Origin of the sequence: Paenibacillus sp. 32352, from assembly GCF_002042965.1 — a bacterium.
GTDB lineage: Bacteria > Bacillota > Bacilli > Paenibacillales > NBRC-103111 > Paenibacillus_S > Paenibacillus_S vulneris.
Genome location: NZ_MZNT01000003.1, coordinates 403,701 through 519,043 on the forward strand (window position 1 = coordinate 403,701; position 115,343 = coordinate 519,043).

107 protein-coding genes, 1 pseudogene and 1 other annotated feature (2 of these 109 cut by a window edge) are annotated in these 115,343 nt (G+C 49.7%); of the genes and pseudogenes, 90 read left to right on the forward strand and 18 right to left on the reverse strand.

The window, feature by feature from the left end; genetic code table 11:
* The 5 genes from rfbD to B1728_RS09525 form a co-directional block, all read left to right on the forward strand.
* Positions 1-594, forward strand: the 3' portion of a protein-coding gene (gene rfbD, locus B1728_RS09505; protein WP_079909953.1) for a dTDP-4-dehydrorhamnose reductase. The gene continues 273 nt to the left of window position 1, outside the view; 594 of the gene's 867 nt are visible here — the last part of the coding sequence; the start codon falls outside the window, past its left edge; the stop codon is at positions 592-594.
* Positions 587-1,042 carry a dTDP-4-dehydrorhamnose 3,5-epimerase family protein gene (locus B1728_RS09510; RefSeq protein WP_079909954.1) on the forward strand — a complete coding sequence of 152 codons (456 nt, stop codon included), beginning with the start codon at positions 587-589 and terminating at the stop codon, positions 1,040-1,042. Before rfbD ends, B1728_RS09510 begins: the two co-directional genes overlap by 8 nt.
* Positions 1,043-1,127: 85 nt before the next feature.
* Positions 1,128-2,261, forward strand: a complete 1,134-nt coding sequence (locus B1728_RS09515; protein WP_079909955.1) for a CgeB family protein — start codon at positions 1,128-1,130, stop codon at positions 2,259-2,261.
* Positions 2,258-3,412 (forward strand): glycosyltransferase family protein, encoded by a 1,155-nt coding sequence (locus B1728_RS09520; RefSeq protein ID WP_079909956.1) that lies wholly within the window; start codon positions 2,258-2,260, stop codon positions 3,410-3,412. The genes B1728_RS09515 and B1728_RS09520 overlap by 4 nt, the downstream gene beginning before the upstream one ends.
* A gap of 48 nt (positions 3,413-3,460) precedes the next feature.
* Complete coding sequence (locus B1728_RS09525) at positions 3,461-4,582, forward strand: CgeB family protein (protein ID WP_079909957.1); 1,122 nt, start codon at positions 3,461-3,463, stop codon at positions 4,580-4,582.
* Between the two features lie 83 nt (positions 4,583-4,665).
* On the opposite strand, the gene B1728_RS09530 is transcribed toward B1728_RS09525, so the two are convergent.
* The gene (locus tag B1728_RS09530) at positions 4,666-5,829 is read right to left on the reverse strand and encodes a glycosyltransferase family 4 protein (RefSeq protein WP_079909958.1); all 1,164 of its coding nucleotides are present in this window, start codon (positions 5,827-5,829) and stop codon (positions 4,666-4,668) included.
* 186 nt (positions 5,830-6,015) lie between these two features.
* Here B1728_RS09530 and B1728_RS09535 point away from each other — a divergent pair, with 186 nt between their 5' ends.
* The 7 genes from B1728_RS09535 (at position 6,016) to mscL (ending at position 17,573) form a co-directional block, all read left to right on the forward strand.
* On the forward strand, positions 6,016-6,468 hold the full coding sequence (locus B1728_RS09535; RefSeq protein WP_079909959.1) for a ferritin-like domain-containing protein: 453 nt from the start codon (positions 6,016-6,018) through the stop codon (positions 6,466-6,468).
* A 212-nt stretch (positions 6,469-6,680) separates the two neighbouring features.
* A complete protein-coding gene (locus B1728_RS09540) occupies positions 6,681-7,892 on the forward strand; it encodes an S-layer homology domain-containing protein (protein WP_079909960.1) in 1,212 nt (403 codons plus the stop codon).
* A gap of 564 nt (positions 7,893-8,456) precedes the next feature.
* Positions 8,457-14,273 (forward strand): CARDB domain-containing protein, encoded by a 5,817-nt coding sequence (locus B1728_RS09545; RefSeq protein ID WP_179135957.1) that lies wholly within the window; start codon positions 8,457-8,459, stop codon positions 14,271-14,273.
* A gap of 134 nt (positions 14,274-14,407) precedes the next feature.
* Positions 14,408-15,229 (forward strand): sensor histidine kinase, encoded by an 822-nt coding sequence (locus B1728_RS09550; RefSeq protein WP_079909962.1) that lies wholly within the window; start codon positions 14,408-14,410, stop codon positions 15,227-15,229.
* Positions 15,226-15,897 (forward strand): response regulator, encoded by a 672-nt coding sequence (locus B1728_RS09555; RefSeq protein WP_079909963.1) that lies wholly within the window; start codon positions 15,226-15,228, stop codon positions 15,895-15,897. The genes B1728_RS09550 and B1728_RS09555 overlap by 4 nt, the downstream gene beginning before the upstream one ends.
* A 133-nt stretch (positions 15,898-16,030) precedes the next feature.
* Positions 16,031-16,693 (forward strand): YcnI family copper-binding membrane protein, encoded by a 663-nt coding sequence (locus B1728_RS09560; protein WP_079909964.1) that lies wholly within the window; start codon positions 16,031-16,033, stop codon positions 16,691-16,693.
* Positions 16,694-17,096: 403 nt separating this feature from the next.
* Positions 17,097-17,573, forward strand: a complete 477-nt coding sequence (gene mscL, locus B1728_RS09565; protein WP_179135975.1) for a large-conductance mechanosensitive channel protein MscL — start codon at positions 17,097-17,099, stop codon at positions 17,571-17,573.
* Positions 17,574-17,643: 70 nt separating this feature from the next.
* On the opposite strand, the gene shc is transcribed toward mscL, so the two are convergent.
* On the reverse strand, positions 17,644-19,512 hold the full coding sequence (gene shc / locus B1728_RS09570) for a squalene--hopene cyclase (RefSeq protein WP_256865303.1): 1,869 nt from the start codon (positions 19,510-19,512) through the stop codon (positions 17,644-17,646).
* Between the two features lie 154 nt (positions 19,513-19,666).
* Here shc and B1728_RS09575 point away from each other — a divergent pair, with 154 nt between their 5' ends.
* From B1728_RS09575 to B1728_RS09590, 4 genes are all read left to right on the forward strand, one after another.
* Positions 19,667-20,530, forward strand: a complete 864-nt coding sequence (locus B1728_RS09575; RefSeq protein WP_179135958.1) for an AraC family transcriptional regulator — start codon at positions 19,667-19,669, stop codon at positions 20,528-20,530.
* 111 nt (positions 20,531-20,641) lie between these two features.
* The gene (locus B1728_RS09580; protein WP_079909968.1) at positions 20,642-21,679 is read left to right on the forward strand and encodes a zinc-dependent alcohol dehydrogenase; all 1,038 of its coding nucleotides are present in this window, start codon (positions 20,642-20,644) and stop codon (positions 21,677-21,679) included.
* A 26-nt stretch (positions 21,680-21,705) separates the two neighbouring features.
* On the forward strand, positions 21,706-22,830 hold the full coding sequence (locus B1728_RS09585; protein ID WP_256865304.1) for an alginate lyase family protein: 1,125 nt from the start codon (positions 21,706-21,708) through the stop codon (positions 22,828-22,830).
* Positions 22,831-23,053: 223 nt separating this feature from the next.
* The gene (locus tag B1728_RS09590) at positions 23,054-23,278 is read left to right on the forward strand and encodes a helix-turn-helix domain-containing protein (RefSeq protein WP_028547616.1); all 225 of its coding nucleotides are present in this window, start codon (positions 23,054-23,056) and stop codon (positions 23,276-23,278) included.
* Between the two features lie 371 nt (positions 23,279-23,649).
* Here B1728_RS09590 and B1728_RS36235 read toward each other — a convergent pair whose 3' ends face one another.
* The gene (locus B1728_RS36235) at positions 23,650-23,805 is read right to left on the reverse strand and encodes a hypothetical protein (RefSeq protein ID WP_179135959.1); all 156 of its coding nucleotides are present in this window, start codon (positions 23,803-23,805) and stop codon (positions 23,650-23,652) included.
* Between the two features lie 588 nt (positions 23,806-24,393).
* Between B1728_RS36235 and B1728_RS09595 the strand changes: the two are divergent.
* Positions 24,394-24,557, forward strand: a pseudogene (locus tag B1728_RS09595) (helix-turn-helix domain-containing protein).
* 112 nt (positions 24,558-24,669) lie between these two features.
* Here B1728_RS09595 and B1728_RS09600 read toward each other — a convergent pair.
* Complete coding sequence (locus B1728_RS09600) at positions 24,670-24,975, reverse strand: hypothetical protein (protein ID WP_079909969.1); 306 nt, start codon at positions 24,973-24,975, stop codon at positions 24,670-24,672.
* Between the two features lie 134 nt (positions 24,976-25,109).
* Here B1728_RS09600 and B1728_RS09605 point away from each other — a divergent pair, with 134 nt between their 5' ends.
* Positions 25,110-25,427: a hypothetical protein gene (locus B1728_RS09605; protein WP_079909970.1), complete on the forward strand. Its 318-nt coding sequence runs from the start codon at positions 25,110-25,112 to the stop codon at positions 25,425-25,427.
* Between the two features lie 27 nt (positions 25,428-25,454).
* On the opposite strand, the gene B1728_RS36240 is transcribed toward B1728_RS09605, so the two are convergent.
* On the reverse strand, positions 25,455-25,601 hold the full coding sequence (locus B1728_RS36240) for a hypothetical protein (RefSeq protein WP_179135960.1): 147 nt from the start codon (positions 25,599-25,601) through the stop codon (positions 25,455-25,457).
* 262 nt (positions 25,602-25,863) lie between these two features.
* Here B1728_RS36240 and B1728_RS09610 point away from each other — a divergent pair, with 262 nt between their 5' ends.
* From B1728_RS09610 to yhfH, 6 genes are all read left to right on the forward strand, one after another.
* A complete protein-coding gene (locus B1728_RS09610) occupies positions 25,864-26,370 on the forward strand; it encodes a stalk domain-containing protein (protein ID WP_256865305.1) in 507 nt (168 codons plus the stop codon).
* A gap of 27 nt (positions 26,371-26,397) precedes the next feature.
* Positions 26,398-26,544: a hypothetical protein gene (locus B1728_RS36750; protein ID WP_256865306.1), complete on the forward strand. Its 147-nt coding sequence runs from the start codon at positions 26,398-26,400 to the stop codon at positions 26,542-26,544.
* 141 nt (positions 26,545-26,685) lie between these two features.
* Positions 26,686-27,141, forward strand: a complete 456-nt coding sequence (locus B1728_RS09615) for an SRPBCC family protein (protein ID WP_079909971.1) — start codon at positions 26,686-26,688, stop codon at positions 27,139-27,141.
* Positions 27,142-27,390: 249 nt separating this feature from the next.
* Positions 27,391-28,692 carry a beta/alpha barrel domain-containing protein gene (locus B1728_RS09620; RefSeq protein ID WP_079909972.1) on the forward strand — a complete coding sequence of 434 codons (1,302 nt, stop codon included), beginning with the start codon at positions 27,391-27,393 and terminating at the stop codon, positions 28,690-28,692.
* Between the two features lie 153 nt (positions 28,693-28,845).
* A complete protein-coding gene (locus B1728_RS09625) occupies positions 28,846-29,802 on the forward strand; it encodes a phosphotransferase (protein WP_256865323.1) in 957 nt (318 codons plus the stop codon).
* A gap of 291 nt (positions 29,803-30,093) precedes the next feature.
* Positions 30,094-30,291, forward strand: a complete 198-nt coding sequence (gene yhfH, locus B1728_RS37195; protein ID WP_306293520.1) for a protein YhfH — start codon at positions 30,094-30,096, stop codon at positions 30,289-30,291.
* A 134-nt stretch (positions 30,292-30,425) separates the two neighbouring features.
* On the opposite strand, the gene B1728_RS09635 is transcribed toward yhfH, so the two are convergent.
* The gene (locus tag B1728_RS09635) at positions 30,426-31,217 is read right to left on the reverse strand and encodes a class I SAM-dependent methyltransferase (protein ID WP_079909975.1); all 792 of its coding nucleotides are present in this window, start codon (positions 31,215-31,217) and stop codon (positions 30,426-30,428) included.
* 262 nt (positions 31,218-31,479) lie between these two features.
* Between B1728_RS09635 and B1728_RS09640 the strand changes: the two genes are divergently transcribed.
* Positions 31,480-32,982: an extracellular solute-binding protein gene (locus B1728_RS09640; RefSeq protein WP_079909976.1), complete on the forward strand. Its 1,503-nt coding sequence runs from the start codon at positions 31,480-31,482 to the stop codon at positions 32,980-32,982.
* Between the two features lie 51 nt (positions 32,983-33,033).
* Here B1728_RS09640 and B1728_RS09645 read toward each other — a convergent pair whose 3' ends face one another.
* Positions 33,034-34,026 (reverse strand): HD domain-containing phosphohydrolase, encoded by a 993-nt coding sequence (locus B1728_RS09645; RefSeq protein WP_079909977.1) that lies wholly within the window; start codon positions 34,024-34,026, stop codon positions 33,034-33,036.
* A gap of 265 nt (positions 34,027-34,291) precedes the next feature.
* On the opposite strand from B1728_RS09645, the gene B1728_RS09650 reads away from it, so the two are divergent.
* Together B1728_RS09650 and B1728_RS09655 are read left to right on the forward strand one after the other, a co-directional pair.
* Positions 34,292-34,579 (forward strand): hypothetical protein, encoded by a 288-nt coding sequence (locus tag B1728_RS09650; RefSeq protein WP_079909978.1) that lies wholly within the window; start codon positions 34,292-34,294, stop codon positions 34,577-34,579.
* 120 nt (positions 34,580-34,699) lie between these two features.
* Positions 34,700-35,443 (forward strand): SDR family NAD(P)-dependent oxidoreductase, encoded by a 744-nt coding sequence (locus B1728_RS09655; RefSeq protein WP_079910165.1) that lies wholly within the window; start codon positions 34,700-34,702, stop codon positions 35,441-35,443.
* 87 nt (positions 35,444-35,530) lie between these two features.
* Here the strand turns inward: B1728_RS09655 and B1728_RS09660 are convergent, their stop codons facing one another.
* Positions 35,531-36,091 carry an NADPH-dependent FMN reductase gene (locus B1728_RS09660; RefSeq protein ID WP_079909979.1) on the reverse strand — a complete coding sequence of 187 codons (561 nt, stop codon included), beginning with the start codon at positions 36,089-36,091 and terminating at the stop codon, positions 35,531-35,533.
* A gap of 156 nt (positions 36,092-36,247) precedes the next feature.
* Positions 36,248-36,940 carry a FadR/GntR family transcriptional regulator gene (locus B1728_RS09665; RefSeq protein WP_256865307.1) on the reverse strand — a complete coding sequence of 231 codons (693 nt, stop codon included), beginning with the start codon at positions 36,938-36,940 and terminating at the stop codon, positions 36,248-36,250.
* 261 nt (positions 36,941-37,201) lie between these two features.
* Between B1728_RS09665 and B1728_RS09670 the strand changes: the two genes are divergently transcribed.
* The 4 genes from B1728_RS09670 (at position 37,202) to B1728_RS09685 (ending at position 42,695) form a co-directional block, all read left to right on the forward strand.
* Positions 37,202-38,722 (forward strand): FAD-binding oxidoreductase, encoded by a 1,521-nt coding sequence (locus tag B1728_RS09670; protein WP_079909980.1) that lies wholly within the window; start codon positions 37,202-37,204, stop codon positions 38,720-38,722.
* Position 38,723: 1 nt separating this feature from the next.
* The gene (locus B1728_RS09675; protein ID WP_377741201.1) at positions 38,724-40,136 is read left to right on the forward strand and encodes a (Fe-S)-binding protein; all 1,413 of its coding nucleotides are present in this window, start codon (positions 38,724-38,726) and stop codon (positions 40,134-40,136) included.
* A 244-nt stretch (positions 40,137-40,380) separates the two neighbouring features.
* Positions 40,381-41,517, forward strand: a complete 1,137-nt coding sequence (locus B1728_RS09680; RefSeq protein ID WP_079909981.1) for a DGQHR domain-containing protein — start codon at positions 40,381-40,383, stop codon at positions 41,515-41,517.
* Positions 41,517-42,695, forward strand: coding sequence for a DNA sulfur modification protein DndB (locus tag B1728_RS09685; RefSeq protein WP_079909982.1), 1,179 nt, complete (start codon positions 41,517-41,519; stop codon positions 42,693-42,695). The genes B1728_RS09680 and B1728_RS09685 overlap by 1 nt, the downstream gene beginning before the upstream one ends.
* Positions 42,696-42,833: 138 nt before the next feature.
* Here the strand turns inward: B1728_RS09685 and B1728_RS09690 are convergent, their stop codons facing one another.
* Entirely contained in the window at positions 42,834-43,823 is a 990-nt protein-coding gene (locus tag B1728_RS09690) for a formylglycine-generating enzyme family protein (RefSeq protein WP_079909983.1), read from the reverse strand.
* A gap of 129 nt (positions 43,824-43,952) precedes the next feature.
* The gene (locus B1728_RS09695) at positions 43,953-45,164 is read right to left on the reverse strand and encodes an ROK family transcriptional regulator (protein ID WP_079909984.1); all 1,212 of its coding nucleotides are present in this window, start codon (positions 45,162-45,164) and stop codon (positions 43,953-43,955) included.
* 233 nt (positions 45,165-45,397) lie between these two features.
* On the opposite strand from B1728_RS09695, the gene B1728_RS09700 reads away from it, so the two are divergent.
* The 7 genes from B1728_RS09700 to B1728_RS09730 all read left to right on the forward strand — a co-directional run bounded on the left by B1728_RS09700 (position 45,398) and on the right by B1728_RS09730 (position 52,535).
* Complete coding sequence (locus tag B1728_RS09700; protein WP_079909985.1) at positions 45,398-46,138, forward strand: class I SAM-dependent methyltransferase; 741 nt, start codon at positions 45,398-45,400, stop codon at positions 46,136-46,138.
* Between the two features lie 10 nt (positions 46,139-46,148).
* A complete protein-coding gene (locus B1728_RS09705) occupies positions 46,149-47,120 on the forward strand; it encodes an MBL fold metallo-hydrolase (protein WP_079909986.1) in 972 nt (323 codons plus the stop codon).
* A 205-nt stretch (positions 47,121-47,325) separates the two neighbouring features.
* Positions 47,326-48,975, forward strand: a complete 1,650-nt coding sequence (locus B1728_RS09710) for a spore germination protein (RefSeq protein WP_079909987.1) — start codon at positions 47,326-47,328, stop codon at positions 48,973-48,975.
* Positions 48,976-48,977: 2 nt separating this feature from the next.
* Positions 48,978-50,093, forward strand: a complete 1,116-nt coding sequence (locus B1728_RS09715) for a GerAB/ArcD/ProY family transporter (RefSeq protein WP_079909988.1) — start codon at positions 48,978-48,980, stop codon at positions 50,091-50,093.
* Positions 50,074-51,300: a Ger(x)C family spore germination protein gene (locus B1728_RS09720; RefSeq protein ID WP_256865308.1), complete on the forward strand. Its 1,227-nt coding sequence runs from the start codon at positions 50,074-50,076 to the stop codon at positions 51,298-51,300. Before B1728_RS09715 ends, B1728_RS09720 begins: the two co-directional genes overlap by 20 nt.
* A gap of 44 nt (positions 51,301-51,344) precedes the next feature.
* A complete protein-coding gene (locus tag B1728_RS09725; RefSeq protein ID WP_079909990.1) occupies positions 51,345-51,542 on the forward strand; it encodes a CLC_0170 family protein in 198 nt (65 codons plus the stop codon).
* A 63-nt stretch (positions 51,543-51,605) separates the two neighbouring features.
* Positions 51,606-52,535 (forward strand): Ger(x)C family spore germination C-terminal domain-containing protein, encoded by a 930-nt coding sequence (locus B1728_RS09730; RefSeq protein WP_079909991.1) that lies wholly within the window; start codon positions 51,606-51,608, stop codon positions 52,533-52,535.
* A gap of 65 nt (positions 52,536-52,600) precedes the next feature.
* Here the strand turns inward: B1728_RS09730 and B1728_RS09735 are convergent, their stop codons facing one another.
* From B1728_RS09735 to B1728_RS36245, 3 genes are read right to left on the reverse strand one after another with little or no spacing between them, the layout of a single operon-like run.
* Positions 52,601-53,140 carry a phosphatidylglycerophosphatase A family protein gene (locus B1728_RS09735; protein ID WP_079909992.1) on the reverse strand — a complete coding sequence of 180 codons (540 nt, stop codon included), beginning with the start codon at positions 53,138-53,140 and terminating at the stop codon, positions 52,601-52,603.
* A 34-nt stretch (positions 53,141-53,174) separates the two neighbouring features.
* Positions 53,175-53,288: a diguanylate cyclase domain-containing protein gene (locus tag B1728_RS09740; protein ID WP_079909993.1), complete on the reverse strand. Its 114-nt coding sequence runs from the start codon at positions 53,286-53,288 to the stop codon at positions 53,175-53,177.
* A complete protein-coding gene (locus B1728_RS36245) occupies positions 53,237-53,383 on the reverse strand; it encodes a hypothetical protein (protein WP_179135937.1) in 147 nt (48 codons plus the stop codon). The genes B1728_RS09740 and B1728_RS36245 overlap by 52 nt, the downstream gene beginning before the upstream one ends.
* A 213-nt stretch (positions 53,384-53,596) precedes the next feature.
* Between B1728_RS36245 and B1728_RS09745 the strand changes: the two genes are divergently transcribed.
* The 3 genes from B1728_RS09745 (at position 53,597) to B1728_RS09755 (ending at position 56,283) form a co-directional block, all read left to right on the forward strand.
* Positions 53,597-54,643 carry a GerMN domain-containing protein gene (locus B1728_RS09745; RefSeq protein ID WP_079909994.1) on the forward strand — a complete coding sequence of 349 codons (1,047 nt, stop codon included), beginning with the start codon at positions 53,597-53,599 and terminating at the stop codon, positions 54,641-54,643.
* 268 nt (positions 54,644-54,911) lie between these two features.
* Complete coding sequence (rph, locus tag B1728_RS09750) at positions 54,912-55,676, forward strand: ribonuclease PH (protein WP_079909995.1); 765 nt, start codon at positions 54,912-54,914, stop codon at positions 55,674-55,676.
* The gene (locus B1728_RS09755) at positions 55,657-56,283 is read left to right on the forward strand and encodes an XTP/dITP diphosphatase (RefSeq protein ID WP_079909996.1); all 627 of its coding nucleotides are present in this window, start codon (positions 55,657-55,659) and stop codon (positions 56,281-56,283) included. The genes rph and B1728_RS09755 overlap by 20 nt, the downstream gene beginning before the upstream one ends.
* A 111-nt stretch (positions 56,284-56,394) precedes the next feature.
* Here the strand turns inward: B1728_RS09755 and asnB are convergent, their stop codons facing one another.
* Positions 56,395-58,239, reverse strand: coding sequence for an asparagine synthase (glutamine-hydrolyzing) (asnB, locus tag B1728_RS09760; protein ID WP_079909997.1), 1,845 nt, complete (start codon positions 58,237-58,239; stop codon positions 56,395-56,397).
* Positions 58,240-58,639: 400 nt separating this feature from the next.
* Between asnB and B1728_RS09765 the strand changes: the two genes are divergently transcribed.
* The 7 genes from B1728_RS09765 (at position 58,640) to B1728_RS09795 (ending at position 65,853) form a co-directional block, all read left to right on the forward strand.
* Positions 58,640-58,984, forward strand: coding sequence for a hypothetical protein (locus B1728_RS09765; protein WP_079909998.1), 345 nt, complete (start codon positions 58,640-58,642; stop codon positions 58,982-58,984).
* 161 nt (positions 58,985-59,145) lie between these two features.
* Entirely contained in the window at positions 59,146-60,060 is a 915-nt protein-coding gene (locus tag B1728_RS09770; RefSeq protein ID WP_079909999.1) for a hypothetical protein, read from the forward strand.
* Between the two features lie 149 nt (positions 60,061-60,209).
* A complete protein-coding gene (gene tig, locus B1728_RS09775; RefSeq protein ID WP_079910000.1) occupies positions 60,210-61,493 on the forward strand; it encodes a trigger factor in 1,284 nt (427 codons plus the stop codon).
* 363 nt (positions 61,494-61,856) lie between these two features.
* Positions 61,857-62,450 carry an ATP-dependent Clp endopeptidase proteolytic subunit ClpP gene (clpP, locus tag B1728_RS09780; protein WP_079910001.1) on the forward strand — a complete coding sequence of 198 codons (594 nt, stop codon included), beginning with the start codon at positions 61,857-61,859 and terminating at the stop codon, positions 62,448-62,450.
* A gap of 11 nt (positions 62,451-62,461) precedes the next feature.
* Positions 62,462-63,727 carry an ATP-dependent protease ATP-binding subunit ClpX gene (clpX, locus tag B1728_RS09785; RefSeq protein WP_079910002.1) on the forward strand — a complete coding sequence of 422 codons (1,266 nt, stop codon included), beginning with the start codon at positions 62,462-62,464 and terminating at the stop codon, positions 63,725-63,727.
* A gap of 96 nt (positions 63,728-63,823) precedes the next feature.
* A complete protein-coding gene (gene ispG / locus B1728_RS09790; protein WP_079910168.1) occupies positions 63,824-64,936 on the forward strand; it encodes a flavodoxin-dependent (E)-4-hydroxy-3-methylbut-2-enyl-diphosphate synthase in 1,113 nt (370 codons plus the stop codon).
* Between the two features lie 149 nt (positions 64,937-65,085).
* Positions 65,086-65,853 (forward strand): divergent polysaccharide deacetylase family protein, encoded by a 768-nt coding sequence (locus tag B1728_RS09795; RefSeq protein WP_483310972.1) that lies wholly within the window; start codon positions 65,086-65,088, stop codon positions 65,851-65,853.
* Between the two features lie 106 nt (positions 65,854-65,959).
* On the opposite strand, the gene B1728_RS09800 is transcribed toward B1728_RS09795, so the two are convergent.
* Entirely contained in the window at positions 65,960-66,688 is a 729-nt protein-coding gene (locus B1728_RS09800; RefSeq protein WP_256865309.1) for an N-acetylmuramoyl-L-alanine amidase family protein, read from the reverse strand.
* 221 nt (positions 66,689-66,909) lie between these two features.
* Here B1728_RS09800 and lonB point away from each other — a divergent pair, with 221 nt between their 5' ends.
* From lonB to hemL, 15 genes are all read left to right on the forward strand, one after another.
* Complete coding sequence (lonB, locus tag B1728_RS09805) at positions 66,910-68,613, forward strand: ATP-dependent protease LonB (RefSeq protein ID WP_079910003.1); 1,704 nt, start codon at positions 66,910-66,912, stop codon at positions 68,611-68,613.
* Positions 68,614-68,803: 190 nt separating this feature from the next.
* The gene (lon, locus tag B1728_RS09810; protein WP_079910004.1) at positions 68,804-71,137 is read left to right on the forward strand and encodes an endopeptidase La; all 2,334 of its coding nucleotides are present in this window, start codon (positions 68,804-68,806) and stop codon (positions 71,135-71,137) included.
* Positions 71,138-71,180: 43 nt separating this feature from the next.
* Positions 71,181-71,819: a ribosome biogenesis GTP-binding protein YihA/YsxC gene (yihA, locus tag B1728_RS09815; protein WP_079910171.1), complete on the forward strand. Its 639-nt coding sequence runs from the start codon at positions 71,181-71,183 to the stop codon at positions 71,817-71,819.
* A 380-nt stretch (positions 71,820-72,199) separates the two neighbouring features.
* The gene (locus B1728_RS09820; RefSeq protein ID WP_179135962.1) at positions 72,200-72,790 is read left to right on the forward strand and encodes a non-ribosomal peptide synthetase module; all 591 of its coding nucleotides are present in this window, start codon (positions 72,200-72,202) and stop codon (positions 72,788-72,790) included.
* 364 nt (positions 72,791-73,154) lie between these two features.
* Positions 73,155-73,556, forward strand: coding sequence for an adenosylmethionine decarboxylase (gene speD, locus B1728_RS09825; protein ID WP_079910005.1), 402 nt, complete (start codon positions 73,155-73,157; stop codon positions 73,554-73,556).
* Positions 73,557-73,690: 134 nt separating this feature from the next.
* Complete coding sequence (locus B1728_RS09830) at positions 73,691-74,218, forward strand: S-adenosylmethionine decarboxylase (protein WP_079910006.1); 528 nt, start codon at positions 73,691-73,693, stop codon at positions 74,216-74,218.
* 171 nt (positions 74,219-74,389) lie between these two features.
* The gene (gene hemA / locus B1728_RS09835) at positions 74,390-75,787 is read left to right on the forward strand and encodes a glutamyl-tRNA reductase (protein ID WP_079910007.1); all 1,398 of its coding nucleotides are present in this window, start codon (positions 74,390-74,392) and stop codon (positions 75,785-75,787) included.
* 14 nt (positions 75,788-75,801) lie between these two features.
* Entirely contained in the window at positions 75,802-76,626 is an 825-nt protein-coding gene (locus tag B1728_RS09840) for a cytochrome C assembly family protein (RefSeq protein WP_079910008.1), read from the forward strand.
* A gap of 34 nt (positions 76,627-76,660) precedes the next feature.
* Complete coding sequence (locus B1728_RS09845) at positions 76,661-77,383, forward strand: precorrin-2 dehydrogenase/sirohydrochlorin ferrochelatase family protein (RefSeq protein WP_079910009.1); 723 nt, start codon at positions 76,661-76,663, stop codon at positions 77,381-77,383.
* 78 nt (positions 77,384-77,461) lie between these two features.
* Positions 77,462-78,400, forward strand: a complete 939-nt coding sequence (hemC, locus tag B1728_RS09850) for a hydroxymethylbilane synthase (RefSeq protein ID WP_079910010.1) — start codon at positions 77,462-77,464, stop codon at positions 78,398-78,400.
* A 6-nt stretch (positions 78,401-78,406) separates the two neighbouring features.
* Complete coding sequence (cobA, locus tag B1728_RS09855; protein WP_079910011.1) at positions 78,407-79,939, forward strand: uroporphyrinogen-III C-methyltransferase; 1,533 nt, start codon at positions 78,407-78,409, stop codon at positions 79,937-79,939.
* Between the two features lie 38 nt (positions 79,940-79,977).
* Positions 79,978-80,976 carry a porphobilinogen synthase gene (gene hemB, locus B1728_RS09860; protein WP_079910012.1) on the forward strand — a complete coding sequence of 333 codons (999 nt, stop codon included), beginning with the start codon at positions 79,978-79,980 and terminating at the stop codon, positions 80,974-80,976.
* A 191-nt stretch (positions 80,977-81,167) separates the two neighbouring features.
* A complete protein-coding gene (gene hemE / locus B1728_RS09865) occupies positions 81,168-82,238 on the forward strand; it encodes a uroporphyrinogen decarboxylase (protein ID WP_079910013.1) in 1,071 nt (356 codons plus the stop codon).
* Positions 82,238-83,176, forward strand: coding sequence for a ferrochelatase (gene hemH / locus B1728_RS09870; RefSeq protein ID WP_079910014.1), 939 nt, complete (start codon positions 82,238-82,240; stop codon positions 83,174-83,176). The genes hemE and hemH overlap by 1 nt, the downstream gene beginning before the upstream one ends.
* Positions 83,177-83,262: 86 nt before the next feature.
* Positions 83,263-84,561: a glutamate-1-semialdehyde 2,1-aminomutase gene (gene hemL / locus B1728_RS09875; RefSeq protein WP_079910015.1), complete on the forward strand. Its 1,299-nt coding sequence runs from the start codon at positions 83,263-83,265 to the stop codon at positions 84,559-84,561.
* A 287-nt stretch (positions 84,562-84,848) separates the two neighbouring features.
* On the opposite strand, the gene B1728_RS09880 is transcribed toward hemL, so the two are convergent.
* On the reverse strand, positions 84,849-86,552 hold the full coding sequence (locus B1728_RS09880; protein ID WP_256865311.1) for a phosphodiester glycosidase family protein: 1,704 nt from the start codon (positions 86,550-86,552) through the stop codon (positions 84,849-84,851).
* A gap of 165 nt (positions 86,553-86,717) precedes the next feature.
* Here B1728_RS09880 and B1728_RS09885 point away from each other — a divergent pair, with 165 nt between their 5' ends.
* The 8 genes from B1728_RS09885 (at position 86,718) to B1728_RS09925 (ending at position 97,332) form a co-directional block, all read left to right on the forward strand.
* Positions 86,718-87,596 carry an RluA family pseudouridine synthase gene (locus tag B1728_RS09885; RefSeq protein ID WP_079910017.1) on the forward strand — a complete coding sequence of 293 codons (879 nt, stop codon included), beginning with the start codon at positions 86,718-86,720 and terminating at the stop codon, positions 87,594-87,596.
* A gap of 102 nt (positions 87,597-87,698) precedes the next feature.
* Positions 87,699-88,847 (forward strand): LysM peptidoglycan-binding domain-containing protein, encoded by a 1,149-nt coding sequence (locus tag B1728_RS09890; RefSeq protein WP_144027819.1) that lies wholly within the window; start codon positions 87,699-87,701, stop codon positions 88,845-88,847.
* Positions 88,848-89,440: 593 nt separating this feature from the next.
* Positions 89,441-92,116, forward strand: coding sequence for a valine--tRNA ligase (locus B1728_RS09900; protein WP_079910020.1), 2,676 nt, complete (start codon positions 89,441-89,443; stop codon positions 92,114-92,116).
* Positions 92,117-92,121: 5 nt separating this feature from the next.
* The gene (locus tag B1728_RS09905; protein WP_079910021.1) at positions 92,122-93,507 is read left to right on the forward strand and encodes a bifunctional folylpolyglutamate synthase/dihydrofolate synthase; all 1,386 of its coding nucleotides are present in this window, start codon (positions 92,122-92,124) and stop codon (positions 93,505-93,507) included.
* 7 nt (positions 93,508-93,514) lie between these two features.
* The gene (gene murC / locus B1728_RS09910; protein ID WP_144027820.1) at positions 93,515-94,900 is read left to right on the forward strand and encodes a UDP-N-acetylmuramate--L-alanine ligase; all 1,386 of its coding nucleotides are present in this window, start codon (positions 93,515-93,517) and stop codon (positions 94,898-94,900) included.
* Positions 94,901-95,039: 139 nt separating this feature from the next.
* Positions 95,040-95,261 carry a DUF1450 domain-containing protein gene (locus B1728_RS09915; RefSeq protein WP_079910022.1) on the forward strand — a complete coding sequence of 74 codons (222 nt, stop codon included), beginning with the start codon at positions 95,040-95,042 and terminating at the stop codon, positions 95,259-95,261.
* 41 nt (positions 95,262-95,302) lie between these two features.
* The gene (locus B1728_RS09920; RefSeq protein WP_179135963.1) at positions 95,303-95,809 is read left to right on the forward strand and encodes a ferritin; all 507 of its coding nucleotides are present in this window, start codon (positions 95,303-95,305) and stop codon (positions 95,807-95,809) included.
* A gap of 143 nt (positions 95,810-95,952) precedes the next feature.
* Positions 95,953-97,332: an SPOR domain-containing protein gene (locus B1728_RS09925; RefSeq protein ID WP_079910024.1), complete on the forward strand. Its 1,380-nt coding sequence runs from the start codon at positions 95,953-95,955 to the stop codon at positions 97,330-97,332.
* A 72-nt stretch (positions 97,333-97,404) separates the two neighbouring features.
* On the opposite strand, the gene B1728_RS09930 is transcribed toward B1728_RS09925, so the two are convergent.
* Positions 97,405-98,703 carry an N-acetylmuramoyl-L-alanine amidase gene (locus B1728_RS09930; RefSeq protein WP_256865312.1) on the reverse strand — a complete coding sequence of 433 codons (1,299 nt, stop codon included), beginning with the start codon at positions 98,701-98,703 and terminating at the stop codon, positions 97,405-97,407.
* A 122-nt stretch (positions 98,704-98,825) separates the two neighbouring features.
* Here B1728_RS09930 and B1728_RS09935 point away from each other — a divergent pair, with 122 nt between their 5' ends.
* The 19 genes from B1728_RS09935 to nasC all read left to right on the forward strand — a co-directional run.
* Positions 98,826-99,068 carry a DUF4321 domain-containing protein gene (locus tag B1728_RS09935; RefSeq protein WP_079910175.1) on the forward strand — a complete coding sequence of 81 codons (243 nt, stop codon included), beginning with the start codon at positions 98,826-98,828 and terminating at the stop codon, positions 99,066-99,068.
* A 67-nt stretch (positions 99,069-99,135) separates the two neighbouring features.
* Entirely contained in the window at positions 99,136-99,741 is a 606-nt protein-coding gene (locus B1728_RS09940; RefSeq protein ID WP_079910025.1) for a Maf family protein, read from the forward strand.
* Positions 99,742-99,798: 57 nt separating this feature from the next.
* Positions 99,799-100,488, forward strand: a complete 690-nt coding sequence (gene radC, locus B1728_RS09945; protein WP_079910026.1) for a RadC family protein — start codon at positions 99,799-99,801, stop codon at positions 100,486-100,488.
* Positions 100,489-100,587: 99 nt separating this feature from the next.
* Entirely contained in the window at positions 100,588-101,622 is a 1,035-nt protein-coding gene (locus tag B1728_RS09950) for a rod shape-determining protein (protein ID WP_079910027.1), read from the forward strand.
* Between the two features lie 33 nt (positions 101,623-101,655).
* Positions 101,656-102,516 (forward strand): rod shape-determining protein MreC, encoded by an 861-nt coding sequence (gene mreC, locus B1728_RS09955; RefSeq protein WP_079910028.1) that lies wholly within the window; start codon positions 101,656-101,658, stop codon positions 102,514-102,516.
* Between the two features lie 5 nt (positions 102,517-102,521).
* A complete protein-coding gene (gene mreD, locus B1728_RS09960; protein WP_079910029.1) occupies positions 102,522-103,049 on the forward strand; it encodes a rod shape-determining protein MreD in 528 nt (175 codons plus the stop codon).
* A gap of 70 nt (positions 103,050-103,119) precedes the next feature.
* Positions 103,120-103,773: a septum site-determining protein MinC gene (gene minC, locus B1728_RS09965; protein ID WP_079910030.1), complete on the forward strand. Its 654-nt coding sequence runs from the start codon at positions 103,120-103,122 to the stop codon at positions 103,771-103,773.
* 18 nt (positions 103,774-103,791) lie between these two features.
* Positions 103,792-104,586: a septum site-determining protein MinD gene (gene minD, locus B1728_RS09970; protein WP_079910031.1), complete on the forward strand. Its 795-nt coding sequence runs from the start codon at positions 103,792-103,794 to the stop codon at positions 104,584-104,586.
* Between the two features lie 6 nt (positions 104,587-104,592).
* Positions 104,593-105,738, forward strand: a complete 1,146-nt coding sequence (locus B1728_RS09975; RefSeq protein ID WP_079910032.1) for an FtsW/RodA/SpoVE family cell cycle protein — start codon at positions 104,593-104,595, stop codon at positions 105,736-105,738.
* A gap of 342 nt (positions 105,739-106,080) precedes the next feature.
* Complete coding sequence (locus B1728_RS09980; protein WP_079910033.1) at positions 106,081-106,977, forward strand: M23 family metallopeptidase; 897 nt, start codon at positions 106,081-106,083, stop codon at positions 106,975-106,977.
* Complete coding sequence (locus B1728_RS09985; protein WP_256865314.1) at positions 106,970-107,854, forward strand: M50 family metallopeptidase; 885 nt, start codon at positions 106,970-106,972, stop codon at positions 107,852-107,854. Before B1728_RS09980 ends, B1728_RS09985 begins: the two co-directional genes overlap by 8 nt.
* Before the next feature lie 23 nt (positions 107,855-107,877).
* Positions 107,878-109,119, forward strand: coding sequence for an Rne/Rng family ribonuclease (locus B1728_RS09990; protein WP_079910035.1), 1,242 nt, complete (start codon positions 107,878-107,880; stop codon positions 109,117-109,119).
* An 85-nt stretch (positions 109,120-109,204) separates the two neighbouring features.
* Positions 109,205-109,289: a sequence feature (ribosomal protein L21 leader region), on the forward strand.
* Between the two features lie 14 nt (positions 109,290-109,303).
* Positions 109,304-109,615 carry a 50S ribosomal protein L21 gene (gene rplU / locus B1728_RS09995; protein ID WP_079910036.1) on the forward strand — a complete coding sequence of 104 codons (312 nt, stop codon included), beginning with the start codon at positions 109,304-109,306 and terminating at the stop codon, positions 109,613-109,615.
* Between the two features lie 14 nt (positions 109,616-109,629).
* The gene (locus B1728_RS10000; protein ID WP_079910037.1) at positions 109,630-109,959 is read left to right on the forward strand and encodes a ribosomal-processing cysteine protease Prp; all 330 of its coding nucleotides are present in this window, start codon (positions 109,630-109,632) and stop codon (positions 109,957-109,959) included.
* 22 nt (positions 109,960-109,981) lie between these two features.
* The gene (gene rpmA / locus B1728_RS10005) at positions 109,982-110,293 is read left to right on the forward strand and encodes a 50S ribosomal protein L27 (protein ID WP_028547689.1); all 312 of its coding nucleotides are present in this window, start codon (positions 109,982-109,984) and stop codon (positions 110,291-110,293) included.
* 136 nt (positions 110,294-110,429) lie between these two features.
* Positions 110,430-111,074 carry a Spo0B domain-containing protein gene (locus B1728_RS10010; RefSeq protein ID WP_079910038.1) on the forward strand — a complete coding sequence of 215 codons (645 nt, stop codon included), beginning with the start codon at positions 110,430-110,432 and terminating at the stop codon, positions 111,072-111,074.
* 12 nt (positions 111,075-111,086) lie between these two features.
* A complete protein-coding gene (gene obgE / locus B1728_RS10015) occupies positions 111,087-112,391 on the forward strand; it encodes a GTPase ObgE (RefSeq protein ID WP_079910039.1) in 1,305 nt (434 codons plus the stop codon).
* Between the two features lie 313 nt (positions 112,392-112,704).
* Positions 112,705-113,937: an MFS transporter gene (locus tag B1728_RS10020; RefSeq protein ID WP_079910040.1), complete on the forward strand. Its 1,233-nt coding sequence runs from the start codon at positions 112,705-112,707 to the stop codon at positions 113,935-113,937.
* Between the two features lie 18 nt (positions 113,938-113,955).
* On the forward strand, positions 113,956-115,343 hold the 5' portion of the coding sequence (nasC, locus tag B1728_RS10025) for an assimilatory nitrate reductase catalytic subunit NasC (RefSeq protein WP_079910041.1). 748 nt of this gene lie beyond the right edge of the window; 1,388 of the gene's 2,136 nt are visible here — the first part of the coding sequence; it begins with the start codon at positions 113,956-113,958; the stop codon falls past the right edge of the window.

Consider the following 115,343-nt stretch of genomic DNA (forward strand, 5'->3'; position numbering starts at 1 on the left):
GGGGCGAAGCTCGTTCATATCAGCACGGATTACGTGTTTGACGGGAGCAAGCGAAGCCCCTATATCGAGACGGACCGGCCTAACCCATTAGGCGTGTATGGAAATTCCAAGCTGCATGCGGAGAAATTCGTGGAGCTCATCAGCGGACAATATTTCATCTTGCGTACTTCCTGGCTGTACGGCAAAAACGGCAGTAATTTTGTTACAAAAATGATTTCATTAGGCTGGCAGCACGGGGAGCTTAAGGTCGTATCCGATCAATTCGGTTCACCGACCTATACGCTCGATTTGGCACGATTTATCGAGTACTTGATGCAAACGGACTGCTATGGGCTGTACCATGTTGCCAATAGGGGGCAATGCTCGAGGTACGCGTTCGCTCAAGCGATCTTTCAAGCTTTGAATTGGCATCACGTGAAGCTGGTTCCCATTAGCTCGGCAGGCTTTCCGTCTGCTGCTCAAAGGCCCGAATACTCCGTTTTTGACGACTCTGCTATCCGGTTGAACCACCTTCCGCGTCTTCGGGATTGGAAGGATGCTTTGAACGACTTTTTGCATAATGATTTTGTATTGGAGGAACCGGCTGATGATTGAAGGTGTTCTGAAAAAAAATCTTGTGCTCCACAGCGACGATAGAGGGTATTTTATGGAAATATTACGGGAGGATGACCCCATCTATGGAAGGTTTGGGCAGGCCTCTCTCTCCATGTCATATCCGGGTGTCATCAAGGCATTCCATTATCATAAGAAGCAGGATGATATCTGGTTCTTCCCTTCGGGGAACGCCCAAGTGGTGCTGCACGATATGAGAACCGATTCGCCGACTTACAAGCAGACGGACGTGTACTATATGGGAGATCATAACAGGTATCTGCTGTTCATTCCGCGCGGAGTTGCGCATGGCTACAGGGTGCTCGGCAATCAACCGGCCACCATCCTGTATTTCACGAATATGGCCTATGACCCCAAGCAGCCGGATGAATTCCGTATAGACTGGAATGATGCGTCTATCGGGTTCGATTGGCAGACACGAAATCGATAAATAAGCGGGTTTTCCTAGGGAAAACTATTTAGCGAATGCGTACGAAGATAGTTTTCCTACGGAAAACTTTTAGGAGGTAGACAAAGTGGCCAGTCATGGAATACAATCGCGTGCCTTGGCCGCAAAGCTGCAAGGCGCCAGAAAAGGGCGAGCGGACGGCTACCGTCTCGGCCGCAGCCACGGCTACCATTTGGGGCGATGTCAAGCAGTACTGGACCGGGTGCAGCCGATACCGAGTGTAATAAGAGCGATAAAAGTGATGTATGTGGAGGAAGGAACCCCGGGGTTTCGCACATTGGACCTGGGGATTGCCAACTCGCTTAGTGTGCTGGTCCAGGAAGTGAAGGTCGTTCCGCCCACATCGGATCTGACGGCCATTGCGTGCGAATTCCGCCCTGATTTAATCCTAGTTCTAAATGGGATTTTGCGTGTGCCTAACGAGCAAATTATTAATCTTCGCCTGCACGGGTTCCGAACGGCGGTCTGGATAATGGATGATCCTTACTTTACGGATATTACGGCCTCCATGGCGCCGTTGTACGATTACATTTTTACCCATGAGTTCAATGCAGTTCCGTTTTACCAGGCTCTGGGATGCGGGAATGTGCATTATTTGCCTTCCGGTGTAGATCGGGCCGTAGTCGCTCCGCGATTTGTCGAAAGACATTACCGGTCGGATGTGTGCTTTATCGGCTCCGCTTTTCCTAACCGGATCTCCTTCTTTGATAAAGTGATCCCCGCTCTAAAAGGAGTACGGCTGTTTATGGCAGGTTATGGCTGGAACCAGCTGAAGCATTATGATGCCATTAAACAACATGTGAATCTTCAAGGGGTACTGTATGATGATAACATCAAGTACTACATCGGGGCTAAAATCGTGATCAACTTGCATCGTTCGGCCGAGGAGCGGTATAACAGCAGGAGAATCCATGCTATGTCCGTTAATCCCAGGACGTTTGAAATATGCGCATGCGGTACGCTCCAATTGACGGACATTAGGGAGGATTTAACCAGCCATTACACGCCCGGACAAGAGCTTGCCACTTTTGCAGGTCCGGAGGAGCTCGTGGATCGCATTCACTATTACTTGCGTCATGAGGAAGAAAGACGGCGAACAGCTCTCGGAGGGCTGCATAAAACCATGAGCCAGCACACTTACAGTCATCGTTTGCAAGCAATGCTGCTCACCATTTTTAACGAAACAGGTGGTTTGGTATGAGGCGTAGACTTGCCCGTTCTACTAGGAAAAAAAGTGCCGTTCCAACCGTAAGCATGGGTACGATAAAAGGCAGAAGGGAAGGTTTTCGCACGGGGTGGAGGCGAGGCTATCATCTTGGAAGAAGCGAAGCGATCCTGCAAGCCATTCAGGCGGCACAAGGAATTCAGCTGATTCGTGATCTTCATGTGCTGTTCGTGATAGAAGCTTACGAGGGCGGACAATTTCATGAGCCGATTAATCAAGGAATCATCGGGGGCTTGCAGGCCCAGGTCCGGCAAGTATCCGTAGCTGCACCAATGGACAACATCGTCGAAGTAGCCAAACAGGTACAACCTGATTTGGTATTTGTTTTGAACGGCATTTTTGATCTACCAATAGAGCACATCGACGCCATTCGCATGATGGGGATCCGGACCTGCGTTTGGATTGCCGAAGATCCTTATTTTATTGATGTGACGCTGCAGAAAGCCCCTCATTTCGATTATGTTTTTACGCATGAACTGGGGGCTGTTCCTTATTACCAAACGGTTGGATGCCAGCAGGTTCATTATTTGCCTCTAGCGGTGAATGAGGCGATGTTTCGGCCGCAGCATGTGAATTTATCGTATAGCAAGGACATTTGCTTTATTGGGACTGCATTTTGGAACCGGGTGCACTTCATCGATAAGGTTTCCACCTATTTGGCGAACAAGAAGACGTTCATTTCCGGCTTTTTGTGGGATCGTTTGAAAAGCTACCGCAGACTCCGCTCGAAAATCAGCCTGGAGCGATGCATGAGTATCCAGGACACCGCCGCTTATTACAATGCTTCCAAGATCGTCATCAATCTCCATCGTTCCCATGAAGACGACCAGCATAACTACAATTCCCAACGCATTCCCGCGCTGTCCATCAATCCCAGAACCTTCGACATATGTGCCTGTGGAGCCCTGCAGCTCACGGACATCCGGCATGATTTAAGCTATTTCTATACGCCGGGCCAAGAGATTGTCACATATTCAAGTCCGGAAGAGCTGAAGGAGAAATGTGATTATTACTTGAAGCATGAGGAGGAACGCCGAGAGATTGCTCTGCGGGCCCTTCGAAAAACAATGAGCGAGCATACGTATAAACAAAGAATCTCCCGTTTGCTCAGCGTTATCTATGGATAGACTACTGGACTGCTTGCTATCCCGTCACGAAGGTTAGGAGGATAACAAATGACTGTCATACGAAAATTAACCCCGCAGCAGAGGCGGGGGAGATTACATGGAAGTAGGGCAGGCTACAAGCTTGGCTGGAACTACGGTCTCCGGCTGGGCCGCAATGAAGCGATAATTCGTTCCCATGTTCCGCTACAGACGGCGGTTCATGATCTTTCTGTGCTTTGTGTCACCTCAGGGATGGGGTTTCCTTTCTCTCCTATCGACTTGGCCGTGGTGAAGGCGCTGCAAAATCAAGTAAGGGAGCTTCATGTCTGTTCTCCCCAGGACGACCTTCTCCTGTTGACGGCCCAATGGAAGCCGCAGCTTGTGCTCGTCTTGCTCGGCATGAATGTACCGCCGGAGATTATGCATTCGATTCGCAGCCAAGGAAGCAAAACGGCCATATGGTTTTCGGATGACCCCTATTATTCGGATATTACAAGATCAATGTCTACGCATTACGATTATGTATTCACCAATGAGCTGAGCTGCGTAGAGTTTTACCGGATGCAGGGGTGCCCGATGGTGTTCCATTTGCCTCTAGCCGTCGATATGGCCGTTTTCCGTCCGCTAAGGGTTCATACCGGCTACTTTAGTGACGTTTGCTTTATCGGGAGCGCGTATTGGCATAGAGTGGGTTTCTTTGACCGCATCGCTCCTTACCTGGCCCGAAAGAATGTAAAGATTTTCGGATGGTGGTGGGAGCGTCTGGAGCATTATTCCAAGCTGTCCCACAGTATCCGCACGGAATGGCTGTCGCCCGAAGAAACGGCCCAATACTATAACGGAGCCAAAATTGTCATTAACCTTCACCGTTCCCCCGATGATGAGACCTTTAATAAGAACAGCTCCGGCGTCAAGGCGCTTTCGACCAACCCGCGCACCTTTGAAATTTGCGGCAGCGGGGCGTTTCAATTGACGGACGCCAGGCAGGATTTGGGCACCTTGTACGGACCGGGCCAAGAATTGGCTACGTACGCCTCTGCTGAAGAGCTTGTACACAAAATTGAATATTATTTAAGCCATGAAGAGGAGAGAAATGAGCTGGCCCGCAGAGGGCTGCAAAGGACGCTGAGGGAGCATACTTTCGATCACCGAATTGCTGCCATGCTCGGTATGCTGGCTGCTAACCCCTGATTTCTCAAGCGAGGGCAAGCTGCAACGGGATTGGACCACAAAGAGCCTGTTGTGCAGGCTCTTTGATCTTTGCGGAAGATCGCTCAGGGGGTTCTCTTCTTAATTACAATAGCGCTATGGAAAATAGACACATATTGCGCAGCAATGTCATCCCAGGAGGCGGCAGGATCGTTCATCCCTGCAACTGCAGATGCCTTGAACTCGTCATAATGCTCCGTAAGATGCTCCATCGCCTGTGCGATCGAATCCGGGGATTCCGGACGGAACCATACGACCTTAGCGCTTCGGTTCGCCAGATGCTCACGCATGACAGGAATATCCGAGCATAGGACAGGCACTCCCATACTTAAGGCTTCCTCCACCGGGTAGCTGCCCCCTCCCTCAGACAGGCTCGGCATGATAAGAGCGTAAGCGTTTTTGATTAGAGGGACTACATAATCGTCGGGAACCATTCCAAGAGGGTATAATTCTTGGTTTATCTTAAGATCAAGCCGCTTGATCAAGGATACGATGGTTGGTAAATAGGCTATTTCAGGCCATGCCGGCGGAGTACTGCAGTATTGCTCCGTATTGTTGCCGGTCAACAGGAGCGGATGATCTTTTCGTTTGGAAAATTTAGCATAGGCCAAGAACAAATTGTAATGGTTTTTATGCGGTGATGTGTTGGCGGGACAAATAAAATAGCGGCTTGGCAGCGAACCCGATAAGATGCGGCTTGTCTCTTCGTTTTCAAAATATTGGGCAGGGGAAATGGCGTGTCGGACGACCGCTGCCCACCTGCATCTATCTCCAAAATGAGCGATGAGCCTGGATTTTACATGCTCGGATGAGACGACGATGCCATCGCAGTGGTCCAGCCAGCGCTTGGATGATTCCCAGTAGCTTCGAATATACGGCCCTGGTGTAAACGGCGGCACATAATCCAGAATCGTCGTGTCATGATAGGTTACGACCGTAGGTTTATTCCAATCCCGGTACTCTGTACCATGGGGCCAAAAAACGTACACCAGATCGCAATCGGTCAGGTAGGGATGGCCGGCCGGCAACGTTTCGGTGCCATCGTAATATACGACTTCCAGATTAGGATGCTGGGATCGGTTTATCGTATTTTGAAGTCCGCTGCGTGAATTGGCAATGAGTCTTACGCTTTGAACGTCGGGGTGGCGGGCAATTGCCGTAGCCAAGTTAACCAGCAGACGGCTCCCGCCTCCGATCGAATGCGTAGAACTGTAAATGGTGAGTTTCATTGACTGCCTCCTCAATTCAGATGCTTTCGCACATACTTCTTTTTTCATACTATATGTGATCGGATTTTTAATCGTGTGTTCCATACACTATGCCCGAAAAAAATAAGGTGTCATGGGCAGGCTGTCATGAATAGGCTATTACTAATAGTGATTTGCCTATTCTTGTACTGGAATGGAGGAAGCAGGATGATACCACAATCCCCCTCTGCCGATGATTATTCTTCTATGTCCGCCAAGCTGCAATATCGAGACTTGCGCCGGTTTATGTTCCAGCTGCAGTGGAGTGTCAATCATACGGCGGCATTGATCCGCGCTTATGCTGCTTTGGTCAAACTGGCCCCAACTGAAGAAGCAGCCTTGGAGCTGGAGCGAATGCTGACGGAAGAGAAGAGGCAATATAAGCTGCTTGAAGCATTATACATGGAATTAAAAGGGGAAGAGCCGTCGGTTCAACCGGAACGTTGTGCTTATACCACATACGAGGAGGGCTTGCAGCATGTAATCCGCTTGGAGAGGGAAGCCATCCGGCAGTACCGCGATACTTACCTGCTAACCCCGAGTCTTAGGGTGAGGGATTTATTCTTCTATGGGATGAGCGATAGTGCGGACCACCTGGTGGGACTTATTTTAATGAGATAGTCCGAAAGTCATGTTTTTATGCTGAGGGGTATTGCAAAATCTGACAGGAATCTAGTATAATCGAACTGCATAGGAAAGTTTTGGAATTGATGTGGTATAATTTCATAATTGTTGGGTCGGAAGCACCGCCATACAGAGGGAGTATACCTATGTTTGGAGGTGCTTTTTTATGAGCTGATGCAGGACAACCTGAGAATAAGGAGCGTATTGAAATGAAGAAAAAGATGATGGCAGCCGTTATTGCCGGAGCTTCATTATTATCTGTTATGGGAGGGATTAGTGCGGCTCCCCAATTTTCCGACGTAAACGGTCATTGGGGTAAGGATCAGATTGAATTTGCTTTAGCTGAAGGGTACGTTGACGGTTACCCGGATGGCACATTTCGTCCGGAACAAAATGTAACCCGAGCTGAATTCATGAAGCTGGTGATTGATGCCCTGAAATTTAAAAAGCAGGATGGACCCGGTAAAGACTGGTATGCCCCTTATGTCACTTCAGCCGTTGCTAATGGAATCCATCTCGCCGACGAATTTCCCGCCGATCATATGAACGACCCGATCACAAGGGAAGAGATGGCCCGAATTGCTGTAAGGGCAACAGGTGAAGCCAATTACGACGTCAAGAAATGGATGTACCTAGCGACATCCAAAGGGATTATTAATGGCATGGATGACGCAGGGACTTTAGGTCCTGAGCAGCCAACAACTCGGGCTCAAGCGATCACGGTGATTCGAAGGATTATGAAGATTAGGGAAGGAGCGAGCCTGCCAAAGGATAAGTACGCCATTTCAGCTGCGGAGGTTTATTGGCATAAGACGAATGTGATTACGATGCTGCCGCAGTATTTTAGTCATGCATATGTTAAAGGATATAGCTCATTTCGTGATGATTTATTAAGGTATGACGGGCCCAATGGCTTTGCTGAAGTTGAAAAATATATCGTTATCGATTTGGACGATTTAAATGACCCCAATAGGGGACTAATTCCTACAAATTTTAAGTGGCGTGCAAATTATAAGTCACAGCTTGATTTTCGTTCAGATATCCCAAGAAATAGTTATGCATTGCTATCCTTTAACCATATAATCGTCGATCTAGATGCTGCACAACCTTTCACTTTTACAAAACTACAGATTTCACCATTTTATAACGACGGCTCCGTCGATGAGTCGGGAAATTTAAGAGATATAACACTGTATTCCGCTTATGATGAAAAGTACAATACGCTTATGACCGGCCTTGTTCGTTTAGAAAAAGGGAACACGGACTTGCGTTTTGTAACTGGACAACTTCTTCCCAAAGGGAAATTTGAAAAGCAATATCCGTATATATCCATATATAGAATTGCTGCGAAAGATCTCGGCGAAAATATTGATAATGAAATTTATTTATCAAAAATTGACTATAACCTAAACTTGGAATAGGGGAAACAGTTGCGAAAAATAGCTATTTTGATTTTAATACTGTGGTCAATTCCAATCCTGATAAATCTTAACCCTACAAAAGCAGCAGATTTAACTAGACACGAGTTGGGAGAGGTTTACATTGATCCTAATGTTATTGCTTTGGACAACACACCGGGAAAAGATAAGTTTATATCAAAATATAGTACCCTCGATTACCCGGATTACAGGGTCGATTTACCGAATGTAGTAAAAGTTGAACTTGAAGATTTAACTGATAAAACAAAAACTAAAACAATGCCAAGTAAGGGAGGAAATAATTACGAACTTAAGCTGGAGGGCACAGCACTTGATGCTATCCGGACTGATGTAAAAATTCCACGTGGGTTTTACGAATGGTTTCGTGATCCTAACAAGGTCGTATGGATGTATGATTTCGATGGCAGACATCACCTAAGTACTCGCCCAAATAGTTATTTAGCACCCCCCAATGGGTATTGTAAGATTGCTTCAAGCCCCTATGATAAAGATGTAACTAATCAAGTGGCACCTTGTAACGTAGCCAAAGACTATAGGGAAGGAACTTTGTGGACCAATACATTGATTATCCCTAGCCTCAACGTGACTATCGATATTAAGGATGCAGACCAATTAAAATTCGATCAGGACTTTACTTTTGTAAATGGTGGAAACCTAAATCGTTCGAATATCAGTGATGAGATTAATACAAAAATAATCGATCCCAATACACTTCATTATCGATTCGATTATGAAGCTACATATAATGTCACAGTAGATGAAGTAAGGGAAGATGAAACAAATCCCGATGGAATGGTATTAAGGTGGTACAACGAATGGAGTATGAATATAACCGGTAAAGTATACCAATATTCCAAAATGAAAATCGTTGCCTACACCGACGATACACCGCCGCCAGATAATCCAGACTTATCAGTGACGGATCTGATTGCGAAAAATGTTTGTATCGCAGTAGGGCAGCCAGCGACATTCGAATATACCATAAAAAATGCAGGTCCTGCCTTCACCAAGAATTTTAAAGTCAGTATCCGAGTAGACGGCGCGGAAATAAAGTCTGATTCTTATACTGGGCTAGGGTTCAACGAATCAAAATCAGCCACATTCAATTATACGTTTACTTCCGAAGTCCCCAAAACCATTACCGTCTTTGTCGATAGCGGTAAAGATATAGACGAAGGAGCTAAAGGGGAAGATAACAACACAGCTAGCCTAAACGTAGAACCCAAAGCCGCAGGTGCGTGTGATGTAACCCCACCAAAACCACCAGACCTAAAAATCACCGGTGACTTCACGATCTCTCGGCCAACGATCTATTTCACGGAAGACAACAATATGTTTCCGGAAAACATTTCCGTAACCGGGGGGAACGGCTGCACTTACGTATCCCATCAGTTCAACTTCACGCAGGGAAGCGCAAGATATTATCCCTACGAGCAGCTAAGCCCGAAAGATAAATCCTACCGTTTCGCTTATGACTCGGGTATGGGGCAATATGGCGGGGGCATTATGAAGGGGACTGTTTCGGTGAAGATGCAGATTCATACGTCTTGCGGCGTCACGGAAGAGGTCGGACCCAAAACGTTCGAAATCATTACAGATCCTAACAATAAACCGCCTGTACTCGAAATTGCCTGGTATTCCGGTTCCACCGAAATTAAAGATCCTGTAGTGCTAGGGGCAACGGTGAGCGTAAAGGTGAAGAAAGAGGAAGATCCGGACCCGAACGATATAGTGACTCGAACATGGTACTTTAATGAAGGGGATAGCTGGATTCAGAGCTTGCCTTCAACCTATAAATGGAAAGAGCCTCTCAATGCAAAAAGCTACAACAATATTGTTGCTAATGTACGCGGCTCTCATAAGGTCTGTGCGATTAGCCAGGATGATAAAGGCAACCTTTCCAACAAAGCATGTGCCTATCTGGATGTTATTGGACCGGAACCGGTTCCTGTCATTAGCGGGGCAACCAAAGTCAAAGTCAACCGGCCAATGAACCCGTCGCTCGATGCGGATAAAAGTTATTCGCCAGCTGGTAGAGCAATTGACCATGCAAGAGACGAATGGAACGGCTCGGCCGTTTGGGATGACGGAACGACATCATCCTGGAGTGGGTATATTTCAAGCAACTCCTTTAATAAGCCGGGGAAAGTCACCGTGACTTTGGACGTTTTTGATAGCATAGGGTTGAAATCCGTTGAACCGGATTACCATACCATTACCGTAACACCGGACGAGCCGCCGATCATTGAGTTTCAATATTTAAGCTCCATGATTCGCCAGCCTGTCAAATTTAAAAATACTTCGTACTCTCCGGATGGGGATGGCATTGAAACCTACCGTGTGAGTTACGGCTATGATTGGAACAACAACAGGACCAGCAATGTGTACGAAACCTACGCATCCTACGATAACAACGAATTCACATTTAACCCGACAAGAGTAGGATTCTATTGCTTCCGAGTATATGCAAAAGAACCGGAGAGTTACGGGTTATCTGCATTTAAGGATTACTGGGTTGAAGTCATTAACGATAATCCGGAAGTCACGTTTACGGTCACCGGGGAAGCCAGCGAACCAAGTCCGATGAACGTAGCAGGATATCCAGCTAGTGAATTAGCAAGCGGCAGCTGGACAAATACGACATTAGACAAGCCTAGTATCTTTAATTCTTGGGCAACAGGACCTAATGGCTCTCTGATCAGTAGCCGCAGATATCCGGGAGACGGGCCATCGCTATTTTCATTGCCGTTAGGGGATGAAAATATCAAACTTAGAGGCAAGCCGATTAATATTCAAAATACCACGCTTCGAATAGAAGAAGCTACATTCATTGGTAACAACGAATTCATTCTAGGCGATCACTTAGTTTCGCCAAACCATGACCCGATCAAACTTAACTATACCTATGGGTTGTCTGGAAGATCGATCGGTTACTTTAACTGGTTAACGGATGAATTTATGCTAGTTGACACTTATGGGCCTCAATATGATAACGTAAACGCCTTGTATAAGTACGCAGAAACATGGACGAGATGGAGATTGTCCGATTTACGGCAGCAGAATACAACTCCGGTCGCAAGCGGAAATAGGTTAGCGACCTGGAACAGTGGTCCAGGCTATAGAGTTAGCGGTGAATTTGCCCGTTGGGGTGATGGATACAGAAAATACGGATATCAAAGAACAGAATTACGAGAAGATTTTGCAGAAATCAACCTGACTTCAAGGACAATTACCTATTTTAAAAAAGATGGCAATGGAACACCGTATAAAACAGCAAGCTTTGATAATGTCGCTCCCTTCCCACAGACGGTAGGAACAGGCACGGGAGGAAACCTGTATTATTATCCCGAAGCAGCTCCAGACACTATTTTTTCTCCGGCTGCTATGGATGGCAAAGGCAATTATTATAATTTTGTAGCCGACAGCAATGGGAAGAACCATTTAATCAAGGTTGACGGTTATACTGGAATGCCAACCGACTTAGGGATTCCGAACCTAAATCCTAATGCCTCTAACTCCTTTGAAAAAATTTCGGAGGATGGCACCGTTATAACCATTTATAGCAGTTGGGATGGTTATGATGATAGTAATGGAAATTGGGTTCCAAGTGGCACCGAAACGTACTATTACAATATCACCACAGGTTCTAGGGTTGGGAAGCCTTCGGCCCATTTAGAAAACTTTAAGGATGGTTATCAGAATGGTTACGGGTTTAAGACATTCAGAGAACCTTACACCTATTGGGATGATGATGAAGGAAGGTATGTAACCTCTTATCAGAACGTTGAAAAACTTGTGGATTTATCTAATGATGCTCCGGTTAGCAAAAGCTCCATTTACCGAGCGCCCCTCAATACAAATGGCAAATCGGCAAAAATTACATCGGATAATCAGTATTTATCGCAAGGATATGTATATGAGTACGTTCCAAGCACGGATCAGCCTACCACATCGAATGAACCGTTTACGTTTGGCCAACTCATTAGGCCTTCGTCACAGCAAATCACAAACGGTACCATTCTTTGGGATATGAAGACGGATATCGATCATGTGAACATGGCAGCAGGGATGGGCTTCCGAATTCAAAACTATCAAAACATGTACCGCCTGGAAGCGACAAACACCACGCTCAATCTGTACAAGATCGTCAACGGGCGGAAAACGCTGATTAAAAGCACGACACATATTTATGAGAAAGGGACATGGACATCATTTAAAATTAAGCTCTCGGGCAGTGATTTCAAAATTTACGAGAGAAACAATCTCATCATGCAAGCCTCTGACAGCACGTTTGCAAGTGGTACGATGGGGCCATTCAGTATGGCAGATAATAGCCAATTCAAATCGATTATGTTCCAATGGAGCGATGCAGACAGCATTTATGCAACACCGGGAACGGCTATTGTGGATACGAATGTCATATATGAGGATGCCTATAAAGATCCCGAGAACGACCCTCGCCTGGATGCAAGAACACAATGGCACTATGAGCATGTCGATCCGAACATGTTCCTGGATATTGGCGATGGCAAATCCGGCCTTTCTTCGTTGAATGGCCAAACGCTTACGATAAGAAATCCAGTCTTTGATCGAGTAGGGAAATACAAGATCGATTACCGCGTACCGGACGATCCGCATCCGGATCACCGTATTGCCAACGGCGACTTGCTATTCCAGAATTACTCGCAATATTCCGATTGGTACACGCAATACCTGATTGTCCATCGCAGACCGATTTCGAATTTCGCCCTTGGGCGCGATGGAAACAATGTCGTCACATGGACTGATTACAGCTACGATCCGGACCGCTGCTATAACGTAGGCAGCTGCCAGTCCGGATATGAAACGAATCACGGCATTTACAAAAAGAAATTTTACTATATTACCCCAAGCGGCCAGCGCGTAGACGGAAAGCTTGTACGTCCTGCGGAATCCGGAACCTATATGGTATATATGGCGGTCGCGGATGAGTACAACGCTTGGTCAGATTGGTTCGAGCAAATCATTGATGTGTGCGATAGCTGCATCCCGGCACCGAATCATCCGCCTAGTGTAGCCCTAACATTCCCGGATGGTACCTATGCAAATCCTTCGCCGGTGAGCTTGCAGCCAACGATTACATGGAATCAGTCCGACCCTGATCCTGCTACGATGTACGAGCTGTTTGACTTGAATATCAAGGATGAATGGGGCAGCTGCGTAGAATGCGTGAAAAACCGATTCATGGGAACGTACAACGGAAACTGGGCTTGGACGATGGATACGATGCTGGTCATGGGCCGCAAATATCAGGCAGAAGTACGGGTAACCGATGGCGAAGCCTGGTCCAGCTGGAGTAATATCGGTTGGATGGCCACCAACAGCCCGCCGGCTGCTTACATGAGCTTCCCTTATGGGACACAAGCAGCTCCAACGATCATTAACACGCTTCGTCCGACACTGACTTGGTCACAATCCGATCCAGACCCTGGGGCTTGGCTCGATTACTACCAAATTCAAATTATCAACGAAGAGAATAATGTTGTCATCTATGACAGCGGCAAAGTATGGCAGCATACCCAATCGACCAACGGCAGCCTGGCCGTTCCGGTGGATCTGCCGACAGGCCAGAAAATGCGGGTTATGGTTCGAGTTTGGGACCAAAACGATGCGGTATCGCCTTGGAGTCCCCAAGTCTGGATGATGATTAACCGGCCTCCGGTAGCCGATTTTGATTGGACGCCGAAGCCGGCATTTGAAGGAGATACGGTAAGGCTGGTCAATAGGTCGTCAGATCCGGATGGAGATCCTCTAACATACGACTGGAAAATTATTGGCCCTGAATATTCTGCGGCAGCTGCATCCCTCCATACCGAGATTCCATCAGCATCGACCGACAACCATCCGGGGAATTATAGGGTCACCCTTACAGTTACCGATATTCATGGGGCGTCCGACTCCATTACCAAGATCGTTCCGGTCGGAGATTTACTGCTTGATGGATTTGTAAGACATACGCCTCAATGGAACGAGAACCGGCAAGCCTTTAATTTACGGAAAACAGGGGAAACGGAACGTCCTCGTCCTTATGATCTGTTCTGGTCAGGGGAGGCGTTTGTATTGGCCGCTACAACCAACGAGCCAGCTTCCGAGGTAAAGGTACATATGGAATATACCGAGCTGGAGGAGACGTTGCTTGCCGAGTCGAACGGTAAAGATTGGAAGGGCCAGATGATGAGAGACGACTTTGAAAAGCTGCCGGACCGGGCATACCTGTTCCGATTTACGGCAGTCTGGCCTAATGGTCATACGGAGTACGTAGAACGCATCATTAAGGTTCAAAATCCGTGGACGGATTTTGCAACCAGCGTTAGAAAAGAATAAGCTAGCTCAGAAACCTGGGATATCCGTCAAGCGGATGGCATTCCCGGGTTTTCTGATTTCTCGGAGGCATTTCCTTATTTTTCAGTGTATAATGAGGTGGAAATCAAGCGACTAAAGAAACGAGTGAACTTCAAATGTCCTTAAGAACGCTGAAATGGTTGACGATTCTTGTACCGCCGCTCATTATCGGAGGGTTTGAGTACATTCGCCATGATTTTTTGCTGGATCAATTGTCCATGGAGACAGGGAACTTATATATCACCATCATGACTTTATTTCTTTCCTATTTGTTCGCAACATGGATGTTTCAGAGCATAACCCGGATCAGTGCACGGCTATCCGCTGAGCAAGCCAAACGAGCCGTGTATGAAGAACGTGAACGTCTGGCCCAGGAGCTGCATGATAATATCGCACAGATTTTATTTTTCTTAAACGTGCAATTAAGCAAGGGACAGCTCAAGGAAGCGCGTTCCGCCGTTTCTGAGATTGACCACCATCTCCGCCAGGCCATCTTTAATTTGCGCACGATGCCGGAGGAAGGCGCTACATTCTCTTCGCGACTGACCGCGTGGATAGAGGAGTGGAGCGGGATAACCGGCATCGCTGTGGAGCAATCCGTCCGCTTGGAGGAGGAGAGCATATCTCCTGCCGCGGAGGTTAAGCTGTTCGCCATCATCCGCGAAGCATTTACGAATATCCGCAAGCATTCGGAAGCGGATCATGCCTCCATCGAGCTTGAAGCTTCCGGCAGTGGAGAGACCTGGAGGCTTTGTATACGCGATAACGGCATCGGCATGGATACAGAGCCTGAGGAAGCTTCACCGAAACGGTACGGATTAACCCTGATGCGCAAGCATGCCGCGGAGCTTGGAGCTCAAATGACCATCCAATCCGCAGCCGGGAACGGGACGACCCTAACCCTAGCAGGATCTGTGAAAAGGAGTGTGCCATCATGAATTACCGCGTGTTGATTGCGGACGACCATCCGCTGGCGCGCCAAGCCGTCTGTACGCTGCTTGAAGGCGAAGAGGGCTTTGACATTGTCGGAGAAGCCGATAGCGGGGAAAAGGCCATCTTAATGTGCGAGGATCTGATGCCCGATCTCGTGCTGATGGATATTCAGATGCCCGGGATGTCAGGGCTTGAAGCTACGCGGAGAATTAAACAGCTCAACCCGCTGATCAAAATCGTCATGCTTACCGTATCCGATGACGTCGCTGATTTGTTTACGGCGATCCAGAACGGTGCACAGGGCTATTTGCTCAAAAATATGGACCCCGATGACTGGATCATATATTTGCGGGGATTGCTTGACGATCAAAGTGAAATTTCCCGTCACTTGGCGGACCGATTGTTCCATCAGTTCCGGTCGGCGCCGGCACAGGCCTCAGAGGAGACTAAACCGAGCGTGCTTTCCCAAAGGGAAGGAGAAATTTTAATGTGCGTGGCCAGCGGGCTAAGCAACCGGCAAATTGCCGAGCAGCTGGTCATCACCGAGAATACAGTCAAGAACCACATCAAAAATATATTGGCCAAGCTGTCGCTCGATAATCGCGTTCAGCTGACGGCTTATGCCATCCGTCACGGGTTGACACAGTATAGTCAAAAACAATCCCGCAAATAGCCCGATGGGGTCATATTCATTATGTCCGGTTTGGAGTAAATTGAAATGGTAGTTTAGAGGCGTTCGGCTTGGACACTGCCCTTTTAAACCAAAGCAAGGAAGGACATAATGATACCCGGGGGGATGAGAACAAATGAAAAAATTAAATTTGATCGTCATGATTTGCCTGCTATTCACCGTATTGGGCGGAGGTATTGCCAGCGCACACGTTACGGTGCTTCCTAGCGAGTCCGTGCAAGGCTCTTATGAGAAGTTTACAGTGCGGGTTCCCAATGAAAAAGATATTCCTACCGTGAAGGTGGAAGTCAAGTTTCCGCTAGATAGCGTTTCTATCAGCCGTTTTGAGCCAAAGCCGGGCTGGAAATATGACTTAACCAAGGATGCTTCCGGTAAAATTACTTCAGTTACTTGGACTGCAACCGGAGAAGGATTGGGTGCAACAGAATTCGGCGAATTTAATATGCAAGGCAAAGTGGCAGATAACGCTACAAGCATCAGCTGGAAAGCATACCAGACCTATAAAGACGGAAGCGTGGTTGAATGGGTTGGAGCGGCAGGGTCCGACAAGCCGGCATCCGTTACCAAAGTAAATGCCAAGCCGGCCGGGGCTGCAACCGACAGCCACGGACATACAGCGACGGCAACTGAAGGTAATACAGGAGCAGCGAATCAGAGTGGCAGCGCCGCTGCAGCACCTGCCGCTTCGCAAGCACCATTGTACTTATCCATTGCCGCTCTACTTCTGGGCATCATAGCATTGATCATCGCGCTGTCCAAAAGAAAAGCAAGCCGCTAATAGCCTAAACCTATCGGAGTCCTGCCCAGGGTCTCCGATTTTTTTGATATAAATCTGCTTGAATGCGGGAGTTTGGTATGATGAAGGAATCATCCGGGCAGCGATAACTTATCGAGCAAAATGTTACTCTTATCGGGGCGGGGATCGGCAAATGCCATTCCTGCAATTAAGCGTTCACTCAGAAATTTATCGGTCGTTAGATAGTAAGCTCTTCCGGCACTTCAGCTGCCGGAAGGACTTTTTTTCTCTATCTTATAGAACCTCGCTCCGTGCAAAGTGCCTAGACCAGCTTCGCCCCGCTTTGTAGCGGTTCTTTTGTTTAGGGCATCGACCGTTCGGGGGAAATCGGGTATTATAGAGACAAACTAGGAAAAAGGAGCTTCATTCTATTATGGCGTCCAAGATACTCAAGGAATTTAAAGAATTTGCTATGAAAGGTAACATGATCGATTTGGCGATCGGTGTCATTGTAGGCGGCGCCTTTGGTAAAGTCGTTACTTCCATTGTCAACGATGTCGTCATGCCGCCTATCGGTTTGCTGCTAGGCCGTGTCAACTTCACGGACCTGTTCATCAGCTTGAACGGAAAAAGCTATGATACTCTTGCTGCAGCGAAAAGCGACGGTGCGCCGACACTGAATATCGGCATGTTCATTAATACTTTATTGGACTTTTTGATCGTTTCATTCGTTATCTTCCTTGCCGTGAAGCAGCTGAACCGTCTTCGTAAAAAGCAAGAGGACAAGCCTGATCCGAAAAAGGAAACGAAGGAATGTCCCGAGTGCTTATCGGATATTCCGAAACAAGCTGTCCGCTGCAAGTTTTGCACCGCCTATGTGGAGCCAGCCGCTTCCATGGAAGGGCCGCGCACGATGAACTAATGGATGAAAAATGGAAAAACCGCCGAAAGGCGGTTTTTTTGTTCAGTAAGATGAAAAACCTGCTTCAAGTTCACGAGCTGTACTTCCGCCTATATTTGGAGAGGGTCGATAAGGGCCATATCCAATTTTCGCTATGATAATTGACATAAACGCTTCCCGGAAGGCCGGAGCCTGTGGGATAGGCAGATCTCCAATCCGAGGTATGCAGCAATTCGATCAAGCACCGAACGCCTCGATCTATAGCTTCGTTAGGCCGATCGTGTGTATCGATCAGCATATCGAGTGCCCAGGCAGTTTGAGAAGGGGTGCTGTGTTTCAATGGAACATACTTTCTTTGTATGTCGCTGTAGCAGGATTCACCCCAGCCGCCATCCGCATTCTGGATGGACAGCATCCACCGGACCGATCGTTCTATGGCTGGATGATGCCGCGGGATACCGACGGCAATCAGTCCTGTCACCGCAGCGCTGCTGCCGTGAATGTAGCATATCCCCCATCGCCCGAACCAGCTGCCGTCCTGCTCCTGCTGACGAACGATCCATTGTGCGGCTTTTTGCACAGGAAGACGGGTGACGCTCTGCCCTGCCTCGTTCCCTAGAAGCAACAGCGTGCGTGCCGTTAAATCAACGGTGGAGCGGTCCAATATAATATCTTCTGCATGGTCAAACGCAAAGAAGTGGGCCATCCGTTCCGTAGATTCCCTTTCAAAAGCCGACCAGCCCCCGTCGTCATTTTGCATGGCAAGCACCCAGCGCAAACCGGTTTCCCATGCTTGTTTATATTGTGGTGATTGGAATGTGTAAGGCTTGATGGCCCTAAGGGCCGCCGTAGTATCGTCCACATCGGGATACAGTGTATTGATATTGGAAAAACCCCAGCCGCCAGGCGGAGTGCCGGGACAGCGCAGCGCCCAATCGCCATACCGGGTTTGCTGACAAGGCAGCAGGTATTCCGCCGCTTTTTGAATAACAGGATGTTGATAGGATAGGCCTGCCTGCTGAAGGGCATTGCTGATCATAGCCGTATCCCAGACCGTTGAAGTGGATACCTGCAAATGGGCTTTATGCTCATTCGTACACAATAAGGTGCTTAAGCTGTGAATGGCTTTGTTTAGTACAGGAGAGTGGTTCTTATACCCTAGCGAATGCAGGGCAAAAATCATCAGTATCGTTGCCGTAGAATAGGTCAGCAAAGTGCCGTCGGGCTCCATTCGATCCAGCATGAACTTTTCTGCTTTTTCCAGCGCGGCTTCGTGAAGCGGGACATGGAGGAACGGAGCCGCTTCCAACAGCTGGTGAATGGCGGCAATCCAGGAGGGGTGGCCGCTGAAGGGCAGCTTTTCTCCTGCATACAGTTCGGACAAATCGGGTGTAGCCTCATTGCGTATGGAGTAGCTGGCGTTAGCCAAGATCATGACGGGGACCAGATGAACTCTCGCATGTCCGGATAAATCGTAGATGTTAAAGATAAACCAGGAAGGCGCCAGCATGAATTCAATAGGAACCTTCAGTTTATCGGGCCAGGGGGATTGTCCTGTGACAGCCAAAAAGACCTGAGTAAGCATCGTTTTTACTTGGGTAAGACCGCCTCGGGCAAGAATAAACTGCTTGGCTTTTTGCAAGCGGGCATCATCGGCAGTGTAATAGCCTGAGTAGACAAGCGCGTAATAGGCTTCAACGGTTGCTTCCAAATCGCCTTCCTGCTGATCGTGAAAAAGCTTCCATGCTCCGTTAGCCTGCTGAGTGCTAACAATTCGTTCCGCCAGCTTGCGAATGAGCGGCTCATGATCCGGAAGCTGCAGCGATCGAATCAGCAGAATCATATAGCAGTCGGTCATAGGACCGGTTTCAAAGCAGAGGCGCCACGAGCCGTCCTGCTGCTGCAGCTGCTGCAATCGGGCAATCATTTCATGAATTTGTGCAAGTATGTGTTGGTTCATCAGTTCACCTCGATTCATGTGTCTATCTTCTATTTGTATGCTTCGAGGAGTCTGCTATGCTTGGTGTGAGAGAGCGTTTATCTGGTTTCTATCAACGTTTTATTATAAACTAGGGAAAAAGAGTAAAAGGATTATTACGATTCGGAGGGTATCTATGAAACTATTGCGGGATTCCCAGCTGACGCTGCTTTGGACAGCGCGGATTGATTACTCCAAGGGCAGTCAGGTGGAGACTCATATTCACTCCGATTATGATCAGCTCCTGGTTGTATTGTCCGGCCACGGGAAAGTAATGATGGGACAGCAAGAATACGATCTGCAGGAAGGACACGCTTATTTATTTATGAAAGGGATTTCACACTCCTTTCGATTTACGGGGCAGAGCGTTACGCTGGATTTCAAGTTTCGATTGGCGGATAAGGAAATGACCGACTATTTTTCATCCGTCTTACCGTTCAGCCCATACGACAGCGCCCAGCTGGCAGAGCTCAAGCAATGGTATAAAATGTCTCTGCTACAAGCCAGAAACCCGGGCCGCTTCCATCCTATCAGCATCGAGGCCGGGTTAAAGGGGACGCTGGTCTCGATTTTATCCGGCAAAGGCTCGGTTCAATCGGGTCCCTACACTCAGACCGGGTTCCAAGAATCCAGCGATCCGATCGTTGATTATATGAAGACGCATTTTGCCGGAAAAATTACGCTCGGGCTGTTGTCGAAGCGGTTCGGCTTTAACCCGAATTATTTGATTAAACGATTTTTTGACAAAACCGGTATGACACCGATCCAATATTTGCAAGAGATCCGCTTGGAGAAAGCGAAGGAATATCTCGAATTTACGGATTTGCCCATATCTGAAGTCGCGGAGAAGGTTGGCTGGACACAAGCTTATTTTTCCAAAATAGTCAAGAAGCGTATGGGACAATCCCCGTCTCAATACAGGGACTCTCTATTAAATGCGATCGGCAAGGATATTATTTTGGAAGAGAGCTTTTCGAATGTGTGGCGCATCGTACCTTAAGGAAGAACCTGAATAATGGCAACAAACAGATGAAGTTTATCTCTGTTCGCTCCAAAGTCCCATCCGATATAATTTGAAGGGATAGAAGAGAGAAGGGGATGAGAGAAGCTTATGGTTAGAAAAATGTCTGTTCCGCCGATGGAACTGGTAGATTATGAAGGGGAAGGGACTCAGTTATGTGCTGTGGTGGAGGAAGTCGGCAGCATTACGCTGAAAAGAGCGCTGATTCCGGAGCCGGGAGAAGGGGAAGTTCGCGTTAAGGTCAAATGGGTCGGCATCTGCGGCAGTGACGTAGAAGTGTTTCGGGGTGCCCGTGAGCCTGAATTTATATCGTATCCAACAAGACTCGGTCATGAAGTGGCCGGCGTCATCGATAAAGTAGGTCCTAATTTGATCGGACTTAAGGTCGGGGATCCGGTAGCTCTTCGTTATATTTGGGGGGCATTCGCGGAATATGTGTGCTGTACGCCGTTTTCCGTCAAGGTATTGCCCGAAGACCTGCCGTTAATTGAAGGGTCTCTAATAGAGGTGCTGCCGGGAGTTATCCATGCCGCAGAGCTGGGAGAGATCTCTCCTCATAAAAATGTGCTTATCACTGGACAAGGTGTGAGCGGCCTGGTTATGACCCAAGTCGTCAGTCTGTTCAGTCCCCGCAATCTCGTAGTGACGGATTTATTCGACGAGAAGCTGGCGCTGGCTCGCAAATATGGAGCAACCCACACTTACAAAATGCCTTCGGCTGACGCTAATACGATGGATATCGTGGGCAAGGATTTTCCCGATGGCTTCGACGTCGTCATTCCATGCTTGCTGGAGGGCGATGGTATGGTAGACGCCATCAACGCTGCCTCGCAAAATGGCCGTATTGTTATGTACGGATGCATCGGAACCTGTCACAAGCCGGTCGATTTCTTCAAAATTCATAAGAAGCGCCTGGATATTTTCTCTACGGAACCGAAACGGGATATCGATAACCGGCGGTATTTTGACCAGGGACTACGACTTGTCCTTGACGGACTGGTAAATACCGAGGAAATGATCACGCATGTCGTCAAGCTGGACCAAGTCGCTGAGGCGTTCAAGCTGAGAAACGAGCATAAGGGCAATACGATTCATGTGATGATCGATTGTGAGATGAAGACCAATTAAGCATTACCTAAAGGAGCAGATGATAGATGAGCAATCCAATGATTTCCGGCGGCTTGAGGGACACTCATGCATTATTCGATAAAGAGTGGATTCTACATCATGCGGAAGCGTCTCTTCAAGCGGCAACGATACATATTACAGACAGCATAGCCAGGATGAGCGAGGGCGGTATTCACGATTTTTACTCTAATGGAGATTACTGGTGGCCGAATCCGGATACGGCGGACGGACTTCCTTACATACGCCGGGATGGCGAGAGCAATCCGAACAATTTTGACAGCCATCGTCTTGGACTAAGAAGCATGAGAACGCATACGGCAAATCTGGCTGCGGCCTATGCTCTGACCGGTAATGAAGCTTTTGCCGAAAAAGCGGTTCAATTCGTAAAGGAGTTTTTTCTGGACGAGGCTACGCTAATGAATCCTCATTTGCTCTACGCGCAGGCCATTCCGGGCATTTGTGCGGGCCGCGGCATCGGCATCATCGATACCTTGCATTTGATCGATATTCCGTTTGCCGTAGAAGCGCTAAAAGGGTCGCAGGCAATGACGGAGGAGATTTACCGGGGGTTAAAGCAGTGGTTCAGCGATTATTTGCAATGGATGAGCACGCATCCTAACGGAATCGAAGAAATGAATGCAGACAACAACCATTCCGTATGCTGGTTCGTGCAGGCAGCGGCATTCGCGTGGTTTACCGGAAATGAGGAAATGCTTGCCTTTTGCCGACAGCGGTATAAAGAGAAGCTGCTTCCCGAGCAAATGGCGGAGGACGGAAGCTTCCCGCGCGAATTGGCGAGAACAAAGCCGTACGGGTATGCGATATTTGTTCTGGACAATATGGTGACGCTGTGCCATATTTTATCGACGCCCGAGGATAACTTGTGGAGCTTCGAGCTGCAGGATGGCCGCGGTATCCGGAAAGGCTTATCGTATTTATTCCCTTATCTGCAGGACAAGAGCCGTTGGCCGTATGCTCCGGATGTGGAGCATTTTGAAGGCTGGCCGGCTAAAGTATCCTCCCTGTTATTTGCCGGGCTTGCACTCGGGGAGGAAGACTATATCCAGCTGTGGAAGGAGCTAGACCCGGATCCCACCGATACGGAGGTACGCCGCAATATCGCGGTTCGCCAGCCGATCCTATGGTTATGAGGCAAAGGAAATCCAAACAGGAAGTGTCTGTGTCCAAACAGGCGCTTCCTGTTTTTTTCTCTTGTCCGGGAGCGGGTAAGCTTGGTACTATAGAAATTTCCCCCTGTGCAAAGCCCATTTTTTTCAGCTACTGCACCAATAGATAGAGCCATTCATAAACTAACTTTGACTGTATCCCTACACCTTGTAATGATACAAAAACCCGAGCAAGGAGGGGTGACATTTGAAGGGCAGCGACCACAAAAGTAAATTTTTGCTAACCAATCGTGAACGCGAAGTTTTCGAACTGTTAGTGCAGGACAAAACTACCAAGGATATAGCACAACAGCTGTTTATCAGCGAGAAAACGGTGCGTAACCATATCTCTAACGTCATGCAAAAACTGAATGTAAAAGGTCGTTCACAAGCAGTTGTCGAGCTGATCAAGCTTGGGGAGTTAACCATCTGATCAGTCAGGCAATCCCGCTTTGCACAGTCTAGTCCTACTTAGCCTTCTTAAGCGCTTTTCCCTCGGAAGATGCGCGGGGAGGCTCTTTGGTTTGTTTATATATGATATTAGTTTTTTAGGGCACAAGAAAAACGCAGTAGTTTTTTTACTGCTATCCAGTAGTAATATAGCTCGGTTTTGTAATTCGTCACGGAAAGGAATAGGGTTCCAAGATTGAGCATCTCAACGCACATTGTCCCTGATAGAGACAATAAAACCAAGGCGTGGTTCAAAAAAATAGACTTAGTTTCAGGCGATACGCCGATCAGGTCAGATGCTTGCACTTATCATGTGATCATACAACTTATTGAGTATTGAAGGACATGGGAGGGCTATTTTCGGTTCTTAAGCGACGTAAAGAACGCTGCTGAAAAAAAGAAAACTGTAAGCATCCAGCCTATTGTTGGAGCCCACTGCCAGAGTTCTTTTCCAGCAAGGCTAAATGCTAAACATGCAACACCAAACATGCCAAGCACAGTCGGTTTCATACAAATATCACCCTTAAAATAATTTATATAATTTCTGACGCTTAAAAAGTGAAAAGGTTACAGACGAATGAAAAATCATTGAATAATGAAGGGAGTAAGAAAACCCCATGGAAGATCTAACCCAGTAGAGTACAAGTCCCCAAACCCTAAATTAGACCCGTCGGTCCCGCTGGTCCAACAGGTCCCGGATCTCCTTGAGGTCCCATAAGCCCCGTATGACCGGTCATGCCAGTTAAGCCCTGATCCCCCACAAGTATCACTCTCCATTTATCATCTTGTATTATTTTATGTCTATCAACTTGGACAAGTAATGGATACTTGTCAGGGAGTAAAAGACTAATTGTGGGGGGGCAAATTTGAATATTTATTAGTGATATAACATCAGCGAATTTTTAAAAACTTGATATCGGTTCAGATTATTCGGCCAATGATGTCGCAGATTTTATAAATCGATACGATAACCATGTCATTGGTTTAAATGCAAAATCCATAAAAATGAAGGGGTTTAGGTTTTTTTGAAGTAATTATAGGTTAAACGAGTGAAATGGTTATTTTACACTTGAAGGGCAGCAACGCGAAGTTTTCGAGCTGTTAGTGCAGGACAAAACTACCAAGGATATAGCACAACAGTTGTTTATAAGCGAGAGAAAACGGTGCGTAACCATATCTCTAACGTCATGCAAAAACTGAATGTAAAAGGTCGTTCACAAGCAGTTGTCGAGCTGATCAAGCTTGGGGAGTTAACCATCTGATCAGTCAGGCAATCCCGCTTTGCACAGTCTAGTCCTACTTAGCCTTCTTAAGCGCTTTTCCCTCGGAAGATGCGCGGGGAGGCTCTTTGGTTTGTTTACATATTAAGTGACATTAATTTTTCGGGCACCAGAAAAAACGCAGTAGTTTTTTTACTGCTATCCAGTAGTAAAATAGCTCGTTCTTGTAATTTGTCACGGATAGCAATAGGGTTCCAAGATTGATCATCTCAACGCACATTGTCCCTAATAAGGATAGAAGAACCATGGCTTCTCCAATAGCGTTTAAGACTTGGTGGCAATGGTTAGCCAGAGGAAAGCTGGAATAGGTCGGCTTGTCATTATCGACTGTGCCGGAAACGGCCATGCCTGACAAAGTCAAAGTTGAGTGCATGGTGAACAGTACCAAATTTGCAATCATGAAATCCCTCCAAGCTATAGCGTATAGTTGGTTATTACGCTTTCAGGAAGAAAAAGTTTCCATATATAATAAAGAGATGAAACCACTTTATCTATCCCATTGAGAATGTATATTGTTGAAAGGGTGTATTGTAAGTGAAAATCATAGAAATAACGAAATCAGGCATTTCATACCTAGATGATTTATCAATGGAGAAATGGATCGACTTTGTAGAGTGCAACGTGAATTGGATCAAGTACCAGATAAGGACGGAGAAACTTAATGAAGAGCAGGCGATGAAATTACGAGGGAAAGATCATACGGTTGGACGGAGGGATATTTGTGCATCACCACCATACATACAGCTTTTTACCAAACCCTTTACAAAATTTGAATTTGATTCGGAAGAAGCCTTCTCGGAAGTAAGAAATAAAATAGCTGAGCTGGGTTGGTCAACTCTCGACATGAGTTAAGCTGTAAATAAACATAAAAAGAGGACGCTAGTCCTCCGGTGTACGATCCAGGAAGAGACGGGTGACGGATGTAGAATCACCATGCTTCACTTCCTCCTCACTGGCCTTTTCTTCCAGACTGTCATGAGTATTCATGCCGGGAGCAATATTCGGCTCCTCGTGTTGTTCCTTCATTCTGATTCACCTCGCTTTATGGTTATCATTGGCAAGGAAGGGGCAAGACATACATGACTGCTGAGTATGAAGCACAGCCTCAACGTTAGGGACCGGAGTGAATCGGCATGCAGCTCGAACGCCCATGACAGAGCATACAGATTTAAGCATGTAGATCTATTGTCCTGTAAATCAGCCTACATTATTATAGTAGTGGGACTATTTGCCATAAGTTGTCGAGCGAAGGTCATGTCCTTATATTACATAAATAGGAGTGGGATCATTGAAAAAGCTGATTGTTGTGTCGCTTACAAGTGCGTCTTTGCTGGTTGGCCTGGGGACAGGGGTTTTTGCCGGAAGTAATCTGAAGGAAATTCAGGCATACTTGAACGGGGATTTGAAAGTCCGGGTAAATGGCACCGTAGCCCAGCTCAATGACGAGCAAGGACTTGCTATAGAGCCTATCACGTATAATGGAAGCACGTATTTGCCGGTTCGCGGCGTAGCCAATGCATTGAAGGTGGCGGTTGATTATGACGCTGCCAATAACGAAGTTATTTTGGGCGAGAAGGTTAACGGCACACCATTGAATGCGGAAAAATTCGATGATGTACGCTACTCCAAGGAACCTGGCCAGACGACGTATAAAGGCAAAAATTATCAGGAAGTATCGTATCAGCACAGCGATAACGAACCGTTGGCTCCTTCACTTTTCGTTACCCCGGATAAAAAATATCAGAAGCTCTATTTGAAGCTGGCTGCTATAGATAAGGATATCACCGAAATCTAGATCAAGGATCTTGATAGCAATGCGCTTTTGAAAAAAGTCGATACGGTATCGGTCAATGACGGACTTAAGGAAATTGAAGCCGACATCGGCGGCGTCAAGACGGTTGTTATTAGCTTCCACCTCAAATCGGGCGGCGGCTACATGGTACCATTGATAGATTCGTATTACAAATAATAAGCTTGAATCGTCTCATGCTTCTTCCGTCCTCTAAGCTGATCCTGGAAAACAGGAAGCGCCCGGAGGACTTTTTCGTTTGCTGCGTAATTGTGCACAATAGGGTAAAATGACTGTAAGTAACAGTGAGGAGTGGACGACATGCCTGTCATCGAAATGTCTTTATTCATTCAGGCTCCGATTCAACGCTGCTTTGACCTGTCCAGAAGCATCGACATCCATATGGAGTCAACGTCCAGGACGCAGGAAAGAGCGATAGCAGGCAGGACAAGCGGGCTGATTGAGCTGAATGAAACCGTCACGTGGGAAGCTGTTCACCTTGGAGTGAGACAAAGGCTGTCAGTACGCATCACGGAAATGGAGGCGCCGCATCGCTTCGTCGATGAGATGGTGAGCGGGGCGTTTCAGCGGTTTACTCATGTCCATGAATTTATTCCTCATGAGAATGGAATCTTAATGAAGGACCGGTTTGATTATACTTCGCCTTTAGGCCCACTCGGCCGATTAGCTGACAGGTTATTTCTTAAAAGCTACATGACCCGCTTTCTCCGCGAGCGCAATGAATATATCAAAGCAGTCGCCGAACGGCAAGAATGAGGCTTGGAATCTCCAGTCATAGCTTATTCAAACTGTCTGGTTTCATTTTGTAGGGGTACTGCAACCCATCGTATCCATTCACTGAAAAAGACCTTCACTATCGTATTTTCTAATAAAAGAAAAGCGATGGTGAAGGTCTTTTTTGATGCATATAATCAAAATGTATCACTAAAATAAAAATGATTAATTTTACTTATTTTAGCTTCGGGAATACAATAGTTCCAAGATGATCCGAAAGGTTGTGATTAAATGAAGCATCAACCCGATTACTTTCGTGAGCAGTTTCCGTATTCAGCCCCGCCGCGCGTACTGTTTGACGGTGTGGAGGTTCCGACAGCCATGCCGGAGGATATTTTTATCACGGACACGACATTCAGGGACGGGCAGCAGGCGAGACCTCCTTATACTGTGGAGCAGATTGTCACCCTATTTGACTATTTACACCGCTTGTCAGGAGATAAGGGTGTGATAAGACAGTCCGAGTTTTTCTTGTACAGCGAGAAGGATCGTGAAGCGGCGTACCGATGTATGGAAAAGGGGTACCGGTTTCCGGAGGTGACGGCCTGGATTCGTGCGGTGAAAAAGGATTTTGCGCTCGTCAAAGACATGGGAATTAAGGAGACCGGCATTTTAACCTCGATTTCCGACTACCATATTTATTTGAAGCTGGGGCTCGATCGGGAAAAAGCCATGATGCAGTATCTGGATATTGTAGAAGCGGCTCTGACTGCGGGGATTCGCCCGCGTTGTCATTTGGAGGATGTAACGCGAGCCGATGTGTACGGGTTTGTAGTCCCGTTCGTTCAGCGTTTGACTGAGCTGTCCGAGCAGAGCGGGATTCCGGTTAAGGTGCGTCTATGCGATACGATGGGGTATGGAGTTTCCTATCCCGGGGCCATTCTGCCAAGAAGCGTTCCGCGACTGGTCCACGCTTTGAGGGAAGAGACGGGCATTCGCAGTGAGCAGCTGGAATGGCACGGACATAACGACTTCTACAAAGTGATGACCAATGCGGCCACCGCTTGGCTCTATGGGGTAGGAGGCATCAACGGCACGCTGCTCGGATTTGGCGAAAGGACAGGGAACACTCCGATTGAAGGTCTCTTGTTTGAATATATGGGATTGACCGGCGATATGTCCGTAGATACGACGGTCATCACGGAAATCGCGGACTACTTTGAACGGGAGCTTGGCTATCATATTCCTCCAATGACACCTTTTGTCGGGAAGCAGTTTAATGTCACCGCAGCGGGTATTCATGCCGACGGAGTGATCAAGAATGAGGAAATCTATAACATCTTTGACACCGGCAAGCTCTTGAATCGGCCTCTAGGGGTGCAGGTGACGGATAAGGCCGGGGCAGCCGGCGTCGCGTTCTGGGTTAATAAACAGTTAGGTCTTAAGGGCGAGAATCGTTTGGACAAAAAACATCCCTCCATACAGGCAATGACGGCTTGGGTGGCGGACCAGTACAAGGACGGCCGTACCACCAGCTTGTCGGATATGGAGCTCCTTGGGGCGGCGAAGCATTTTTTGGCGGACTTGTTCTAACAGCGGCTCCAATTGATGTATGAAGATATTGTAAATCTTCTATTGATGTTAGCTCCGCTTTGGCATATAGTGATCGTAAGAAAATGATTGTAGAGATGAGAAGACCGCAGGAAAGGTCGTGACCGTGAAGTGGATAATGCACTTTTGGATTCGGTGGTTTTGCCGGACGGTATCCTCGATTCCAGCAGGCTGAGCAGCAGAGAAACGTTGTATATCGGGCGAAACGGCAAAGCGGTAGAGCGGTTTGCTGTCGATCCGGATGACTCGCACAGCTACATCTTCAAACCGTTGACCAACCTGGACACGATAGGACGTGAAGCATGGGTTTACCGGAACCTTCTTCCCCGAATTCCTGTTCGCTATCCAAAGCTTCTCGCACAGGCGCAGCACACGGATGCAGAGAGGTATTGGGCAATTTACGAAGATTTAGGCAAGCTGGAGCATCGGTTTGACAGAGAAACCTTGATAATAGCAGCCGAAGCGATTCCATTCTGGCATCGGCTTCCCGTCGAATCCGTTCCGGAGGAGTTTACCGGACATACTCCGCTAGTCGATCAAATTATGCGAGAAATTCAGGATAAGCTCCCTGTGGTGAGAACGATCCTGGAACGGCTGGCCTTTCCCGCTGATCTCACGGAGAAAGCACAATGGGTTGTTGGACAAATGGACGATAGGTTATTTTCCAAGCAGACAGTTTCCCACGGGGATTACCATCCGTTGAATTTGTCACTGCTTGAAGATCAGATTACGATTCTGGACTGGGAGTACGTTCACCGGAATTCGATCTACTGGGATCTGTATAATTTGTTAGACATTACAAGTCCCAGCTACAGAAGGCCTGTCGTTACCGCAGCAGTAAGGAATGAGGTGCTTCAAGCCTATTATGCGCGAACAGAGCAGCTTGGCCAGGACGGCGGCTTCCGTACACTTCAGCAGCATTACTATCGCTACGCGCTTCTCTATTCCTTGTGGATTTTGACACTCATTGAGAAGGATCTGAAGTCCGGTGTGCTGAACCCCGAGGCGTTGTTGGAGCAGCAAGAGGAGACTCGAGCCATTGCAATGGATTTATTGCTTGAGCAAATAGAGATGAATAATCAGCCCCGCTGACATAGGGAAGAAGACCAAGGAACCGAGACGAAGCCTCGGTTTCTTGACATAAATTTTAGAGCTCCTCGCAGCAATGCGCTTCGAAGCCAAGGCATCATTACCCTGAAATTTCTCTGGTACCCCATGTCATTCCCTGTTATGCCGCTTCACCGCCATGGATGGGCATTGAACGGTTTATCCATAAAAAATTTATGGCCAAATTCATGAAAGCGGTAACATTTCAATAGCTTTTGATGTATACTTGAATTAAAAGCGATCAAAGGAGAAATGTCGACTATGGGAGTAGAACCGATGAATCCTTCTGAATTGTATGCCGTAAAACGCTGCTGTCGCTGTGGAATGGAACTTGAGGAGCAAGCCGATTGCTATAAAAGCACCTGTGACGAGTGCGAAGGAAACACTTTCTACCCCTTATCTCCGCTTCAGCCCAAGGGTAAGCTCATGAATTATATGCAAGGAACCAATCTAATCGATGCTTATTGGCACTAACCAACGTTCCCCCGCGGGGCTCTCAACAGAAGCTGCTTGCGGGTTTTTTACTGCCATAGAATGTTTCCATTTCAGGTTTAGCACATAGTACACGAAACCGCTTCGAAGCGAATGCACCACTTTGCGAGGTGATCTCATTGTGCCGTATAAATGCCTACCTGCTTTGGATCCTTCCATACCCCTCCGTACTGCTTCAATCTTTGATCCGCCTCTACTTCGAGCCATGCGAGCAACTCAGCGTACAGCTTATCATCGCTCGGAATTAGCATGTAGCTGAACATCGAAGAAATGTAGCGAACGACCGGAGCGCTTTCGTGAAAGACGAGAGCATTCGTAAGGAGCACTTCATTGACCTGTGAAAATTCGCCTCCCAATATGGACTTTGCGTTCTCCACACTGAATGTACCGACGGGAGAGGTCATAGGGGGATAACCGAATGCCTGCAGCATATCATTGTACAAGCTTTTGATCAGAGGCTGTGACTCGCTGGAATTCGTTATCGCCAATACATGACCCTCAGGTGCCAGAACCCTCCTGAATTCACGCAGCGCTTGCGGAATGTCCGGTACATGATAGAGCATATGTCTAGCTGCAACCCGTTGAAAGGTACCATCCTGAAAAGGCAGCTCTCTGACATCTCCGATCACTCCTTCGATGCCTTCCGATTTCGTCTGTTCAATCATACCGGCGGATTGATCCAGTCCGACCAGGCGGCCCTGATGCCCCGCATGGAACAAATGCTTCAAAAAGCTGCCGGTCCCGCATCCTGCGTCCAAGACGGCTTCTTCCCCTGTCAGCTTCATTAAGGCGACGGCTTCCTTGTCTAAATTGATTTTACGATCCGTATACAGAGCATGAGTCTGAATGCGGATGGATAATGGTTCAGCATGGTCATATTGGCGAGTGATCTGCTTTGATTGTTCCATATCAATCTGCCTCCTTTTATATTCATCCTAATGTAAAAAAATAGGAGGAGGAATGGAGTTTTATTTCCCTTTTATGGATTTTTATGTGATTTTTGCTGAAAAAAATTAAAATTGCCTCAAAAGTCTGTTGAAAATAGGTCTGGGGGCGTTTACATTTAGATTAGGTTATATTTGACATGGTTCGACAATGGCCTTGGCCGGGTTCTAACCAGCGGGACAGAGGATAGATAAAAGAACGTCGGGTTTGGAGAGAGTACAGATCATGGTGAAGAAAGCGACTACAACCGCAATCGTTGGTATGCTTGGCTTAGCGGGTGCGCTAACCAGCTGCAGCGGGATAAATGAAGATGCTTCCACGTGGACATATGATGCGGGACAACCGCTTTCAATGCTTATGGTGTGGTATGGGGACGATGTATTGTCGCCGATGAAGCAGCGGCTGCTGCAGGAAAAAGTGATAGAGAAATTCAATGTAGACTTGAAGATACAAATTGTAGATAAGGATGAATACGAAAGCAGGCTTAATGCTGCTTGGATGAGGGGAGACAGCCCGGATATCGTCTGGATGAACAATACGATGATTCGTGAGGCGGCGGGCAGCGGAGCATTGCTTCCTCTCGATGATCTGGTCAAAAGCTCGCCCGTATGGAGCAGGATGCCTAAGGAATATTTCGCCGATTCCCGTTACTTTGGCAAAATCTATTCCCTGCCGCAAAACATTCAAGCTCCGGAATCGATTCATTACCGAGCGGATTGGGCCAAGGCGTTGAATATAGCTCCACCCACCAATCCGGAGGAGCTGTACAGGATGCTGTACGCATTCGCCAAGAACGATCCGGATGGGGACGGAAAAGCAAATACGACGGGGTTCACCATGGAAGGAAACTTAAGCCGTACCGGGGCTATCTGGAGGATGTTCGTTCCTGCGGCCCCCCGCAAGCTGGCCTTGTATCTGGATAATCAGGACGATACAATCAAATCCGCTTACTTGGTTTCTGCGGACATGAAGAAAGCGCTGGAGTGGCTGCGTAGAGGCTATGCCGAAGGCGTTTTGGATAAAGAGTGGGTATTGGAGAAGCAGAAGACTGCGGAGGAAAAGTTTATTACCGGAAAGACGGGAGTCTGGGTCATGGGTGCAGACATGATCACCCCGCGTTATGACAAAATGAAGGCCAATTTCCCCAATGTCCATGTCACGTCCATCCCGCCGATGAAAGGTCCTTATGGCGCGAATTACGCTGTACGTGCCGGATATTCAAGTAATTATGTGATTATGTCCAAGACACCAAATCCGGTCAAGGCCAAACAGGTGCTGGATTACTTGCTCGGTCCGGAAGGAACATTGGAAACCAGAGTCGGCTTTGAAGGCAGTACTTATGCTATCGAGAATGGGGAACTGCAATGGCTGATGAAAGGGGAAGATAAATATTACGACCCCGGCTCTGTCCTAAACAGCGTCCATCGACTGAAGCTGCCTGTGCCTAATCCGATGCTGGAGCAAAACTTGAGGGCAGTAGAAGGCTTCAAGATGGAGATGAACGCGAACAGCTTGTACATCCCCAAAAGCGAGCGGGCAACCCAAAAGGCGGGAGAATTTGAGCGACTTGCTCTGGACTACATAAGCAAAATCATTATTGGCCAATATCCGGTAGACCGGTATGACGATTTCGTCGCCGAAGCGAAGAAGATGGGATTGGAATCGATCTTGAAGGAAATCAATGAGATTTATAAAAAAGAGAAGAAATGGGCGGAAGAAAATAAGTAAAAACCGGCGTTCTCCGATGGTAAGGAGCTGAGCCGGTCTTTTTTTGCCTGGTTATCCATTGCAGCTATGCTGGAGCATCATCAAAAAGCTGTCGATGAGGTCCGGGTTAAAAGCGGCGCCCTTTTGCTCCGCCATAAAAGCAACTGCTCTTTCTTTGCTCCAGGCATCCTTGTAGGCTCGACGGCTCGTTAACGCATCATAGACGTCGACCACGGACACGACCTGCGCTTCGAACGGGATGTCATTTCCTTTTAGCTTGGCGGGATAACCGGTGCCGTCCCATTTTTCATGGTGGTATTGAATGATGTGCTCGGCAATGCGCAGCTCTTCCTGAAGGATCTCATCCTCGAGCTCTCGTGAGATTTTATTTACAATCTCCAGACCAATCAGCGGATGGGTCTCGATGATATATCTTTCGTAATGGTTGAGCTTCCCCGGTTTGTACAATATACCCTCAGGAATGCCGGATTTGCCGATATCATGCATAATACTGGCATTGACGATTTGTTGAATATACTCTTCTGGGAGACCCAGCTTCAAACGCTCGTTATGGAAAGTAAGCAGCTTTTCGGTTCCATGCTGCACGCGGGACAGATGCTCTTCAATATGTGGGTCCCTAATTTCACAGGAAATGGCTAGCACCTTCAATATTTCACTTTGCAGCTTCAGCTTGCGGGTTTCCGATATATAGCTCCCCTCGGATATCTGGTCCAAATCGCGGACGACACCTACGTAGTAGGTCTGCTGGTTCACAACCATGGGGGTGATGGTGATGTTGGTGTGCCAAATGTCTTTATTTTTCTTGCGGTTGATAAATACGCCGGTCCAGGCCAAATTCATCTGAAGCGACTCGTGCATACTCGCATACGTTTTTGGAGGAGTAAGACGAGATCTCAAAAAGTTGGCACGAAGACCTATCATATATTCACGGGAATATCCCGTAACTTCCTCATATTTGGAATTAACCTCAACAATACGGTGATTCTCATCCGTAATAATGACCCCGTCGGCTAATTTCAGGTAAAACTCTAGAGCCGCCTGCATGGTGTTCCTCCTTAAATATAGTAAAGCTTCTCGTGCAGGAGGTTGTGGTGACCTCAAGCCGGTTGTACCTTCCATAGTTTAGCATAATTTTTGTGTACCAAAGTTCACAATTTGTTGAATAATAGTTTCGGTTCTTCCCGTTCATGATACGCCGTATGCAACTTAAGAAAATTTTAAGGTTTCCTTATGAGCGCCTTAAATTGTGTTTTGTATACTGAAGGTATCTATATGCAGTGATGCAGCAGCCAATTAAGGAGCGGAAATCATGCGGAACACGTTAAGGAATGACGTTGAACGGGATCATAGTCCTATAACGAAATGCCTGCTAAGGAATACGGAGTTGGAATATCGGGCGAAAACGGTCAAAGGGTACGAGGTAAGCTGCTACCAAATGTGCTTTTACCTTCTTCAAAATGAGGCCAAAGCGATGAAGGCTGCCTTGGCATCTGTCGAAGCGCTGCTGTTGAATGACTCCTTCTTCTCCATGCCGGAAAGGGAACGCCTCGATGCTGTACGGAAAGTATCGATTCGCTGCTCCCTGAGACTGGTTTAAAAAGCATGAAAAATGATACAGGGCTGGAACATAGAATCCAGATTTCAAGACATACTACATGCTTAGAAAGTGATCTATGACATGGAGGACAAGGGAATGAGTCTGGATGGAAAAGGAGCTATGAGATTTAAGGATAAAGCAGCTGTGGTCACCGGCGGAGCCAGTGGAATCGGCGAAATGACCGTTCGATTGTTTGCGGCCGAGGGGGCGAAGATCGTCATTGCAGATTTCGCGGACCGGGGGCAGGAGCTCTCGAAGGAATTGAATCAGCAGGGATATGACACGCTGTTTGTCAAAACCGATGTGACCCAGGAGGAACAGGTAAGAAACATGGTCGAGCAGACCGTAAAGCAATACGGCAAGCTGGATATTCTGTTTGCCAATGCGGGAATCGCCAAGGATGCTCCAGCCCACGAGCTCAGTCTGGAGTCTTGGCAAAAAACGATAGATATTAATTTGACCGGCGTATTCCTGTGCGATAAGTATGCAATCGGACAAATGCTGTCGCAAGACACCGGCGGGGTTATTGTTAACTGCGGCTCCATACACAGCCATGCCGGAAAAGCGGGAGTAACCGCTTATTCCTCCGCCAAAGGCGGTGTCAAGCTCTTAACCCAAACGTTAGGAGTTACTTACGCCAAAAACCACATCCGAGTCAATGCGGTATGTCCGGGGTACATCGATACGCCGCTGATTTCGGGACGCACGGAAGCGGTGAACGAGCATCTGATCAGCCTCCATCCTATGGGAAGGCTGGGCAAGCCGGAGGAAGTAGCCAAAGCTGTGCTGTTTCTGGCAAGCGAGGACGCTTCGTTTATTACGGGTACGAGCCTTCTCATCGATGGAGGTTATACTGCACAATAAAGTAAGCCGGAGCTAGAGCAAAAAGACCGTTCCATCCAGCCGTCGAGGCCGGACTGGAGCGGTCTTTGCGTAGCAGGGATTTACCCCTTATTTGTTTTGGGCGAGTTGAGCTTGCCGATTGTACCATTGAACGAAGTTGTTGACGACAGTGTCCAGGAATTTTACCGTAGGCTCGTGGGTAATGTTACCTTCGGCATCCATCTTCTCATGAACGATTCCCACATAAACTTCATTGCCTGGAAGAAGCGGCGAACCAACACCCGGGGAGAACAGAATATCACGCAGGTGCATTTGTGCCTTCACGGTTCCAAGAACTCCCATCGACGCGCCCATAATCCAGGACGGCTTTCCGTTCAGCACGCGATCCACGCGGGACATCCAGTCGATCGCATTGACCATGACGCCCGGAACGGTACCGTTGTATTCTGGAACCAGCCAGAGAACGGCATCAGCGGCAGCCACTTTGGCTTTGAATTCTTTTACAGCGGCAGGAGCTTCATTCTCAATATCCTGATCGTAGAAGGGCAGGTCGCGAAGGCTCAAAATTTCAAGCTCAAAAAGGTCTTTATACCGTTTTTGAATATATTCGCCCAGCTTACGGTTATAGGATTCTTTGCGGATACTTCCGACAATAGCAGCTACTTTCATGGTTATTACCTCCAAGGATTCATTTGAAATATGTAAATCAGATTTGAATAGTACAATAAATATTATTATTTATTTATTATATTTAGTCAACATAAAAGTTTAGAATATAGGCAAAAAAATTCCCGGAAAAGACATTTGTCCCGGGGGAAGTAAGAGTCAGGGGCGATTGAGCTGCTCAAGCACCTGCTCCACTTTTTTCAGATGCATAGACATCCGTTCCTTGGCTGCAGCCGCATCGCGTTCCTGAACTGCGGCCACGATAAGGCGGTGCTCCTCCGAAAGCCGGCTTAGCTCGCTTTGGTCAGCGAATACCCATAATTTGCGGCTCTCCCGCATCACAGAACCCATGGATGAAAACAAGGATTCGAGGGTTCTTTGGAGCAGCGGGTTACCGGACGCTTCGGCAAGCGCGACGTGAAGCCGGATATCCGCCTGCTCCAGCGCTTCCTCATCTTCAAGCTTTTCCATTTCCTCGAGTATCGAGGAGAGTGCAGCCAAATGATGGTCGGACCGGCGCTCAGCAGCAAGCGACGCACTCTCCGTTTCCAATATGTAGCGAAGCTCAAGCCAGGCTTTGAGCTGAGGGAGATCGCTGATCTCCGGCAGCTGCCATATGGAGGAGGGCGGCGGACTTGTCTGAAGCACGAAGGTGCCTCCGCCATGCCGCACGTCAACCCAGCCATGAGCCTTTAACGACATGAGGGCCTCGCGAATGGTTGAACGGCCTACCTGGTAATTCACAGCCAGCTGCTCTACGGATGGCAGGCGGCTACCTATCGGATACTCGCCTTGGAGGATTTGATCCCGTATGGCATCGGCCACGACTTCGTAAGCTTTTTTTATAATCACAAGCGCACATCCTTTGTATGGTTGTCAAACCGGCAGCCCTGCGGTAAGCTCATCCCCTCTCAAATGGGCGATAAAGAGAACCGCCGGCCTGGTTGCGGACAGGCTTTGCTGATAACGGATTTCCCGATATCAAGGGAAAATCTTTTCACAGCAGGATTGACACGTTATGAAAGCGAATTCTATAATAAAGTCATCAGATGACCTGATTAAAATTATACATGAAGGTTCCAAGAGAAACAATATCCCGGGAGGTTATATCCAGTGCTATCCTCAACTGTTCGAGAGCAACTGCAAGGCATTGTCGGGCCGAGCTGGTTTAAGGACGATACCGAATCCCTCGTCTCCTACAGCTACGACGCGACGCCGTTATATCAATCACTGCCGGACGGAGTTATTTTTCCATCGTCCACGCAGGAGGTATCCGCGATTATGAAGGTGTGCGCACAGAACAAGGTTCCCGTTATTGCCAGAGGAGCCGGCAGCAATCTGTGCGGAGGCGTCGTACCGGTACAAGGCGGACTTGTCATGGTGATGACGAGAATGAATCGGCTGTTGGAGATCGATCAGGACAATTTGACGGCAACGTTCCAAACCGGCCTCAATACGAAGCAGTTTCACAATGCGGTTGAGGCAACGGGATTATTTTACCCTCCCGACCCCAGCAGCATGATTATATGTACGATGGGGGGCAATATTGCGCTCGGCGCTGGGGGCCTTCGCGGATTGAAATACGGAACGACCAAGGACTATGTGATCGGGCTGGAAGCAGTGCTGGCCAATGGAGATATTTTACGAACAGGCGGCAAGCTGGTGAAGGACGTCGCCGGATACGATTTGACCCGATTGCTGGTCGGGTCCGGAGGAACGCTCGCCATCATTACCGAGGCGACGGTGAAGCTGGTCCCCAAGCCGGCCTTTCGGCGGTCCATGGTCGCCATTTATAGCGATCTGTCCTCCGCAGCACGCTCGGTTTCGCAGATTGTGGCCAACCGGATTACGCCGTGTACGCTGGAATTTATGGATCGCGCGACGATTCGCGTCGTCGAGGATTTTGCCCGCATCGGCCTTCCCGTAGATGCCGAAGCGATACTGGCAATTGAGCAGGATGGCGATGAGAGCCTGGTGGAGCGGGATTTGCAGCTGATCGAATCGATTTGCCGCCAGGAAGGCGCTATAGAGGTCAAGGTAGCCTCAACTCCGGAGGAAGGCGCCAAGGTCATGGAGGCGAGACGAAGCGCATTGGCGGCTCTGTCCCGTTTGCGCCCCACGACGATCCTGGAGGATGCAACCGTGCCTAGATCCAGGATTGCTGAGATGGTCTTGGAGGTTCAGCGAATTGCCGATAAGTATAACGTACAAATCTGCACGTTCGGCCATGCCGGCGACGGGAATCTGCATCCTACGGCGATGACCGATGCGCGCAATAAGGAAGAGATTCATCGGGTGGAGCAGGCCTTCGAGGAAATATTCGAGGCCGCCATTCGGATGGGAGGGACGATAACCGGGGAGCATGGCGTCGGCATGGTGAAGGCCCCGTATCTGGAGTGGAAGGTCGGCGCTTCGGGCATCGACATTATGAAGCGTTTGAAGGAAGCCTTCGACCCGGATCAGCTGCTGAATCCCGGCAAGCTGTTCGCCGAGACGCGCAAGCGGATTGTATTTAGCGATGCGTCCCATGGCGACCGCCACGAGGCTCAAGAAGAAACGGCTGCAGGAAAGCAGGAGGGCCGCTATCCGCAGAAGGAACAGACGGCGAAGCCGGCCGGTCAGGAGGAGGCGTAATATGGCGATGACGGAACGGGAAGCCTCTCACCAGCACAAGCTTGCGGAGAGGCTGAAGCTTACGCTGGACACGGACCAGCTGACCAATTGTATGCGATGCGGCTTCTGCCAGACGGCCTGTCCGACCTTCAATGAGACGGGGCTGGAGGCTGCGTCGCCAAGGGGACGAATTGCTCTCATGAAAGCCGTGTCGGACGGCTTTATGGAGCCCGACCGCCGCTTCCAGGAGCAGATGGACCTGTGTCTTGGCTGCCGTGCCTGTGAACCTGCCTGCCCGTCGGACGTGAAATACGGCCAGCTTATCGAGCAGGCGCGGGAGGCTATCGCTTCCGAAGCGCAGCACCCTTGGCACGTGAAGGCCATCCGCACCTTGTTCATGGAACGGCTGTTTCCTAACCATAGCCGGATGCGGCTGCTGGGAGGGATGCTTAAGCTGTATCAGCGCTCCGGCTTGCAGAAGCTGACGCAGAAAAGCGGAATCATGGGCCTGTTCCCCGAGCATATGAGGCAGATGGAAGCGATTCTGCCGGAAGGGTCCTCCGACGGCGTGATCCGCGCCTGGGAGAAGCTCGGTCTGCCGGCGGCCTGGGAAGCGACCGCAAGCGGCGAAGGCCGCATGCTGGTCATCCCTCCTGCCGGCGGCGTCAAACGCGGCCGCGTCGGGCTTTTTCGCGGCTGTATCATGGATGTGCTGTTCACGTCGACGAACGTGAACACGGTCCGGCTGCTCCGCGAGGCAGGCTTCGAGGTCGTCATTCCGACCTCGCAAACCTGCTGCGGAGCGCTGCACGCCCACGCGGGCGAAACGGCGTCGGCACGCCGCCTCGCCCGCGAGAACATCGACGCCTTCCGCGCAGCGGGCGTCGATTATGTGGCGAGCAACGCCGGCGGCTGCGGCGCGAGCCTGAAGGAATACGACCATCTGCTTGCCGCAGAGGAGTCGTATTCCACGGCGGCGGGCGAGTTTGCCCGCCGGGTCAAGGACATCGCCGAGCTGCTCGTCGATGAGGGGCTTCCGCTGCCGCTGAAGGCGGTGCAGCGGGAGAAGCCGCAGGTGGTCACCTATCAGGATTCGTGCCACCTGCGCAACGTCATGCGGGTCCAGCAGCAGCCCCGCACCCTTCTGCAGTCGATTCCGGGCGTCCGCCTGAACGAGCTGCAGGGCGCGGACCGTTGCTGCGGCTCGGCCGGTATCTACAATCTGACACAGCCGCAGATGTCTGCGGATGTGCTCGATCACAAGATGGAGCATGTGGATGCCACACAGGCGCAATATATCGTCACGGCCAACCCGGGCTGCCTGCTCCAGATGAAATGGGGCATTGTCCGTGCGGGCTGTGAGGATCGAATGAAGGCCGTGCATCTGGTCGACTTGCTGGCGGAATCTCTGGACGCGTCGGACGCCAAGAGCTAACCGGTATCCATATCCCAAGAAAAAAAAGCTTACCATCCGGTAAGCTTTTTCTGCTTTTGTCAAAAAAGTCAAGAAGCTTGTACCAGAATATCGGGCCTTAATCGCGAATAACTTTTAGTAAACGAGTAAGATTCTGCCGGAATACTGAATGTTTCATGATATTTCGGTGTATAATGGAACTATATGAACCTATTATAGTAATATATATCTATAGCAATATACCTATTTGAAGGAGGAAGAACGAATGGATCCCATTTCATCTCTGTCTGAACTTTTGGCGGAGCAAAAAGCATCATCGTACATCGAGATTCCGGGCGCAGTTTCCAGGACGTTCGGGCAAACGACATTGTCCACAACGCTGCCAATGAGCAAGCTGTTTTCCATTTATGAAGTGGATTTGGAAGTGCAGCGCGCCATTGTTCCACAAAATTTATCCAAGCTGATGGACTATATCATGCTGTACCTGGATCATCAGCAAGGCATTTATTTTCCGGGGATTATTCTTTCGGCGCGGGGTGCCGGAGAATATGATGCCGATCAGCAGGTATACCGGCTTCAAGCGATTGAAAAGCTGTATGTGGTAGACGGACAGCATCGTCTGGCCGCCTTCCGGAGAATTATGGAAACGCTGCAAAGCAATATGGCCCGCGCCAAGGACCGCAGAGAATACGACCGGATGGAAGAAATTACGGATAAGCTGAGCAAGCTGTACACGTTCCCGATGTCCACGATGATTTATCTGGATATTAACGCTCGCCAAGAACGCCAGCTGTTCTCCGACATCAACAAGCTTCCGCGTAAAATCGGCGGCAATCTGGCCGTGCTGCGCGAGCAGCGCAGATTTTACCATGTGCTGGCGACGCATTTGGCGGCTGAAGCCCCGGCGATGAAGCAAATTACGGTGGATATGTTTACGGAGCGGGGCAAAGGTCCGGAGTTTTTATTCTCCTACCACCTGCTGGTTGAAATCCTGTGCGGCCTGTTCGAAGGTCGGTTGAAATCGGCTGCCCGCAACAACGGCTACTATTTCAGCGACAGTGAGATTGAAGAGCATTTCAAGCTTGCTTCCTACTACTTCGACGTCATGCTTCGTTACTTGCCGGAGCCTGAAAAGGGCGAGCTGTGCTGGACGGAAAATCTGCAAATCGCGATGGCTCTGTTCTTCCATGACGAAGTGACCAAGACAGGGACCTTCAACCGCTACGCGCTGGAATATACGATGAAGATATTGCCTCATATCGATTGGAATGCGATCTACGTAGGCGATGAGAAGGATCGGCTGCCTAGACGTTCGCGTATCATGAAGGCTTACCAATACATTAAGGATTTCTTTCAGGAGCATCACGTGTTCTTGATTCGCGATAAGGAGGACGTCGGCTAATGGATGGACTTTGCCTTAAAATGACGATTCACCCGTTTTGTGAAAAATTCGGATTGGCCACAGTGGCTATTCAAGTGCAGGATTTGCTGAACTATACGACGATTGACCCGATGGTTCAACGCAAGCTTAGCGCCGGCCAACGCCGCAAAATATCCAATTACTTGCAGGAGCGGGAGCTGGACCGCGTCTTTTTCGGACCTGTTACGCTATCCCTGCGTGAAGTAAGCTCCCTTGCCAAAACGGACAAAGGCTTGTTCCTTCGTCCCGGCTCCAAGCTCAGCATTTTGGACGGCCAGCACCGGATTCTGGCTCTTGGCTATGTTAACGAGCAGCTGCTGAAGGAAGTGCGCAGCCATGAGAAGAAGGCGGCAGCTCTGAAAATCAAGCAGCGCCGTATGCCAGACAGTGAGGAAGTAAGGCTGGAGCTTGAGCAGATGGAAGGGCTTGTCGAGCAAATCGAACGCCGCCGTCTGGAATTGGTGGAGAGCGAGCTGGCTGTGCAAATTTACATCGGCTTGAGTGAAGAGGAAGAGAAGCAGCTGTTCGGCGATATTAACTCCAAGGTGCAGCTTGTCAGCAAAGAGCTCGGCCATTCGTTTGACAGCATCGATCCGCTGAACCTGGTGATTCAGCAAGTCGTGGATCATAATGTATTCCTGAAGGGTGCCGGTGTTGAACGCAGAGGAAACCTGACTTCCTATAATAAAAACTTCACTTCGTTCAGCTGGCTGTATTCCACAGCTACTATGCTGTTTACGGGAAAAATGCAGCCGTCCTACGAAATGGCGCGCAAAATCCGTCAGGACCCTTCGACGCATATTGAGATTCTTCATCAATACTTCAGCACACTCTTGCCATTAATGCCGGAGCAGCCTGGACTGCCTCAATACAGCTCGGCCAGCCGGGCCATGCAGGAAAGTATCGCCCTGTATGCTCATAGACATCTGTTTGTGGACGGGAAGTATACGAAGAACTGGACGTCCTGTCTGAGCATCTTTGAGGGCTTCGACTGGACTCACGAGAATGAGCTGCTGATTGAACGCTTCGGCACTCTCGATAACGGCAAGCTGAATCTGATTCATGAGAAGTCGCTGCGCAAGCACGGCAAGCTGGTACAGCTGTTCCGTGAAATGCACGGCGAGCCTGTCGATGCCGGAGACGAAGCATCGACAGCATAAACCCGTTAAAGCCAAAAATCCGTGAAGAAACGTTCCTGTTTCTCACGGATTTTTTTTCATTTTCTATAAGCCTATAAGCCGGTTTGGGCGAATATCACATCCGTTATTCTACGGCCAATCTCCTGTAGGTGCAACAGATTATTTCGCATCGGCCGCACAGCGGAAGCCCATATTGCCTGCGGAGCTGTCCGGCGTATTGGAGCTGCGCGCTGCGACCCGGTAACGGTTGCAATAGGATTTATGACATAAGTAGGAGCCGCCCCTCATGACGCGGGAGGTGCCTTTTTCCGGACCTTTAGGATTCGTGCGGGGCTCGTTAAGATGCCAGGTCGGGCTGAACCAATCAGCGCACCATTCCCAAACGTTGCCCGCAACATTGTACAGTCCGTAGCCGTTGGGCGGGAAGGAGCGGACAGGTGCAGTTCCGGCATAACCATCGCTCATATTGTTTTTCTCCGGGAACTTCCCTTGCCAAATGTTGCACAGATGCTCCGTGCCCGGTTTGAGAAGATCGCCCCACGGATAACGCTTTTGCTCCAGACCGCCCCGGGCGGCGTATTCCCATTCCGCCTCCGTCAGCAGCCGTTTGCCCGCCCAACGGCAGTAGGCATGGGCGTCGTTCCAGGAAACGTGGATGACAGGGTGGTCCATGCGGTCCTCGATGGAGGAATCCGGCCCTTCCGGATGGGCCCAGTCCGCCCCTTCGACATTCCACCACCAGGGGGTCCGCTGCACGACATGCTTTACATTCGCAGCCGTTTGCTCCGATACGAACAAATGGAACACGAACGACCAGCCGAACTTTTCTGCTTCCGTTTGGTAACCGGTCTCTTGAACAAACCGGGCGAATTCGGCATTGCTGACGGTGCAGGGATCGACGTAGAACGGATCTATGGTGACAGGTCGGACAGGCCCTTCGCCGTCTTGAGGGAACCCCTCCTGATCATCGGTTCCCATCAAAAACGTCCCGCCCTCCAAATAGATCATGCCTTCCAGAGGGTCCCGGGAAGAATGAGCCCCTGCATCCCCGGCGCTCTTTTGGAGACTGTCCAGAGATATCGTCTGCTTGTCTTGTGGGGCCTCATTTCGGCTGGTGGAGCAGCAGGATGGCTTGGATGTTTCGTTCATTGGGTTGTCCTCCTTAGAGTTTTTGCGTATGCAAAAACTAGCATCGAAAGCATACGCTTAGAGTTTTTGCGTATGCAAAAACTGGCATCGAAAGCATACGCTTAGAGTTTTTGTGAAGCGTATTCCTATTTAAAGCTCTGTAAGCTGATTGATGACCATAATAGCCGCACCGGTAACAAGCGCTTCCTCACCAAGATGCCCTAGGCTGAATACCACCTGATAAGCCGGGTAGTAATAGGTGTTGCGAATGGCAACCCGGGTAGCGATTTGAAAGAAGCTGGGATCGCTGCTGATCAGGGATCCGCCCAGAATCACCTTTTCCGGATGAAGGATGTTAATCAGGTTGGACAAGCCGATGCCGAAATAAGTGGCTGCCTGGGCGAAGATTTCTACTGTAAGCGGATCATGCTCCTTGAGGCCTTCCAGCAAGTGCATAAAATGAATGTGCTCCGGGTTGCTTTCCTTATAACGGAGGGAGGTTTCCCTTCCTTGCTTTAACCGGGAGCGCGCCTGCTGCTCCAATGCATGAATGGAAGCATAGGATTGCAGACTGCCGTAATTGCCGTGGTCATCGACTCGGGGCCCGTCCGTTTGGATAATCATTTGGCCGATGGAGCCTTCCATATCTACAGCCCCATATACAACCTTGCCGTTGGACATCATGGCAGAGCGTATGCCCACCCCTGCATGAACATAGAGCAAATGTCGGTAATCACGGTTCCGGTCGGACCAGGATTCACCCATGATAGCCGTGTTAGCCCCGTTATCCAGCAGCACCGGGAATCCCAGACGGCCCTCCAGATACCCGCAAATCTCTACGTTGCGCCAGCCGGGCGCCGAGAAATATAACGGCTCCAGAATGATGCCGGATGACCGGTCCAATGGACCGACTGCCCCGATTCCCATACCGAGCACAGCCTCGGCGGCGATATTGTGCTCCTTCATCATCCGCTCGGCTGCTTCGGCGATTTCCTTCAGCAGCCGGGAAGGCGTCATAGTCTCATCCATGACCCAGCTTTGTACACCAAGCTTGTTCATGTGCAAATCGCAAAGGATCAGCTTGGAGTTCATCCTCGATATATCCAGCCCGAATACATAGGCTGCCTGAGGATTGGTTTCGTATAATATGGGCCTGCGGCCTCCGGTGGATTCACCGAATCCGGCCTCTACCAGCCAGCCTTGTGCCGTCAGCTCCTCCAACGTACGGGTTAGCGTACTGCCCGTCATTTGGCTTTGCTCCAGCAGTTCGATCTTGGACACAGTCCCCTGTTTGCGGATCCGTTCGTAAATCTCTTTATGCTTGCGGCTGCCGATCCTTTCATGAATAGGTAACAAGCTCATCGATAACCTCCAACCTATCGAAATCAACCTTGGCTTTCTTTAAGCATAAATTATACACCAGTTGTAAAGGCTTAACCATAGCATAAGGCTTGCCGCCTGCTCCGGCAGCAAATGACCGGATTGTGACATCCTTATAAAGTTTGGTAAGATAGGAATAATGCGGTTCGGATGAGCAACGTCCGTAGTTTTTACTGCAATGGGTTCAAGCAAGTGGAAGGAGACAGGAGAACAACATGTCAGATTGGTATCGAAAAAGCTTCGGGGACGATTATTTGCTCGTCTACAAGCACCGGGATATGGAAGGGGCATACCATGAGGTAAAGCGGATGATTGAATGGCTAAAGCTGCCCCAGGAGTCCAGTGTTCTTGATTTATGCTGCGGGATGGGGCGTCATTCCATGGCGCTGCGCGACTTCGGCTACAAGGTGACGGGAGTCGATCTATCCAGTGTTTTATTAATGGAAGCGAACAAGCTGAATGTAAATAAAGAAGTGCGGTTTCTTCAGGGGGATATGCGGAATGTGCCGTTGACGGAGACGTTCGACGCCGTTGTCAATTTATTTACTTCGTTCGGTTATTTCGAGCATGATGAAGAAAACGAACGGGTGCTGAGAGAGATATATCGCCTGCTTGCGCCGGAAAGCAAAGGGAAATTTATTATCGATTATATGAATCCGGATTATGTGAAGCAGCACCTGGTGCCTTTTTCTTCGAGGATGGAAGGCGGCATTACCATTGAAGAGAACCGCAGGATTGAAGACGGCTTTGTTAAGAAAACGATTGTCGTCAGAGACTCGGATGCCGTGGAAAGAACTTATTTGGAGCAGGTGAAGCTGTACGGGCTGGAAGCGTTTCGGGAGATGCTTGGCCGATCCGGCTTGGAAGTAACCCATGTTTACGGAGATTATCACGCTTCGGAATATGACCGCAATGAATCCAAAAGAATGATTTTTGTCGGTCATAGAAGAGGGTAGGAGCGAAGATATGAACTCATATACGATTCACAACGAGACATACATCCAGGTGAAAGTTCCTCTGCCCTTTCCTTTGCGCTGGGTCAACAGCTATCTGATTCGCGGAACGAACGGCTATACCCTGGTCGATCCGGGCCTGCATACTGAGGCATCGGTACAATGCTGGGAGGAGGTCTTGCGGGAGCTGAGACTGGACTACAGGGATATCGAGCAAATCGTGCTTACCCATCATCATCCCGATCATTATGGGCTTGCCGGATGGTTCCAGCAGCGTTCGGGAGCGCCTGTTCGGTTATCCCAGGCCGGTTATGACCAGGCTCGCTTGCTTTGGGGAGACAAGCAGCCGATGACCGCAGCCCTGCTCTCGCTCTTTGCAGCTCATGGGATGCCGCAGGAGCTGGCAGGACCAATGGAAGACAATCTGGATACCTTTGTCGAGATGGTGTCTCCTCAACCGGAGGTATCTTTTATCACGATCGGAGAGCCTTTCCGGCTCGGAGACTTGACGTATGAGACGATACATACGCCCGGCCATGCTTTGGGGCATATTTGCTTCTATCATGCCGATACGAAAGCCATGCTGTGCGGGGACCATGTTCTACCGCAAATATCCCCGAATGTCAGCTATTTGCCGGGTATCGACGAAAATCCGCTTGCCAGCTTCCTGCAAAGTCTGGAGCAGATGAAGCAGTACGAGGTCGAGTGGGCATATCCCGGCCACCGGGAACCGTTCGCAGCCTGGGGCAAACGTACTCAGGAGCTGATCAAGCACCACGAAGAACGGCTCGAGCATATGCGCGGTCAATTGGAGAGCCCTCAGACAGCATACCAGGTTTGCCGAAGGACCTTCGGCGACCGTCTGACTCTGCATCAGCTTCGTTTCGCATTGTCTGAAACCCTGGCGCATTTGATCCATTTGAATTCGGAGGAACGGGTCCGGCAGATAGAGATGGACGGAATGATCTATTATCAAACCTTATAGATAGCCAATAGCTGAATGGAAGCATCCAAGCCTTGAATGAAAAGGCTGGATGCTTTTTTTTACGCATTGTGGCAGGGATTTCTACGGCTCGAATGGTGTCGATGTTTGTACTCTTCATGATATGGCAATAATTGAACCTATATCCCCGTCTTCCCTTAAATTCCGTTCAAGAAAAGCACAGCCAGCATCGTGAGGAGGCGTTTGCATGTCCATATTGAAGTGGTTCAGGACGAAACAAAAAGGTAACCAACCGGCCGGCGGACGACAAACTTCTTCCACTCCGACGCCATCTCCGGAACGCAATTCGAACGCAACCATTAACGGCAATATGGAGGATACGCTTCAATTCATTAACAAAGCTTTAGGCGAGAATGACGATTTTTTGATTCGGCGTTTTCATGTGTTTGGACGGTTTCAAGCAGTAATGATGTATTTTTCCAATATGATTAATCAAAATACGGTGAATACGGATATTTTAAAGCCGTTAATGCAGCCACCTGTCTATTTGGAGCCTAAGAGCATCGAAACTCATCAGCTCAAGGAGATCCTGCTGAACGACGTGATGTATCACAGTGAAGGCAAGCTCGAAAGCTATCTGGACAAATTGGTGGACGGCCTGGTGCGCGGGGAAACCGTGGTAGTAGTTCAGGGGCTTGACGAGGCGTTGTTAATCGGGACACGCAATATTGATAAAAGATCGATCGATCAGCCGGCAACGGAAATGGTCATCCGCGGTCCACGCGAAGGCTTCATTGAGCTCCTTGGGACGAATATTGCGCTGATTCGTTACAGGCTGCAATCGCCTGATTTTCGGATGCATACGATGGAAATCGGCAAAAGAACAAAGTCCAAGGTCGCCGTATGCTTCATGGACGGGATCACGAACCCGGAGCTTGTGCAGGAAGTGAAGAAAAGGCTGTCCAAGATCGATACGAGCTCAGTGCTTGATTCCGGCGTGTTGGAGCAGTATATCGAGGATAATCATCTGTCTCCATTTCCGCAAGTACAGTATACGGAGAGGCCCGATAAAGTCGTCGCCAATATGCTGGAAGGCCGTGTTGTCATCATGGTTGACGGTTCTCCAATGGCCTTGATGGTTCCGACGGTGTTCAGCCAATTGTACCAAACGGTAGAAGATTATAATGAAAGATTTCTGCTCATGAGCTCCATACGAATGGCGAGGCTCGTTGCCCTCGTCTTTTCGTTAATATTTCCGTCCTTGTATGTTGCCGTCATTTCCTTTAATCCCGAGCTGATTCCAACCGAATTTGCCGTAGCCGTAGCCGGCGGCCGTTCCGGCGTTCCTTTTCCGGCCATCATCGAAGTGCTGATTATGGAGATCTCCATGGAGGTGCTTCGGGAGGCGACCATCAGGCTGCCACAGCAGGTTGGCGGCGCCTTATCCATTGTCGGCGTACTCGTCATCGGGCAGGCGGCGGTATCGGCGGGATTTTCCAGTCCGATTACGGTCGTCATTATTGCGTTGACTACGATTGGCTCCTTCGCTACACCTGCTTATAACGCTGCGCTCGCTTTGCGTCTGCTGCGGTTTCCCCTCATTATCATGGCCGGGCTGTTCGGACTTTACGGCATTATGATCGGGCTGATCTTAATAGCCAACCATCTGCTCTCGTTAAAGTCCTTCGGAGTTCCGTATTTGAGCCCGCTTGTCCCCGGCAATTTCAAAGGGATGAAGGATCTTTTGTTCCGAAGTCCGCTTTGGTGGTTTAAAAGCAGGCCGGAGATGCTGAAAACAATCGATGATACCAGGACTGCTCCAAACATCATGGATGAGCTGAAGAACACTTCTGAGAATGTATTGGATCCATTGAACCAGAGAAAGAAGGAGCGGTAACCATGTTCTATCGTCAGATTACAAAGATTCAAGCGACAACGATTCTGGTGAGTACGATCATTGGAGTCGGGATTCTTCCCTTACCCCTGTTCGCTGTACGTGAAGCGGGGTCTGCAGCTCCATTGGTCACCTTGCTCGGGACATTGCTTGCTTTTGCAGGCTTATGGCTCATTACCATTCTCGGCATACGATTTCCGAACCAGTCCATTGTGGAGTACAGCCCTGCTATCATCGGCAAATGGCCCGCAGCCGTCGGCAGCCTGTTGATCATCGGGTTCTTCGCCGTTTTGACTTCCCTTACTGCACGTGAATTCGGAGAGGTAGTCATTACGGCAGTATTGAAGAGGACGCCTTTGGAAGTGACCGTACTGGTCATGCTGCTGCTTTCTGCTATCTCGACCCGGCAGGATATGAGAACCTTTGCTTACATCCATAATTTTTACTTCCCCATGCTTCTTGTACCGGTTCTTTTGATCGTTGCCCTTTCTTTAAAAAATGCGGATACCATTAATCTTCAACCTGTTTACGGAAATTTCTCCGGCAAGATCATGTCGAGTATTTTTACCGTAGCCGCCTTGTTTCAGGGCTCCTTTATTATGACGATCGTCATTCCCTCCATGCGGCAAGCTCATTTGGCTATGAAATCCAGCCTTTGGGCTATCCTGATCTCCGGGGGGCTGTACATCACGATTGTAGCGGCAACGATCGGAGTATTCGGCGCCGAAGAGACCAAACTGCTGCTCTGGCCTACCTTGGAGCTGGCCAAGACGACCTCGCTGCCTGCGAATATTTTGGAGCGGTTGGATGCGGCGTTTTTGGGGGTATGGGTAACGGCGGTGTTTACAACGCTATTTTCCAGCTATTACCTCACCATTCGATCCTTGAGCAATCTGTTCGGCTTACGCAACCATAATCTTTTTTCTTATTTTGTTCTGCCCTTCGTGTTTATTTTGGCGATGCTGCCCGAGAATATTTTGCAAATGTACGAAATTATTCAGAATGTAGGCCGGGTAGGACTTTTTGTAACGATTGCCTATCCGGGATTGCTGTTGATAATAGCTATCCTCCGCAAGAAAAGAGGGGATCAGGTTGGTCAAGGTGCCGATAAGAATCCTTAAGCTGGGCATCGGGCTGCTGCTTATCCTTCCTGTCCTGACCGGATGCTGGGACCGATTGGAGATCGAGGACAGAGCTATTGTGCTTGGGGTTTCGGTGGATTTGGCCGGTCCTGGAGCCGAGTCAGAGGAGGAGGAGGTTGCCCACCTTCACGACAAATTTCCAGCTCCTGAGAAAAGCATGATTCGCGTCGCGGCGCAGATAGCATTGCCCGGTAAAATTCCGCTTGGCCCCGGCGAATCCGGGGTTTCAGGCAAGGGTTCAGGGGATACCGTATGGGTCATTGATGTGGTAGGCCACACCATTGACGATGCGCTGATGAACTTGCAGCAGCAGCTCTCCGCGAAGCTCTTTTTCGGGCATTTGCGCGTGATCGTAGTATCGGATGCGTTCGCGCGAAAAGGACTGCAAAATTTGAATGATTATTTCAGACGCAACACGGAGGTCCGGCGAACGGCCTGGATGATGGTTTCCAAAGGAAACGCCGAGCAGCTGATGAGGGCCGCCCCGAAGCTGGAACGCGTTCCGACGCTGTATTTGTTGTCCACTCTGGATGGAGCCGTTAGGGCGGGCAAATTTCCGACGGATTTCGTTGGTGTTTTTTGGAGCAACGGCTCCAAGAAAGGGCAGGAAGCCTTCCTGCCTTATATTGAGCTGATGAAAGCGGGAAATGTGGAGCTCAAGGGAATGGCGTTATTTAAAAACGACAAAATGATAGAAACCACAGAGCCGTTCGACATCGCCGCTTACATGGGAATTAAAGGCCTGAATCCCGCAGGGTACAGGGCGTTTATTCGGCTGGATGATAATCCGGCCAAGACGGTTACGGTATTTGCCAGCAGCCGCAAATCCAAGTTGAAAGTCCGTATTGTAAACGGTATTCCCCATTTCCAATTGTCCGTTTTTACGGAAATCAATCTGGAGGAGAAAATGAGCGAGGCCATTTACACAAATAACTCGGCGGTGCTCAAAAAAATCGAGCAAGAGGATATGAAATCCTATAAGAAGGCTATTGAAGGATTGATAAAAAAGACCCAAAAATCGGGCTCGGACATTTTTGGCTTTGGCGAGTTTGTTAGGGCCAAGGAACCCAAATACTGGAATGAAGAAATCAATTCCGAAGAAAACTGGCAAAAAATGTATAAAGAAGTGACTGTAGATGTCGAAGTGGTATCAAGAATGCGCAGAGTTGGAATGAAGGCCAGATAAGCGGTGCCGGAAATCAAGACATAGTCGGATGGAGGGAAGGGGCCTTGCTGATTTCTTATTCGAGCTATCTAATCTACTCCGTCCCCCTATTGTTAATTACAGGGCTCTATATACTGGTTATCGATGTCAAAGGGTATGAGATGGAATCCTGGACAAAAGAACAGAAAGCGGCGCGTATCCTCGGATGGATCAATATTACCCTAGGTATTTTGTTAATAGGGGTCAATTGGTTCGTGGATTAAGCGAATCAGGGAGCCGGTAAGAGGACGGGCTGTCCGGACGGAAAGATAGAAGGAGGAACATGTGTGTTGACAATCGGAAAGGGCTGGCTTCTCATAGGAGCGGCGTTATGGCTGCTGCCAGGCTGTTCGGCGGATCATCATTCGGAGAAGGTTATGACGATGTCACCGAAGGATATGGACTCGCCGGTGCTGGCTGTTGATGTTACGGATCAAGGAACTATGAAGATCACGGGGCTGCAGGGCATCAGGCCGCTAGGGGCTGCAGGGGAAAAGCAGGTTGTGCTGGTAGGGGAGGCGTTTGTCGCCCGCAACGGGCTTCCGCTTGGAGGCAAGCAGCTCCCGCGTGAGCTAAGTCTGCCGAGTCAACGGCCGCTCATCGCCTTGGTAAAAGGATCTGCGGAAGCGCTGCTGAATCAAGAGCGTGATATGGGGCCATGGCTGCCGGAGCTTCGGCTCTTGGATGACCTGATACATTCCTTTCATTCCTATCGGGATCACGGCCCTCGGGACCGCTTCCTTCCATCTGTTACTCCCGCCGGCGATTCAGGACAAGTCCTCGTTCAAACGGCCGTCATGCAGGGGGATAAACCGGAGGCATGGTATACCCGGGAGGAAATGCAGCTTTTATCCTGTCTGGACGGCCATCAGGGGATAGGAGCTCTTCCGCTTAAGGAGCTAAGCGGCTTGCACCGGATGGATTGCCGTGTCCAATGGAGCGGGAACGGCGATCTCAAATCGCCCAGGATTCATGCGAAAGTTACGGTTGTATTGAACGACGGTCCAGCCCTCGATAGCGGGGGGCGAGTGTCAGCGGAAGAAGCATTGGAGCAGCAGCTTACCGAGCTGCTCCGCCGCCAACAGGCGCAGCGGATCGATCCATTGGATATCGGGCGAGTGATCAATTCGCAATACAGAGGAGTGTGGACAACGGATCGTTGGCGAGCTGCATTGGCAAGAGCGGATATTCGAGTGGATGTTCGCATCACTTCCTAGCCTTTGGTTAAGCGGCAAAGGCCAGAGCTGCCGGATAACGGAGCTTCTGGCCTTGTCCTGCGAGCTTACGGATGGTCTCTATGCCCGGCTTGCTCTCTCTCCGCTTCCTTTTCCGCTTGCTTGCGGTGGGCGATGCGGCTGCTTGCCGCGGCAGCGATGGCCCCGACAATATCATCCAGAAACGTATGCTTGTGCGGTCCGTTTTTGTCGTTAAGCATTTTCAAAATGCCAGGCTTTACCTTGTCCACGTAACCGAAATTCGTGAATCCGATACTGCCGTACACATTCACAATCGATAAGGCCAACACCTCGTCACAGCCATAGAGTCCCTCGTCGTTCCATATCATGTCTTGAAGCGGAGGGAGCAGCTTGCCTTCTTCTGCAAGGATATCCAGCTGGATGCCGGTTAATATGGCATTTTGGACCTCTCGCTTTTCAAGTACCCGCTCTATGCTCTCTATACATTGGTCTATAGACAAGTTTGGATAGTAGTCCTTTTGAAGGAAAAAGGTCAATTCTGCGATATCGTTCAAGCTAACTCCTCGCTTGGTTAACCATTCTTTTGCCGCTTCGGCGACTTTTTGCGAGTCAAGATTATATGGCATACAGGAAGTCCTCCATGGAGCAAATGGGATTGAATTAAAACTGAAAGTAGTTTTTGCCTTGTCGCTTGGCTTGATACATCGCTGCGTCGGCAGAGTTCAGCAAAGCGTCAGCCTCTTGACCATCCTCCGGGTAGACGGCCGCGCCCATGCTGCAGCGATGCGAACGGTGTATGGATCAATGAAAAATGGCTGGTCGATCGCGTCCGCGATTCGCTTTGCAATGCCGTCGATCTCTATCGACATCACCTCTTCAAAGGAGTGATCCAGATTCAGGCTGGAACCCCGTTACATTCATGGGCCGTGCAACCTATTTTACCACAAGGTACGGATTCATTTCATTAAAGGGGAGGAACCCCGAATGAGGACAAATTGTTGTCATAAAACTTGTCTCCTCCTCGTATAGTGGGAATAAGAGAAAAAGGACAAACAACCCTTTTATTCAAGGAGGAATCATCCATGAAACAGTACAGATGGACGCAGTGGGCGGCGGTAGGAAGCATCGTAGTGCTGCTCACCTCGGGCTGCTCGGTTTTGGGAACGAAGGAACATTCGCAATCGATCGATCCTCCGCCTACCGGAGCCGATGCCAGTGCCATGACGGCCAAGCCCGTAACCGCGCCGGTGATTCAGAACCCGATGCCCGTAACGGTATATGCCAAGGACAGCAACGGTTTGGTAGTGCCTGTATCGCTCAATGTAGAAAAATCGGTGGAGGTAGCCAAAAAGGCGCTGGAAGCGATGGTGGATGACGGACGCTCCAATTCCCAGCTGCCAACAGGCTTTACCCCGCTGATTTCCAAAGGTACGCAGATTAAAGGAATAGATATCGTGAAGGACCAGAAGCTGGCTATCGTCGATTTCTCCGAAGCGTTCACAAGCTATAACGTACAGGACGAGCGTAAAATATTGGAGGGAATTACCTGGACCTTAACCGGTTTCCCTTCCATCGAGAAGGTGCAGCTGCGCGTTAACGGAAAAGAGCTGAAGGAAATGCCGGAGGGAGGCACTCCTATGGACGAACCGTTGACTCGAGCCATGGGGATTAACCTCGAAAAGCCGGAAGATGTAGAGTATGGTCAATCTACACCGGTAACACTCTACTTCCTCGGCCAAAATCAGGATAATTACAAGTATTATGTCCCTGTAACCCGCCTTGTCAAACGTACGGATAATGTAGCCCAGGCCGTAGTTGAGCAGCTGATTGCCGGTCCCGACAGCAAAAAAGGGCTTTCGGCCGTTATGACGCCGGGGGCCGAGCTCAAGCAGGTCAAAAAAGCGGATGACGTTATAACGGTCGATTTTTCCGATAAAGTGCTGGGACCCGATAAGAAAGCCCCTGCGGATGCGTTAAAAGCGGTCGTTCTTTCCTTAACCGAAAATACAGGCGCTGCGACCAAGGTTCAGATTACCGTCAACGGTGACAGCAAGGTCAGCGCCAGCGATAACCAGAGCTACAGCAAGCCGGTCCTCCGTCCAGCCACGGTCAATCCGCAGAAAATGTAGCGTAGCGAGAAGAGGGCCGAGGGGCTCTCTTCTTTTGCCTTATGGCCCTGTTTATTGCGGAAAGGACGGACCTCGGTGAACTACGTACCCTGGCAGCCAGAGGGTACAATTGGAAGTCGATGAGCCACTCTGGTACAATGGTGGATGTCAGAAAACCCGGAACCGGGGCTTTGCCTGAATTTTGTTCCCTATGAGCGGAAGGAAGGGCGAGTTCGCGTTGTTTCTTTGGGGGAACTGCATATAGCATGAAGGAGGCAATAAAATCAGTATGAGAAGCGACGGGAGAGCAACGAACCAAACACGTCCTGTTACTATTACGACCCATTACAATAAGCACGCCGAAGGCTCGGTGTTGATTGAGGTAGGAGATACGAAGGTCATTTGTACGGCTACCGTCGAAGAGAGAGTTCCTCCTTTCATGAAGGGTCAAGGGAAGGGCTGGGTCACAGCGGAATATTCGATGCTGCCTCGGGCTACCCAAGTCCGTAATCAGAGGGAGTCCGCCAAGGGGAAGCTCGGGGGACGGACGATGGAGATTCAGCGATTGATCGGCAGAGCCCTGCGTTCCGTAGTAAATCTGGAAGCTCTCGGAGAACGCTCGATTACCCTGGATTGCGACGTAATTCAAGCTGACGGGGGGACCCGCACTACCTCCATCACCGGATCGTTCATTGCAATGGCTTATGCCATCGATAAAATCGCCAGGGAAAAGCATTTGCCGAAATACCCGATTACCGATTTTCTCGGTTCCGTCAGTGTAGGGATAGTGAATGGCGAGCCATGTCTGGATTTGAACTATGAGGAGGATTCCAAGGCGAAGGTCGATATGAACGTCGTCATGACCGGACTCGGCAAATTCGTTGAGATTCAAGGAACCGGCGAGGAAGCTCCGTTCTCCCGTCAGGAGCTCGATGAGCTGCTGGCCTTGGCGGAAACCGGCATTCAGTCGATGATCGCCGAGCAAGTAACCGCTTTGGGACCGGACATTTCCGAGCGCATCAGGAGAGCTGCACATGAAGAATCTCGGGTCTGAGATCGTCGTTGCTACCCGGAATGCGGGGAAAGTCAAGGAGCTCGAGCCGCTGTTCCGGCAAAAAGGGATTGAGGTCAAAAGCCTCCTCGATTATCCGGATATGCCGGACATTATCGAGGATGGAGATACGTTCGCCGCGAACGCGCTTATCAAGGCCCGCGCCATAGCCTTGCATCTGGGGATTCCGGCGCTTGCCGACGATTCCGGCCTGTGCGTAGACCGATTGAATGGCGAGCCCGGCGTCTATTCAGCCCGTTATGCGGGGGAGCCCTCTAATGACGAGGCCAATAACAGGAAGCTGCTCGAAGAGCTGTCCAAGCTTCCTCGCTTCGACGGGGAGCAGACGAGATCATTGAGCCCGGCGCGTTTCGTATCGGCGATCTGCCTGGTGGATGCCGGAGGGCAAGTGGTCAGCGCAGTGGAAGGCAGCTGCGAAGGCGAGATTCTTTCCTCACCGCGGGGAGATAAAGGGTTCGGCTATGATCCTCTGTTCTACATCCCGGCAATGGATAAGACCATGGCTGAGCTGAGTATCGATCAGAAGAACGCCATTAGTCATCGCGGAAGGGCTATACAGGCGTTATGGGATGATCTTGAGAATAAGTAAGAACGGCAAAGGACCGGCGCGTTCCTGCGTGTGATTCATGCAGGAACGGAACCGATCCTTTTCATCGTTCAGTGCTTTGCAGGCGTTTATTAGAGCCATCAGTCATTGGCCTCATCTTACGGTAACTTTATAATGACGCAGCCAGGTATCCACCTGCGCGAGATAAGCGAACAGCTGCGGACCGGTCATCAGCTGGCCGAACCAGGGGAGATCGAACTGGCTGGCGTCCCCTTCCGCCAATGCGCGGATTTTGGGCGCGTCAATGAATTGCAGGATCGGCGAGCCGGGATCATCCAGAATGTCGAGCACCCATCTTTGAACCGCCGCCAAATAGCTGGGATTATGAGTTTTGGGATACGGGCTTTTTTTACGTGTCAGGACGTCGTCCGGCAGCACGCCGCGGAGCGCTCTGCGAAGGATGCCCTTCTCCCTGTCCCCGGACGTCTTGATCTCCCATGGAATGTTCCAGACATATTCGACCAGCCGATGATCGCAGAAGGGAACGCGGACTTCGAGGCCGACGGCCATGCTCATCCGGTCTTTCCGGTCAAGCAGGGTCGGCATGAAGCGGGTAATGTTCAGATAGGACATTTCCCGCATCCGGTTCTGCTGCTGATCCTCGCCCGCAAGCCTCGGCACCTCGGACAGCGCTTGGCGGTAGCGCTCCTGCACGTACTGCTCGGGCTTAACCCAATTGACCAGCTCGGGTGAAAGCAGGCTAACGCGTTCCCGGGTTGCCAGGGACCAGGGGAACGTATTGGCGTTTAAGGCTTCCGAACGATGAAACCAGGGATAGCCCCCGAATACTTCATCGGCGGCTTCGCCGGAAATGGCCACAGTCGCATCCTTTTTGATTTCACGGCAGAACAAGTACAAAGAACCGTCGACATCCGCCATTCCTGGCAGGTCACGGGCGAACACGGCCGTCTTCAATGCTTCTACCAGCTCCGGCGTATCGAATTCGATATAGTGGTGCTCGGTGCCGAGAAATTCAGTCATTCTTTGTATCCATGGGGCATCCGAATTAGGCTGAAATGCATTGGCTTTAAAATGCTTGTCGTTATCTACATAATCGATGGAATAAGTATGAATTGTGCCCATATTATGCTCACGGTAATAATTGGCTGCGAACGTCGTCAATGCGCTGGAATCCAGACCCCCTGACAATAGGGTGCAGATGGGAACGTCCGATGCCAGCTGACGCTCTACCGAATCCTTGAGCAGCTCGTGTATCCGTTCGGCGGTGGTATCGACATCGTCTTCATGCGGCTTGCTTTCAAGCTTCCAATAGGCGCGGATTTGCATGCCGCTGCGGTCAACCGTCATGCAGTGTCCGGGCTTCAGCTCAAACATGTTGCAATAGACCCCGTGCCCGGGCGTACGCGCCGGTCCGACTGCGAAGATTTCGGCGAGTCCCTCGCCGCTGATTTGAGCGGAAAAGTCCGGATGTGATAAAATCGCTTTGGGTTCGGACCCAAACAGCAGGCGCCCGTTCGAATAGGAATAGAAAAGAGGCTTAACGCCCAGTCTGTCCCGTACCAGGTATAACGATTGCTCGAGCGAGTTCCATACGGCGAAGGCAAAGATGCCGTTTAACCGGTCCACGCATGCGCGTCCCCATTCGATATAGGAGACGAGAAGCACCTCGGTATCGCAGGTTGTATAAAATTTGTGGCCGCGCTGCTCCAGTTCCTTTTTGAGCTCGGGAGCATTGTACAGCTCGCCGTTATAAACGATAGAGAACGTGTTGTCTCCGTATTTGCGGACCATGGGCTGTGCGCCGTTAGCCGGATCCATCACGCTCAAGCGGCGATGTCCTAGCGCGCAATGCTGTGTAATCCAAGTTCCGGAGGCGTCAGGCCCTCGATTCGTCATTGTATCCGTCAACTGCTCGAGAATAGACGGATACTGAGTCAAGTCTTTTTGCCAATCAATCCATCCCGTTATTCCGCACATGGCCTTCATCCCTCTCCTGTTGTTTCTGTTCTGCAAAATGACAAGCTTTTCGACAGCGACAGCATGATGCTAAAGGTTATGCCAGGCAGAATCGTAAAATGTCTGTCCTTCCAAGAGGAAAAGATAGACAAAAACGAAAATACCGTTTACACTATGCGTTAGCGGTCCAAATTCAAGAATCGATGCAAGATGAATAGAACAAGTGCGATTATCCCACTCTAACCTTATGGAGGCACGAGGGGAAGAAGTTGTTATCAAGCGACGCTTCTGTTTATCTTCTTGGCCAATACGGCCTTATGCGGTGCTAACGGATATCGGGCTAAAGGATGATTTAACTCAAAGTTGCCGGAAAGCTGTAAAGCCTACCGAACCGATCAAGAAGAAGAGGTGGTCATACGTTATGAAGAAGACGAAGTTATCCAAAGCACAAGTCCAATACAAAGAGGCCAAAGAGCACTTTGAGAAAGTGAACGAGGCTTTTCAAAATAAGCTGGCTACCGTTCAGCTGCTGGGTGTTGTCAACCAGGAGAAGGTAGAGGAGCTGATCGAGCAGACAGGTCTTCATACGGCTCTGAACGAGCTGGGAGCTGCCGAGAAAGCACTTCTCGCATGGTCTCATGAAGCGATTCAGAACGAAAAGGATTATTTGCAAAATAAGGATGCCGTGGACAAGATGTATGCCTTTATCGATCAGGATCCAAACATTAAAGCCAAATTAATCCAAGCGGCTATGAAAATTTATTAATACGTTAGCACGTTTGACAGCGGGAGGACGTTCCTTCCGCTGTTTTTGCTGTTGGATTCGCGCTGATTTTGCTTTCCGTCCCCGAATGGGGTACACTGACGTTCATAAGAAATTCCTTTTTATAGAGGCTTTGGTTTAGAAGTCGGTTAGGTGGTGTGCTTTTGTCCGGAAAATCGAAGGATAACGTGATTCTATTTCCTAAAACAGTTGAATTTTATCAGTTTGAGCTAACCCGGATGCTGGAGACGGAGCGATATGGCGAAGCCATTGAGCTGCTGAGCTTTCTGCTCTCCTGTCAAAGTCCGGATGAGAGAGCGAGTGAGGAGTGGCGGGCCCTGCTGCAATGGCTGCAGACCATGTTTCCCGATGCCCTTGCCGCAATGCCGGATGGAGAGCAAGAGGACTATACCGAGCAGGATTTGCTTCGGGAGCATGTTGCCGCAAAGGCAAGAGAGGACAGAGGCTATACGGACAAATTGCTCGGGATGCTGAGTGAGTCCGGATCCATGGAGCATCAGCTGCTTGCTTTGGGACAATTGGCGCTTCTGGACGATCCGGGCATTAACGGGAGGCTGGTTGAATGGCTGGGTTCGGAGGAACGGCATCCCATGATTCAGTATAAAACATTGCAAACGCTAAAGCTTCGCGGAATGTCCGGCATGCTGCGGCTGCCTAAAAACGGGGAGACGCTTTTTGTCGAAATAGAGGATACACCGTCCGATTTCGATCAATTCCCGCCGCAGATCAACGAAATTTTGGAACGGATCCGGGAAAACAGCCAGACAGGCCATCCGGCCTTGGCTTATTTTGCCGAAGAGACCTGGAACGAATTTCTGGCTTTCGTATACGGAACCCCAATTTACAGGCAGATGCTTCTGATGGAAAGCGAGAACGTTGACGCCTGGGCCGCCGCATTTCATCTGGTCCTGCTGGAACGGGTTTTCGACAGCGGGGACCGGGAGGAAATATTCGAGCTGTATGGCATTACCAATGAGCTGATGTTCCAGTGGGAACAGGCATATCGCATCATGCAGCAATTTGCCGCGGCGACGTTTACGGCGAGACTTCATGATTGAATATTTTTTTCGATGAACTGCAACTTGAAAACATGAAGGTATATGTTATAATAGAATGGTTATATTGACGACCTTGGGACAAGCATAACACCCTTATTCGTCAGAACGTGAAAATTGTGATGGATAATTTTTGGAGGGGAAAGCATAAAATGAAAGCAAGCTGGGAAAAAATAGAGAAGAACGTTGGAGTTCTTGATATTGAAGTGGACGCGGACAAAGTTGCCGACGCACTGGACAGAGCATTTAAGAAAGTAGTAACGAAAGTCAACGTTCCGGGTTTCCGCAAAGGGAAAGTGCCTCGTCAAATCTTCGAAGCTAAATTTGGCGTTGAAAGCTTGTATCAAGATGCTTTGGATATCGTAGTTCCTGAAGCTTACGTTGAAGCGGTGAACGAGACAGGAATCACTCCTGTAGACCGTCCTGAAGTAGACGTTGAGCAATTCGGCAAAGGCCAAGCTTTGAAATTCAAAGCTAAAGTTATCGTTAAGCCAGAAGTTGAGCTTGGCGAATATAAAGGTCTTGAGCTTGAAGCGCAAGATGCTGAGGTAACCGCAGAAGAAGTAAACGAAGAGCTGAATAAATTGCAGCAGCGTCATGCTGAGCTGGTTCCTGTTGAAGAAGGTCCTGCGCAAAACGGCGATGTTGTATCCATTGACTTCGAAGGCTTCGTTGACGGCGTAGCATTCGAAGGCGGCAAAGCTGAGAAGTATTCTCTTGAGCTTGGCTCCGGCAGCTTCATTCCTGGTTTCGAAGAGCAAGTGGTAGGCTTGAACAAAGGTGAAGATAAGGACATTACCGTAACTTTCCCTGAAAACTACCATTCCGAAGAGCTGAAGGGGAAAGAAGCAGTCTTCAAAATTCACCTTCATGACATCAAACGTAAAAACTTGCCGGCTCTTGACGACGAGTTTGCAAAAGACGTCAGCGAATTCGAAACTTTGGAAGAGTTCAAGCAAGATCTTGAAAGCAAGCTGAAGCAGCGTAAAGAAAGCGAAATTCAATCTAAAAAAGAAGCGGATGTAGTTGAAAAAGCAGCTGCAAACGCAACAGTGGATATTCCGCCGGTAATGATCGAGAACGAGTGCGAGCAAATGCTCAAAGAGTTCGAGAACCGTCTGTCCAGCCAAGGCATGAACCTTGAATTGTACTACCAGTTCACAGGTCAAAACGACGACGTGCTGAAAGAACAAATGCGCGGTGACGCGGAAAAACGCGTTAAGAACAACCTTGTTTTGGAAGCTATTGCCAAGGCGGAGAACCTGGAAGCTTCCGAAGAAGAGCTTAACAACCAACTGCTGCAAATGTCCCAATTGTACCAACGCTCTGCAGATGAGCTTCGCGCGATTCTGGAAGCAAACGGTAACTTGGATAGCATGAAACACGATATCGTTATTTCTAAAACCGTTGGCTTCTTGGTTGCTAACAGCAAATAATAAGCATCACATAGGAGGTAAGGCACGTGTCCATATGCGTGCCTTTCTCTATAGGCAAGGTTTCGCACCCTTGTCTTTAAGTTTAATACATATTGTAACAACGGTTTGTCCGTGGCATCCTGCGCTTTTGCGGCATAAGGAATCGGACACGCTTTGGCTCTTCCACATTCAACATACGACCAACGTTGTAATGCAAGTACATAGGATACACCTTGACTCTGCGATGATTTTCTGCGGCATGGAATGGCAATGCTAAGCATAGGCTAGTTTTTTTATGCTGAGCATGCGGGAGATTCGCGAAATGTTATTAAACGTGCTACAATGTATTTTGCAAGTCAATTTTTGAGCAAAGGGGTTGGAACAATGGGTCTGATACCTATGGTTGTTGAGCAAGAAGGACGCGGGGAGCGCTCCTATGATATTTATTCCCGCCTATTGAAAGACCGCATTATCTTTATCGGCAGTGCCATTGACGATGATGTTGCCAACCTCGTTATTGCGCAGTTGCTGTTTTTGTCCGCGCAGGATGCCGAGAAAGACATTTCTCTGTACATCAATTCACCGGGCGGTTCGGTAACTGCCGGAATGGGTATATATGATACAATGCAGTTCATTAAACCCGATGTATCTACCATCTGTGTAGGTATGGCGGCAAGCATGGGCTCCTTGCTACTCACCGCAGGGGCAAAAGGCAAGCGTTTTGCGCTTCCGAACAGCGAAATTATGATTCATCAGCCGCTTGGCGGCGTAAGAGGCCAGGCATCGGATATTAAAATCCATGCGGACTGGATTATTAGAACCAAGCAAAAGCTGAATCAAATTTATGTAGAACGTACGGGGCAGCCGCTTGAGAAAATTGAGCGGGATACAGACCGTGACAATTTCATGAGCGCTGAAGAAGCCAAGGAATACGGGCTTGTTGATGCGGTTATCACTCGTAACGAATTGAATGGATAAGGAGTGATTGCATGTTTAAATTTAATGATGAAAAAGGTCAGCTCAAATGTTCCTTTTGCGGAAAATCTCAGGAGCAAGTACGCAAATTAGTAGCTGGACCAGGCGTCTATATATGTGATGAATGTATCGAGCTTTGTACGGAAATCGTTGAGGAAGAGCTTGGACATGAGGAAGAGCTGGACCTTAAGGATGTACCGAAGCCAAAAGAAATCCGCGCTATCCTGGATCAATACGTTATTGGACAGGATCAGGCGAAAAAATCGCTTTCCGTTGCTGTGTACAACCACTACAAGCGGATCAATTCCCAGCAAAGCAAGCTGGAGGAAGTTGAGCTTCAAAAAAGTAACATCGTCCTGTTAGGTCCTACAGGCAGCGGTAAAACGCTACTTGCTCAGACTTTGGCCAAAATTTTGAACGTACCTTTCGCTATTGCCGATGCTACGTCTTTGACGGAAGCCGGCTATGTAGGGGAAGACGTTGAAAATATTTTGCTTAAGCTGATCCAGGCGGCGGATTACGATGTTGAAAAAGCGGAACGCGGCATTATTTATATCGACGAAATCGATAAAGTAGCACGTAAATCCGAGAATCCTTCCATCACACGTGATGTTTCCGGTGAGGGTGTGCAGCAGGCGCTGCTGAAAATTTTGGAGGGCACTGTTGCTTCCGTTCCTCCTCAAGGCGGCCGCAAGCATCCGCATCAGGAATTCATCCAGATCGATACGACGAACATTTTGTTCATCTGCGGCGGTGCATTTGATGGTCTGGAGCAGATCATCAAGCGCAGAATCGGTAAGAAAGTGATCGGCTTCGGTACCGACGGGCATAAAACGGATTTGAAGCCAGGAGAATACCTGTCGATGGTGTTGCCTGAAGACTTGCTCAAATTCGGTTTGATTCCCGAGTTCGTGGGCCGTCTTCCAGTCATTTCTACTCTGGAGCCGCTTGATGAAGCTGCGTTGGTACGGATCTTGACTGAACCTAAAAACGCGCTCGTGAAGCAGTATCAGAAGATGCTGGAGATGGATAACGTTTCTCTTGAATTCAACGACGAAGCCCTCGAGGAAATCGCGCGCGAAGCCATTAAGCGCAATACCGGCGCCCGCGGCTTAAGAGCGATCATTGAGAGCATCATGCTGGATGTCATGTATGAAGCTCCTTCCCGCACGGAGGTTTCCACTTGCGTTGTAACGAAAGAGTCGATCCAATCCAAGATCACTCCGGAAATTACAAGCAAGGACGAGAAATCCGTTAAGAAAAAAGAAGAGAGCGCATAAATAACTAAACCATACGACCTCCAATCCGGGAAAAAGCCATTAATTGGCTTTTTCCTAGAGCGGAGGATGTTTGGTATCATGGGAGAGATCGAATACATGTTTCACAGAACAGAGACTATCCCGGTTAGAGTTGGGGATTTAACGATCGGCGGCAGCAATGAAGTCATTATGCAGAGTATGTGCACAACCAAAACGGCCGACGTCAAATCGACCGTTGCAGAAATTCATCGATTGCAGGACGCAGGCTGCCAGCTGGTTCGTGTCACGGTCAACAACAAGGAAGCTGCTGAAGCGATTAAGGATATCAAGCGTCAAATTCAAATCCCATTGGTAGCAGATATTCATTTCGACCATCGTTTGGCCCTTATGGCTATCGAGAACGGAATCGATAAAGTTCGCATTAATCCGGGCAACATCGGACGCCGCGAAAAGGTTGAAGCTGTCGTTAAAGCCTGCAAAGAACGGGGAATTCCTATTCGGATCGGGGTTAATGCAGGTTCACTTGAAAACCATCTTCTGGAGAAGTACGGCTACCCGACACCGGAAGCTATGGTAGAAAGCGCATTGTACCATATCGGCATCCTCGAGGAGCTGGATTTCCACGATATCATCGTCTCTTTGAAAGCCTCCGACGTTCCGATGGCTATTGCTGCTTATACGCAAGCTGCCTCGGCGTTCAGATACCCTTTGCATTTGGGCATTACCGAAGCCGGGACCTTATTCTCCGGTACGGTGAAAAGCTCCGCCGGCATTGGTGCCCTGCTCAGCATGGGGATCGGCTCTACGCTTCGTATCTCGCTTAGCGCGGATCCGGTAGAAGAGATTAAGGTAGCCCGGGAGCTGCTCAAGACGTTCGGTCTGATCAGCAATGCGGCAACCCTGGTATCCTGCCCTACCTGCGGCCGTTTGGATATCGATTTGTTCTCTATTGCTAATGAGGCGGAGGATTACATCTCCAAGATTAAAGTGCCTATCAAGGTTTCTGTCCTTGGCTGCGCCGTAAACGGACCTGGCGAGGCAAGGGAAGCCGACATCGGGATCGCCGGTGCAAGAGGTGAGGGGATGCTATTCCGTTACGGTGAAATGATCCGGAAAGTGCCCGAAGCCGAATTGCTTAGCGAGCTTAAGAAGGAAATTGACATTATTGTAGAGCATTACGAGCGGACTGGAGAAATTCCGGGCAGAAACAAACATTCAGCACATGCTTAATAACAAGACAAAGCAATGTTTCTCTTCTCAGAGACATTGCTTTTTTAATTTTTACATGAATATCATTTCATTGCGGGTTCCATGAATAGGTTTTCTTCTGGATACAAATAACAAGGAGAGTGCTTCTAACTATTCAGGAGGAAAGTTCTATGAATCAAACAACGAAATGGGTTGTTATGTATTTTGTCGCTATTTGCCTGCTGCTTGGACCAACCGGTATGGTTCGGTCGGAGGGAGAAGGGGCCGGTCCGAAGAAAATAGCGATTGTTATTGATGATCTTGGTAATGATATGCAGGGCACGAAGGAAATTATGGAACTGCCGGTACCTTTCACCGTTGCCGTTATGCCGTTCTTACCCACAACCAAACGGGATGCGGAATGGGCTCATTCCCTCGGTCATGATGTGCTTGTACATATGCCCATGGAGCCGGTCAAAGGCAAGAAAAGCTGGCTCGGCCCAGGCGCCCTAACGACCGATTTATCCGATGAGGAGATCCGGCGCCGCGTCATAGCGGCTATTGAAGAGGTTCCTTACGCCATAGGCATTAATAACCATATGGGGTCTAAAGTGACGGCAGATAAAAGAATGATGCGCATTGTGCTGGAGGTGTGCAAGGAAAAGCATATGATCTATCTGGACAGTAAAACAACTCCCAAAAGTGTAGTCCCGATGGTGGCACAAGATCTGAATTTCCGCACGTTGGAAAACAACATTTTTATGGACGACATTTACACGCGCGAGCATATTGTAAAGCAAGCCCTGAAGGTTCTTAAGCATGTGGACGACCACGATACTACCGTTGTCATAGGTCATGTAGGGCCTCCAGGGAAGCATACCGCGGCCGTCTTGAAACAGACGATCCCGTCGATTCAGAAAAAAGCGCAGTTTGTTACGATTTCGAAGCTGGTCTCCTAGGGGGGCCAGCTTTGTATGCCATACAGAGTTTTTCGACATGATGGAGCTCAAGCCTGGGGTCCCTTGCCAAGTATTGAATAGCTTGAAGTCAGAGACCGGGTTGTTTTCACCGCCGTATTTTGTCATGAATGATCCGTTCAGTCCGGGGCTGCTGAAGGTAGTTAAGAATTCCGTTGGCGATGGCTTGAGCCAGCTCCTGCTGCCTCTGCGGCTCGGTCATTTGAGCGCGGTCCTGCGCATTGGAGATAAACCCCATTTCACAGATAACGGCAGGGACCTGAATATGCTTTAATATATAAAACGGCTTGCCATGCGTGACGTGTCCGGACGTGCCGTACAGCTGATTCAAGGAATTTTGGAGACTGACGGCCAGCCTTTTGCTCGCATCGGACTTTTGATGCAGCACGATAGCGCCTCGTTTACTGCTCTTAGAGGACCAATTCACATGAATACTGACGACGGCTTTGGGACGGATTTCGTTGGCCAGGTGGCTTCGTTGTGCCAGATCCTTCAGATGCCGGGATCGGGACCGGAACCAGCGGTTCTCTCCGCTTAAGGCATAGTCCTCTATGCGGTTCATAAGTACCACCTTTCCCTTTTGCCGCAATAGGTCATAAATCAACCTCGATATTTCCAAATTAATATCCTTCTCATAAAGTCCTCCGTACAGAGTACCGCTGTCGACTCCGCCGTGACCAACATCGATCAGCACGTCCACATTGGAGACGATCGGATTTTTCGCAGCTTGATGATGGTCTGATCGTGCGTCTAATGGCTGATTGGAAGTGAAGAAGATCACGGAAAATAAAAGCAGGAACACGGCCAAGCGTCGCATAAAACTACACTCCTTAAAGTTTTCGTAGAAAACTGGCATCGAAAACATAGACTTTACGATAAAACTTCCCTCTTATGGTTCTCTCCCATTAGGTTCTCATACGGTCCAGAAAACTTTCTCATAACCGTATGAATCCGCCCTTTTAAGGGGAATACTACCAGGTATATGGAGCTTATTCGTTTGGTGCGGAAGGCGAACTTGATCACATAGGAGGGGTTTTAATGAATATCAGTGTTATCTTGATGATTATTCAACTATTTTTTGCCGTTGTCATCGGTATGTATTTCTGGAATTTATTGCGGAATCAGCAATCCAATCGAACTGCTGTGGATAAGGAGTCGAAGAAAGAGCTCGAGAAGCTGAGAAAGCTTCGCTCCATTTCCTTGAATAAACCACTGGCCGAAAAAACGAGACCCAGCACCATGGGGGATATCGTAGGGCAAAAGGAAGGACTTCGCGCCCTGAAAGCGGCATTGTGCGGGTCCAACCCGCAGCATGTTATCATTTATGGACCTCCGGGAGTAGGGAAAACGGCTGCGGCGCGTGTCGTTCTGGAGGAAGCTAAGAAAAATCCGGAATCTCCCTTCCGCCAAGAGGCGAAATTTACGGAGATTGATGCGACGACAGCCCGGTTTGACGAAAGAGGGATTGCTGACCCGCTGATCGGTTCCGTTCACGATCCGATTTATCAAGGAGCGGGAGCCATGGGAGTGGCCGGGATTCCGCAGCCGAAGGCCGGCGCCGTGACCAAAGCGCATGGAGGAATCTTGTTTATTGATGAGATCGGCGAATTACATCCGCATCAAATGAATAAATTATTAAAGGTGCTTGAAGATCGTAAGGTGTTTTTGGAGAGTGCTTATTACAACTCGGAGGATATGAATATCCCGGGATATATCCATGATATTTTTCAGCATGGACTGCCGGCGGATTTTCGCCTTGTAGGCGCGACGACGCGTAATCCCCAAGAGCTGCCTCCTGCCATACGCTCCCGTTGTATGGAGATATACTTCAGGCCTCTAACACCGGACGAAATCGGTACAATTGCTTTGAACGCTTTGAAGAAAATCGGTTTGCCGGAAAACGGGGCCGCCGTGGAGGTCGTCAAGAAGCACGCGACCAACGGCAGGGAAGCAGTCAATATTATTCAGCTGGCGGCAGGTATGGCTTTGACAGACGGCCGTAAAGAAGTATCGGCTTCCGATGTGGAATGGGTGATCAACAGCTCGCAAATTCCTCCAAGACCGGAACGCAAGATCGGGTCGAAGCCGGAAATCGGCTTTGTTAACGGACTTGCCGTCTACGGGCCGAACCTGGGGACACTGCTCGAGATCGAGGTTACTGCTATTCCGGTCGTTCAGCCGGGCAGCGGCAAATTTACCATCACGGGTGTCGTAGATGAAGAAGAGATGGGCGGAGGTGCCCGCACGATCCGCAGAAAAAGCATGGCGCGCGGCTCCGTTGAAAATGTGCTTACCGTATTGCGCAGATTGGGCATCAATCCGTACAATTACGATCTGCACATCAACTTCCCGGGAGGCACTCCGATAGACGGTCCTTCCGCAGGCGTATCGATGGCAACGGCCATAGCGTCAGCCATCAAGCAAATTCCGGTGGATAACCATATCGCCATGACCGGTGAAGTGGGCATTCATGGCAAGGTGAAGCCGGTTGGAGGCGTGGTCGCCAAAGTAGAGGCCGCATTCCAGGCAGGGGCCACCAAAGTCATTATCCCGAAAGAAAATTGGCAGGAAATATTCGGGGGTCTTAACGGGCTTGAGGTGATTCCGGTTGAATCGGTAGAAGAAGTGCTGCACCACGCTTTAGGAATAGAAATTTCCACGCTAACCGAAGCCTCCGGAATACAGCCGGATGTGATGCCGCCTGCATCGGTAACTGTTTTGCACGCTGACGGGCTAGAGTAACTATCTGCCTTCAGCGTTTCTTTTTTGTCGGTGCGAGATAAGTTGACAAGCCGATTGGTGTTTTTAAATCAATTTTGCTAAAATGTTAACTACAGCAATTGGTAATGCTGGCGAAGCAAGGTCGCTTTAGAAGGCGGATTGTTGCGAAGTCAACTTTGCTGAAAGCAAAGTTCACAGGAGGTGCTCCAGGATGGGACCGAACAAATTAAAGGTGCGGCGCTTGCCGTTGCTTCCTTTGCGGGGATTGCTCGTTTACCCTAGCATGGTGCTGCATCTGGATGTAGGCAGAGAAAAATCAGTAAAAGCACTGGAGAAATCCATGGTGGATGACAGCATGATTCTTCTTTGCTCCCAATCGGAAGTTAACATTGAAGAGCCTACAACAGAAGACATATATCGCATCGGAACGATTGCCAAGGTAAGGCAGATGCTGAAGCTTCCTAACGGCACGATCCGGGTATTGGTCGAGGGAATCGTTCGTGCGGAAATCAGCGAATTTTTAACGAATGAGGAATACTACGAGGTTCAAGTCAAGGAGCTGCCTGAACAGGAAACTTCAGATCCGGAAATCGATGCACTGATGCGTACCGTTCTTACCCAGTTTGAGCATTATATTAATTTGTCCAAAAAGGTAACCCCGGAGACGTTAGCCGCCGTATCCGATATCGATGAGCCGGGCCGGCTGGCAGACGTGATTTGCAGTCATTTATCGTTAAAAATTAAGGACAAACAAGAAATTCTAGAAACCATCAATGTGAAGGACCGTTTGGAAAAGCTGCTCAGCATACTTAACAACGAACGTGAAGTATTGGAGCTTGAGCGCAAAATCAGCCAGCGGGTCAAGAAGCAGATGGAGAAAACCCAGAAGGAGTATTACCTTCGCGAGCAAATGAAGGCGATACAGAAGGAGCTTGGGGATAAGGAAGGCCGTGCAGGCGAGGTGGAGGAGCTGCGCAGCCAGCTTGCAGAAACGGATGTTCCGGAGAAGGTCAAGGAAAAAATCGAGAAGGAAATCGATCGGCTGGAGAAGATGCCGGCGACCTCCGCAGAAGGCGGCGTGATCCGGAATTATATCGATTGGCTGCTTGGCCTTCCATGGTCGAAGTTCACCGAGGATGATCTGGACATCAACCGCGCCGAGCAAATCTTGAACGAGGACCATTACGGGCTCGAAAAGCCGAAGGAACGTGTGCTGGAATATCTGGCCGTTCAGAAGCTGGTGAAGAAGCTTAAAGGGCCGATCCTGTGTCTTGTAGGGCCTCCCGGGGTAGGTAAAACATCAATCGCCCGCTCCATCGCACGGTCCTTGGGCCGGCAATTTATCCGTATCTCGCTTGGGGGAGTACGGGATGAAGCGGAGATTAGAGGACATCGCCGCACTTATGTCGGTGCGATGCCTGGCCGCATTATTCAGGGGATGAAAAACGCAGGCTCCGCCAATCCGGTGTTCCTGCTCGATGAGATTGATAAAATGGCGATGGATTTCCGCGGAGACCCGGCGTCGGCGCTGCTGGAGGTTCTTGATCCGGAACAAAACAGTACGTTCAGCGATCATTACATCGAGGTCCCTTACGATCTGTCCAACGTTATGTTCGTCACAACGGCCAATGCGGTGCACAACATTCCGAGACCGCTTCTAGATCGTATGGAAGTGCTCTATATTCCGGGCTATACCGAGATCGAAAAGCTGCATATCGGCCGCAACTATTTGCTGCCTAAACAGCAGAAGGACCATGGTCTTAAAGACGATCAGCTGGTAATTGAGGAACCGGCGCTTATGCGGATTGTACGTGAGTATACGCGGGAAGCGGGAGTCCGCAATTTGGAGCAGCAAATTTCCGCGGTATGCCGCAAAGCGGCCAAGAAGGTCGTATCGGGTGAAGGTGAGAAGGTCATCATTGGCTACGATGATGTCAAGGAATACCTCGGACCACCCAAATTCCGCTTCGGCGTAGCCGAGGAATTCGATCAAATCGGCGCGGTTACCGGTCTTGCCTGGACGGAGGTAGGCGGCGATACCCTCGTTATCGAGGTTACGGTCATGCCGGGTAACGGCAAGCTGACGCTGACGGGCAAATTAGGCGATGTGATGAAGGAATCGGCTCAGGCAGCATTCAGCTACACCCGTTCCAAAGTGGGGCAGCTTAACATTCCGGCGGACTTTCATGAGAAGTTCGATATTCATATTCATATTCCGGAAGGAGCTATTCCGAAGGATGGCCCTTCGGCCGGGATAACGATGGGGACGGCTCTGATCTCCGCCTTGACGAATATTCCTGTTTCCCGCGAAGTGGCGATGACAGGAGAGATTACGCTGCGCGGCCGCGTGCTCCCTATCGGCGGGCTGAAGGAAAAAAGCCTTGCCGCTCATCGGGCGGGCATTCGCAAGGTCATTATCCCTAAAGATAATGAGAAGGATATCGAAGAAGTACCGGAAAGCGTGCGCAATGAGCTGACCTTTGTTCCAGTATCACATATGGATGAAGTGCTTGAGCATGCATTGGTCAAACCCGTAGGGGTATAAAGAGGCGATTTCGGCCTCGATGAAGGAAAGAGTGAAGGAAAACATGAAGGTCAATCAGGCTGAGTTTATTATCAGCGCGGTTGGTCCGAATCAGTATCCTGCGGACGCCTTGCCCGAGATTGCTCTGGCAGGGCGTTCTAACGTAGGAAAGTCATCACTGATCAATCGGATGATCCAGCGCAAAAATTTGGCTAGAACAAGCTCTAAGCCGGGAAAAACACAGCAATTAAATTATTATAAAATTAATCAGGACTTATTTTTCGTCGATTTGCCAGGTTATGGCTATGCCCAGGTTTCCAAGTCCAAGCGTGAAATTTGGGGCAAGTTTATCGAGGAATACTTGCTTCACAGAGAATTCTTGAAGCTGGTGCTGCTCGTTATCGATTTGCGGCATCCGCCTTCCAAGGATGATCAGGCAATGTATGCTTGGCTCAAACACAACGGAGTGCCTCTATGTGTCGTCACGACCAAGGCGGATAAAATATCCAAGGGCCAGTGGCAAAAGCACGTGAAGATTGTTAAGGAAACCTTGCAGATGGACAAGAACGATCCTTTCGTGTTGTTCTCGTCCGAGCTCGGAATAGGCAAGGACGAGCTTTGGGGCGTCATTGAGAGCAAGATCCGTAACGGCGAAGCGGCTTCAACTCCGGACGAGGAGCCTGTAGAAGTCCAGCCGGAATAATCCTGCCAACTATCCTGTAAAGACAAGTTACCCACCGCAGCGGGCTTGCTTTTATAGGATAGTTTTTTTATTTAGAAGGACCACTCACACCAAAAAGAAAAGCCTAACCCTGATCCATAAGGTCTGGACTATAAGGAACTTTGACTGGCCGTTATCGAATATAATATGTCCCAGGGAAGTTGATAACTTTATAAGGGAAACAGAGGGATTTATATGAAAAGGTTGAATCCTTCCGTGATTAAAGCAGTTTTTTCTAAAATTCACCGGAATTCAATGAATGGATGGCAGGAATATTAAATATTTATGTAGTATAATGTATATAGAACAAGAGAATATAGGTTTGGCTTTATGTTTCGAAAACAAAGAATCGAGGGATTTTTATGGCAATTAGGTTAGCGACCAAATACGTCAAAACCTGCCTACAGTTAACGGAAGCCGAGATGGCCATGTTTATTCAGATGTTTGTCGATCATCAAGCCTCCTTGCAGGTGAAAGTGCTTGAAAATGGAAATCAAGAGGTGGTTTTGCTGGACAACGAAGCGGGACAAGAGATCGTCCTCTCGTTCGAAAGACAGTTCAACATGTATGTTTGCCGTGGTACATGCAGCATCACGGACAAAAATCTGGTTCAATTGATGAGAAAGGCCGTTTCAACCTTTAAAGGAAGTGCCATTGTTCACCGAATTTATGAATCTTATACGATGATTTATGAATATGACCGGGGCACGGTAATGAAAATTGTGGAACGCAAAGGGCAAACCGATCGTCTGATCTACGAGTATAAGGATACTGTCGGAATGCTGGAGAAAATGTTCCGTAAAGTGGAGGTAGAGCAAGAAATAATGACCATAAAATCTCAGATCAATGAATTGCTCGACCTGAGAAACGACATACAAGAAGCAGCCGTACGCGAACAAATTGATGACCGTCTTCGTAACCTGACGCATCGCTTATTCGTACTCGAAGCTTAACTATATAGAAGTCAAAGGGCTTTTCCGTTGATGCGGAAAAGCTCTTTTAATTTTGTCTCGATAAACATATAGGCGTTATTTCCCCGAAAAAAATCCATGGCTCCAATACACCTGAGACAAGTCTGTAACATATGTTAGACAATGTGCAGCGCTCGCAGCAAAGAAAACTAGGCATTGGCAAAAAAAAGTATTGCTTTTATTCGGAATAGATGTTATTTTTATTTTCGTTGAAAACAAAATAGGAACCAGGATTCACTCAGGACATTGAATGTTGCGAGAGATTATTCCCTCGAGAAGTGAATGACGTAGGTCCTAGCGGATGAAATTTTTCAAACATTTTATTCCTAGGAAGGGGGACCGAAAGATGGAATACTCAACTTTCGGAAGACACGTTGCTGTTGATACTTGGGGAGTTGATTTTGAACTTCTCAACAATGCAGAATGGTTACAGGCGCAAATGGTAGAAGCTGCGGAGGCATGCGGGGCAACTGTGATGTCTGTTCAATCCAAGCAGTTTGAGCCGCAAGGTGCAACAGTGCTAGTATTATTGTCGGAAAGTCATCTCTCCATTCATACTTATCCTGAGAAAGGTTTTGCCGCATTGGATTGCTATACTTGCGGTGAGACAGTAGATCCTCAACTTGCTATTGATTATATGATTTCGGTTCTGAAGCCGGCAACGGCGCATGCAAAGAAGCTTGTTCGCGGCATGGGCGAATTGACAGTAGAGACACCGGAATTAAAGCTAGCTCAAATGACAAAATAATAACGTTAAATGGTAACCACGGAGAAATCCGTGGTTATTTGTTTGCCTAGCCCCCCATACAATGAATAAGTAAAGCTTGTATTACGTTTTAACCGAAGCTTGAGGAAGCTCATTGGACTTGGGGGGAGTTCGGGATGAAACGAAAACGCAAATGGATTATGTACGCCATCTTGGTTTTTTTTGTTGTTTGGCCGGTATATCAGATTATAGGTATGGTAGGTGCTCATTCGGAAAAGCAGGATGCGGGCAAGCTCCTTTACCAGGTTTCGTTGTTTCAAATGGAGCTGTTAAGCAGCTACTTGCACGATATTGAGAAGGTGAAGGATACGGAAGGGTTGAATCCCTTACGTCAAGCGATCTATACGGCCAACTTTACGCATCAGCATCTTGTGCTTGCATATGGCGAAGATCAGCTCACCCCGCTTGAAAGCTTGTCGCAGCTGATGCAATACGTTCTCCGCCTGCAAATAGGGGGTCAGCGTCCGCTCAAGGGCGAAGAGGTTCAGGCTTTGCTGGAGGTGCGCAAGCAGTTCGATGACCTGTACGATGCCTATGGGAAGCTCCTATCCTCCCGCGGGGATGTAGTAGGTTCTCAAAATCAAAGGCTGCAAAAAGATGATAAAACGGTGAACGAATTGCTCCGTAAAAAGCTGCTTCAATAGGGTGAAACATGCGTATATTGTATAAACGAAACCATTTTAGCTGAAAATATAGAAAATAGTTCCGGTTGATAAGCTTTGCTTTCACATATTATACAAAAAATTTGTCGGAGCGGCTTGTCAAACTGTGCTATAATGGGATCTAGATTAAGAAGAGGAAGGCAGGTGACACATATGCATATCGTTGTGGCGGGCTTGAACTACCGAACAGCACCGGTAGCGATCCGCGAGAAATTTACATTTTCCGATGCAGATCTGGCGCCGGCTCTGAAAGAGCTCAAAGAAACGAAAAGCGTAATGGAATGTGTCATTGTGGGCACCTGTAACCGTACGGAGCTGTATGTAGTTGTCGATCGGGAACATTTGTGCGATCATTATTTGCGTGGCTTCATTGAAAAATGGTTTGGCGTTCCGCGCGAGCAGTTCAATAAACATCTGTATGTTTATGAAAACGAGAAGGCGATCAATCATTTATTCCGCGTGACGAGTGGACTGGATTCCATGGTTATCGGGGAAACCCAAATTTTGGGCCAAATTCGCAATGCATTTTTACTATCCCAGCAAATGAAAACTACGGGGATTTTATTTAATACCTTGTTTAAACAGGCGATCACCCTGGCCAAACGCGCGCATACGGAGACGGGCATCGGGGAAAATCCGGTCTCGGTCAGTTATGCCGCTGTTGAGCTTGGTAAACGCATTTTCGGAAGCTATGACCACAAGAAGGTAATGATCATCGGCGCAGGCAAGATGAGCGAGCTTACCGTGAAGCACCTTTATTCCAACGGCGCCGATAAGGTGATTGTCGTCAACCGCACTTTGAGCCGCGCTCAAGAGCTTGCCGGCAAGTTCCAAGGAGTGGCCAGCTCCATGGATAAGCTGCTCGACTATCTGGAGGAAGTGGATATAGTTATCAGCTCCACGGGCTCCTCAGAGATCGTATTAACGAAGGATCAGGTTGCGGCCGTGCTTCAGAAGCGCCGTTCGCGCCCTTTATTCATGATAGATATTGCCGTTCCAAGGGATTTGGATTCTTCCATCGGAGAACTGCCTAACGTATTTTTGTACGATATCGATAATTTGCAATCCATCGTGAACAACCATCTGCAGGAACGCCGCAAAGCGGCTCTGGTCATCGAGGATATGATAGAAGAGGAGATGGCCGTGTTCGAGCAATGGACGCGTACGCTGGGGGTTACACCGTTAATCCAGGCGCTGCAAGCGAAAGCAAGCTCCATCCATGAAGAAACTATGGATAGCCTGATGAAAAAGCTTCCCGATCTGGATGAGCGTGAGCTTAAAGTGATTCGCAAGCTGACGAAAAGCATTGTGAATCAAATGCTGAGAGACCCAGTGATTCGGATTAAAGAGATGGCTGCTGAACGTGACGGGGAAGAAGCGCTCGATTATTTCACCAAAATATTTGCACTGGAAGATCAACTGGCACAGCAAGAACAAGTGGAGAAGAACGTGAACCGTCAACAGGAAGTGAGCGAGACTCGTGATCGTTGGAAGGAAGAAATTTTGACGAAGGTTTCATTGAAGCCTGCCGATGCCTTGGCTAAAACGTAGTTTGGAGAGGTGCCATGGTCGCGAAAAGCTGGTTGTACGATGTCATTATTTATATATACGCCCTGAGCCTGCTGTTTTACTTCTCGGACTTTGTAGGTCCGAACCGAAGCGCAAAACGGATGGGGACAGGGTTGCTTTCTTTTGTTTGGGTTCTGCAAACGATGTATTTGGTTGTTAACCTGGTTTGGCATGACCGTTCGATGGCATTTTCCATGTTTGAAACGCTGTTTATGCTATCCTGGCTGCTTGTAACGGTTTCGCTTGTAGTGAACCGTTTTTTTCGTATCGAGCTGTTTGTGTTTATTGTAAATATGATAGGGTTTACCGTACTGGCGCTTAATTTTTTCAGCAATCCGAAGGTTTCGCCGACATTGGCCAACTGGAATGTGAGCGATGAGGTGTTGTTCATCCATATCAGCTTCTCGCTGGGAAGCTATGTAGCCTTTGTTGTGTCCGGTGTTTTCTCGGGCATGTACTTATTCTTACATCGTCAATTAAAGGAGAAGAAGTGGTCGAAGCTTATGCAGAGACTTCCCAGCCTGGATAAGACGGATTATTACTCCTTCGTATCTGTTGTCATCGGGACACCGCTATTGCTGTTCGGCATGTCGCTCGGGGTTGTCTGGATCTCCTTGCAGCATGATTTGTCCTTGTTCTTTGATCCTAAAGTTATCAACTCATGGTTTGTCCTGCTTGCCTATATCTTTTATCTGTTCCAGCGCATTCTGCTCAAGACGCCGGGTTATAAGCTGGCATTGTGGAATCTTGCCGCATTTTTTATTATGGCTTTAAACTTTGTGTTCGCTAACTTCTATTCCTCGTTTCACCAGTGGTCTTAATAGTTCGGGCAAAGCGAGGGGGCAAAGCAGTGAAATGAAGAGAAGAAAAACGTACTACCCGTTGATGCTTCAGGCAGAGGACAAGCCGTGTGTTATAATAGGCGGTGGATCGGTAGCCGAACGGAAGGCTGAGGCTTTGCTTGAGGCAGGGGCAAGGGTAACCGTCATCAGCCCCTCTTGTACGCCCCGATTGGAAGGCTGGGCTCAGGACGGAACTATAAATCACATCCCATCAACCTATCATCCCGGAATGCAGGAGCTGGCCAATGCGCTGTTAGTTTTTGCCGCTACGAATCGTTCGGAAGTGAATGCAGCCATACGTATGGAAGCGGAAGCGATGGGCAAGCTGGTCAATGTGGCGGATGATTCGGAAGGGAGCGGGTTTATTGTGCCCGCGACAGTTCGCCGCGGGAGGCTGCTTATTGCAGTTTCGACAGCGGGAGCAAGTCCGGCAGCAGCCCGTAAAGTGAAGCAGCAGCTAGAGGAGACGTTCGGCGATGAGTATGAGGCGTATTTGGACCTGCTTCAGGAATTGCGGGTGTTTGTCCAAAGCATCGTCGAGGACACGGCCGTACGCCAACAGTGGTTCCGGCATATGCTGGAATGGGAGCTGCTCCCGTTAATCCGTTCTGGACGGCTTGAGCCTCCGGATCGTCTGAATTTGATGGAGATCATTCACAAAGATCCGACAACAGAAGGAATGGAACGGGTTAAAGATTGGCTTCAAAGCCGGTTACCTTCTACGGGAGGGACATAGCATTTAAAGCATCCGCTATGAAAGAGGAAACGCTCTTGGCACCAAATATTATTTTGATCATGGAGAGGGCTGACATACATGCGCAAAATCGTAGTAGGAACCCGGCAAAGCGCTCTTGCATTAACCCAGACCGGTCAGGTCGTAGAGCAGCTGCGCGAGCTGTCCAAGCAGCTTGGGATCGAATGCGAGTTTGAACTGAAAAAAATCGTAACCAAAGGCGACCGCATTCTGGATGTGACCTTATCCAAGGTGGGGGGCAAAGGCCTCTTTGTCAAAGAGATCGAGCAGGCGATGTTCGACGGAGAGATCGATATCGCGGTACATAGTATGAAAGATATGCCGGCGGAGCTGCCGGAGGGATTAAGGATAGGCGCGGTTCCGCGCCGCGAGGATGCTAGAGATTGCCTGATTTCCCGTGAAAGCCGCGGATTGGACGAACTTCCTCAAGGAGCCAAGGTAGGGACCAGCAGCTTGCGCCGTTCCTGTCAGCTGCAGAACTACCGTCCCGACTTGCAGATTGAATCCATTCGGGGCAATATTGATTCGAGATTGAAGAAGCTCGAGACGGAAGGCTTTGACGCCATTCTGCTGGCGGCCGCAGGCTTGCACAGGATCGGCTGGCAGGATCGGATCAGCGTCTATATTCCAGCTGAGATTAGCTTGCCTGCAGTAGGGCAAGGAGCACTATGCATCGAGTGCCGCAGCGACGATGAGTTCGTCCTTGGACTGCTCAAGCACTACAATCATGAGCCTACCGCTTTGGCCGTAGCGGCTGAAAGAAGCTTTCTTGCCAGATTGAACGGAGGCTGTCAGGTACCTATCGGGGCTTTTGCAAGCCTCGGGGATGAGGACGGCAATCCGGCTATTACTTTGACCGGAATGGTAGGCTCGCCGGACGGCAAGCTGCTTTTGAAAGAAACGATGACAGGCACTGACCCGGACAAGCTGGGCCGCCACGTAGCGGAGGCTTTAATTGGTCAGGGAGCCGAAGATATATTGGCGACAGTGAGGAGTTGAGCCGAGGTGAGCAAAGGTGTCGTATATCTCGTAGGAGCAGGGCCAGGAGACCCTAAGCTCATTACGGTACGGGGACTGGAGGCGATTCAACGAGCCGATGTCGTCGTATACGACCGGCTGGCAAGTCCTAGATTGCTGAAGCATATGAAGCCGGGCGCCGAGAAAATTTTTGTCGGCAAGCTGCCCGATAAGCACATGATGAAGCAATCGGAAATTAATCAGCTGCTTGTTGATTTAGCGCTGCAGGGCAAGACGGTAACCCGCTTGAAGGGCGGGGATCCGAGCGTCTTCGGACGTGTGGGAGAAGAAGCGGAGCTGCTCGTGGATAACGGGATTCCGTTCGAGATCGTACCGGGAATCACATCTGCGATCGCGGTGCCTGCTTATGCGGGAATCCCGGTGACGCACCGGGATTTTACCTCCTCTTTCTCGATAGTGACCGGGCATGAATACCCGAATAAAACCTATAGCAGCATCAATTGGGATAATTTATCGCAAGCGTCGGGCACGCTCATTTTTCTTATGGGCGTAGCAAATCTGGAATTCATATGCAGCCGTCTGATCGACGGCGGCAAGTCGCCCTCCACTCCGGTCGCGCTGATTCGCTGGGGAACCTGGATGGATCAAAGAACGTTAACGGGTACCCTAACGGATATTGTCGACAAGGTCCGCGCAGCCAACTTCCAATCTCCCGCCGTCATCATCGTAGGGGAGGTTGTGAAGCTTCGCGAGAGGCTGGCTTGGTTCGAGAAGAAGCCCTTGTTCGGGCGGCGTATTCTCGTCACTAGAGCAAGGAGCCAGGCGAGTGAGCTGGTCCAGCTGATTGAGGAGCTTGGCGGCGAGGCGATCGAATTTCCTGTTATCAGGACCCAGCCTCCTTCGAAGCCGGAAGCACAGCAGAAGCTTGACGACACGCTTACTCAGCTATCCCGTTTTGAGTGGATCTTTTTTACAAGCGTCAACGGGGTGGACTATTTCTTCCAGCGGCTGCAAAAGAACCGTGTCGATGTAAGGACAATGAGCAGCGCCCGGATCGTGGCCGTAGGACCAAAGACAGCGGAAGCATTGGCGCAGCGGGGGTTAGTTGCCGAGGAGTTGCCTGCCAAGTTCCAGGGAGACGAGATGCTCGCCGCCTTTGCCAAGGAGCTGAAGCCAGGTCAGCAGGTGCTGCTGCCTACGGCCGATATCGCGAAGGAATACATCCCGGCGACATTAAGACAAATGGGTCTTCAAGTAACGGAAGTAGATGTCTATGAAACGGTTCTCGATACGAGCGGAGGCTCGGAAATCATTGAGCTGTTGGAACAGAATACAATCCATACCATAACGTTTACAAGTTCATCGACCGTAACGAACCTCATTATCGCTTTGCAGCAGCTAGGCGCAGACAAGCCCCTTGAACTGCTGCAGCCATGCAAGATTGCCTGTATCGGGCCTATGACGGCCAAGACCGCGGAGGAAGCGGGCCTTAAGGTAGACTACCTGGCCGAGGAAGCAACGGTTGCTTCTTTGGTCCAAAGCATGTACAGCCAGGCATAATAGGGAACAATCAAGATAAAGGTTAAGGAGGAAGCAGCATGGGATTTCCTATGGTACGCAACAGAAGATTACGCGGCTCCAAAGCACTACGCAATTTGGTAAGAGAGACAACTTTATCGGTTCATGATCTGATCTATCCTATTTTCGTTACACACGGCTCTCAAATCAAAGAAGAAATCAGCTCTATGCCGGGTGTATACCACTTTTCGCTGGATACGCTGGAGCAAGAGCTGAAGGAGATTACGAGCTTGGGCATTGAGGCCATCATGCTGTTCGGCGTTCCCGAGCATAAGGATGCTCACGGCAGCTCGGCATATGACGATAATGGCATCGTGCAGCAAGCGACACGCCGAATTAAAGAGCTCCATCCTGATCTGCTCGTGATGGCCGACAACTGTCTGTGCCAGTTTACAGACCACGGCCACTGCGGCGTCGTTCATGTTGACGAGAAAACGCAATGCGCCGAGATTCTTAACGACGAGTCGCTGGAGCTGCTTGTCCGTACGGCGGTATCGCAAGCGAAAGCGGGGGCTGACGTTATCGCTCCTTCGAATATGATGGACGGGTTCGTAGCGGCTATTCGCCAAGGCTTGGACGAAGCAGGGTTTGAGAATGTGCCGATCATGTCCTATTCGGTTAAATACGCTTCGGCATACTACGGACCATTCCGTGAAGCTGCACATTCGGCGCCTCAATTCGGTGACCGCAAAACGTATCAGATGGATCCGGGAAATGCACGCGAAGCGCTTCGTGAAGCGGAGTCCGATGTGCTTGAAGGCGCGGATTTCCTGATGGTGAAGCCTGCTATGGCTTACATGGATATTATTCGCACCTTGCGCGATCAGTTCGAACTGCCGCTCGTTGCTTATAATGTCAGCGGTGAATATTCACTGATTAAAGCGGCCGCGCAGCAGGGCTGGGTAGACGAACGTTCTATTGTTATGGAAACGATGATCGGCTTCAAGCGCGCAGGCGCCGATTTGATTATTACCTATTTTGCTAAAGACGTAGCCCAATGGCTGAAGGAACAGCAATAGTACGGGGTTCGGGAAGAAGCAAGAGCTTTTCATACTGACTGCGGTTAGTGGAAAAGCTCTTTTTTTCTCGCCGCGTCGCGGTTCTTGTCATACTTTTGTCGGATTCTACGATAGGCAATCGGTTGTTAGAGGTTGCCAAATAGGGCATAATGTTAATAGATCATAGGAGTTCGCGGAAAGAGGTATAGAGGATGAGCTATAACGATAATTTCATTAAAGCCTGTAAGAAGCAGCCTGTAGATACGCTGCCGGTTTGGTATATGCGTCAGGCAGGACGTTCGGACCCGGATTACCGTAAAATTAAAGAAAAATATAGCCTTCTTGAGATTTGCAGGCAGCCTGAGCTTGCTGCGGAAGTCACGATGATGCCGGTCGAAAAGCTTGGCGTCGACGCGGCTATTTTGTATTCGGATATTATGAATCCGGTTGCCTCGATCGGGATTGATTTTGACATCGTTAAGGATGTTGGACCCGTTATCCATAACCCGGTCCGTACGGCAGAGGATGTGGACAGACTTCGCCCGATTCAAGTGGAGCAGGATTTATCCCATATTATTAAAACGATCGAAATTCTTGTGGCGGAGCTTAAAGTTCCTCTCATTACATTCGCCGGTGCACCATTTACCATCGCCAGCTATTTGGTCGAAGGCAGGCCATCCAAGTCCAAGGACTATCTGCACACGAAAGCTCTGATGTATGGAGCGCCCGATGTTTGGTTTAAACTGATGGATAAGCTTGGAGATATGATCATTACCTATTTGAAGGCACAGATTGCCGCAGGAGCCAAGGCGGTTCAGTTGTTCGACAGCTGGGTCGGGGCTTTGTCTCCGAGAGACTTCCAAACCTATGTGCTGCCTACGATCACTCGGATTTTTGCCGAGCTCAAGCACCTGGAGCAGCCTAAAATTTATTTCCCTGGCGTAAGCTCCGGTGAGCTTCATTCCAGCCTTGTTAACATCGATGCCGATGTCATAGGGTTGGATTGGCGTGTGCCTATTTCCGAAGCTCGCAAGAGAATCGGACCGAAATTTGCGGTACAGGGCAATCTGGACCCTACGGTTCTGACCGGACCGCTGTCGGTGATCCAAGAGCAGGCCAAAGCTATCATTGATCAGGGAATTCAACAGCCGGGCTACATCTTTAACCTGGGCCACGGGGTATTCCCGGAAGCGTCTATCGACAAGCTGAGAGAATTGACGGAATTTGTACACGAATATTCTCGCAAAGCTATCGCCCAATCGAAACAAGGAAGTGGTGTCTAATGACCAAACAGCGAATCGGCGTGTTAGTCATGTCCTACGGAACTCCAGAGAGCCTGGATCAAGTAGAGGCTTATTATACTCATATACGCAGAGGGAATCCTCCTAGCCCTGAGCAGCTCAAGGAGCTGACTGACCGGTACGATGCTATCGTGGGCGGATTTTTCCCGTTAAGAGAAAATACGAACAAGCAAGTGCAGGCTTTGGAGCAAATGCTGAACGAACGACATCCGGACAAAACGTTTGTATGCTACCAAGGGTTAAAGCATGCGTCGCCTTTTATTGAGGACGGCGTGGAGCAAATGGTCAAGGATGGCATCGAGCAGGCGGTAGGCGTTGTGCTTGCTCCACACTACTCTATTATGAGCGTAGGCGGATATATCAAGCGCGCTCAAGAGAAGGCCGAGGAGCTTGGCGGACTGGACATTAAGTTCGTTAAGAGCTATCATTTGCACCCGAAGCTTATCGAAGCCTTGTCCAATCGCGTGACCGAAACCCTGCAGCGTTTTGCAGGTACGCCGAAGGAGGAAGTCCGGGTTATATTCACCGCGCACAGCCTGCCTGAAAAAATAGTAGAGATGAGAGATCCTTATCCGGAACAGCTGCTCGCCACCTCCAAAGCAATTGCGGAGCAAACAGGAGTGACCAACTGGCAGTTCGGATGGCAAAGCGCGGGTCAAACGGCTATGCCGTGGCTTGGACCGGACATTCTGGATGTGCTTCATACCATTACGAAGGAAGAGCAAGTGAAGAATGTGCTCATCTGCCCGATCGGGTTTGTATCCGATCATCTGGAGGTATTGTACGATCTCGACATCGAGGCCCAGCAGGTAGCCAAAGAGCTGGGAATCCATCTGGAACGTACACCGTCCCTGAATACCGATCCATTGTACATGGAGACGCTCAGCGACGTCGTGTACGAGCATTGCAACGGAAAGTAACAGGTAGAGCGGATGGCTGAACCAAGAAAGGTGTTCCCATCCGCCTTTTATTAGGATCCTAATAGACGGTGAAATGGGGTATTGAAATGAGCATGCGCAAACGTTCCGACGAGCGGTCGGCCAAAGCATTCGCGGAAGCGAAGGAAGTCATTCCCGGAGGTGTGAATAGTCCGGTTCGCGCCTTCAAATCGGTTGGATTAACTCCTTTATTTATGGAACGCGGACTGGGTTCACGCGTTTATGACATTGATGGCAACGAGTTTATTGATTACATAGGCTCCTGGGGGCCGCTGATCGTTGGTCACTCCCATCCGGACGTTGTCCAGGCTATCAAGCAGACGGCGGAGAAGGGTTCCAGCTTTGGAGCGCCTACGGAACTGGAAACCGAGATGGCCAAGCTCGTTATCGAGCGCGTTCCCTCTCTCGAAATGGTGCGTATGGTGAATTCCGGAACCGAAGCGACGATGAGCGCCTTGAGGCTGGCCAGAGGCTATACGAAGAGAGCCAAGATCGTCAAATTCGAGGGCTGCTATCATGGTCATGCCGATTCCCTCTTGATCAAGGCAGGCTCCGGCGTAGCTACCCTAGGACTTCCTGACAGTCCAGGGGTTCCGGAGAGCGTTGCCGTAAATACAATAACCGTTCCTTATAATGATCTGGAATCGGTTCAGCTGGCCTTTGAAAAATTCGGCGAAGAGATTGCCGCTATCATTGTGGAGCCTATAGGAGGCAACATGGGAGTTGTCCCGCCGCTTCCGGGTTTTCTGGAGGGCTTACGCGATATCACCCGCCGTTACGGCAGCTTGTTAATCTTTGACGAAGTAATGACCGGCTTCCGCGTAGGTCTTCATTGCGCCCAAGGCTTGTACGGCATTGACCCTGATTTGACCTGTCTGGGTAAAATCATCGGAGGGGGTCTCCCTGTCGGTGCTTATGGCGGGAAGCGCGCCATTATGGAGCAGATCGCACCAAGCGGTCCTATCTATCAGGCGGGAACTTTATCCGGTAACCCGCTCGCGATGGCGGCAGGCTATACCACATTGAAGCTTCTAGGTGAGCCTGGGGTATATGAGGAGCTTGAACGCAAATCCGCGAAGCTGGAGGAAGGGTTCACTCGCAATGCCAAGGAGCTTGGGATTGCAAGCACGATCAACCGGGTTGGCTCCATGATCTGCCCCTTCTTCACGGATCAGAAGGTCATTGACTATGAGACGGCAAAAACCTCGGATCTGAACCGGTTTAATCGCTACTTTGCCGCGCTGCTTGATTTGGGAGTCAGCATCGCTCCTTCTCAGTTTGAAGGCATGTTCGTATCTACGGCGCACACGGACGAAGATATCGATCAGACAATTGCCGCTCATTATGAAGCACTGAAACAGCTGTAAGTCTAAAGATGGAATCCAAGCTTGTCCGCTGCTTATTATACTAGGCAGAGGGCAAGCTTTTTTGCTATCGCATATATCCATTCCAAGCCCCCGAAAGCACCTGAATCAGCAGCACCGAAGGTCAAGAGCTCTCTTTATATGGGGTATTGGTCGGATCTAGAATAGGAAAGCACTGTCACGCCATATTGCTCGTAGAACCTCTCTGGAAGAGCAGAAGGACTTCCTTAAGCGTGAATAACAAACAAGACGCCTCCTGGTCTAGGAAGCGTCTTGTTGTTTCTAGCCTTCTATTCGGTTTTAGTTGGAACAGGAGTCCCCGTTGCCGTCGTTGAAGGCGTCGGTGACGGTGCCGCACTGCCGCTCGCAGAAGTTCCCGGAGTAGCCTTACCTGCGGAATCGGATGATGTACCTGACGTCCCGCCGGTATTCGGTTTCGCGGATGGCTCCTGCACCTGATTATTGTTCGCTGGAGGTGTAGGAGTAGGGTTCGTAGCCGGCGATGGCGTCGGCGTTCCTTGCGGATGCGACGTACTGGCTCCGCTGTTGCCACTATTGCTGTTATTACCGGATGGCTGCCCCGTTGGCGGAGTTGTTGCCTCTGCGCCGTTGTTGTTCGAAGAGCCAGGCGATGGGGTCGGCGTAGTTTTCGGCGGAGCTGTCTCCTTATCTCCAGGTGTTGCTTTCCCGCCGTTCGTTTCTTTGGCATCCGTATCTTTACCGGCAGGAGGCTTGGTCGTGCCCGGTGTACTGGTGCCGTTTTTGTTGGTTCCCGCATTGCTGCCCGTATCCGGCTTCGTCGGTTCCCCTTTGTTCGTGTTTGTCGAAGGGGTAGATGATGGAGTCGGAGTAGGTGCCGGCGTCGGGTTGTTTTTTTGCTTGGCTTTCAATTCAGCCTGCTCTTTCAAAAAATCCGGATGGTCATACGAACCGCCTGGATCGATCTTGTCGATTCCGTCCCATACCCGGTTCGCGACTACGTTCTCAGGATGATCGTAAACCAGGAAGGCCGAAGGCAGGCGCCGTTCACCATACCGGCTGGAAGGCTTCGTGACCAGCTCGCCGTTATAGACCAATTCGGAGGAGGCTCCGCCATCCAGAAATCCCGCATTGATAACGTCGTCTTCCATAAACAAATCCTGAACTTCCTTCAAGGTAGCCCCAACGCTGTGGGTCTGGCGTCCGTCGATGACGATGAAGATGACGGTTCCGTCCGCCTTTTGTCCTACCGCCGTTCGCGGTGCTCGGCTGCCGTCATTAATAGGAAGCGGCTTTCCGTTAGCAATGACACGAGGGTAGAACGATGCGGCTTCCGAGATGCCCATCTCCTGCAGCTCGAAAATATTATATTTTCCGATAATGAGTGTCCCGTCTTTCGTAAATCCGACAATATGCTGCGGGACGCTGCCGTCCTGGTCCGTATAAATGACCTCGCCGCCGGAGATAATGGCGCCAAGAGCGGCAAACCCGTTGCCGAGTCCTTCGGGATCGTTAAATCCGCCGGCGTTGACACCGGCTACCGCCCCGGTCCGTTTGACCATGGAGGTGATTTTCTCCCCTTCACCAGGCTTTTCCGGGGTCATGATCCGTATCGATTTGGGATCGTAAACGTACATCCGCTTACCTTTCCACAGCTTGCCGGAAATATCTTCTACTTTTACCAGCTCATCGATAGAACGTATTCTTTTAGTTGTTGTTGCAATCATACCGGGTAGCTGCTTTTCAACCGCATTTTCTTCAACGAAGGTATGTAGCTGCTTGACCAGATCGTCACGCATTTCCGTGCCGACAAACATCCAGGCCCAGTCCCGATGCTGTGTGATGATGACGGTTTGAGCCATCCAGATCCGAATATCCGTTCCCGGCTTCGTCAGGAATAAAAAGCTCGATGTCATGAACGTAATAATGGCGATAAGCATCAGCGACTTCTTCAGCCAGCTCCAGTCGCGAAGCTGCTGCCTCGTTGCTTCCAAGAAATGTATGGCAGTGCTCACTTTGTCCACTCCTGTTTTAATAATGAACATAAACGGTTTTTAACTCTATTATTCTACCATATCCCGTTCCAATATGATAGACGAACCCCAAGCCGCGAAGTTGCAGGGTACCATGAAGATTTGCCGGCAATTTGTTACAATAAAGCCATGAAAGGAGCAAGGTGAATGATTCCGTGGCAGAAAAAAGGAGAATGGCTTGAACTCAGGCTTCCGAGAGTATTGGAGACGGAGGAGGAGCTTAAAGAGTACCTAAGTCTTTCGGATAAATATTTGAAGCAATTAAGTCAGTCAGGAGGGGTATCCATCAAAGGCCCCCGGGTCCGGCTTCGCCTGTTTCCGAATGAACCGATAAACCATATGCATCCATGGGCACCGTTAGAAGTGTTGTACGAGGATCATTTTTGCCTGGTTGTCCAAAAGCCGCCGGGAATGAAGGTGCATGGAGACAGTGCCGCGAGTACGAATCAGGCTGCAACGCTTGCGGATGCAGTAGCCAGCTATTATGAATCAACGGGGCAGTCCTGCAGGGTGCGGCACATTCATAGATTGGATGAAGATACGACGGGACCGGTCCTGTACGCCAAGCATGAATGGCCGCAGCAGATATTGGATGCCGCAATGCGGGAGAAGCGGATCGGGCGCCAATACGCGGCCATAGTGCAAGGCAGGCTCAAACAAAAAAAGGGCACAATAGATGCCCCCATCGGTAGAGACAGGCACCATCCCGCACGCAGACGGGTCTCACCGACAGGGGAGTGGGCCGTGACCCATTACGAAGTGGTTGAACAATGGGGTGAAGCCGCTCTGGTTAGACTGCAATTGGAGACAGGCCGCACTCATCAGATTCGGGTCCATATGAGCTATTTGGGCCATCCGATTTGGGGCGATCAGCTATATGGCGGCACGACTCAGCATATAAACCGGCAAGCTCTTCACGGAGAAAGACTAGGATTTCCCCACCCTCTGACGGGGGAGCAGCTTGACATTGAATGCCCCTGGCCCGAGGATATGAGCAGCCTTTACGATATCCTGCAAAAAATATAGTCATGCTCTTCCCGCGCAAACCATATAAATCTATAGATAAGTAAAAATGACTATCTCACGATGCGGTTTGCGAGACTAGTTCATAAGAGGGAGGACAAAACATTGGCTGAACAGCAAAGCGGATTGCGATTTGATATCTATGAGCGAGTGCATTTGTCGGAAGGTGTGGCAGGGATCAAGGAGCTGGAGGGCATTGAGCTTGCCCCGCATATTCAAGTGCTTCCACAAGGGGATCAAGCTCTTTTGCGAGGCAACCTGCTCTTATCCGGGACATATGTGGACGAACAGGATGCGGTGAACCGTACCTTGGAGCATCTGATTCCGGTCGAAATTACACTTCCTATGAACCGCGTGCAGCGGATGGAAGACATAGCGGTAGAGATTGAAAATTTCGATGTGGAGCTATTATCGACAAGGAGCTTGAATATTACCGGCGTCTTGTCTCTAAACGGACTTGAGGTCGTGTCGCCATCGGTCGGAGATATTTGGGGCGAAGCTGAGGAGGAAGTCGTCTTTGTACACGAGGTGCAGGGACAGCAGCGGGAGCCGGAAGTACCCGAAGCGCCGGCAGCGGTTCAAGAGGAGGTTGAACGTCAGGAAGAAGAAGTCTCATTGACGGTACAGATCGAGCCAAAGGGCGGGGAACAGGAGGAATGGACTTCTCCCTCTTTGGCGTTTGCCGCTGCGAATCCTATTGAAGAGAAGATAGTTGCAGAGACGAAGGAGCCAAAGCCTGAACAGGCACAGCAAGCAAGACAAGATCAGCGGTCGTCGGCTCAGGAGAGCGGTTCTCTTGCCGCATTGGAGGTGCCGGAGGAAGCGGTGCCTGTCTCAGAGCCGGTGGCAGTCGAAGCGGCTTCAGAAGCAGAAAGCAGCGAGGATAAGAGCAAGGAAATGAAGATTGGGATCTCGGGCAAAAAAGGGGAAGCGGAAGAACCGGCCAAACCGTTTGGTCTGACCTCCTTGCTGCAGAGCCAGGCATCGGTGAAAGCACCGGAGGGCAGGCAGGAGGAGGAGTCGCCCGCGGTCGACCCGCCTCAGGGAGAGAAGGTCGAGTGGAAGAGACTGCTCGCAAGTCCCAAAGGGGAGCAGAAGGAATTCAAACGCCTTCGACTCTGCATTGTCCAGAAGGAAGAAACCTTGGAGAGCATTGCCAAGCGCTATGATCTGAATCCCCGTGAAATTGCACTGTTCAATAGGCTCGGCGATACCGATTTAACGGAAGGCCAAATAGTTTATATTCCGAAATAATCCAAGAGACTGGAAAAAACACCTCGAACTTCCCTGGAAAACGGGTTTGTTCGGGGTGTTTTTTGGTTATATTGAGTAGTATCGACGACTTATGACACTTATCGTATTGACTGTATGTGGAATGTTGTTTATCATAGGAATGATTATACATGCTAACAACGTGGAAAGGGAATAGTAGGCAGCCAACCCTTCAGAGAGCGGAATTGCTGCGCTGTAAGATTCCGCAGGATGTAACTGGCCGAAGTCGCCCTGGAGTTGCAATGTTCAACCGATTCAGATTTCCTTAGCGTTAGGCGGCGGTCCTTACCATGAAGCCCTTCGCAGCTGATGAGACTAGACATTGCCGGTCACAGCCGTTATCTGTTGAAGTGCCGCATAGCGATCTTTTTCGCCTTGTGTGTCCGTTGCATTGTTAATACAGTGGCGGATATCAGGGGAGGAACGCCATTGCGGAATAAAGGTGGTACCACGGAAGCAGATCCTTTCGTCCTTTGCGGCGGAAGGATTTTTTTGTTGCATCTGGCAACGATACGCAGCAAACTCCTGGGATACCGGGACTTATTACGATTTTTTAACAATGGAGGTCCATAGCGATGGAAGAAACCAAGACGACTCAACCCCAAGCTTCGACGACGTCGATGCCAACAACCTACGACCCGAAGGAAGCCGAAACAAAATGGTACGATTATTGGCTGAAAGGCCAATTCTTTAAAGCGGGTCAGCGCCAGGACGCTGAAACGTATACGATTGTTATTCCGCCGCCGAACGTGACAGGAATGCTGCATATCGGGCATGCTCTGGACTGTACGCTTCAAGATATCATGATCCGCACCAAAAGAATGCAGGGATATGACGCGCTCTGGCTTCCGGGATCGGACCATGCGGGTATCGCCACTCAAACCAAGGTGGAGCAAAAGCTGCGGGAGCAAGGAATGACCCGTTACGATCTGGGACGCGAGAAGTTCCTCGAAAAAGTATGGGAGTGGAAGGAGCTTTATGCGGAATCCATTCATCAGCAATGGGCGAAAATGGGCTTTTCACTCGACTACTCCCGGGAACGCTTTACCCTGGACGAAGGCTTGTCCAAGGCGGTTCGCGAAGTATTCGTGAAGCTGTACGAGAAAGGCCTTATCTACCGCGGCAACTACATCATCAACTGGGATCCGGCTGCACGCACGGCTCTTTCCGATATTGAAGTTGTATACAAAGAGGTGCAGGGACATCTGTACCATCTTCGTTATCCGGTGAAGGACAGCGATGAGTCCATCGATGTTGCGACGACTCGTCCCGAGACAATGCTAGGGGATACGGCGGTTGCGGTCCATCCGGAGGATGAGCGCTATCAGCACCTGATCGGCAAAATGCTAGTACTGCCGATAATCGGCCGTGAGATTCCGATTGTAGCGGATGAGTATGTTGAAAAAGACTTCGGCAGCGGCGCCGTGAAAATCACGCCTGCCCATGACCCGAACGACTTCGAGGTAGGCAAGCGTCATGATCTGCCGCAAATTCTCGTTATGGACGAAAGCGGCAAAATGAACGAGAACGCCGGCAAATATAACGGGATGGACCGGTTTGAATGCCGCAAGCAAATCGTTGCCGATCTGAAAGAGCAGGGCGTTTTGGTGAAAATCGAAGACCACGTTCATCAGGTTGGACATAGCGAGCGCAGCGGCGCTGTAATCGAGCCGTACTTGTCTACACAATGGTTCGTCAAAATGAAGCCGTTGGCTGAACGTGCGATTGAAGCGCAAAAATCCGGCAAGGGAGCTAACTTCGTTCCGGACCGCTTCGAAAAAACGTATCTGCATTGGATTGAAAATGTACGCGACTGGTGTATTTCCCGTCAGCTTTGGTGGGGTCACCGGATTCCTGCATGGTACTGCGAGGACTGCCAACAAACCCATGTTTCCCGTGAAGACGTTAAGCAATGCTCCTGCGGCAGCACGAACCTGAAGCAGGATAACGATGTATTGGATACGTGGTTCAGCTCCGCATTATGGCCGTTCTCCACGCTCGGATGGCCGGAACAAACGGCGGATCTGGAACGTTATTACCCTACCACATTGCTTGTAACAGGCTACGATATTATTCCGTTCTGGGTATCCCGGATGATCTTTACGGGTCTGGAATTTACGGATCAAATGCCGTTCAAGGACGTTCTGATTCACGGGCTGGTGCGCGATGCCGAGGGCCAAAAGATGTCCAAATCGCTCGGCAACGGCGTCGACCCGATCGAGGTAATCGAGAAGTACGGCGCGGACGCGATGCGCTGGATGCTGTCCACAAGCTCAACACCTGGTCAGGATCTTCGCTTCCGCTGGGAGAGAGTGGAGCAGGCGCGCAACTTCGCTAATAAAATTTGGAACGCTTCCCGGTTCGCCCTGATGAATCTGGGAGATTTCAAAGCGGAGGAAATCGATCTTAGCGGATCCTTGGGAACAGCCGACCGCTGGATTCTGCACCGTCTGAACGAAACCGTCCGCGATGTGACTCGTCTCATGGATTCCTATGAATTCGGGGAAACCGGACGTGTGCTATATAACTTTATTTGGGATGACTTGTGCGACTGGTATATCGAGTTCAGCAAAATTTCGTTATACGGTACGGATGAGCAGGCTAAGAAAACGACGAAATCCGTGCTTGCCTACGTTTTGGACCAAACACAGCGTCTCATTCATCCGTTTATGCCGTTTATTTCCGAGGAAATATGGCAGCACCTTCCTCATCAAGGAGAGACGATTACCCTTGCTCAGTGGCCGGTATATGAGAGCCGCTTTGAGGCTGAGGAAGCGGTACGTGAAATGGAGCTCCTGATGGATATCATTCGTGCTGTGCGTAACATTCGCGCAGAGGTTAATGTGCCGATGAGTAAAAAAATCGAGCTGCTGGTGAAGCCTGCGTCGGCAGACGTTCTTGCCAGCTTGAAGAATAATGAAGGATATATTCAACGCTTCTGCAACACTTCGCTGCTTGAAATCGGTATGGATATTGCAACGCCGGATAAAGCGATGACAGGTATTGTAACGGGAGCCGAGCTATCCTTGCCGTTAGCGGGGCTGATCGATATTTCTCAGGAGATTGCACGGCTTGAGAAGGAGCTTCAAACGCTGCACGGAGAAGTGGAGCGTATTGAGAAGAAGCTGGCCAATGAAGGATTCGTGGCCAAAGCGCCGGCCAAAGTTATTGAAGAAGAAAAAGCTAAGCTGGCCGATTACGCGGATAAGAGAGATAAAGTGATCGCCCGTTTGACTGAACTGAGAGGGTGAATAAGATGAGCGAGACGAACGTACCAGCAAGACCAAGCGGTACCGCTTTTCAAAGTGCGTCAGAGGCCATCGATTGGATTGTACATTTGATTCCATTCGGAATTAAGCCGGGGCTTAACCGGATGGAAAAGCTGATGGAGCTGCTTGATAATCCGGAGCGCCGCTTGAAATTCATTCATGTGGCGGGAACGAACGGCAAAGGCTCCGTCTGCGCCTATCTAACTGAGATCTTAAAGCAGAGCGGATACGATGTGGGGACCTTTACGTCCCCTTATATCGAGAAATATACGGATCGCATTCGGTTGAACGGCGAGAACATATCGGAAGAAGACTTGCTGCGCGTTGTCAACAAAATCAAGCCGCTGGTCGATGAGATTGCGGATTCCGAGCTCGGACAGCCGACGATGTTCGAAGTGTCGACAGCCGTAGCGATAGAATATTTTGCCCACGTATCCTATCCGGACTTTGTCGTGTGGGAGACAGGCCTTGGAGGACGTCTGGATTCAACGAACGTCGTCAGTCCGATCCTCTCGATCATTACGAATGTAGGCCATGACCATATGGAAATACTGGGTGATTCCATCGAGAAGGTGGCTGCTGAGAAAGCGGGTATTATTAAGGCGGGTGTACCGGTAGTCAGTGCAGTAAGCCAACCGGAAGCGATTGAGGTATTGGAGCAAACAGCCAAGCAGAAAAATAGCACGCTTTATTTATTGAACAGACAATTCCGCTATGAGGTGCTATCTTCCAAGGAAAATGACCAAACCTTTGGGTTCCAAAGTCCGTTCCGCCCTATTCCGAAGATAGGAATTACGATGAACGGGCAGCATCAGCTGCAAAATGCTTCGGTAGCCTTAATGGCTATCGAGCTGATGCGTCAATATTATGCTTTGATTGTAGAGGACGATGTGCTGCAGGATGCCATGAGGGCAACCAAGTGGGCGGGGCGGCTCGAGATGATTTCCCAATCTCCGCGTATTCTCATAGACGGCGCACATAATCCCGAGGGAGGTGCTGTATTAGCACAGGCACTACGGGAAACGTACACATACAATAAACTACACTTTGTTATGGGAATGCTCTCTACCAAGAATCATTCCGAATATTTACGGCATATACTACCACTGGTGGATACACTTATCCTTACCGAGCCGGATTGGCATAAAAAGGAAGATGCTGTGAAGTTAGCCGAGCTGGCCAGAACCCTTTTACAGGAAATCGATCGTAAGGATGTGGAAGTGATCGTAGAACCGGATTGGAAAGCGGCGCTGGAGCAGGTTAAAGCGAGAACGGCCCAGGACGATCTGGCCGTTGTGTCCGGCACGTTGTATTTAATTGGAGATGTTCGTTCCTGGGTCTTACATCAATCCGATTCTGAAAAAGGCTGGTGAGAGCGGCGTGAAACCATCTGAGCATATCCATTTTATCGGTATTGGCGGATACGGCATGAGTGCAATTGCCAAAGTCATGCTGGAAATGGGGTACCAAGTATCGGGTTCTGATTTGGCGCGGCAGGAGCTTACGGAAAAGCTGGCTGCCAAAGGAGCACGAGTATATATCGGCCATGAGGCTGAACACGTTAATGGGGCCGATGTCGTAGTCTATTCTACGGCTTTAGCGAAGGATAACGTCGAGATGACGGCTGCCGAGAATTTGAACATCCCTATTCTGCACCGTTCCCAAATGCTCGCCCGTTTAATGAATGCCAAGAAAGGGATTGCTGTAGCGGGAGCTCACGGGAAGACGACGACATCTTCGATGATCGCTCTTGTTCTTGAGCATTGTGAGCAGGACCCTACCTATATTATTGGCGGAGAGATCATGAATGTCGGCAGCAATGCGAAGGCCGGCCAAGGCGACTGGGTCGTAGCCGAAGCTGACGAGAGCGACGGGTCTTTCCTGCAATATCATCCATACATTGCTTTGGTGAACAATATTGAAGCGGACCATCTGGAAAATTATAACGGGGACTTTGAAAATTTGAAAAAGGCATACGCTCAATTTTTAAGTCAGGTAAAATCCGATGGGAAGGCTGTCGTTTGCAAGGATGACAGCTACTTGCGCGAGATGATTCCGTTAATTCAAAGCGAGGTCATTACTTACGGCATCGAGCATGATGCCGATTATATGGCGACCAACATTGATCTGGGAGACCGAAAGGTACAATTCGATGTTCTCCATCACGGTCAGCCGCTCGGCACGATCAGGCTGTCGGTTCCGGGGAAGCACAACGTTTACAATGCGTTGGCTACGTTGATCACCTGCCTGGAAGCAGGACTAACCTTCGGGCAGGTTGCGGGGGCTATCACTGAATTCCGCGGAGCCAAGCGGCGCTTCCAAGTGTTAGGTGAGGTAGATGATATTCTGGTCATCGATGACTACGCCCATCATCCGACGGAGATTGAAGCCACTATCAGTGCCGCGAAGGCGACAGGGAAAAAGATCATTGCCGTATTTCAGCCTCAACGCTACACTCGAACCTATTTTCTGTTCGAGCAGTTCAGCCGTGCTTTTCCTGAAGCGGACGAGGTCATCATTACCGACATTTACTCTCCGGCCGGCGAAAAACAAATCGAAGGGATCTCTTCGGCCAAGCTGGTAGAGCTGATTCGTCAAAACAGCAATAAGAATGTACAATACATTCCTTCCAAAGAGCAGGTGCAGGAGTACCTATACTCCCATGTGAAGAGCGGAGATCTGGTCCTGACCATGGGAGCGGGAGACATCTGGAAAGCTGCCGACGGCCTGGCCAAAGCGTTAGAAGGCAAAAGAAGCGTATCCTAAGGACCCAAACCATCTATCGGAACCATGCGAGCGTTAAGCTTGTATGGTTCTTTCTTTTTTGAATGAAGAATATGCATTGACAGTGCAAATGATAACTATTATCATTTGATTGAAATAACAGAAGAAGGGAAGCCTTATCATGAAGATCAAATACTGCTGCAGAAACTTCAAGCACGGGTCCAAGAGCGTTTACAAGACTATGAAGAAACAGTTTCCCGAGATGAAGCAAAAGAAGCGGGACTGTCTCGGCGCGTGCAAGCTTTGCTCCAGGCAATGCATCGCAAAGGTTGGAAAAGCCGATGTCATCTGCGCGCCTTCTGCCGAAAAGCTGTATGAAGTGCTGCTCGATTTGATCGGATAAGGCTCTTTTTAACTGATCACATCATGGAAGGTTGTGTAGCTTTGTTAAACGACGAACTAAGCCAAGCGCTCAATGAGCAAATGAATTATGAATTTTATTCCTCTCATGTCTACCTCGCTATGGCTGCATACTGCTCGGCAGAGAGCCTGGACGGCTTTGCCAATTTCTATATCGTACAGGCGGAAGAGGAACGTTTCCATGCGATGAAGATCTATAAGTTTCTCAATGACCGCGGCAGAAGAGCTACAATCCAAGGGATGGACCATCCGAAAAATGAGTATGCCTCTATTCTGGAAGTGTTCGAGCATGCCTACGAGCATGAGAAAATCGTTACACAGCGCATCTACCATCTGTCTGATATGGCCTTGAATGACAGGGAGCACGCTACGATTCATTTCCTCAAATGGTTTATTGATGAGCAGGTGGAAGAGGAAGCGATGTTTGACAGCATTATTCAGAAGCTCAAGCGGATAGATAAGGACAGCAACGCATTCTTTATGATGGATGCGGAATTTGCCCAGCGGGTATTTACGCCGCCAGCCAATTAATTCGGTAACCCTGCTCCAATTGATAGAGGTCCGGCCGGAAGCGGGTAAGACCATGTCGCGCAAAATAAGGACTTGCTTGTTCTAATCCTTCCATCTCTCTCATAGTCTAGTAATACGAAAATGGACAAGGGAGAGAAGTAGGAATGAACAAGAACAAAATGACTTTTCGATTTGACCATAGCCCTGGACGGAATAACGGCTCGCAGCGCGTGGTGAAGGAAGAGCCCCAGGTCATACCGCTACATGTGGAAGAGTATCGGGTGGAAGAAACGCCTCGCGCGGAAGACAGCTTCATTCATACCGTAGAGGAAGGAAACCATTCATCGTTACCCCCTCAGGCTGCAGCTCCAGCAAAGCAGCCGCTCATTGACGCCCAGCCTTTAAATCTGTACACGACGGATTACGGCGGCTGGCAGAGCTCCTTCGACGCAGAGACCAATCGGGTCGAGCAGCTGATTCGGGAATCCAACGGAGCCAAGAACAGAGCGGGAGACGGCTTGGAGCCGAAGCAAGACCTGCGCGATCGTTATGATCGGGAAGAGCCTTCTGAGCCTCTTCGGGATCATCGATGGTATGTTCCCGAAGAGCCGGTCTACGTATCGGGTCCCCGTAAGCCGAATACCTCCTGGATCAAGGTCGCAACATCGGTTGCAGGGGCTATCGTGACAGGCATTGCATTCGGATTTTTCGTCCTCTCCATGTTCTCGGGAGATAATCAGGCGAAAACAAGCGGGAATACGGCCGTGTCCGGATCAGGCACCTCGATAAGCACCACTCAGGGAGCCGCCGAGAAAAATACCGCTGCCGTTAACGGAACTACCCAGCCATCCGCAGATAAATCAGGCTCGGTCAGCCCATCGGTTCCTGCTTCAGCTTCGGCTGCTGCCGGGATTGCCGCCAGCATCCCTGCCAAATCGTACAGCTTCCTGCAAAGCGGGGTGTTCAGCACGCCGCAAAGCGCGGATGCGGCCCAAGCCGATTTGAAGAAAAAAGGATTTACGGCGGTCCGTGATTCAGGAGACAAATATCCGGTCTATGTAGGCATTGCGATGACACGTGACGAGGCGATGGGGCTATCGCAGCAGTTCAAGCAAAAAAACATGGAAGTGATCGTGAAAAATGTGGAGCTGCCGGCCCTTACCAAAATCAAATGGAACGGCAAGCAAGCCGATTCGCTGCCTAATTATATGAATCAAGGAGCGAAGCTGGTGCAATCGATCGTCCCGCTTGCTTCATCCCACCTGACGGAATCCAAGCCTTCACAGCTGGATGCGTCAGCACTGCAGTCGATAAAAACAGCGCATCAAGCCTGGACGGGATTATCGGCCTCCGCGACCGAAGGACTCGCGGATGACGCCAAAGCAGCGCTGCAAAAAATGAATACGGCCATGAGCTCAGCGATCGTTTCCTTGGACGAATATAAGAAAAATCCGGGAGCCTCTTACATGTGGCAAACCGAGGCCGCTTTGATGCAGTATGTCATGGTGGAGAAGGAATTGCGCAAGCTGGTGACGGCGGAATAAAATTAAAGCAGCTGCGTTTAAGCTTAAAGTTTAAGCGCAAGCGGATATGAAAAACGACGAACCGGGACAGCCCTAAGGCTGCCGGTTCGTCGTTTTTTGGCTTTGCGTGTAGCGGTCGAGCAGAGCGGCCGCTTCCGCCCGGGTCATACGGCGGTCCGGCATGAACCGGTCCGCCGTAATGCCGTCGATCCAGCCTGCTTGCTTCAGGCTGGCGATCGCACTGGCCGACCAGGAGCCGGTCGGCACATCATTGAACGGCGGCTGCGTCACCGCCGCCGTGCCTGCCAGCGGCAGTGCCAGCCGCTGGAACATCGCGGCCACCTCGGCGCGCGTGACGGGCTGGTCGGGACGCAGCGTCCCGTCCTCGTACCCGTCCAGCACCCCGGCGGCCACAGCTTTGCTCAAGGACGCGTAGGCCCAGTGACCGGCCTGCACGTCCTTGGCTTTGTCGGCCAGGGGGGTGCACACCCCTGCGCCGTAGACAGCCCCGGTGACGGTCGGGTCGGCGCAGACGCCCGTCGAAGCAGCGGCATGGGCCGTCGACAGGTTGAATACGCGGTCCAACAGGGTGATCCACTCCGCACGCGTCATCTCCTTGTCCGGCAAAAACTGCTTGCCGACGCCATCGATAATTCCCTGCGTGTTCAAGCGCACGATCGATTCCTTCGCCCAATGCCCGGTAATATCCGTGAACACGCTGGAGGAGCCCTGTCCATTAAGCGGCAGGTAATCTTCAATGCCAAGAGCGATCGCTTTGGCCATTCGTGTCCTTACCTCGTCGCTGTTAAGCAGAGCGGCGTCCTTGGCGTTGGATAAGAACGAAGTCTCCACGAGAATACTCGGAATCGTTCCCATTCGTACGACATATACGGAGCTCTCCACCAGGCCGAGATTGGCTACTCCTACGTTCGTTACGAACTGGTTCAGCACTTTTTGTGCAAGCTCCTTGCTTTCCGGAGTCAGAGCTGCCATTTGCGGACTGGCCGGATAGTCAACCTGGGGGAAATTCTTATCGTAATACAGGACCATCGCTCCGCGAGCGTCCGGGTTAGAGTAAGAATTGGCATGGACCGATACGAACAGGTCCGCATTCTGTGCGTTGGTGAAGTCAACGCGATCCTTCAAGGATATGTAAGTATCGTCCGTACGTGTCATGCTTACTTCATATCCGTGTTCAACCAAGAAGCCCTTTAATTTTCGGGCAATATCCAAATTTACGGTTTTTTCATTTAAGCCATTGACTCCAATAGCCCCGGGGTCAGAGCCTCCGTGTCCCGCATCTACGACAATTTTCGCCGCAAAGGCCGATGTCGGGAAAGCTATCAGAAGCATCAATAGAATCATGATGGTAGTATAAGGCCGGCGCTTCAAATCGAATCCCTCCTCGCTATATTCTACAGGCTGTCCGTACGTGTTGTAAGCAGGTAACATTCTCCAAAATTATGCTATAATACGAGATGCGCATATCAACTGATAGAGGAATGGGAACCGAAGTGAAAAAAAATACATTTACTTTTATCTTATTGCTTATCATAGGATTAGTGGCGGGCGCCTTGGTAGGGCAGCTGCTCAGCCCGGTCTCCGCCTTATCGTTTTTGACGAAATCCGTCGAGCTGTCATGGGAGCCTAAAGCGGATTTACTGGTGTTAAAATACAATCTTCACATCGAACTGAAGCTGAACTTGGTCAGCTTAGCGGGGCTGGCGGCATCGTTTTGGATTTACCGCAAATTGTAAAAGCTAAGAGGGCTGGGAACATTGGAATAAAGAATCGATCAAACTATTCGGATCAAGGAGTCTATATATGTCGAATACTGTGCAAAAAATGCTGATTCTGGCGTCTTCCTCTCCTCGACGTCAGGAATTGATCAAGTCTCTTCAACTGCCGTACGAAATCAGGGTAAGCGATGTAAATGAAGATACGGAGCCCGGGCTCAAGCCGGAGGAGATCGTGGAACAATTATCCAGTCGCAAAGCGGCGGCTGTCTGCGAAATGTATAAACAGGAGCGGCGCACGGACGGAATTGTTATCGGATCGGATACCATCGTCGTGATAGACGGCGAAGTGCTGGGCAAGCCGAAGGACAAGCAGGATGCCTTCAGCATGCTGAACAGGCTGCAGGGACGATGGCATCAGGTCTATAGCGGTGTGGCTTGCATCGATTTGGCGTCAGACCGGCAGGAGGTTTCTCATCATGTTACATCTGTTTACATGAAGCCGTTGACGGCAACCCAGATCGAGCGTTATATTGATACGGGCGAACCGATGGATAAAGCGGGCTCTTACGCCATTCAAGGCTTGGGCGCCACGATGATCGAGCGTATTGAAGGCGATTATTTCAATGTTGTGGGACTTCCGGTATCCCTGCTCAGCGATCTGCTGGCACGCATGGGTATTGCTGTTATTTGAGTCTGCATCATGATATAATGAGGGTTCAATGACTTTTTTAACGAAAGAGGGGAATGAATGGAATCGCCCAATATGACATTGCGCGATGTCCCAAACGAAGAACGACCTAGAGAACGCATGATGCAGTATGGGGCTCAAGCATTAAGTAACGCGGAATTGTTAGCTATTTTGCTGCGGACGGGTACGGTTCAGGAATCTGCCGTGCACTTGGCGCAAAGATTGCTAGCCCAGTCGGGAGGACTGAGGAGTCTTGTCGACATGAGCCTGCAGCAGTTAACGGAAATCAAAGGGATCGGCGCCGCCAAAGGGCTGCAAATCCAGGCCGGCATTGAATTGGGCCGGAGGCTTGCACGGAGCGGTATGAATGAGGTTGTAACGGTTCGTTCACCCGAGGACGTGTCAGGTCTTTTGATGGAAGAGATGCGTTATTTACAGAAAGAGCATTTTGTTTGTTTATTTTTAAATACAAAAAATCACATCATAGGTCAGGAAACGTTATCTATGGGCAGTTTGAATGCGGCGATCGTACATCCCCGGGAAGTATTCCGGGCTGCGATCAAGCGGAGCAGTGCTTCGATTATTTGCGTTCATAACCACCCTAGCGGCGACCCGACCCCGAGCTCTGAGGATGTCGCCTTGACCCGCCGTCTGATGGAAGCAGGCGAGATCATCGGTATCGACGTGCTGGATCACATTGTGATCGGTGACCGGAGATACGTAAGTTTGAAGGAGCAAGGCTTGATGTAATATAATAGTGGAAGTCGTTAAAGGATTTGTTATGTAAGTAAATAGCTGGTTGGATCAGCAGTTTTTTGGGCATGAAGCCATAGGAAGGGAGTACCGAGCATGTTTGGTGGTTTTACAAAGGACCTGGGGATCGATCTCGGGACAGCAAATACATTGGTCTATGTAAAAGGTAAAGGGATCGTGGTCAGAGAGCCCTCGGTTGTGGCGCTGCGTACCGATACCAAATCTATAGAGGCCGTAGGAAATGACGCAAAAAAGATGATTGGCCGTACTCCCGGTAATATTCGTGCAGTCCGTCCGATGAAGGACGGGGTCATTGCCGATTTTGATACGACTTCGACCATGATTAAATATTTTATTCGCCAGGCCCAGAAGGACCGCTGGTTGTTTCAACGGCATCCTAGCGTAATGGTGTGCGTACCTTCGGGAATTACAGCCGTTGAGAAGCGTGCGGTAGAGGATGCGACCCGTCAGGCGGGTGCCCGCGACGCCTTCACCATTGAAGAGCCGTTTGCAGCGGCGATCGGCGCTGATTTGCCCGTATGGGAGCCGACAGGCAGCATGGTCGTCGATATTGGCGGCGGTACTACCGAGGTAGCGGTCATTTCGTTGGGAGGTATCGTAACCAGTCGCTCCATCCGTGTCGCGGGAGACGATATGGACGAAGCGATTACCCAATACATCAAGCGGACGTATAACTTGATGATCGGCGAGCGTACAGCGGAATCAATTAAGATGGAGATCGGTTCTGCGCTGCCTATGGATCCTCCTGTCAGCTTTGAAATCCGCGGCCGTGACCTGGTGACGGGGCTGCCGAAGACGATGAGCGTAACCTCCGGCGAGATTACGGAAGCTTTGGGAGATACCGTGAACAGCATCGTGGATTCTGTGAAGGTGACATTGGAGAAATGTCCGCCTGAGCTGGCCGCCGACATTATGGACCGCGGCATCGTCCTTACAGGGGGAGGCGGTTTGCTGCGCAACCTGGACAAGCTGCTGTCCCGCGAAACCGGCATGCCGGTTCTTGTGGCCGAGAATCCGCTCGATTGCGTGGCAATCGGTACGGGAAGAGCGCTTGAGAATATTCATCTTTTCAAAATGAGATCAGGTCCTACAAGCAAGTCAAAACGCTGATTATTACGCTGTGAAGGTTAGAAGGTGTATGCTTTGAAATTGTTGGGGAATAAGAGGCTGCTGATTTTGCTTCTCGGCCTTATCTGTTTCATCGCCTTGATGGGCTTGACGCTCGGCAAACGAGGGCAGGCGACGTGGCCTGAGAAATTTGTTGGCGATACATTGTCTTGGACACAAGGATTGTTCTATAAGCCCGCTGGCTACATAGCGGGTTTCTTTGAGGATATGAAGCAAATGCGTACGATTTTTATCGAAAATCAGGTGCTGAAGCAGACCTTGACGAAATATGCCCGAGATACGACGCGTCTGAACGATCTGGAGCAGCAAAACAAGCGGCTGCAGGAAGCGCTTGGCTTTACGGAGCGCCAGAAGCAGGCTAACAACTATACGTTTCGGATTGCCGAGGTCGTCGCGGTCAGCCCGGATTCTCTGAATAATACAGTCCGCATTAATCTGGGAGAGAAGGACGGCGTCAAGCCCAATATGGCGGTTGTTTCCGTAGACGGCTTGGTAGGCCGCGTGCTTCAAACCTTCTCGTTCTACTCCAACGTGCAGCTGTTGAACGGAGTGGACGATACGGCCAACGAATCGAAGGCGATATCCGTGACGATCAAGAACCGGGAGAACGAGTCCTTCGGGATGATCGAAAGCTATGACCCAACCCAACAGAAGCTGATCATGACCAAGATCGACCCGAACGACAAGCTCGAGGTCGGCGATGAAGTCATCACCTCCGGCTTGGGTCAAGTATTCCCGAGAGGCATTCCGGTCGGCAAGGTCGTTTCCAGGAAGCCGGGCACTTACGGAATTTCCCATGAAGCCACGATACAACCCTTTGCCTCCTTTACCCATTTGCGGGAAGTATTCGTTGTATTTGTTCCGGAGCAGGGGTGAGGCGGATGGCGCGCAAGTGGCTGTGGGTAATTTTAACCGCCTTATTAATTCTGGAAGGAACGTTGTTCCAGTGGCTGATTCCGGGCGTGTGGCAATCCAGGGTCTTCGTGGCCCCTCATTTCATGCTTGTTATCGTATTGTACATCGGACTTTATGTGAACCGTCATACGGCATTGTGGTACGGCCTTATCTTTGGTTTTTTGCAGGATTTATTGTACTATTCGCCCATGCTCGGACCGATATCCTTTGCCATGGGGCTTACCGGCTATTTGGCCGGCCTTACGCACCGCAGGTTGTATTCCAATATTATCGTAAGCATGCTGGTCATTGCGCTCGGCAACTTGTTCTATGAAGCTATTGTGTACGGGCTGTACCGCTTGTTCCAGACAACGCATCTGGATTTGCAGTGGGCGTTTTTCCATCAAATGCTGCCAAGCACGCTGTTTAATCTGCTCTTTGCCTTGATCGTGTACGTTCCGGTAAGAAAGCTGTTCGAGAGCATGCACCGAGAAAGTCCCGCCCCGGAGGAATAATTTTCAGCGAAAAAGAAGGAGATATGCTGAAAAAAGCCGAATTGTATAGGCTAGGGGGTTGGAAAAGTGTATGGCGGCAGTAAAGCATCACGTGACAATAAAAGGTGTTAAAGACGGGCTCGTATTTTTGCTTAACGATACATGTGAGTTTGATGAAGTCATCCAGGAGCTTAAGCACAAGCTTGAAAAGACCCATCAGCAAATATTGACCGGCCCTATTATTCATGTTCATGTCAAACTTGGAACGAGAAACGTTTCCGAAGAGGAGAAGGAGCAGATTCGCTCCATCATTGGACAGAAGGGAAATCTGCTGATCCAATCTATTGAATCGCAAACGGCGGACCCATCGGCGTCCGTTTTTCAACATATGCCGGATATTAAGCTGCTCAAGGGCATCGTACGCTCCGGCCAAACATTAACTGAAGAAGGCAACATCCTGTTCCTTGGTGATGTGAATCCGGGCGGCACGATTATCAGCTCGGGCAGCATCTACGTGATGGGATCCTTAAAGGGCATGGCTCACGCAGGGGTGGACGGCGACGAATCCTCCGTTATTGCCGCATCGCATCTGAGACCGACTCAGCTCAGGATTGCCGGCATTATCAGCAGGCCGCCGGATGAATGGGGAATCAACGAAGCTTTTATGGAGTTTGCCTATATTCGGGATGGCAAAATGGAAATAGATAAAATTCATCATATGCATAAATTAACGGCAAAGCAGTAAGGAGAAGGAGTGAAGCATATGGGAGAAGCAATTGTCATTACTTCGGGAAAAGGCGGTGTCGGCAAGACGACGACATCCGCTAATATCGGAACGGCATTGGCGCTTCAAGGGAAAAAGGTGTGTATGGTCGACACGGATATCGGCCTGCGCAATCTGGATGTCGTCATGGGGCTGGAGAACCGGATCATTTATGATTTGGTAGACGTAGCAGAGGGGCGCTGCCGGTTGGCTCAGGCATTGGTGAAGGACAAACGCTTTGACGAGCTCTACATGCTTCCTGCTGCTCAAACGAAAGACAAGCATTCTGTTTCCCCGGAAGCGGTAAGAGACATCGTGCTGGAGTTAAAGCGCGACTTTGATTTTGTCATCATTGATTGTCCGGCAGGTATAGAGCAAGGGTTTAAAAATGCGGTCGCCGGAGCGGATAAAGCTATCGTCGTCACCACACCGGAGAACGCGGCCGTACGTGACGCGGATCGTATTATCGGACTTCTGGAGAACGAACGCATTGAATCGCCGAAGCTCGTTATTAACCGTATCCGTGCCAATATGGTCAAAAAGGGCGAGATGCTTGACATTGACGAGATCTGCTCCGTATTGGCCATCGATTTGCTGGGCATCGTTCCGGATGACGAATATGTCATCAAAGCGGCTAACATGGGAGAGCCGACGGTGATGAATCCAAGCTCGCGTGCGGCGATTGCTTATCGTAACATTGCCCGGCGTATTTTGGGTGATACCGTGCCTTTAATGCCTATGGACGAGAAGTCCGGCGTTATTTCCAAATTGAAGAAGTTTATCGGAATGGGATGATCGGATTTGCTGCATAAATTAAAAAAGATCGATATTCCCATCGTTGTCATCCTGCTAGCATTCATGGTTATCAGCACGCTGCTTGTCTACAGCGCAACGCTTGATGACCCGAATATTGTTTTCGATCTTAAAAAGATGATCATCATCTATGTTATCTCTATCCTCGCTTTCTTGGGGTTAACCTTTGTCGACTACCGCGGGCTGCTAAAAATTTCGCCCTATTTATATATAACGGGTCTTGCCATGCTGGCGGCCGTGTATAAATTCGGGATGGAGATTAACGGCGCCAAAAGCTGGTTCCAGCTTCCCGGGGGGCTGCTGTTTCAGCCGGCCGAGCTTATGAAGCTTATGCTGATCATGGGCCTTGCCGCGTTTCTTGCCCGCAGGCAGGGAGAGCCGTTGTTATTTTGGACCGATGTAGTCCCTGTTGGCGTCATTGTGCTGATACCGTTTATTTTGGTGCTGATCCAGCCGGATTTGGGGAATGCCATCATTTTTATCGTTGTCTTCATCGGCATGTTATGGATCGGAAATATCAAATATGTGCATTTCTTGATAGGGGTGCTCATTGCCGTAGGAGCGCTGGTATTGTTCATGTACCTGTTTACTCATTACCACGATCCTATTAAAACCTACTTTTCGGATAGAGGCAAAGGCCACTGGGTCGCCCGGATGGATACCTTTATCGATCCTGAGAACGCGACGAAGGACCAGAAGTTCCAGGTAGACAACTCGATCAAAGCGATCGGCTCCGGCGGCTTGACCGGGGAGAAGTACTTGCAGGGGACGTCGGTCCACCGGCATTTCATCCCATATGCCTACTCGGATTCCATCTTCGTCGTATTGGCGGAAGAATTCGGTTTTGTCGGCTCCTCCGTTCTATTGCTGCTCTATTTCGTCTTGATTTACCGAATGATTCTAATATCTATCCAGTGCGGGGATAAAGGGGGCTCCTACATCATTGTCGGCGTCGTCTCCATGTTCGTCTTTCAGATTTTCGAAAACGTAGGCATGCTGATCGGCATCATGCCGCTGACGGGGATCACGCTGCCCTTCATCAGCTATGGAGGTACTTCACTGCTGATCAATATGATGTGTATTGCGCTCGTGATGAGCATTCGAGTCCATCAGGAAAAAGAATTAACCTATTAAGATAACAACTGTCCTATGAAGCATCCTGAAAATCAGGGTGCTTTTTTGGCATGTCTAACGGGAAATCATGAGCATCCTGGCTACAGTGATATGTTGACTTAAGGGAGTTTACCAAGTTCGCGGCTTCTTGTGGAGAAGCCTGTATGCGCTTCGAAACCCAGGCCCCGCTTTGAGGGGCTATTTAATTCTCATATTTGGTTGTACAGGCTCATAGGATGAGAGTAAACAAGCTCCGGCTGGCTGCAGGATCAGACAAGCACAATAATGCCGGTTCAATTTATCCAATCGCTCTATGGAATACGGCGGCTTTCCTGATGGAAAGCTCTTGGGAGGTAACCGAGTATGAGCACGAAAAATAATATACGTCAAAGAAGGATGGAGCGGATCAGAGAGCTGCAGGCGTCAGCAGAACGGCGCCCCGTACCTAACCCTATGCATGTCCGGCAGCAAGAGCTGCTGGAGCCCTACCGCTCTTTTCCAGAGCCGGTCCGGGACCAGCTTGACGATGCACCGCCCCAGGATACGGGACGCTGGAACGATCCGGAGTATGTATGGAAGCAAAAATGGCAGCAGGACTTGTCACGCAGAGATTATGAGGACGATGGTCCGGAACGGAGCCGGTTGATGCCTGGCAGAAGCGGGCTGCGCCTGAAGCTGGTCGTCAGCTGTTTTCTATTTGCTTTGATTTGGGGAATGTTTCAGTGGAATCATCCGCTTGCCAATAAGGGCAAAGCCTATATCAGTTCAGCATTGAATGAATCCTTCCAATTCCAATCGGTAGCTCTCTGGTATGAACGGCAATTCGGCGGAACCCCGTCGCTGCTCCCTGCTCTAAGCACGCTTCATCAAGAGGAGGCTCAGAAGGTGGATGTTGTCTCCAAGCATTATTTCACGCCGGTCAAGGGAAAGATCATCGCTCCCTTTGAAGCAAGCCGTCTCGGGGTAACGATAGAGACGAAGCAGGACACGCCTGTAGCCGCGATGGATACGGGTCTGGTGGTTTATGTGGGGAACAAGGAGGATACGGGTTATACGATCATTATCCGTCATACGAACGGCCTGCAATCGGTCTACGGCTGGATCGAACAGGGCAAGGTGGAGTTAAACGACTGGATTAAGGGCGGTGAGACGATAGGCACGGTGTCCAAAAACAGCACAAAGCAATCGGGATACCTGTATTTCGCTGTATCCAAGGACAATAAATTCGTCAATCCGGCGGATGTGGTACAATTTGAGTAAGTGGAACCGCCTTTTTGGCGTCCCTATTCGTTTTCATCCGCTTTTTTCCATTGTCATTCTACTGTCTATCTTGGCGGGCTACTTTATTGAGACGGCAACATTATTCGGCATAGTGCTAATTCATGAGCTGGGACATGTCATGGCGGCCAAAAATTTCGGATGGCGGGTAAAGGAAATTCAGCTTCTTCCTTTCGGCGGAGTCGCTGTGGTGGATGAGATGGCCAGTGTTCCGGCATGGCAGGAAATCATTGTAACGCTGTCAGGACCGCTTCAAAATGGTATGATGATGGTAGCGGCGTTGGTTCTGCAATCGACAGGCGTGATTTCCGGAGAATGGAGCGCCTATTTCATCCAAGCGAATATGTACGTGGCTTTATTCAACCTGCTTCCCATTCTTCCTTTGGACGGGGGCAAGATCATGCAGTGCGTCTTGAGCTTTTGGCTTCCGTACCAGAAGGTGATTGTATTCAGCTGCGTGGCCAGCCTGATTCTTAGTATTCTGCTGCTCCTCGCGGCGGCATTCCATACGTGGTATGGGGGCTTTCAGCTGAATTTGTTTATGATAGGCTTGTTTCTGTTTTATTCCAACTGGTATGCTTACAAGGGCATGTCCTATCATTTTATGCGCTTTCTGATCCATAGAGGGGACACATATCATCGGCTTGTCCGTCAGGGAACCTTAGCACAGCCGATTGTTGTGGACGGGAGGCGTAAGGTGACAGAGATTGTTCGCTTGTTTATGCGGGAGAAATACCATCTCGTGTATGTAATGGATGAGCGCGGTGCCATACGTATCGTACTCCCCGAACAACCGCTTTTGCAAACTTATTTCAATGAAACCAAACGGGGAAGTGCGATTTCCGAGCTTTTCATGTAAAATGAAGTCCGAGGTGGAAAATCATGAAGCGTATTCTCGTACAATGTGGACAGGACCAAATCGAAGTAGCGGTAATGGAAGATGACCGATTGGTAGAGTACGACAACGAACTTCGCGGGGCGGAGCACTTGGCTGGAAATATGTACATAGGTCGAGTCGTTAACGTTTTGCAAGGGATGCAGGCGGCGTTTTTGGATATCGGATTGGAAAAAAACGCCTTTTTATATATCGATGATATTTTACCGGCGCATTTGGAAAAGCACCCCAAACAAAAGCCGTTAATTACGGAGCTGGTGCAGGTAGGGCAAGCCCTGCTTGTACAGGTTGTCAAAGAGCCGGTGGGCAATAAGGGGGCACGGGTGACGACTCACTACTCGATTCCCGGCAGATGGGGCGTTTATATGCCGCGCGCCGATTACGTAGGCGTATCCCGCAAAATTGAAATTGAAACCGAACGTGAACGGTTAAAGCATGCCGCGGAGAAGCATCTGAAGCAGGGAGAGGGCTTTATAGTCAGAACGGCGGCCGAGGGCGTCGCGGAAGAGCTGATCACCACCGATCTTATAGACTTGCGGAAGCGATGGCAGGCGGTGGAGGAGCTATCCTCGCTGCAAGGTCCCGTACCGCGCAAGGTGTATACCGACTTTGGGCTGCTGCCACGCTGGATTCGGGATGTATTTCGCGATGATGTGCAGGAGCTCTGGGTTAATGATAAGGATGCCTATGACACCATCATGACTCTCGTTCGCGCCGTTTCGCCGGGTCTTTGCGAGAGGGTCCGGAGGTTTGAGAGAACGAGGGGGACGTTGTTCGGCACTTTTCAGGCGGACGAGCAGCTTGAGAACAGCTTTAAACGCAAAATTTGGCTGGATAACGGGGGCTATGTAGTCGTCGACCATACCGAGGCTCTGACCGTGTTCGATGTAAATACGGGGCGGTATACCGGGAGCGTAGATTTGGAGCAGACGGTGAAGGACACGAATGTTCTGGCGGCCAAAGAAATTGCCCGGCTATTAAGATTAAGAGATATTGGCGGACTTATTATTATTGATTTTATTGATATGGATTTGGTTGCTCACCGGCAGCTGGTTCTGGACACGCTCGAGCAGGAGGTCAAACGGGATCGCACCAAAACGGTAGTTGAAGGGTGGACACGGCTCGGCTTGGTAGAGATGACCCGAAAAAAGGTTCGTGACGGGAAGGACAAAGTGACTATTCGCCGCTGCACGGAGTGCGAGGGGACCGGATGGTTATGGACCAAATGACCGTTCCAAGGTGTACGGAAGAATCTATTGGAATAGGCATTGCAATCATTCATAGGCTGTGGTAATATAATCAGGTATGTTGCAAAACATGCTGTAACCGCACGAAGCGGGTTGAAGCACGCGTTCCTTTCAGAACGGGTCACCTGGCTAAGGCGAGTCTGAGACATGAGGGAGGTGCAACGAAATGTACGCAATTATCGAAACAGGCGGTAAACAATACAAAGTTCAAGAGGGCGATGTTCTTTACATCGAAAAATTGAACGCAGGTGAAGGTGAAGCTGTTACTTTTGACAAAGTATTGGCTGTATCCAAAGAAGGCGGTTTGGTGCTTGGAGCTCCATTGGTAGCTGGCGCTGCTGTATCTGCAAAAGTAGAGAAGCACGGTAAAGGTGAGAAAGTCATCGTTTACAAATATAAAGCCAAGAAGAACTACCGTCGTAAGCAAGGTCACCGTCAGCCTTACACCAAAGTTGTGATTGAAAAAATCCAGGCTTAAGCAGGGATAAGGCTATGATTCGGGTAACGATCAAGCGGAGACCAGACGATCGGATCGAGTCGTTCCGGGTTAAAGGGCACGCACTATACGGTGATCCGGGCAAAGATATCGTTTGCGCGGGTGTATCAGCCGTTACGGTCGGTACCGTCAACTCTGTTGAAACGGTGCTAGGGGTTGTTATGAAGGCGAACATGAAGCATGGTTTGCTGGATGTACAGGTTCCCGTTAATCTGGATGATACAGAGTCGGATAAGGTACAGCTGCTTCTGGAATCGATGGTCGTCATGCTGAAATCGATCGAACAATCGTATGGTGCATATATAACATTGCAAGACAAAAAATAAGTGAAGAAGGAGGTAGACATCCATGCTACAATTAAATCTTCAGTTGTTCGCTTCCAAAAAAGGTGTAGGTTCCACCAAAAACGGACGTGACAGTATTGCTAAACGTCTTGGCGTTAAGCGTGCTGACGGTCAACAAGTAACTGCAGGAAGCATTTTGGTTCGCCAACGCGGAACGAAAATTCATCCGGGCAATAACGTAGGCATCGGTTCCGATGATACGCTGTTTGCAAAGGTTGAAGGCGTTGTGAAATTCGAACGTCTGGGTCGTGATCGCAAGAAAGTTAGCGTCTACCCTGTGGACGCTGCTCCTGTGGCTGCGGCTGTGGAAGTATAATACGTCATCAACGATAACCCCGGCGATCCAGTATCGCTGGGGTTTTTTGCGTAGTTGGGAAAGTGGCGTGTGCTTTTTGGAACAACATGCTATACTGGTAGAGTTAGGATCAAGCGCGGATCGGAGAGGGTACGCCATGATGTCGAAAAGGCCTGATTACGAGCAGTTGGTGTTGGATTACGTACAATCTCCTGCGGCGGCTGCCGCGGAGGATGGGGATTCGGAGCAAAATCTTCGTTTCATCCGATTGTTAAATCACTACCGGCATGACTGGATGAATGAGATTCAGGTGCTGTTCGGTTATGTGAAATTAAAAAAGTATGATAAATTAGAGAGTCTTATGGAGAAAATAAAACATAAGGTTCAGATTGAGAGCTACGTGGCTAAACTGGGAATTCCGGACCTGATCGTCTATTTGCTTGCTTATCAGACCGAGGTTAGGGAAATTACGCTGTCCATCATTATGAAGCAGGAGATACATCTAGATGAGCTGCCGGTAGATCCTCATCGGATTTATGTCATGGTTCGGGAAGTCATGGAGACCTTTAAGCACAATGCGCGCCTCGCTGTGGAAGGGGAGCATGCGCTTGAGTTTCATTTGCTTCAAGAGAAGGATGAGCTGCTTGTGCGGTTTGTTTATCATGGGGATGTGAAGGAAGCATCACTTATGCAATCCTTGCAAAAGATACGTCAGGCATCGGTGCCGGGTGAAGCTTGGGAAGCTGTTCAGGTGAAAGAAAATGAGGCAGCAGTTTCAATTTTGCTGTCATTGAATACATAATGAGGTGGATTCATGTTTGTAGATAAAGCGAAGATTTATGTTAAGGGCGGTGACGGCGGAGACGGTTTGGTGGCGTTCCGGAGGGAAAAATATGTTCCCGAGGGCGGACCTGCAGGAGGCGACGGCGGAGATGGCGGCGATGTTATTTTCCGTGTTGATGAGGGACTGCGTACGTTGATGGACTTTCGTTACCAGAAGCACTTTAAAGCGGAGCGAGGGGAAAAAGGGCGCAATAAAAGCCAGCATGGAGCCAATGCCGATGATATGATCGTTAAAGTGCCGCCGGGAACCGTAGTAATCGACGATGACAGTCAGGAGATTATTGCAGATTTGACCCGCCATGGGCAGGAGGTCGTTATCGCCAAGGGAGGACGCGGAGGACGCGGGAACACTCGCTTTGCGACACCGAACAATCCTGCGCCCGAAATTGCCGAAAACGGGGAAGAAGGCCAAGAGCGCTGGGTTGTCCTGGAGCTTAAGGTTATGGCGGATGTGGGCTTGGTAGGCTTCCCGAGTGTAGGCAAATCGACCTTGCTCTCGATAGTTTCGGCGGCCCAGCCGAAGATCGGGGCGTACCATTTTACCACGCTTACACCGAATCTTGGTGTGGTTGACGTCGGAGACGGACGCAGCTTCGTCATGGCGGATTTGCCGGGCTTGATTGAAGGAGCGCATCAGGGTGTCGGACTGGGTCATGAGTTCTTGCGCCACATCGAACGGACCAGGGTTATCGTCCATATTATCGATATGGCTGCAACAGAAAGCCGGGATCCATTTGAGGACTGGCAGAAGATCAACGAGGAATTAAAGCTGTACAACTCCAAGCTTGAAGAGCGTCCGCAAATTGTGGTTGCCAATAAAATGGACATGCCCGATGCAGAGGAATTTTTGGCGCAATTCAAACAACAGCTGGCGGAAGTTAGTCCGGAGACGCAAATTATAGCGATTTCGGCGCTTACCAAAAGTGGTGTTCAGGAGCTGCTTTATAAGATCGCGGACTTGCTGGAAACCATCCCCGAGATGCCTCTCGTCGAGGATCTCGTCGATCTGTCAGAGCGCAAAGTATATCGCCTGGAAGCAAAGGATGATGATGAGGATTTCACCATTCACCGGGAGAATGATACTTTCGTTGTAGAGAGCCCAAGTATTGAAAAGCTGATTAAACGGACGAATTTTAGTACAGAGGAATCCGTCATGCGATTTGCCCGGATTTTGCGCAAAAAAGGGATTGATGAAGCGCTTCGGAGCCGCGGTGCCAAGGATGGGCAGACGGTTCGGATCGGTGATTTTGAATTTGAATTTGTTGAGAAGGAATAGCTGACAAACGTTATTGGAATCCAACGATAAACACCAAGTCTCATGTGGTTTGATGAGCTTGGTGTTTATATTTTTGCTGAAAACGTTATAAAAGCGAACGATAAAACAAAATATTGATAAAAATGTTCGTTATTTACATTGATTCATAGGGTGAATAGAAAATATACAAAAAAAGATGTGCCAAAACATGAACTTTTTTTCAAAAAAGCGTTGAACTATACGGATTTGAATTGTATAGTATATATGTAATGAATACTAACACAAACAATACATGAATGTAGGAAAAAGAGAAAAAACAAGGAGGAATCTAGGAGTGGATGTACAAAATTTCCGAAAAGCAGGGCATTTTCCGAGTTTGTTGTCAGCATTTCTCTATTTTGATGTTAGTTTTATGATATGGGTCCTTTGTGGAGCTCTATCCTTGTACATCACCAAAGATTTTGGTTTGACTGATGCGCAGAAGGCAACGATGGTTGCGATTCCGACGTTAGGCGGCTCCATATTCAGAATTCCGATGGGCATTCTGGCTGACCGCATCGGCTCCAGGAAGACGGGAATTATCGGTATGATCCTGACGCTGATTCCCTTGCTATGGGGGTGGCTAGGCGGCCACAGCTTGAATCAGGTTCAAGCACTAGGATTTCTGCTCGGCATAGCCGGGGCGAGCTTTGCAGTTTCGCTTTCGCTTGCCAGCCGATGGTATCCGCCGCAGTACCAAGGCTTGGCGATGGGGATAGCCGGGGCCGGCAACAGCGGTACGGCTCTGGCGACCTTCTTCGGCCCGCAATTGGCCGCCTCTATGGGCTGGCACAACGTATTCGGTCTGGCCATGCTTCCACTGCTGCTTGTCCTTTTGGCTTATACTATCATGGCTAAGGATAGCCCCAATCAGCCGGAGCCCAAGAAGCTTGTAGATTATTTGTCAGCCTTCAAAAATATCGATACCTGGTGGTTCAGCCTATTCTATGCGGTTACGTTCGGCGGCTTTGTCGGGTTCTCCAATTATTTCAATATCTTCTTCTACGATGTATACGGCGACAAAGCAATGGATGGAGGTCTGAGCAAGGTTCAAATCGGTTATTTGGTCACGATCACAGTTATTGCCGGGAGCTTTTTCAGGCCGGTAGGGGGCTATATTGCCGACAAAATCGGAGGCATGCGTTTTATGATGCTGCTCTTCTCCGTTATCACTCTATGCGCTTTTGCCGTTTCAACGCTGCCGGGCTCCTTTCTAGTGATGCTGGCTATAACAAGCGTAATGATGGCGTGCCTGGGAATGGGGAACGGTTCGATCTTCCAGCTGGTTCCGCAGCGCTTTTCCAAAGAGATAGGGGTTGTAACAGGCATTGTGGGGGCCTTCGGCGGTCTTGGCGGATTTCTGCTGCCGAATAATATATTAGGACCTTTAAAGCAAGCTACGGGGACTCATACGACGGGATTTGTTGTTGTTGCCTCTATCGTGCTGGTGGTAACCCTGGTCTTTTACGCAGTGACTCGAAGCTGGAGGAAAGCTTGGGCGACATCGGGTTCGGGGGTTAATTACTAGAGGCGGGTGAGAGCAGAAATGAACGATTATGTTGAGCTTGTTCAGAAGCGGCAGGTTGCCGTCCTGCCTCAAGTGAATGCGGACTTGACTGAGTGTCCCTACTGCAGCGTGCAATGCACGATGAAGCTTCAGGAGGTAGCTTCAAGCGGCGGGGCTCTCTATTCCGTAACTCCTAACAAAGAGGACCCGGTAACGGACGGAAGGCTATGTGTCAAGGGGCTGAATGCCCACACGCATACCATGGACGATAGAAGATTGAAAAGCCCGATGATAAGGGACTACGGGAGACTCCGCCATGTATCCTGGGAAGCCGTGCTCGAGCATATTCGGATTCAAATCCAGCATATCCAGCTCAAATACGGCAAGGATTCGGTAGGTGTATACGGAGGAGGCTCCTTAACGAATGAGGAAAGCTATCTCCTGGGAAAATTTGCGAGAGTGGCGCTTCAGACCAAATATATCGATTACAACGGCCGGTTCTGCATGTCGGCTGCTGCAGGGGCTTCCAATCTGACCTTTGGGGTCGACCGAGGCTTGACGAACCCGCTCTCGGAAGTGCCCTTAGCCAAATGCATTATTCTTGCGGGCACCAATATTGCCGAATGTCAGCCGACCATCATGCAGTATTTCCGAAAGGCCAAGCAAGTCGGATGTAAGATCATTGTCATAGATCCGCGGGAAACGGCAACGTGCGCGATTGCGGATATCCATCTGAAGGTGAAGCCGGGGTACGATGCGGCATTGGTCAACGGGATGTTGAAGGTCATCGTGGAGGAAGGGTATACGGATCAGGCGTTTATCGAGCAAAAAACAAATGGCTATGCCGAATTGGCTGAGCATTTGAAAAAGGTCTCATTGTCCGAAGCGGCGGCGCTATCCGGTGTTGATCCCATGCTTATAATCGAGGCGGCAAGGATGTACGGCCGAGCGGAAACGGGAATGGTGTTTACGGCCCGGGGGGTAGAGCAGCATGCAAGCGGAGTGGCCAACGTCCGCAATTTTCTCAACCTGGTACTGCTCACCGGTAAAATCGGCCGCCCCGGATGCGGCTATGGGGCCATCACGGGCCAAGCCAACGGTCAGGGCGGCAGAGAGCACGGGCAGAAGGCTGATCAGCTTCCGGGCTACCGTTTGATTGAAGATCCCGCCCATAGGGCTCATATCGCCAACGTATGGGGAGTTCCAGAGGAGGAGCTCCCTCGCAAAGGGGTATCTGCTTATGAAATGATGGAGGCTATTGACCGGGAGGAGATCAAGGCGCTGATTATCCTTTCCTCCAATCCGGTCGTGTCCAATCCCAACAGTCAATTGGTGGAGAGAGCGTTGAAGAAGCTGAAGTTTCTGGTTGTCATTGATTTGCTGCCATCGGAAACGTCCCGCTTTGCCCATGTACTCCTTCCTGGCTC

Bases quoted from the DNA above. Each gene is read 5' to 3' on its own strand.
- ispG (WP_079910168.1), top strand. From the start codon at position 63,824: ATGTTTCACAGAACAGAGACTATCCCGGTTAGAGTTGGGGATTTAACG.
- B1728_RS09620 (WP_079909972.1), top strand. From the start codon at position 27,391: ATGAAGCATCAACCCGATTACTTTCGTGAGCAGTTTCCGTATTCAGCC.
- clpP (WP_079910001.1), top strand. From the start codon at position 61,857: ATGGGTCTGATACCTATGGTTGTTGAGCAAGAAGGACGCGGGGAGCGC.
- radC (WP_079910026.1), top strand. From the start codon at position 99,799: ATGGAATCGCCCAATATGACATTGCGCGATGTCCCAAACGAAGAACGA.
- B1728_RS36235 (WP_179135959.1), bottom strand. From the start codon at position 23,805: ATGAAACCGACTGTGCTTGGCATGTTTGGTGTTGCATGTTTAGCATTT.
- lon (WP_079910004.1), top strand. From the start codon at position 68,804: ATGGGACCGAACAAATTAAAGGTGCGGCGCTTGCCGTTGCTTCCTTTG.
- hemA (WP_079910007.1), top strand. From the start codon at position 74,390: ATGCATATCGTTGTGGCGGGCTTGAACTACCGAACAGCACCGGTAGCG.
- B1728_RS09575 (WP_179135958.1), top strand. From the start codon at position 19,667: ATGAAACTATTGCGGGATTCCCAGCTGACGCTGCTTTGGACAGCGCGG.
- yhfH (WP_306293520.1), top strand. From the start codon at position 30,094: ATGAATCCTTCTGAATTGTATGCCGTAAAACGCTGCTGTCGCTGTGGA.
- hemB (WP_079910012.1), top strand. From the start codon at position 79,978: ATGGGATTTCCTATGGTACGCAACAGAAGATTACGCGGCTCCAAAGCA.
- B1728_RS09700 (WP_079909985.1), top strand. From the start codon at position 45,398: ATGTCAGATTGGTATCGAAAAAGCTTCGGGGACGATTATTTGCTCGTC.
- B1728_RS09715 (WP_079909988.1), top strand. From the start codon at position 48,978: ATGTTCTATCGTCAGATTACAAAGATTCAAGCGACAACGATTCTGGTG.
- B1728_RS09510 (WP_079909954.1), top strand. From the start codon at position 587: ATGATTGAAGGTGTTCTGAAAAAAAATCTTGTGCTCCACAGCGACGAT.
- B1728_RS09710 (WP_079909987.1), top strand. From the start codon at position 47,326: ATGTCCATATTGAAGTGGTTCAGGACGAAACAAAAAGGTAACCAACCG.
- B1728_RS10010 (WP_079910038.1), top strand. From the start codon at position 110,430: ATGATGTCGAAAAGGCCTGATTACGAGCAGTTGGTGTTGGATTACGTA.
- B1728_RS09950 (WP_079910027.1), top strand. From the start codon at position 100,588: ATGTTTGGTGGTTTTACAAAGGACCTGGGGATCGATCTCGGGACAGCA.
- B1728_RS09885 (WP_079910017.1), top strand. From the start codon at position 86,718: ATGATTCCGTGGCAGAAAAAAGGAGAATGGCTTGAACTCAGGCTTCCG.
- B1728_RS09615 (WP_079909971.1), top strand. From the start codon at position 26,686: ATGCCTGTCATCGAAATGTCTTTATTCATTCAGGCTCCGATTCAACGC.
- B1728_RS09520 (WP_079909956.1), top strand. From the start codon at position 2,258: ATGAGGCGTAGACTTGCCCGTTCTACTAGGAAAAAAAGTGCCGTTCCA.
- B1728_RS09650 (WP_079909978.1), top strand. From the start codon at position 34,292: ATGCGGAACACGTTAAGGAATGACGTTGAACGGGATCATAGTCCTATA.
- B1728_RS09705 (WP_079909986.1), top strand. From the start codon at position 46,149: ATGAACTCATATACGATTCACAACGAGACATACATCCAGGTGAAAGTT.
- B1728_RS09820 (WP_179135962.1), top strand. From the start codon at position 72,200: ATGGCAATTAGGTTAGCGACCAAATACGTCAAAACCTGCCTACAGTTA.
- B1728_RS09845 (WP_079910009.1), top strand. From the start codon at position 76,661: ATGAAGAGAAGAAAAACGTACTACCCGTTGATGCTTCAGGCAGAGGAC.
- B1728_RS09940 (WP_079910025.1), top strand. From the start codon at position 99,136: ATGTCGAATACTGTGCAAAAAATGCTGATTCTGGCGTCTTCCTCTCCT.
- speD (WP_079910005.1), top strand. From the start codon at position 73,155: ATGGAATACTCAACTTTCGGAAGACACGTTGCTGTTGATACTTGGGGA.
- rpmA (WP_028547689.1), top strand. From the start codon at position 109,982: ATGCTACAATTAAATCTTCAGTTGTTCGCTTCCAAAAAAGGTGTAGGT.
- B1728_RS09680 (WP_079909981.1), top strand. From the start codon at position 40,381: ATGGATCCCATTTCATCTCTGTCTGAACTTTTGGCGGAGCAAAAAGCA.
- B1728_RS09745 (WP_079909994.1), top strand. From the start codon at position 53,597: ATGAAACAGTACAGATGGACGCAGTGGGCGGCGGTAGGAAGCATCGTA.
- B1728_RS09735 (WP_079909992.1), bottom strand. From the start codon at position 53,140: ATGCCATATAATCTTGACTCGCAAAAAGTCGCCGAAGCGGCAAAAGAA.
- shc (WP_256865303.1), bottom strand. From the start codon at position 19,512: ATGAACCAACACATACTTGCACAAATTCATGAAATGATTGCCCGATTG.
- B1728_RS09765 (WP_079909998.1), top strand. From the start codon at position 58,640: ATGAAGAAGACGAAGTTATCCAAAGCACAAGTCCAATACAAAGAGGCC.
- tig (WP_079910000.1), top strand. From the start codon at position 60,210: ATGAAAGCAAGCTGGGAAAAAATAGAGAAGAACGTTGGAGTTCTTGAT.
- B1728_RS09755 (WP_079909996.1), top strand. From the start codon at position 55,657: ATGAAGAATCTCGGGTCTGAGATCGTCGTTGCTACCCGGAATGCGGGG.
- B1728_RS09560 (WP_079909964.1), top strand. From the start codon at position 16,031: ATGAAAAAATTAAATTTGATCGTCATGATTTGCCTGCTATTCACCGTA.
- hemE (WP_079910013.1), top strand. From the start codon at position 81,168: ATGAGCTATAACGATAATTTCATTAAAGCCTGTAAGAAGCAGCCTGTA.
- B1728_RS09840 (WP_079910008.1), top strand. From the start codon at position 75,802: ATGGTCGCGAAAAGCTGGTTGTACGATGTCATTATTTATATATACGCC.
- B1728_RS09525 (WP_079909957.1), top strand. From the start codon at position 3,461: ATGACTGTCATACGAAAATTAACCCCGCAGCAGAGGCGGGGGAGATTA.
- clpX (WP_079910002.1), top strand. From the start codon at position 62,462: ATGTTTAAATTTAATGATGAAAAAGGTCAGCTCAAATGTTCCTTTTGC.
- B1728_RS09990 (WP_079910035.1), top strand. From the start codon at position 107,878: ATGAAGCGTATTCTCGTACAATGTGGACAGGACCAAATCGAAGTAGCG.
- B1728_RS09640 (WP_079909976.1), top strand. From the start codon at position 31,480: ATGGTGAAGAAAGCGACTACAACCGCAATCGTTGGTATGCTTGGCTTA.
- B1728_RS09660 (WP_079909979.1), bottom strand. From the start codon at position 36,091: ATGAAAGTAGCTGCTATTGTCGGAAGTATCCGCAAAGAATCCTATAAC.
- B1728_RS09915 (WP_079910022.1), top strand. From the start codon at position 95,040: ATGAAGATCAAATACTGCTGCAGAAACTTCAAGCACGGGTCCAAGAGC.
- B1728_RS09800 (WP_256865309.1), bottom strand. From the start codon at position 66,688: ATGCGACGCTTGGCCGTGTTCCTGCTTTTATTTTCCGTGATCTTCTTC.
- B1728_RS09925 (WP_079910024.1), top strand. From the start codon at position 95,953: ATGAACAAGAACAAAATGACTTTTCGATTTGACCATAGCCCTGGACGG.
- obgE (WP_079910039.1), top strand. From the start codon at position 111,087: ATGTTTGTAGATAAAGCGAAGATTTATGTTAAGGGCGGTGACGGCGGA.
- lonB (WP_079910003.1), top strand. From the start codon at position 66,910: ATGAATATCAGTGTTATCTTGATGATTATTCAACTATTTTTTGCCGTT.
- B1728_RS09635 (WP_079909975.1), bottom strand. From the start codon at position 31,217: ATGGAACAATCAAAGCAGATCACTCGCCAATATGACCATGCTGAACCA.
- hemC (WP_079910010.1), top strand. From the start codon at position 77,462: ATGCGCAAAATCGTAGTAGGAACCCGGCAAAGCGCTCTTGCATTAACC.
- B1728_RS10000 (WP_079910037.1), top strand. From the start codon at position 109,630: ATGATTCGGGTAACGATCAAGCGGAGACCAGACGATCGGATCGAGTCG.
- B1728_RS09695 (WP_079909984.1), bottom strand. From the start codon at position 45,164: ATGAGCTTGTTACCTATTCATGAAAGGATCGGCAGCCGCAAGCATAAA.
- B1728_RS09675 (WP_377741201.1), top strand. From the start codon at position 38,724: ATGGCGATGACGGAACGGGAAGCCTCTCACCAGCACAAGCTTGCGGAG.
- mreD (WP_079910029.1), top strand. From the start codon at position 102,522: ATGGCGCGCAAGTGGCTGTGGGTAATTTTAACCGCCTTATTAATTCTG.
- B1728_RS09980 (WP_079910033.1), top strand. From the start codon at position 106,081: ATGAGCACGAAAAATAATATACGTCAAAGAAGGATGGAGCGGATCAGA.
- B1728_RS09555 (WP_079909963.1), top strand. From the start codon at position 15,226: ATGAATTACCGCGTGTTGATTGCGGACGACCATCCGCTGGCGCGCCAA.
- B1728_RS09580 (WP_079909968.1), top strand. From the start codon at position 20,642: ATGGTTAGAAAAATGTCTGTTCCGCCGATGGAACTGGTAGATTATGAA.
- hemL (WP_079910015.1), top strand. From the start codon at position 83,263: ATGAGCATGCGCAAACGTTCCGACGAGCGGTCGGCCAAAGCATTCGCG.
- B1728_RS36240 (WP_179135960.1), bottom strand. From the start codon at position 25,601: ATGAAGGAACAACACGAGGAGCCGAATATTGCTCCCGGCATGAATACT.
- B1728_RS36245 (WP_179135937.1), bottom strand. From the start codon at position 53,383: ATGTCGATAGAGATCGACGGCATTGCAAAGCGAATCGCGGACGCGATC.
- minD (WP_079910031.1), top strand. From the start codon at position 103,792: ATGGGAGAAGCAATTGTCATTACTTCGGGAAAAGGCGGTGTCGGCAAG.
- rplU (WP_079910036.1), top strand. From the start codon at position 109,304: ATGTACGCAATTATCGAAACAGGCGGTAAACAATACAAAGTTCAAGAG.
- B1728_RS09905 (WP_079910021.1), top strand. From the start codon at position 92,122: ATGAGCGAGACGAACGTACCAGCAAGACCAAGCGGTACCGCTTTTCAA.
- asnB (WP_079909997.1), bottom strand. From the start codon at position 58,239: ATGTGCGGAATAACGGGATGGATTGATTGGCAAAAAGACTTGACTCAG.
- B1728_RS09645 (WP_079909977.1), bottom strand. From the start codon at position 34,026: ATGCAGGCGGCTCTAGAGTTTTACCTGAAATTAGCCGACGGGGTCATT.
- B1728_RS09830 (WP_079910006.1), top strand. From the start codon at position 73,691: ATGAAACGAAAACGCAAATGGATTATGTACGCCATCTTGGTTTTTTTT.
- rph (WP_079909995.1), top strand. From the start codon at position 54,912: ATGAGAAGCGACGGGAGAGCAACGAACCAAACACGTCCTGTTACTATT.
- B1728_RS09685 (WP_079909982.1), top strand. From the start codon at position 41,517: ATGGATGGACTTTGCCTTAAAATGACGATTCACCCGTTTTGTGAAAAA.
- B1728_RS09690 (WP_079909983.1), bottom strand. From the start codon at position 43,823: ATGAACGAAACATCCAAGCCATCCTGCTGCTCCACCAGCCGAAATGAG.
- B1728_RS09535 (WP_079909959.1), top strand. From the start codon at position 6,016: ATGATACCACAATCCCCCTCTGCCGATGATTATTCTTCTATGTCCGCC.
- B1728_RS09600 (WP_079909969.1), bottom strand. From the start codon at position 24,975: ATGATTGCAAATTTGGTACTGTTCACCATGCACTCAACTTTGACTTTG.
- B1728_RS09585 (WP_256865304.1), top strand. From the start codon at position 21,706: ATGAGCAATCCAATGATTTCCGGCGGCTTGAGGGACACTCATGCATTA.
- yihA (WP_079910171.1), top strand. From the start codon at position 71,181: ATGAAGGTCAATCAGGCTGAGTTTATTATCAGCGCGGTTGGTCCGAAT.
- B1728_RS09655 (WP_079910165.1), top strand. From the start codon at position 34,700: ATGAGATTTAAGGATAAAGCAGCTGTGGTCACCGGCGGAGCCAGTGGA.
- B1728_RS09540 (WP_079909960.1), top strand. From the start codon at position 6,681: ATGAAGAAAAAGATGATGGCAGCCGTTATTGCCGGAGCTTCATTATTA.
- B1728_RS09530 (WP_079909958.1), bottom strand. From the start codon at position 5,829: ATGAAACTCACCATTTACAGTTCTACGCATTCGATCGGAGGCGGGAGC.
- B1728_RS09550 (WP_079909962.1), top strand. From the start codon at position 14,408: ATGTCCTTAAGAACGCTGAAATGGTTGACGATTCTTGTACCGCCGCTC.
- B1728_RS09740 (WP_079909993.1), bottom strand. From the start codon at position 53,288: ATGGGCGCGGCCGTCTACCCGGAGGATGGTCAAGAGGCTGACGCTTTG.
- B1728_RS09795 (WP_483310972.1), top strand. From the start codon at position 65,086: ATGAATCAAACAACGAAATGGGTTGTTATGTATTTTGTCGCTATTTGC.
- minC (WP_079910030.1), top strand. From the start codon at position 103,120: ATGGCGGCAGTAAAGCATCACGTGACAATAAAAGGTGTTAAAGACGGG.
- B1728_RS09900 (WP_079910020.1), top strand. From the start codon at position 89,441: ATGGAAGAAACCAAGACGACTCAACCCCAAGCTTCGACGACGTCGATG.
- hemH (WP_079910014.1), top strand. From the start codon at position 82,238: ATGACCAAACAGCGAATCGGCGTGTTAGTCATGTCCTACGGAACTCCA.